The 114494-nt window shown below is 70.4% G+C and carries 112 protein-coding genes, 4 tRNA genes and 1 pseudogene (1 of these 117 only partly in view); 20 read left to right on the forward strand and 97 right to left on the reverse strand.

Features of this window, described 5'->3' with window-relative positions; translation table 11 throughout:
• Positions 1-60 precede the first annotated feature (60 nt).
• Entirely contained in the window at positions 61-474 is a 414-nt protein-coding gene (locus HA039_RS13075) for an SRPBCC family protein (RefSeq protein WP_167028470.1), read from the forward strand.
• Between the two features lie 29 nt (positions 475-503).
• On the opposite strand, the gene HA039_RS13080 is transcribed toward HA039_RS13075, so the two are convergent.
• Positions 504-914 carry a MarR family winged helix-turn-helix transcriptional regulator gene (locus HA039_RS13080; protein WP_167036715.1) on the reverse strand — a complete coding sequence of 137 codons (411 nt, stop codon included), beginning with the start codon at positions 912-914 and terminating at the stop codon, positions 504-506.
• Between the two features lie 195 nt (positions 915-1109).
• On the opposite strand from HA039_RS13080, the gene HA039_RS13085 reads away from it, so the two are divergent.
• From HA039_RS13085 to HA039_RS13095, 3 genes are all read left to right on the forward strand, one after another.
• Positions 1110-2594 (forward strand): MFS transporter, encoded by a 1485-nt coding sequence (locus HA039_RS13085; protein ID WP_279592829.1) that lies wholly within the window; start codon positions 1110-1112, stop codon positions 2592-2594.
• Between the two features lie 26 nt (positions 2595-2620).
• Positions 2621-3052: a hypothetical protein gene (locus HA039_RS13090; protein WP_167028472.1), complete on the forward strand. Its 432-nt coding sequence runs from the start codon at positions 2621-2623 to the stop codon at positions 3050-3052.
• A 65-nt stretch (positions 3053-3117) separates the two neighbouring features.
• Positions 3118-3435, forward strand: a complete 318-nt coding sequence (locus HA039_RS13095) for a hypothetical protein (RefSeq protein WP_167028475.1) — start codon at positions 3118-3120, stop codon at positions 3433-3435.
• Positions 3436-3539: 104 nt separating this feature from the next.
• Here the strand turns inward: HA039_RS13095 and HA039_RS13100 are convergent, their stop codons facing one another.
• From HA039_RS13100 to HA039_RS13125, 6 genes are all read right to left on the reverse strand, one after another.
• The gene (locus tag HA039_RS13100; RefSeq protein ID WP_167028478.1) at positions 3540-4307 is read right to left on the reverse strand and encodes a hypothetical protein; all 768 of its coding nucleotides are present in this window, start codon (positions 4305-4307) and stop codon (positions 3540-3542) included.
• 61 nt (positions 4308-4368) lie between these two features.
• A complete protein-coding gene (locus HA039_RS13105) occupies positions 4369-6621 on the reverse strand; it encodes a glycoside hydrolase domain-containing protein (protein WP_167028481.1) in 2253 nt (750 codons plus the stop codon).
• Positions 6622-7154: 533 nt separating this feature from the next.
• Positions 7155-8438 (reverse strand): RNA polymerase sigma factor, encoded by a 1284-nt coding sequence (locus tag HA039_RS13110; RefSeq protein ID WP_167028484.1) that lies wholly within the window; start codon positions 8436-8438, stop codon positions 7155-7157.
• 95 nt (positions 8439-8533) lie between these two features.
• Positions 8534-8908: a hypothetical protein gene (locus HA039_RS13115; protein WP_167028487.1), complete on the reverse strand. Its 375-nt coding sequence runs from the start codon at positions 8906-8908 to the stop codon at positions 8534-8536.
• Positions 8909-8924: 16 nt separating this feature from the next.
• The gene (locus HA039_RS13120; protein ID WP_167028489.1) at positions 8925-9767 is read right to left on the reverse strand and encodes an MBL fold metallo-hydrolase; all 843 of its coding nucleotides are present in this window, start codon (positions 9765-9767) and stop codon (positions 8925-8927) included.
• An 85-nt stretch (positions 9768-9852) separates the two neighbouring features.
• Positions 9853-10821, reverse strand: coding sequence for an NmrA family NAD(P)-binding protein (locus tag HA039_RS13125; RefSeq protein WP_208298609.1), 969 nt, complete (start codon positions 10819-10821; stop codon positions 9853-9855).
• Between the two features lie 146 nt (positions 10822-10967).
• Between HA039_RS13125 and HA039_RS13130 the strand changes: the two genes are divergently transcribed.
• A complete protein-coding gene (locus HA039_RS13130; RefSeq protein ID WP_167028492.1) occupies positions 10968-11534 on the forward strand; it encodes a TetR/AcrR family transcriptional regulator in 567 nt (188 codons plus the stop codon).
• Positions 11535-11560: 26 nt separating this feature from the next.
• Here HA039_RS13130 and HA039_RS13135 read toward each other — a convergent pair whose 3' ends face one another.
• The 7 genes and pseudogenes from HA039_RS13135 to tsaB all read right to left on the reverse strand — a co-directional run bounded on the left by HA039_RS13135 (position 11561) and on the right by tsaB (position 17443).
• Positions 11561-12451: an NmrA family NAD(P)-binding protein gene (locus HA039_RS13135; protein ID WP_167028497.1), complete on the reverse strand. Its 891-nt coding sequence runs from the start codon at positions 12449-12451 to the stop codon at positions 11561-11563.
• Between the two features lie 222 nt (positions 12452-12673).
• Positions 12674-13030: a YciI family protein gene (locus tag HA039_RS13140; protein WP_167028499.1), complete on the reverse strand. Its 357-nt coding sequence runs from the start codon at positions 13028-13030 to the stop codon at positions 12674-12676.
• 145 nt (positions 13031-13175) lie between these two features.
• The gene (locus tag HA039_RS13145) at positions 13176-14615 is read right to left on the reverse strand and encodes an FAD-binding oxidoreductase (RefSeq protein WP_167028502.1); all 1440 of its coding nucleotides are present in this window, start codon (positions 14613-14615) and stop codon (positions 13176-13178) included.
• Between the two features lie 180 nt (positions 14616-14795).
• Positions 14796-15050: pseudogene (locus HA039_RS13150) on the reverse strand (hypothetical protein); the annotation flags it as partial.
• Positions 15050-16186, reverse strand: a complete 1137-nt coding sequence (gene tsaD / locus HA039_RS13155) for a tRNA (adenosine(37)-N6)-threonylcarbamoyltransferase complex transferase subunit TsaD (protein WP_167028505.1) — start codon at positions 16184-16186, stop codon at positions 15050-15052. The pseudogene HA039_RS13150 and the gene tsaD, both read right to left, overlap by 1 nt.
• Complete coding sequence (gene rimI, locus HA039_RS13160; protein WP_167036721.1) at positions 16179-16661, reverse strand: ribosomal protein S18-alanine N-acetyltransferase; 483 nt, start codon at positions 16659-16661, stop codon at positions 16179-16181. The genes tsaD and rimI overlap by 8 nt, the downstream gene beginning before the upstream one ends.
• A 122-nt stretch (positions 16662-16783) precedes the next feature.
• Positions 16784-17443 carry a tRNA (adenosine(37)-N6)-threonylcarbamoyltransferase complex dimerization subunit type 1 TsaB gene (gene tsaB, locus HA039_RS13165; RefSeq protein ID WP_167028508.1) on the reverse strand — a complete coding sequence of 220 codons (660 nt, stop codon included), beginning with the start codon at positions 17441-17443 and terminating at the stop codon, positions 16784-16786.
• Between the two features lie 103 nt (positions 17444-17546).
• On the opposite strand from tsaB, the gene HA039_RS13170 reads away from it, so the two are divergent.
• Positions 17547-18098 (forward strand): hypothetical protein, encoded by a 552-nt coding sequence (locus HA039_RS13170; protein WP_167028511.1) that lies wholly within the window; start codon positions 17547-17549, stop codon positions 18096-18098.
• Positions 18099-18108: 10 nt separating this feature from the next.
• On the opposite strand, the gene HA039_RS13175 is transcribed toward HA039_RS13170, so the two are convergent.
• From HA039_RS13175 to glmS, 8 genes are all read right to left on the reverse strand, one after another.
• Positions 18109-18273: a hypothetical protein gene (locus HA039_RS13175; protein ID WP_167021936.1), complete on the reverse strand. Its 165-nt coding sequence runs from the start codon at positions 18271-18273 to the stop codon at positions 18109-18111.
• Positions 18274-18703: 430 nt separating this feature from the next.
• Positions 18704-23653: a HEAT repeat domain-containing protein gene (locus tag HA039_RS13180; RefSeq protein ID WP_167021938.1), complete on the reverse strand. Its 4950-nt coding sequence runs from the start codon at positions 23651-23653 to the stop codon at positions 18704-18706.
• A 264-nt stretch (positions 23654-23917) separates the two neighbouring features.
• Positions 23918-24520 (reverse strand): tRNA (adenosine(37)-N6)-threonylcarbamoyltransferase complex ATPase subunit type 1 TsaE, encoded by a 603-nt coding sequence (gene tsaE / locus HA039_RS13185; RefSeq protein ID WP_425086413.1) that lies wholly within the window; start codon positions 24518-24520, stop codon positions 23918-23920.
• On the reverse strand, positions 24492-25805 hold the full coding sequence (locus HA039_RS13190; protein WP_167028517.1) for an alpha/beta fold hydrolase: 1314 nt from the start codon (positions 25803-25805) through the stop codon (positions 24492-24494). The genes tsaE and HA039_RS13190 overlap by 29 nt, the downstream gene beginning before the upstream one ends.
• Complete coding sequence (alr, locus tag HA039_RS13195; RefSeq protein WP_167028520.1) at positions 25802-27172, reverse strand: alanine racemase; 1371 nt, start codon at positions 27170-27172, stop codon at positions 25802-25804. The genes HA039_RS13190 and alr overlap by 4 nt, the downstream gene beginning before the upstream one ends.
• Positions 27173-28791: 1619 nt before the next feature.
• Entirely contained in the window at positions 28792-30273 is a 1482-nt protein-coding gene (locus tag HA039_RS13200; RefSeq protein ID WP_167028523.1) for an NAD(P)H-hydrate dehydratase, read from the reverse strand.
• 127 nt (positions 30274-30400) lie between these two features.
• Positions 30401-30769: a holo-ACP synthase gene (locus HA039_RS13205; RefSeq protein WP_167028526.1), complete on the reverse strand. Its 369-nt coding sequence runs from the start codon at positions 30767-30769 to the stop codon at positions 30401-30403.
• A 47-nt stretch (positions 30770-30816) separates the two neighbouring features.
• Entirely contained in the window at positions 30817-32664 is a 1848-nt protein-coding gene (gene glmS / locus HA039_RS13210) for a glutamine--fructose-6-phosphate transaminase (isomerizing) (protein ID WP_167028529.1), read from the reverse strand.
• Between the two features lie 117 nt (positions 32665-32781).
• On the opposite strand from glmS, the gene HA039_RS33575 reads away from it, so the two are divergent.
• The 4 genes from HA039_RS33575 (at position 32782) to coaA (ending at position 38848) form a co-directional block, all read left to right on the forward strand.
• A complete protein-coding gene (locus tag HA039_RS33575; RefSeq protein WP_208298610.1) occupies positions 32782-34950 on the forward strand; it encodes a hypothetical protein in 2169 nt (722 codons plus the stop codon).
• 200 nt (positions 34951-35150) lie between these two features.
• Positions 35151-36098: a hypothetical protein gene (locus HA039_RS13220; protein WP_167028532.1), complete on the forward strand. Its 948-nt coding sequence runs from the start codon at positions 35151-35153 to the stop codon at positions 36096-36098.
• Between the two features lie 4 nt (positions 36099-36102).
• A complete protein-coding gene (locus HA039_RS13225; RefSeq protein WP_167028535.1) occupies positions 36103-37887 on the forward strand; it encodes a M16 family metallopeptidase in 1785 nt (594 codons plus the stop codon).
• Between the two features lie 10 nt (positions 37888-37897).
• Positions 37898-38848 carry a type I pantothenate kinase gene (gene coaA / locus HA039_RS13230; protein WP_167028538.1) on the forward strand — a complete coding sequence of 317 codons (951 nt, stop codon included), beginning with the start codon at positions 37898-37900 and terminating at the stop codon, positions 38846-38848.
• Between the two features lie 12 nt (positions 38849-38860).
• Here coaA and glmM read toward each other — a convergent pair whose 3' ends face one another.
• The 4 genes from glmM to HA039_RS13250 all read right to left on the reverse strand — a co-directional run bounded on the left by glmM (position 38861) and on the right by HA039_RS13250 (position 43282).
• On the reverse strand, positions 38861-40219 hold the full coding sequence (gene glmM, locus HA039_RS13235; protein ID WP_167028541.1) for a phosphoglucosamine mutase: 1359 nt from the start codon (positions 40217-40219) through the stop codon (positions 38861-38863).
• 184 nt (positions 40220-40403) lie between these two features.
• Positions 40404-40931, reverse strand: a complete 528-nt coding sequence (gene rpsI, locus HA039_RS13240; RefSeq protein WP_167028544.1) for a 30S ribosomal protein S9 — start codon at positions 40929-40931, stop codon at positions 40404-40406.
• A 42-nt stretch (positions 40932-40973) separates the two neighbouring features.
• Positions 40974-41417: a 50S ribosomal protein L13 gene (gene rplM / locus HA039_RS13245; protein ID WP_167028547.1), complete on the reverse strand. Its 444-nt coding sequence runs from the start codon at positions 41415-41417 to the stop codon at positions 40974-40976.
• A 236-nt stretch (positions 41418-41653) separates the two neighbouring features.
• Entirely contained in the window at positions 41654-43282 is a 1629-nt protein-coding gene (locus HA039_RS13250) for an ABC-F family ATP-binding cassette domain-containing protein (protein ID WP_167028550.1), read from the reverse strand.
• A 247-nt stretch (positions 43283-43529) separates the two neighbouring features.
• Between HA039_RS13250 and HA039_RS13255 the strand changes: the two genes are divergently transcribed.
• Both HA039_RS13255 and HA039_RS13260 read left to right on the forward strand, forming a co-directional pair.
• Positions 43530-44468, forward strand: coding sequence for a hypothetical protein (locus HA039_RS13255; RefSeq protein WP_243870091.1), 939 nt, complete (start codon positions 43530-43532; stop codon positions 44466-44468).
• 138 nt (positions 44469-44606) lie between these two features.
• Entirely contained in the window at positions 44607-47705 is a 3099-nt protein-coding gene (locus HA039_RS13260; RefSeq protein ID WP_167028555.1) for a glycosyltransferase family 2 protein, read from the forward strand.
• Positions 47706-47766: 61 nt separating this feature from the next.
• On the opposite strand, the gene HA039_RS13265 is transcribed toward HA039_RS13260, so the two are convergent.
• The 32 genes from HA039_RS13265 to rpsJ all read right to left on the reverse strand — a co-directional run bounded on the left by HA039_RS13265 (position 47767) and on the right by rpsJ (position 66200).
• Entirely contained in the window at positions 47767-48720 is a 954-nt protein-coding gene (locus tag HA039_RS13265) for an alpha/beta hydrolase family protein (RefSeq protein WP_167028558.1), read from the reverse strand.
• Positions 48721-48950: 230 nt separating this feature from the next.
• Positions 48951-49811, reverse strand: coding sequence for a tRNA pseudouridine(38-40) synthase TruA (gene truA, locus HA039_RS13270; RefSeq protein WP_167028561.1), 861 nt, complete (start codon positions 49809-49811; stop codon positions 48951-48953).
• A gap of 119 nt (positions 49812-49930) precedes the next feature.
• Positions 49931-50449: a 50S ribosomal protein L17 gene (rplQ, locus tag HA039_RS13275; protein WP_167028564.1), complete on the reverse strand. Its 519-nt coding sequence runs from the start codon at positions 50447-50449 to the stop codon at positions 49931-49933.
• Between the two features lie 83 nt (positions 50450-50532).
• On the reverse strand, positions 50533-51555 hold the full coding sequence (locus tag HA039_RS13280; protein WP_161311141.1) for a DNA-directed RNA polymerase subunit alpha: 1023 nt from the start codon (positions 51553-51555) through the stop codon (positions 50533-50535).
• 127 nt (positions 51556-51682) lie between these two features.
• Entirely contained in the window at positions 51683-52087 is a 405-nt protein-coding gene (gene rpsK / locus HA039_RS13285) for a 30S ribosomal protein S11 (protein ID WP_003956432.1), read from the reverse strand.
• Between the two features lie 66 nt (positions 52088-52153).
• Complete coding sequence (gene rpsM, locus HA039_RS13290) at positions 52154-52534, reverse strand: 30S ribosomal protein S13 (RefSeq protein ID WP_161311142.1); 381 nt, start codon at positions 52532-52534, stop codon at positions 52154-52156.
• Between the two features lie 185 nt (positions 52535-52719).
• The gene (gene rpmJ, locus HA039_RS13295; protein WP_003956441.1) at positions 52720-52833 is read right to left on the reverse strand and encodes a 50S ribosomal protein L36; all 114 of its coding nucleotides are present in this window, start codon (positions 52831-52833) and stop codon (positions 52720-52722) included.
• A 58-nt stretch (positions 52834-52891) separates the two neighbouring features.
• A complete protein-coding gene (gene infA / locus HA039_RS13300; protein WP_014047798.1) occupies positions 52892-53113 on the reverse strand; it encodes a translation initiation factor IF-1 in 222 nt (73 codons plus the stop codon).
• A 165-nt stretch (positions 53114-53278) separates the two neighbouring features.
• Entirely contained in the window at positions 53279-54115 is an 837-nt protein-coding gene (gene map / locus HA039_RS13305) for a type I methionyl aminopeptidase (RefSeq protein ID WP_167028567.1), read from the reverse strand.
• A gap of 115 nt (positions 54116-54230) precedes the next feature.
• Entirely contained in the window at positions 54231-54896 is a 666-nt protein-coding gene (locus HA039_RS13310; protein ID WP_167028570.1) for an adenylate kinase, read from the reverse strand.
• Positions 54896-56215, reverse strand: coding sequence for a preprotein translocase subunit SecY (gene secY, locus HA039_RS13315; RefSeq protein WP_167028573.1), 1320 nt, complete (start codon positions 56213-56215; stop codon positions 54896-54898). Before secY ends, HA039_RS13310 begins: the two co-directional genes overlap by 1 nt.
• A gap of 291 nt (positions 56216-56506) precedes the next feature.
• Positions 56507-56962, reverse strand: a complete 456-nt coding sequence (gene rplO, locus HA039_RS13320; RefSeq protein WP_167028576.1) for a 50S ribosomal protein L15 — start codon at positions 56960-56962, stop codon at positions 56507-56509.
• Entirely contained in the window at positions 56962-57144 is a 183-nt protein-coding gene (rpmD, locus tag HA039_RS13325; protein WP_161311147.1) for a 50S ribosomal protein L30, read from the reverse strand. Before rpmD ends, rplO begins: the two co-directional genes overlap by 1 nt.
• The gene (gene rpsE / locus HA039_RS13330) at positions 57144-57746 is read right to left on the reverse strand and encodes a 30S ribosomal protein S5 (protein ID WP_167028579.1); all 603 of its coding nucleotides are present in this window, start codon (positions 57744-57746) and stop codon (positions 57144-57146) included. The genes rpmD and rpsE overlap by 1 nt, the downstream gene beginning before the upstream one ends.
• 46 nt (positions 57747-57792) lie before the next feature.
• Entirely contained in the window at positions 57793-58176 is a 384-nt protein-coding gene (gene rplR, locus HA039_RS13335; protein ID WP_167028582.1) for a 50S ribosomal protein L18, read from the reverse strand.
• A 2-nt stretch (positions 58177-58178) separates the two neighbouring features.
• Positions 58179-58718, reverse strand: coding sequence for a 50S ribosomal protein L6 (gene rplF, locus HA039_RS13340; RefSeq protein ID WP_161311150.1), 540 nt, complete (start codon positions 58716-58718; stop codon positions 58179-58181).
• Positions 58719-58740: 22 nt separating this feature from the next.
• Entirely contained in the window at positions 58741-59139 is a 399-nt protein-coding gene (gene rpsH / locus HA039_RS13345) for a 30S ribosomal protein S8 (protein WP_041985707.1), read from the reverse strand.
• 210 nt (positions 59140-59349) lie between these two features.
• Positions 59350-59535 (reverse strand): type Z 30S ribosomal protein S14, encoded by a 186-nt coding sequence (locus HA039_RS13355; RefSeq protein ID WP_161311152.1) that lies wholly within the window; start codon positions 59533-59535, stop codon positions 59350-59352.
• Between the two features lie 2 nt (positions 59536-59537).
• Positions 59538-60095 (reverse strand): 50S ribosomal protein L5, encoded by a 558-nt coding sequence (gene rplE / locus HA039_RS13360; RefSeq protein ID WP_161311153.1) that lies wholly within the window; start codon positions 60093-60095, stop codon positions 59538-59540.
• Positions 60095-60418 (reverse strand): 50S ribosomal protein L24, encoded by a 324-nt coding sequence (gene rplX, locus HA039_RS13365; protein WP_161311154.1) that lies wholly within the window; start codon positions 60416-60418, stop codon positions 60095-60097. The genes rplE and rplX overlap by 1 nt, the downstream gene beginning before the upstream one ends.
• Positions 60419-60420: 2 nt before the next feature.
• Positions 60421-60789 carry a 50S ribosomal protein L14 gene (gene rplN, locus HA039_RS13370; RefSeq protein WP_161311155.1) on the reverse strand — a complete coding sequence of 123 codons (369 nt, stop codon included), beginning with the start codon at positions 60787-60789 and terminating at the stop codon, positions 60421-60423.
• Between the two features lie 97 nt (positions 60790-60886).
• Positions 60887-61177 carry a 30S ribosomal protein S17 gene (rpsQ, locus tag HA039_RS13375; RefSeq protein WP_167028584.1) on the reverse strand — a complete coding sequence of 97 codons (291 nt, stop codon included), beginning with the start codon at positions 61175-61177 and terminating at the stop codon, positions 60887-60889.
• A complete protein-coding gene (gene rpmC, locus HA039_RS13380; protein ID WP_161311158.1) occupies positions 61177-61401 on the reverse strand; it encodes a 50S ribosomal protein L29 in 225 nt (74 codons plus the stop codon). The genes rpsQ and rpmC overlap by 1 nt, the downstream gene beginning before the upstream one ends.
• Complete coding sequence (gene rplP, locus HA039_RS13385; protein WP_014047785.1) at positions 61401-61820, reverse strand: 50S ribosomal protein L16; 420 nt, start codon at positions 61818-61820, stop codon at positions 61401-61403. The genes rpmC and rplP overlap by 1 nt, the downstream gene beginning before the upstream one ends.
• Positions 61821-61825: 5 nt before the next feature.
• Positions 61826-62689: a 30S ribosomal protein S3 gene (gene rpsC / locus HA039_RS13390; protein ID WP_167028587.1), complete on the reverse strand. Its 864-nt coding sequence runs from the start codon at positions 62687-62689 to the stop codon at positions 61826-61828.
• Positions 62689-63036 carry a 50S ribosomal protein L22 gene (rplV, locus tag HA039_RS13395; protein ID WP_161308667.1) on the reverse strand — a complete coding sequence of 116 codons (348 nt, stop codon included), beginning with the start codon at positions 63034-63036 and terminating at the stop codon, positions 62689-62691. Before rplV ends, rpsC begins: the two co-directional genes overlap by 1 nt.
• A 42-nt stretch (positions 63037-63078) precedes the next feature.
• Positions 63079-63360, reverse strand: coding sequence for a 30S ribosomal protein S19 (gene rpsS, locus HA039_RS13400; RefSeq protein WP_127356386.1), 282 nt, complete (start codon positions 63358-63360; stop codon positions 63079-63081).
• Between the two features lie 12 nt (positions 63361-63372).
• Positions 63373-64209, reverse strand: a complete 837-nt coding sequence (gene rplB / locus HA039_RS13405; protein WP_167028590.1) for a 50S ribosomal protein L2 — start codon at positions 64207-64209, stop codon at positions 63373-63375.
• 40 nt (positions 64210-64249) lie between these two features.
• Positions 64250-64567: a 50S ribosomal protein L23 gene (rplW, locus tag HA039_RS13410; protein WP_161308664.1), complete on the reverse strand. Its 318-nt coding sequence runs from the start codon at positions 64565-64567 to the stop codon at positions 64250-64252.
• On the reverse strand, positions 64567-65226 hold the full coding sequence (gene rplD / locus HA039_RS13415) for a 50S ribosomal protein L4 (protein WP_167028593.1): 660 nt from the start codon (positions 65224-65226) through the stop codon (positions 64567-64569). The genes rplW and rplD overlap by 1 nt, the downstream gene beginning before the upstream one ends.
• A 7-nt stretch (positions 65227-65233) precedes the next feature.
• Positions 65234-65878: a 50S ribosomal protein L3 gene (rplC, locus tag HA039_RS13420; RefSeq protein WP_167028596.1), complete on the reverse strand. Its 645-nt coding sequence runs from the start codon at positions 65876-65878 to the stop codon at positions 65234-65236.
• A 13-nt stretch (positions 65879-65891) separates the two neighbouring features.
• Entirely contained in the window at positions 65892-66200 is a 309-nt protein-coding gene (rpsJ, locus tag HA039_RS13425; RefSeq protein ID WP_003948644.1) for a 30S ribosomal protein S10, read from the reverse strand.
• Between the two features lie 582 nt (positions 66201-66782).
• Here rpsJ and HA039_RS13430 point away from each other — a divergent pair.
• Complete coding sequence (locus HA039_RS13430; RefSeq protein WP_167028599.1) at positions 66783-67691, forward strand: SGNH/GDSL hydrolase family protein; 909 nt, start codon at positions 66783-66785, stop codon at positions 67689-67691.
• Here HA039_RS13430 and HA039_RS13435 read toward each other — a convergent pair.
• Positions 67688-67948 carry a DUF397 domain-containing protein gene (locus tag HA039_RS13435; RefSeq protein WP_167028602.1) on the reverse strand — a complete coding sequence of 87 codons (261 nt, stop codon included), beginning with the start codon at positions 67946-67948 and terminating at the stop codon, positions 67688-67690. The two genes, HA039_RS13430 and HA039_RS13435, sit on opposite strands and share 4 nt — an antisense overlap.
• Positions 67945-68796 carry a helix-turn-helix domain-containing protein gene (locus tag HA039_RS13440; RefSeq protein ID WP_167028605.1) on the reverse strand — a complete coding sequence of 284 codons (852 nt, stop codon included), beginning with the start codon at positions 68794-68796 and terminating at the stop codon, positions 67945-67947. Before HA039_RS13440 ends, HA039_RS13435 begins: the two co-directional genes overlap by 4 nt.
• A 124-nt stretch (positions 68797-68920) precedes the next feature.
• On the opposite strand from HA039_RS13440, the gene HA039_RS13445 reads away from it, so the two are divergent.
• Positions 68921-69370 carry an ATP-binding protein gene (locus HA039_RS13445; protein WP_208298611.1) on the forward strand — a complete coding sequence of 150 codons (450 nt, stop codon included), beginning with the start codon at positions 68921-68923 and terminating at the stop codon, positions 69368-69370.
• Here the strand turns inward: HA039_RS13445 and HA039_RS13450 are convergent, their stop codons facing one another.
• The 22 genes from HA039_RS13450 to HA039_RS13555 form a co-directional block, all read right to left on the reverse strand.
• Positions 69371-71797, reverse strand: coding sequence for a tetratricopeptide repeat protein (locus tag HA039_RS13450; RefSeq protein WP_167028608.1), 2427 nt, complete (start codon positions 71795-71797; stop codon positions 69371-69373).
• Entirely contained in the window at positions 71794-72240 is a 447-nt protein-coding gene (locus HA039_RS13455; RefSeq protein WP_208298612.1) for a hypothetical protein, read from the reverse strand. Before HA039_RS13455 ends, HA039_RS13450 begins: the two co-directional genes overlap by 4 nt.
• A gap of 93 nt (positions 72241-72333) precedes the next feature.
• Positions 72334-72888, reverse strand: coding sequence for a hypothetical protein (locus tag HA039_RS13460; protein ID WP_167028611.1), 555 nt, complete (start codon positions 72886-72888; stop codon positions 72334-72336).
• Positions 72889-73109: 221 nt separating this feature from the next.
• Entirely contained in the window at positions 73110-75011 is a 1902-nt protein-coding gene (locus HA039_RS13465; RefSeq protein WP_279592830.1) for a xylulokinase, read from the reverse strand.
• Positions 75012-75452: 441 nt separating this feature from the next.
• Positions 75453-76172, reverse strand: coding sequence for a hypothetical protein (locus HA039_RS13470; RefSeq protein ID WP_167028614.1), 720 nt, complete (start codon positions 76170-76172; stop codon positions 75453-75455).
• Between the two features lie 86 nt (positions 76173-76258).
• A complete protein-coding gene (locus tag HA039_RS13475) occupies positions 76259-76573 on the reverse strand; it encodes a hypothetical protein (protein WP_167028617.1) in 315 nt (104 codons plus the stop codon).
• A 290-nt stretch (positions 76574-76863) separates the two neighbouring features.
• On the reverse strand, positions 76864-77664 hold the full coding sequence (locus tag HA039_RS13480; RefSeq protein ID WP_167028620.1) for an SDR family NAD(P)-dependent oxidoreductase: 801 nt from the start codon (positions 77662-77664) through the stop codon (positions 76864-76866).
• A gap of 173 nt (positions 77665-77837) precedes the next feature.
• On the reverse strand, positions 77838-80060 hold the full coding sequence (locus HA039_RS13485) for an MMPL family transporter (RefSeq protein WP_167028623.1): 2223 nt from the start codon (positions 80058-80060) through the stop codon (positions 77838-77840).
• Between the two features lie 281 nt (positions 80061-80341).
• A complete protein-coding gene (locus HA039_RS13490; protein ID WP_167028626.1) occupies positions 80342-80956 on the reverse strand; it encodes a TetR/AcrR family transcriptional regulator in 615 nt (204 codons plus the stop codon).
• A 245-nt stretch (positions 80957-81201) separates the two neighbouring features.
• On the reverse strand, positions 81202-82395 hold the full coding sequence (gene tuf, locus HA039_RS13495; RefSeq protein WP_161308202.1) for an elongation factor Tu: 1194 nt from the start codon (positions 82393-82395) through the stop codon (positions 81202-81204).
• Between the two features lie 154 nt (positions 82396-82549).
• A complete protein-coding gene (fusA, locus tag HA039_RS13500) occupies positions 82550-84679 on the reverse strand; it encodes an elongation factor G (protein WP_161308203.1) in 2130 nt (709 codons plus the stop codon).
• A gap of 39 nt (positions 84680-84718) precedes the next feature.
• Positions 84719-85189, reverse strand: a complete 471-nt coding sequence (gene rpsG, locus HA039_RS13505) for a 30S ribosomal protein S7 (protein ID WP_161308204.1) — start codon at positions 85187-85189, stop codon at positions 84719-84721.
• A 3-nt stretch (positions 85190-85192) separates the two neighbouring features.
• Positions 85193-85564, reverse strand: coding sequence for a 30S ribosomal protein S12 (gene rpsL / locus HA039_RS13510; RefSeq protein ID WP_161308205.1), 372 nt, complete (start codon positions 85562-85564; stop codon positions 85193-85195).
• Between the two features lie 445 nt (positions 85565-86009).
• Complete coding sequence (locus HA039_RS13515) at positions 86010-89915, reverse strand: DNA-directed RNA polymerase subunit beta' (RefSeq protein WP_167028629.1); 3906 nt, start codon at positions 89913-89915, stop codon at positions 86010-86012.
• 99 nt (positions 89916-90014) lie between these two features.
• The gene (gene rpoB, locus HA039_RS13520) at positions 90015-93497 is read right to left on the reverse strand and encodes a DNA-directed RNA polymerase subunit beta (protein ID WP_167028632.1); all 3483 of its coding nucleotides are present in this window, start codon (positions 93495-93497) and stop codon (positions 90015-90017) included.
• Positions 93498-94069: 572 nt separating this feature from the next.
• Positions 94070-94453 carry a 50S ribosomal protein L7/L12 gene (gene rplL, locus HA039_RS13525; protein ID WP_167028636.1) on the reverse strand — a complete coding sequence of 128 codons (384 nt, stop codon included), beginning with the start codon at positions 94451-94453 and terminating at the stop codon, positions 94070-94072.
• An 85-nt stretch (positions 94454-94538) separates the two neighbouring features.
• Positions 94539-95099, reverse strand: a complete 561-nt coding sequence (gene rplJ / locus HA039_RS13530) for a 50S ribosomal protein L10 (protein WP_167028639.1) — start codon at positions 95097-95099, stop codon at positions 94539-94541.
• A 382-nt stretch (positions 95100-95481) separates the two neighbouring features.
• Positions 95482-96204 (reverse strand): 50S ribosomal protein L1, encoded by a 723-nt coding sequence (gene rplA, locus HA039_RS13535; protein ID WP_167028643.1) that lies wholly within the window; start codon positions 96202-96204, stop codon positions 95482-95484.
• An 80-nt stretch (positions 96205-96284) separates the two neighbouring features.
• A complete protein-coding gene (gene rplK / locus HA039_RS13540; protein WP_167028648.1) occupies positions 96285-96719 on the reverse strand; it encodes a 50S ribosomal protein L11 in 435 nt (144 codons plus the stop codon).
• Between the two features lie 174 nt (positions 96720-96893).
• Positions 96894-97811, reverse strand: coding sequence for a transcription termination/antitermination protein NusG (gene nusG / locus HA039_RS13545; protein ID WP_167028651.1), 918 nt, complete (start codon positions 97809-97811; stop codon positions 96894-96896).
• Between the two features lie 71 nt (positions 97812-97882).
• Positions 97883-98170 (reverse strand): preprotein translocase subunit SecE, encoded by a 288-nt coding sequence (gene secE / locus HA039_RS13550; protein WP_161309619.1) that lies wholly within the window; start codon positions 98168-98170, stop codon positions 97883-97885.
• Positions 98171-98286: 116 nt separating this feature from the next.
• Positions 98287-98359, reverse strand: a tRNA-Trp gene (locus tag HA039_RS13555).
• A gap of 240 nt (positions 98360-98599) precedes the next feature.
• Between HA039_RS13555 and HA039_RS13560 the strand changes: the two genes are divergently transcribed.
• Both HA039_RS13560 and HA039_RS13565 read left to right on the forward strand, forming a co-directional pair.
• The gene (locus tag HA039_RS13560; RefSeq protein ID WP_167028654.1) at positions 98600-99835 is read left to right on the forward strand and encodes a pyridoxal phosphate-dependent aminotransferase; all 1236 of its coding nucleotides are present in this window, start codon (positions 98600-98602) and stop codon (positions 99833-99835) included.
• 189 nt (positions 99836-100024) lie between these two features.
• Positions 100025-101071: an adenosine deaminase gene (locus tag HA039_RS13565; protein ID WP_167028657.1), complete on the forward strand. Its 1047-nt coding sequence runs from the start codon at positions 100025-100027 to the stop codon at positions 101069-101071.
• A gap of 48 nt (positions 101072-101119) precedes the next feature.
• Here the strand turns inward: HA039_RS13565 and HA039_RS13570 are convergent, their stop codons facing one another.
• From HA039_RS13570 to HA039_RS13605, 8 genes are all read right to left on the reverse strand, one after another.
• On the reverse strand, positions 101120-102175 hold the full coding sequence (locus HA039_RS13570; protein WP_167028660.1) for a UDP-N-acetylmuramate dehydrogenase: 1056 nt from the start codon (positions 102173-102175) through the stop codon (positions 101120-101122).
• A gap of 80 nt (positions 102176-102255) precedes the next feature.
• A complete protein-coding gene (locus tag HA039_RS13575) occupies positions 102256-103713 on the reverse strand; it encodes an MFS transporter (RefSeq protein WP_167028663.1) in 1458 nt (485 codons plus the stop codon).
• A 150-nt stretch (positions 103714-103863) separates the two neighbouring features.
• Positions 103864-104427 carry a TetR/AcrR family transcriptional regulator gene (locus HA039_RS13580; RefSeq protein WP_167028666.1) on the reverse strand — a complete coding sequence of 188 codons (564 nt, stop codon included), beginning with the start codon at positions 104425-104427 and terminating at the stop codon, positions 103864-103866.
• Between the two features lie 139 nt (positions 104428-104566).
• On the reverse strand, positions 104567-104995 hold the full coding sequence (locus tag HA039_RS13585; RefSeq protein WP_167028669.1) for a MaoC family dehydratase: 429 nt from the start codon (positions 104993-104995) through the stop codon (positions 104567-104569).
• Positions 104996-105000: 5 nt separating this feature from the next.
• A complete protein-coding gene (locus tag HA039_RS13590; RefSeq protein ID WP_167028672.1) occupies positions 105001-105453 on the reverse strand; it encodes a MaoC family dehydratase N-terminal domain-containing protein in 453 nt (150 codons plus the stop codon).
• A gap of 85 nt (positions 105454-105538) precedes the next feature.
• Positions 105539-105703, reverse strand: coding sequence for a 50S ribosomal protein L33 (gene rpmG, locus HA039_RS13595; protein ID WP_003956487.1), 165 nt, complete (start codon positions 105701-105703; stop codon positions 105539-105541).
• 96 nt (positions 105704-105799) lie between these two features.
• Positions 105800-105872, reverse strand: a tRNA-Met gene (locus HA039_RS13600).
• A 47-nt stretch (positions 105873-105919) separates the two neighbouring features.
• Positions 105920-105992 (reverse strand) — tRNA-Thr (locus tag HA039_RS13605).
• 284 nt (positions 105993-106276) lie between these two features.
• On the opposite strand from HA039_RS13605, the gene HA039_RS13610 reads away from it, so the two are divergent.
• Together HA039_RS13610 and HA039_RS13615 are read left to right on the forward strand one after the other, a co-directional pair.
• Positions 106277-107725: an amidohydrolase family protein gene (locus tag HA039_RS13610; protein WP_167028675.1), complete on the forward strand. Its 1449-nt coding sequence runs from the start codon at positions 106277-106279 to the stop codon at positions 107723-107725.
• A gap of 114 nt (positions 107726-107839) precedes the next feature.
• Entirely contained in the window at positions 107840-108496 is a 657-nt protein-coding gene (locus HA039_RS13615; protein WP_167028678.1) for an SDR family oxidoreductase, read from the forward strand.
• A gap of 136 nt (positions 108497-108632) precedes the next feature.
• Here the strand turns inward: HA039_RS13615 and HA039_RS13620 are convergent, their stop codons facing one another.
• Positions 108633-109877 carry an ATP-grasp domain-containing protein gene (locus HA039_RS13620; protein ID WP_341830059.1) on the reverse strand — a complete coding sequence of 415 codons (1245 nt, stop codon included), beginning with the start codon at positions 109875-109877 and terminating at the stop codon, positions 108633-108635.
• A gap of 258 nt (positions 109878-110135) precedes the next feature.
• A tRNA-Tyr gene (locus HA039_RS13625) sits at positions 110136-110217 on the reverse strand.
• A 252-nt stretch (positions 110218-110469) separates the two neighbouring features.
• Between HA039_RS13625 and HA039_RS13630 the strand changes: the two genes are divergently transcribed.
• Positions 110470-110958, forward strand: coding sequence for a YajQ family cyclic di-GMP-binding protein (locus HA039_RS13630; RefSeq protein ID WP_161310837.1), 489 nt, complete (start codon positions 110470-110472; stop codon positions 110956-110958).
• A 70-nt stretch (positions 110959-111028) separates the two neighbouring features.
• Positions 111029-111691: an alpha-ketoglutarate-dependent dioxygenase AlkB family protein gene (locus tag HA039_RS13635; protein ID WP_167028681.1), complete on the forward strand. Its 663-nt coding sequence runs from the start codon at positions 111029-111031 to the stop codon at positions 111689-111691.
• Between the two features lie 21 nt (positions 111692-111712).
• On the opposite strand, the gene HA039_RS13640 is transcribed toward HA039_RS13635, so the two are convergent.
• From HA039_RS13640 to HA039_RS13660, 5 genes are all read right to left on the reverse strand, one after another.
• A complete protein-coding gene (locus tag HA039_RS13640; protein WP_167028684.1) occupies positions 111713-111988 on the reverse strand; it encodes a GlsB/YeaQ/YmgE family stress response membrane protein in 276 nt (91 codons plus the stop codon).
• Between the two features lie 187 nt (positions 111989-112175).
• Positions 112176-112331 carry a hypothetical protein gene (locus HA039_RS13645; protein WP_167028687.1) on the reverse strand — a complete coding sequence of 52 codons (156 nt, stop codon included), beginning with the start codon at positions 112329-112331 and terminating at the stop codon, positions 112176-112178.
• Between the two features lie 118 nt (positions 112332-112449).
• A complete protein-coding gene (locus HA039_RS13650; protein WP_167028690.1) occupies positions 112450-112842 on the reverse strand; it encodes a YccF domain-containing protein in 393 nt (130 codons plus the stop codon).
• On the reverse strand, positions 112839-113702 hold the full coding sequence (htpX, locus tag HA039_RS13655; protein ID WP_167028693.1) for a zinc metalloprotease HtpX: 864 nt from the start codon (positions 113700-113702) through the stop codon (positions 112839-112841). Before htpX ends, HA039_RS13650 begins: the two co-directional genes overlap by 4 nt.
• A gap of 240 nt (positions 113703-113942) precedes the next feature.
• Positions 113943-114494, reverse strand: partial view of an NADH-quinone oxidoreductase subunit N gene (locus tag HA039_RS13660; protein WP_167028696.1) — the final stretch only. Its footprint extends 1008 nt past the window's final position; 552 of the gene's 1560 nt are visible here — the last part of the coding sequence; its start codon lies off the right edge, out of view; it ends in the stop codon at positions 113943-113945.

The raw sequence follows: 114494 nt of genomic DNA on the forward strand, positions 1-114494 counted from the left end.
CGCCACGTCCGTCCGATTCGTACAAGACCTGGGTGGCGGGGGGCCGCTAGCGTCGCGGGCATGAACAGCATCCACAGGGAATCGCGCCACCTGAGCGTGTACGTCGACCGCCCCGCGCAGGACGTCTACGCCTACGCGTCGGACCCGGTCAACCTGCCCGCCTGGGCCCATGGCCTGGGGGCGTCCGTCGAGCGGATCGGGGACCAGTGGGTCGCGGAGTCCGCGCCGCTGGGGCGCGTCGTGGTGGCCTTCGCGCCGCCCAACGCGTTCGGCGTGCTGGACCACGACGTCACGCTGCCGTCCGGGCAGACGGTGTACAACCCGGTCCGCGTGATCGCCGACGGCGCGGGCAGCGAGGTGGTGTTCACCCTCCGCCGGCAGCCGGAGACGAGCGACGCCGACTTCGAGCGGGACGCCGGGACGGTCGCCGCCGACCTGGCCCGGCTCAAAGAGCTGCTGGAGTCGGGCCGGTAGGGCTTCACCAGCAGGGCCCCCGGCGCCTCTCAGCCGCGGGGCCAGGTGTGGCCGATCAGGTTCTCGATGCTGGAGTTGAAGCGTTCCAGCGCCGTCGCGAACGCCGCCGCCTCCTCCGGCTTCCAGTCCGCGAGGACGGTCTCCAGGCCGCGTACCCCGTCCTCCCGGTCGGCGTGGAGCTTCTCCAGCCCCTCGTCCGTGATGCGGAACTTGCGGGCGATGCCGCCCTCCGGGTCGGGGATGCGTTCCACCAGGCCGGCCCGGGTCATCGCGGCCGTCTGGCGGTTGAGCGTCGACGTCTCCAGGCCCAGCGCGTCGACCAACTGCCCGATGGACAGCGGCCCTTCGGCCTCGATCCGGCTGAGCAGGAGGTACGCGCTGCGGTCGAGCCGCGCCTTGGGCGCCAGAGCCATGTAGCGATAACGCGCCATCAGCGTCATCTCCAGCTGGATCCTCTCGCTCGCCTCACGCACCACGGCAACCTCTTCCCTGTCAGTCCTGGGCACCACGCCCGCCTCGGCGCCGCGCCCACCCGGGCACCACGCCCACCTGCATGTATATCAGCGCAATATGCCCCGTACATACAGCATGTACGGGGCACAGTGCATCACGTCACGCCCCTGACAGGAGACGCTGTGAAAGCCACCGTTCCACCGCCCGCGGCACCCCCCGCCCCCCGTACGGGCGCCGTCGTCGCCGTCCTGGCGAGCGCCGGCATCGTCGCGGCGCTGATGCAGACCCTGGTCGTCCCCCTCATCGGCGAGCTGCCGCGCCTCCTGGACACCACCCCGGCCGACGCGTCCTGGGTGATCACCGCCACCCTGGTCGCGGGCGCCGTCGCCACCCCCGTCACGGGCCGGCTCGGTGACCTGTACGGCAAGCGGCGGCTGATGCTCGTCTGCGTCCTGCTGCTCGTCGCCGGGTCCGTGGTGTGCGCCCTGTCCGACTCCCTGCTCCCCGCCGTCGCCGGCCGCGCGCTCCAAGGGTCGAGCATGGGCATCATCCCGCTCGGCATCAGCATGATGCGGGACATCCTGCCGCCCGAACGGGTCGGCTCCGCCATCGCCCTGATGAGCTCCTCCCTCGGCATCGGCGGCGCCCTCGGCCTGCCCCTCGCGGCGGTCGTGGCCCAGAACACCGACTGGCACACCCTGTTCTGGGGCTCGGCCGGCCTCGGCGTGGTGCTCGGCGTCTTCCTCGTGCTCTTCATACCGGCGGCCCCCGCCCGCGCCACCGGCCGCTTCGACGTCGTCGGGGCCCTGGGCCTCGCCGCGGGCCTGGTCGCCCTGCTGCTCGCCGTGACGAAGGGCACCGACTGGGGCTGGGGCAGCGGCACCACGCTCGGCCTGCTGGGCACGGCGGTGGTGGTCCTGCTGGTGTGGGGCGTGTGGGAGCTGCGTACCCGCGACCCGCTCGTCGACCTCCGTACCACCGCCAGGCGCCAGGTCCTGCTGACCAACCTGGCGTCCGTCGTGGTCGGATTCGCGCTGTACGCCCAGTCGCTGATCGTCCCCCAGCTGCTCCAGCTGCCCTCCGCCACCGGCTACGGCCTCGGCCAGTCGATGGTCGCGGCCGGCCTGTGGATGGCCCCGGCCGGCCTGGTGATGATGGGCGTCTCCCCGCTGGGCGCGAAGCTCTCCGCCGCCCGCGGCCCGAAGGTCTCCCTGCTCACCGGCTCGGTGATCATCATGTGCGGGTACGCCATGGCGCTGGTCCTGATGGGCTCCACCTGGGGCCTGCTGGTCTTCACGTGCGTCAGCAGCGCGGGGATCGCCTTCGCGTACGGGGCCATGCCGGCGCTGATCATGAGCGCGGTACCGGTGTCGGAGACCGCGGCGGCCAACGGGTTCAACGCCCTGATGCGCTCGATCGGCACGTCGGCCTCCAGCGCGGTCCTGGGTGTCGTCCTGGCCCACATGACCGTCTCGGCCGGCGGCTTCACCGTCCCCTCCGAGAACGGGTTCCGCACGGGCTTCGTGATCGGCGGCGGGGTCGCGCTGATCGCGGCGCTGGTGGTCGTGGCGATCCCGGGCCGCAAGCGCGCGGCGGGCGCTCCCCTGGCCGCCTCGGCCACCTCGGCCACCGCACCGGCCACGGCGGTCCCGGAACGGCAGGCATGATGGACGGAACGACGGCGAGGAGTCCGATGATCAGCCAAAGCGTGAGCGTCACCGGCCGGTGCGGTGCCTGCGGGGGTGTGCTGACGCGGAACGCGGGTCAGCGCATCGACCAGGACGAGGTGCGGTGGGACGCGGAGACGACGTGCGGGAGCTGCCCGGCGACCACACGAGCGGGCTCGCACGAACCACCCACCCCCACCCCCGAGGAGATCCGCCAACTCCTCCTCCAGGAACACGGCCCGGCGCACCTCACCCTCACCGACGGCACGGCGAACCTCATCTCCGTCACCCGGGCCCTGAGCCGCGCCCACGGCCTCTCCCTGGGCGAGGCCAGAACCCTGTCGGCCGAACTACGGACAACGGGCCTGACCGGCACCCTGGTCGAAATGGAACACCTGGCCACCACCCTCCGCGCCCGCGACGTACCCGTAACGGTCACCCCGACCCACCCCGCCTGACTCCCCCGTCACCACGGCCGAGGCTCCTGGTCCTCGGTGCGGCGGCGCCCGGTACGCTCCCGGTCATGACAGCATCCCCGGCGCGTTCCGAGGCAGCCCAGCCGACCGCACTGCGAGGTGTCTCCCTGGCCTCGCTGGGAGTCTTTCTCGTCTGCTGGGCGCTCTGCTGGGTGAACGCATATGTGGTCAACGACGACCTGCCGAACGCCTGTGGGGACGTGCGGCAGCAGAGCTTTCCACCGGAGCGGGCCTGCGCGTCCGCGGACGGCACCCTCACCGGTGCGAACGCCGGCTGGATCGAAGTCCTGTTCTTCGCCTCGCTCGTGGTGTTCGTCCTGTTCGGGAGCATGACGCTGGCACTCGCGGCCGTCCGCAGGCGGTAGGGCGTACGGCCCCGAAGCGCCGACGCGAGGGAACGGCTCCGGGCCGGCCGGTGTCGGCCGGCCCGGAGCCGTGCACGGCGTGCTCCGCTGGCGGAGCGGCCGGCTCAGGCGCCGCGTCGCTGGCGGGACTCCAGGGCCCGTGCCGCCTTGCGCCGGTCCGCCGCCATGACGTCGACGACGGCTCCGGCACCACGGCCCGGTGTCGCGCGCCAGGTACGAACCTTCTGGGCCGCCCCCGTCAGCCGCGGGTCCCCGGGCTCGACCGTGAGGTAGAACAGCGACTCGTCCGGATCGCGGTCGTCGCCGCCCCAGCGGACGACTCCGTCGAGTTCGGCGAGGATGTCCCGGACGACCACGACCTGCTGGGCGAAGAACCCACCCTTCGCACCGACCGGATAGAAGTTCGGCCGGATCTGTACGGCGGTGCCGGAAGCCTGGTTGGACTCGGGGCGGTTGGCGCGCACCCGGTCCGGGGCACGCCAGCCGACGACGTCACCGTTCCGCAGTTCGTCGATCTCGTAGTGGAAGCGCTGGACGACGTGGACGAGCACCTCCTCCGGTTCGCCGAGGCGCACCTGGACGCCGGACAGCGGGACGCCGGGGACCGGCCGCGTGAAGATGGTGCCGTCCTGGTCTGCGGTGTTCTCGATCTCCCATCCGTTGGCCGAGCGGGCGTCGGTCAGGATGCGCTTGTTGCGCGCGTTGGCTCTCCTGACCGCGCGACGGATCGCTTCCGAGAACGGATCCTGTTCGGCCGCGTAGGCGGGCGAGGCCAGGAACCGCGAGCCGGGCAGGGACACCGTCGCGGCGGCCGCGGCGACGGCGGCCGCGCGGACCAGGATGGCGCGACGTGACACAGGTGACGAGGTCACAGCATTTTCTCCGTGGGTGCTGGGTGACGGGGACGGTGTACGGCGGCCGCGGACAGTGCCGTCATCCCGCGAGCTGCCGCATGATCGCGTTGTACTTCTCGAAGATCTGGTAGATGGCCATGCGCTTCGTGGCGTCGGCCTCGGCCTGGTCCCCCCAGCCCTGGTAGCGCCGCAGGACCTGGAAGACCTCGCGCTCCGTGTAGTCGAGCCGCATGGACCGCAGGGTGGTCTCCCCGGTCGGAGGGTTCTGTCCGCCGGGCTTGCCGTCGACGCCCCAGAGGTGGAGCAGCGGCACCGTGCGCATGGTGAACGCGTTGTCCTTGTTGACCTTCTGCCACATCACCCAGATGTCGGCGTCCTTGGTCGGATCCGTGACGGTGCCGGTGACGAATCCCTTGTTGATGCAGTGGTTCCACGCCCGGATGCCCACCTCCCCGCCGATCTGGCCGATGCCGGTGGAGGAGTCCTTCTTCGTGCCGATCCCCTGGAGGTGGTACAGGGCCACCGCGTGGTCGACGCCCTGGTCGATGAGGTCGTAGTGGCGCATCTCCCAGTACGCGGAGGTCTGGATCAGCGCCTTGCGCATCTTGTACTTGTTCGACAGCTCGGTGGTCTGCTGGTCGAAGGACATGATGGTTTCGAAGCACTCGGTGTGCGTGAACAGACGCGCGTCCGCACCCGTGCCGCCGTCGTCGGCGAAGCCGATCGACCTCATGTACTTGCTCAGGTCGTCGTGCAGGGCGTTGAGGAAACCGCCGTCGTAACGGACGTCGGGGAGCGCCGCGCGCGGCGCGTCGAACGACCCCTGCCCCTTGTCGCGGCCGGACGCGATGTCGATGTCGATGTTGATGGACCCGGCGCCGGAGCCGACGGTACGGGTGACGATCTGGTCGTACGCCCAGTCGGCGGGCAGCGCGTAGCCGAAGTTGCCGGAGAAGCCGGAGGACATGTCGGACACGAACGAGGCCGTGGAGTGTCCGGCCTCGCCGACACGCGTACACACGTTGCGCGGCCCGTAGACACCGATCGCGAACCGGCCGCCGTCGTCGGTGATCGCGTCCTGGATGCCCTTGAAGTGCGGCACCACGTTGTCGGTGACCTGGTAGTCGAGTGCGTCGAAGTCGACGGCGAAGAAGATGCGCGTACCGGACTTGAATCCGTGGTCGAGCGCGGCGTTCACTGCGGCCTGCCCCGCCGCCCGGCCCGCCGGGTAGTTGAACCCGGAGGCGTCCCGGCCGAAGGTCTGGTAGATCGGGAAGCAGCGCAGCCCGTTGTCGGCGATCGTCTTCAACTCGCCCGGCTGGATGGCCTTCTCGGGCAGGTCCGGGTCGTCCGGGATGGGATTCGTGAGGTAGCGGCCCACGTAGACGATGCCCTGGGCCTTCAGTGCCTGCGCTCGCGCGTCGGTGATCTTCGTGACGCCGTCGCAGGCCTGCCCCGGGCGGTCCTGGTCGCCGTACGAGACGAGGAGCGAGGCCCAGGTGGAGAAGTCCCCCTTGCCCGTGACCGGCAGCGCGGCGAACGCCTGGAAGGCGCTGGTGGCAGCGGCGAGGTCCGCGGAGAAGCTGGTGGTGAAGGCGACCGGCCGCTGATTGAGCACCATTCCGGCGGAGAACAGCTGCACCCATACGCCGGAGGAACCGGTCGACAGGGTGTGGGACTGGATACCGCTCTTGGTTCCGGGACCGAAGACGCCGTTCGCGACGCCGTCCGCCATGCCCAGCTCGTACTGGATCGCGAACAGCATCGACTTGGCCACGTCTCTCGAATGGTGGCCGTCGCAGGGAATGGCGTAGAAGTCCTTGCGAAGGATGTACTTCCCGTTCAGCCAGCGCTGGATGGAGGCGATGGTCGCCGAGCCGTTGCCGACGGGGACGTAGGCGTCCATGTTGAACAGGCCCTTGGTCGTCTTCGGCCACAGGGCACTGCCCGGGTACGTGCCGGAGACACCCATGTCCTGGTGCAGCTTCGCGACGGCGCTCTTGACCCGGTCGTTGTACTTGCCGTCGATGTCACCCCCGTCATATCCCTTGCAATACAGGGCCGACTGGATGATCCGGCAGAAATTCGCCGACGGGACGGTGGTCTCGTCGATCTTCCCGTACTTCTCGCCGATCTTCGCCAGCGTCGTGGGACCGAAGGAGTCCGACAGGGACGTGATCCCCATCTCGTACTGGAGCGCCCTGGTCAGGGCGTACATGACGGTCCAGCTCGTCTGACCGTTCTCGTCCAGCTTGGATATGCCCAGCGTCGCGCCATTGCCGTACGTCGTGTTCACGAACCTCTGGGCTCGTAGCACCATTTCATCGGCCACGGTGTTCTTCCTTCTGTCGAGCGGCGAGGGTCTCCTGAACGCCGGGAAGCCCTCCGGAAAGGTGTTCGCGGGAATGCGAGCGGGCGGTCACCACGCGCGGCCGCGGATACGCGCGTCGTAGTTCACGCGCGGCCGGCCGGTGGTGTGGTGCCGCAGGGGGCATCACGCCATCGCATCGGGTGGCGTGAGGGGTTCGGGGAGTCGCTCGGGGGACCGTCGGGGCAGTGGGGGGTGGCCGCCACCGCCGCGCGTCGTACCATGCCGAGGTAAACCCATGGACTCACTCCCGTTGTGGTCGCCCCCCACAGCCGCCCCGGCCCGTCCGGGGCAGCAGCCCGACCGGGGTTACGGCCGAAGGTCCGCGTGCTGCGAAGATCTGGTCAACGCCCTTCGCCAGCGGGAGTCTTCAGCAAGATCGACTCACCGGCAAGACCGAAGCGCGCCTTGTGTGGGGGTGTGCGTTCGCGGGATGCGATCTTGTGGCCGAGAAGTGATCCAATTGTTGACGTGAACAGCACAACCATGTGCCTCGCTCAGGCGTCCGCCGCGCGGTTCAGGAGGAAGAGGCGTTCTCGGGCGTTGCGGGTCAGGGTGGCGGCTCGTTCGAACTCCGCCCTCGCCTCCTCGCGGCGGCCCAGGCGGGCCAGGAGGTCGCCTCGGACGCTCGGGAGCAAGTGGTAGCCCTTCAGGGCCGGTTCGGCCGCCAGGGCGTCGACCAGGGGCAGGGCCGCCGCCGGGCCCTCGGCCATGGAGACGGCGACCGCGCGGTTCAGTTCGACCACCGGGGACGGCGCGAGGGCGACGAGTTGGCCGTACAGGGAGGCGATCGTCGGCCAGTCCGTCTCCTCGTACGTACGGGCCTGGGCGTGGCAGGCCGCGATGGCGGCCTGGAGGGCGTACGGGCCGGGCGCCCCGCCCAGCGCGCCCGCCCGGGTGAGCGCGGCGAACCCGCGCCGGACCAGGAGCCGGTTCCAGCGCGCGCGGTTCTGGTCGGCGAGCAGCACCGGCTCGCCGTCCGGGCCGGTCCGCGCCGGCATCCGGGACGCCTGGAGCTCCAACAGGGCGGCCAGCGCGTGGACTTCGGGCTCGTCCTTCATCAGCCCGGCGAGCACCCGCGCCAGCCGCAGCGCGTCCTCGCACAGGGCGGGCCGCACCCAGTCGTCACCGGCGGTCGCGGAGTAACCCTCGTTGAAGATCAGGTAGATGACCTCCAGGACCGAGGAGAGGCGCTGCGCGCGCTCGGCCCCGTACGGCACCTCGAACGGCACGCCCGCCTTGGCCAGGCCGCGCTTGGCGCGCACGATGCGCTGCGCGACGGTCGCCTCCGGGGCCAGGAAGGCGCGGGCGATCTCGTCGGTGGTGAGCCCGCCGAGGAGGCGCAGGGTGAGGGCGATCCGGGCCTCGGTGGAGAGGACCGGGTGGCAGGCGGTGAAGATGAGGCGCAGGAGGTCGTCGTCGATGTCGTCGACGCCGGCCCCGATGCCGGTGATGTTCGCGGTGTCGGGCGGCGGGACGTCCTCCAGGGTGCGGCCGACCTCGGCGAGCTTGCGGGCGTACGTCTCCCGGCGCCGTACGAGATCGACGGCACGGTTCCTGGCGGTGGCCATGAGCCAGGCTCCCGGCTTCTCCGGGACACCGGACTCGGGCCACCGTTCCAGCGCGGCGACCAGGGCGTCCTGCGCCAGCTCCTCGGCGATGCCCACGTCGCGCACGATGCGGGCGACGGCGGCGATGATGCGCGCCGACTCGATCCGGAACACCGCTTCTACCGCGCTGTCCGCTTCCGGCCCGGCCGCTCCCGACGTGTCTGCTCCCACGGCCACCCATCAGAACACCGGGGGCGGACGAGGGCAAACGCGGGCGCGCGTGGCCCCTGCACGACAAGGCAGAGGCGGGGAGCCGGGCCCCGAGCTCAGGATCGGCCGAAGCCGCCGAGGTGCTCGGGCATGATGGTCACGGCCACGCCGGTGCCGGCGAGCTGGTCCAGCATGGTCAGCACCTTGTCGGAAGGACGGCCGTAGATCCGCGCACTGGTGGTGCCGGCGAGGGTCTCGGTCCAGTGCTTGTCGCTCAGCGCGTCGAGCACCGACAGATGGTGCTCGAAGGAAGCCACGTCCGGATGGACCTGCACGAACTCGACCTCGGTGCCGTCCTCGCTGGCGTACTCGTGAAAGGCGATGACACGAGGCTCGTTCTCCTTGAGGAACCGGAAGTACTCCGGTAGCCGCGCCTTCTCGGCTTCGAACTTTCCGGGGCGAACCTTGTTGGTGGCGGAAAAGATGAACATGGCTTCTCCTTGCGTTTCACAACATGTACGACTTGGCCGAGTTCCACAGGACGCCCCGGTTCACCCGGAGGGGATAGCGGGCGACCATGGCGTTGTAAAGGTCGATGAAGCTGGCAGAATCCTTGGCCGCTGCCGTGAATTCCTGAATGTACTGACGCGTCCTGGCGATGTCTTGCGGGCTGTCGGGATCACCGTCGCGCTTGTGTCCGGAAACCACTGCCGAGGGGTGGAGACTTTCGATGACAGCAAGGGCGTCCAGCCATTTCTTCCACCCGTCTCCTTTCGATTCCGCCAGGTACAGGTGTACGTCTCCGTAGACGGCGTCGCCCGCCACGACCAGCCCGAGGGACGGCACATGGAGGGCGCTTGAGCCGTCCGTGTCGGCGTGGTCGAGCTCGACGGCACGAAGCCGCTGCCCCTCCAAGGTGATTTCCCCATCCCTCAGCGGTTCGCCAATCACGTGCTGATCGGAGATCTGGCCCGGAAAGCGAGGGCGCCAGAACCCGTCGAACCACCGGGTCCCCCACTGTGCGGCCATGTGCTCCACCACACCGGGCGTGGCGACGAGTCTGGCCCGAGGAAAGCGCTCCAGCAGACCTGGCGCTCCGAAGAAGTGGTCACCGTGCGCGTGGGTGACAAAGATGTGAGTGACGTTCTTGCGCCGGTCGGCCACCCAGTCGGCGAGGAGTCGGGACTCGTCGATGGTCATGAGCGGGTCCACCAGCACCGCGTCACGTTCTCCGTAGATGAGCGTGGAAGCGGTGGGAGACCACATCCGCCGGTCCTCACCCGGCGGCAGGTCGTCGGACACCGCCAGCTTTTCCGGTGCTACATAAACGGAATATTCGAGGTCAGCCATCCTGACCCACACCTTTCTATTTCTTGCGACCGATCGGAACCAGTATCCATTCTTCGGTGAACTTGTTCCACGCCGGAGTGACAGGTCAGCTTGTCGACGTGGCGGGGTCGAACTCGAACCGGGAGCGGTTCTCGTTGACGAACTCCTCGACCGTGACCAGCGGACCGCCGTTGATGCTCGCCGCCGCGTCGCTGACGCCTGCCAGACGTCCCTCCCGCTGGTCGATGGTGACCGCCTCGAAGTGCTTGCGTTTGACGGTGTCGCTTTCGAGACCGATCAATTCGAGGAACGTGGTCACGGTGACCTGCTCGTAGGGAATGTCCTTGCCCAGGACCCGGCCCACCTCTTCCGCGAGCTGCTGGTGGCTGTACTCCACCGGACCCGTGAGCGTGTGGATCTGGCCGGCGTGCTCCTCGGGCGAGGCGAAGATGTTGGCGGCGGTCAGCGCGATGTCACGGCCGGCGATCGGGGCGAAGCGGCTGTCCCCGTCGAACGGCATCACATAGCGTCCGCGGCGGATGAGTCCGGAGATGTAGAGCAGCCATTGCATGAAGAACGTGACCCGCAGGTGAGTGACGGGGACTCCGGACCAGTCGAGAACCTGCTCGGACAGCCAGTGGTTCTGAGTGGTCTTGCTGCGCGCGTCGGGCCGCGACTGAATTTGCGACATGTTCACGACGAGCTCCAGATCCTGCTCCTTCGCGGCCTGCGCGAACATGACGGCCGCCTCCACGAGGCCGTCCCCGACCGGGTAGTTGAAGTAGGCGCGCCGGACCCCTTTCAGGGCCGCCCGCACATCGCGGAGGTCGAGGAGGTCACCGAGCGCGACCTCGGCGCCCGCCTCGCGCAGTTCCCGCGCACGCTCATCGTCGCTTCGGACCATGGCACGGACATGGAAACCGGCCTTCAGCAGGTAGTCGACCATCGGCCGGCCGGTGGCACCGTTGGCGGTGGTGATCAGAATCGTGGTCATCGTTTCTGCTTTCGCTTCGCGGAGCTGCGGCGGGTGGGGCGCAACGGCGGCACTCCCTCGTGTCGCAGCCGGGTCGGCCATCGCCGCTCCCCTACGGGAAGCGGCGCCGCCCACTCTTAGATGGTGAGCGTAATCTAAAGTATGGACATGTGCACGCACCCCCTAGGCCTGCGCCTGATCGGCTACGATAGATGTCGCCGGAACTTTAAGTGGGAGTAGGTGACCGGATGAGCCGGGTGTCCCAGGCCACAGCAGTGAAGAACCGGGCCGATGCCGTCGCGGCGGCTGCCCGCTTGTTCCGCGAGCGTGGCGTGCAGCAAGTCAGCATCGCCGACGTCATGAAGTCCGTCGGCTTGACCGCCGGCGGCTTCTACAAGCAGTTCGAGTCCAAGGAAGCGCTGGTGGCCGAAGCGACCACGCGGGCGTTCGAGGAACGTAGCGCCTATTTCACCGAGGTGAGCCGAGCCCACCCCGACGCCCCGACTGCACGCAGGGCCCTCGTGGACGCATACCTCTCGCCTTCCCACAGGGACGACCCCGGTTCCGGCTGTGCCTGCGCCGGCCTGGCGGCTGACATCGCGAAGACGGACGAGACCTGCGCGTCCCGTGAGGCTTACGCCGACGGTGTACGGGAATTCGCCGACTGGCTGTCGGACACCGACCGCGAGGACGGGCTCGTCATGACGGCCACCCTCGTCGGAGCCATTCTGATGGCCCGCGCCACCGCGGGCACGGATCTGTCGGAAGACATCATGCGTGCCGCCCTGCATTCAGTAGCGGCGCGGTTGTCCTGAGACCGCCAGGGATGACGCGACAGCCCTCAGTCCCGCGACGGCACCACATAGGGGAGTTCGAACTCCGAGCGGCGCTCGTTGATGAAATCCTCGACCGTCTGGAGGGGCCGGCCGGTGATGCGCGTCGCCGTGTCCGTGACGCCGGCCAAGCGCCCTTCGCGCTGGTCGATGGCGAACGCCTCGAAATGCTTGAGCCGGGCGGTGTCGTCCGGTATGTCGATCAGCTCCAGGAAGGTGGCCACCGTCACCTGCTCGAACGGCAGGTCACGAGCCAGGACCCTGCTCACCTCGGCAGCGAGTTCCGCATGGCTGTACTCGACGGAACCGGTGACGCGCAACGCCTGCCCGGCGTGCTCTTCAGGCATGGTGAACAGCTTCGCCGCGGTCAGGGCGATGTCGCTGCCGGTGATGGGCGCGAAGCGGCTGTCGGGATCGAAGGGCATGGCGTAGCGGCCGTGGCGAATCAGTCCTGAGATGTAGAGCAGCCATTGCGTGAAAACGGAAACACGCAAATGCGTCACGGGCACTCCTGCCCAGGTGAAGACCTGCTCCGCCAGCCAGTGGTTCTGCGTTGCCTTGCTGCGCGCGTCCGGGCGTGCTTGGAAGTGCGAGATGTTCACGATGTACTCCAGGCCCTGTTCCCTGGCTGCCTCCGCGAAGATCACCGCGGCCTCCACCAGGCCGTCGCCGACCGGGTACCCGAAATATGCCCGCTGCGCACCGTTCAGGGCCGTGCGTACATCCCGCAAGCTGAGCAGATCCCCGAGAACGACCTCGGCACCCGCGTCCCGTAGCCGCTGTGCCCGCTCGTCGTCGTCGCGGACCATCGCCCGCACGCGGAATCCCTCGTTCAAGAGGTGGTCGACCATCGGTCGGCCGGTGTCGCCGTTCGCCGTCGTGACCAGAATCGTGGTCATCGCCTCACCTCTTCGATTCATCCGCAGGGCCCGGAGCGAGGTCGGCGGTGCCGAACCGCCAAGGAAGACGGCCGCGCTCGGGACGCCCGCAGCACTTACGTCGCAGCTGGCACAAGGCCCCTGACCAGCGGCTTTGCCCGCGTTGTCACTGGCATCCCTCAGCAACCATCGTAGAGGCTCCACGCCACGGGTGGTCAGTTGATCTTGTACGTCGGATCAGATCTACCCCTGCACGATCTCGCGGACCTCGCTCGCGATCTCCCACTCCGCCTCGTGGACCTCCACGAAGCGCCGCGCCCACGCCACCGCCTCGTCCCGGTCGGCGGCCTGGATGATCGCGTACCCGCCGACCACCTCCTTCGCCTCGGTGAACGGGCCGTCGGTGACCGTGATCCGCCCGCCGCTCTGCCGGACCCGTACCCCCTGCGCGGTCGGCAGCAGCCCCGCCGTGTCCACGAGGACGTCGGCCTTGGACATCTCCTCGATCAGCTCGCCCATGCGCCGCATCAGGGCGTCGCTGGGGCCCCCGGCGGGGGCGTTGTTCTCGTCGATACGGACCATCATCAGAAAGCGCGGCATGGTGACTCCTCGTGCCTGGTGCGGCGGTGCCGAGGCGGGCCTGTCCCGCCTCTCACCTGTACGTCGAACGGCCGGCACCGGAATCGACACGGGCCGGGGAAGAAATCGAGAACGCCGGAGCCCCGCCGGCGAAGGGCCGCGCCCGCTACGACCCCGCCCCCGCGCTCGCGGGCGGGATGTTGTGGTTCAGCCGGAACATGTTCGCCGGGTCGCGGGCCGCCTTGATCTCCTGGAGGCGCTCGTACGTCGGCGCGTCGAAGGCCAGCCGTACCCGCTCCGTCGTCGCGTCGTTCGCCCCCAGGAAGTTGGTGTGCTTCCGTACGGTCAGCCACGGCTCCAGCCGCTCCATCACCTCGTCGCCGACCGTCCGGTACTCCTCGCGGTCCTCGCCGGGCGGCACGAACACGAAGGCGAAGACGGCGAAGGCCGCGTCGCGCGTCCCCACCACGTTCGGCGCCCCCGAGTAGCGGCTCAGCGCGCCGCCGAGCTGGCGCAGGTCGACCACGTTGACCCGGCTGTCGGCCTCGGGACCCGCCACGTCGAGGAGCGCGTCGATCGTGTCCGGCGACACCTCGTCCAGCACCGCGAAGTGCTCGACCGCCCCGATCCCCTCCGGGGGATCCGCGCTGATGGCGTCGAACTCCGTGTACGGCCGGAGCTCCACGGAGTCCAGCAGGACCGGCGCCGCCGCCCGCAGCGGCGCGATCAGCCCCTCGCCGTCGGCCTCCGACCCGAGCCAGGAGAACCGTACGGCCACGGTCAGCCGCCCCCGCATGAAGTCGGGCAGCGTGGGGAGGTCGGGCAGCCGCAGCAGCGCGACCGACGAGGTCACCTCCTCCGGCGCCGTCGTGGTGAACCGCTCGTAGGCGTGCAGCACCTCCCGGGCGTCGTCACCGGAGAAGTACAGCGCCCCCGCGTACAGCTGGGTCACCGGGAAGAGGGAGAACTCCATCGCGGTGACCACCCCGAAGTTGCTCTTGCCGCCGCGCAGCGCCCAGAACAGGTCGTCCTCGGAGTCGCGTGAGGCGTGGCGCAGCTCGCCGTCCGCCGTCACCACGTCGATCCACTGGACGTGGTCCGCCGCCCACCCGAAGGCCCGGCCCATCGTGACGCTGAGCCCGCCGCCGAGCGTGTACCCGACGACGCCGACGTCCGCGGCGGACCCGACGAGCGGGGCCAGGCCGTGGCCGGCGGCCTCCTCGACGACCTGCCGCCAGTTCACCCCGGCCTCGACCCGGACGGTGCGCTCGCCCGCGTCGATGGACAGCCCCGTCATCCGGCGGGTGGTGATCAGGACGGCGTCCTCGGGGACGTCGCCCGAGGGGCCGTGGCCGGTGGAGAGGACGGCGACAGGACGCCCGTACCGCCCGGCGAAGCTCACCGCGCTCATGACGTCCGCCGCGTCCGCGGCGCCGACGATCACGGCGGGACGGTGGGTGACCGCGCGGTTGAAGCCGGTGGCCTCCTCCGTGTAGCCGTTGTCGCCGGGGAGGAAAACGGGGCCCGCGACGTCGACGGTCAGGGCGCGGATGTCGCGGGGCGAGAAGGGCCGGGGCCCGGAGAGGGGGTTCGATGCCGAGGTCATACGGACGTGCCTTTCGGGATGCGATACGCGCGACTCGGCGCGCGCGAATACCCCCCTCATCCCATCCTGTCCCTATTTGTTCGGATGCGCCCCTTTTTCCGTACGGCTTTCCGTAGGGCTTTCCGTACGGCCCGGCGCACGGAAGGCGTCCTCGCCGCCCTCCCCCTCCCCGCCGTCCGCGCCGAGCGACTCGAAGCGCCAGCGGTGCACCGGCCTGGCGGTCAACTCGGCCGGGGGATCGGGCAGTTCGGGTACGTCGGCGTCGTACGGGCCCGCCCACCAGGTGAGCACCAGGACCCGGCCCCCGGGGGCGCGCAGCAGCTCGCGGCGGAGCGGCTCGTACGGCAGCGCGCCCGCTCGCGCGCGGGCCCACTCCAGCAGCTCCGCGCCCCGGCCCTCGGCGGCCTTGGCCTCCCACATGAGCGCGACCGTCATCAGTAGAGGTTGTCCTTCGCCAGCTCGTGGACGTGGTCGTGGGAGTGCGCGTGGTCGTGTGAGTGCGCGTGGTCGTGTGAGTGCGCGTGACCGCGCCCTGGCACATGCGGCTCCGTCACCGGCAGCGACGAGTCCGCCGACAGGTCCCAGTCCGAGGCCGGCCGGTTCCGCGCCACCATCTCCGCGCCCAGCGCGGCGACCATCGCGCCGTTGTCCGTGCACAGCCCCGGGCGCGGCACCCGCAGCCGGATGCCCGCCCGCTCGCAGCGCTCGGCCGCGAGCGCGCGCAGCCGCGAGTTCGCCGCGACCCCGCCGCCGATCATCAGGTGGTCGACCCCCTGGTCCTTGCACGCGCGGACCGCCTTGCGCGTCAGCACGTCCACGACCGCCTCCTGGAACGAGGCCGCCACATCCCGTACGGGCACGTCCTCCCCCGCGTTGCGCTTCGCCTCGATCCAGCGCGCCACGGACGTCTTCAGGCCGGAGAACGAGAAGTCGTACGGCGCGTCCCGCGGCCCGGTCAGCCCGCGCGGGAAGGCGATCGCGGCCGGGTCGCCCTCCCTGGCCAGCCGGTCGATCACCGGACCGCCCGGGAAGCCCAGGTGCAGCACCCGCGCGATCTTGTCGAAGGCCTCGCCCGCGGCGTCGTCGATGGTGGCGCCCATCGGCCGCACGTCGGAGGTGATGTCCGGGGCCAGCAGCAGCGACGAGTGACCGCCGCTCACCAGCAGCGCCATCGTCGGCTCGGGCAGCGGGCCGTGCTCCAGCTGGTCGACACAGATGTGGGAGGCCAGGTGGTTCACGCCGTACAGCGGCTTGCCCAGCGCGTACGCGTACGCCTTCGCCGCCGAGACCCCCACCAGCAGCGCCCCCGCGAGGCCGGGGCCCGACGTCACCGCGATCCCGTCGAGGTCGCGGGCGCTGACGCCCGCCTCCTTGAGGGCGCGCTCGATGGTCGGCACCATCGCCTCCAGGTGTGCGCGGGAGGCGATCTCCGGCACCACGCCGCCGAAACGCGCGTGCTCGTCGACGCTCGACGCGACGGTGTCGGCGAGCAGCGTCGTACCGCGCACGATGCCGACGCCCGTCTCGTCGCAGGAGGTCTCGATACCGAGGACGAGAGGTTCGTCAGCCATTGATCCCAGTTCCTTGGACGTCTTGTATGTGGAGCCCCTGCATCGGCAGGCGCATCACGAGCGCGTCGACGTTGCCGGGCTGGTAGTAGCCGCGGCGGAAGCCGATGGGCTCGAAGCCGAACCGTTCGTACAGCTTCTGCGCCCGTATGTTGTCGACCCGCACTTCGAGCAGCACCTCTTCGCACTCGGCGGCGCTGGCGTGCTGGAGGAGGTCGGTCAGCAGGCGCGAGCCCAGGCCCGTGCCCCACTGGTCGCGGGCGGCGGCGATGGTCTGTACGTCCCCGAGGCCGCCGGCGGCGGCGAGGCCCGCGTACCCGACGATACGGCCGCCGGCCTCGGCGACGACGTAGCGGCGGGTGGCGCCGGGGCCGCGCGCGTGGGCCAGCTCGGACCAGAACATGCCGGGTGACCAGGCGTCCTCGGGGAACAGGTCGTGTTCGAGCGCGAGGACGGGCTCGATGTCCCACCAGCGCATCTCGCGCAGCACGGCGGCCCCGGCCTCCTGGGCCTCCCCGTCCCCGGCGGCGCCCGCCGCGTCCACGCCCTCTTCGGCGGCGCCCGCCGCGTCCACCGCGCCCCTCTCCTCCTCGGCCCTGGTCACTTCGGGGTGACCACCTTGTAGTTCTTGGGCACCTCGGCGTCGGGCCTGCGGAGGTAGAGGGGCAGCGGCGGCAGGAAGTCCTCGCCCCGCCCGGCGGCCAGCAGCTCCGCCGCCAGCCCGGCGAGCGCGGCGGCCGACTGGTGCTCGGGGGCCCGGGCGTCCGGGAACGAGGCCGGGTAGAGGAACGCCCCCGCACCGACCACCGGCAGCCCCGCGACCCGCTCGGCGAGGTCGGCGGGCCGGTCGACGGCGGGGTCACCGAGCCGGGTACGGACATCCGCGTACCGCGCCCAGTAGACCTCCTTGCGCCGGGCGTCCGTGGCCACGACAAAGGGCTCCTCAAGACCGGAGGCGTACGCGAGGCCGTCCAGCGTGCACAGCCCGTGCACCGGCACCCCCAGCGCGGAACCGAAGCTCAGCGCCGTGGCCAGCCCGACCCGCAGCCCCGTGTAGGGCCCCGGCCCCACCCCGACGACCACGTCCGTGACGGCCCCGAGCCCCACTCCCGCCTCGGAGAGGACCCGGTCGACGGCGGGCAGCAGCAGTTCCCCGTGCCGGCGCGCGTCCACCTGGCTCTCCGCGGCGAGGACGGAGGAGCCGTCGTGAAGGGCGACGGTGACGGCGGGCGTGGCGGTATCAACGGCGAGCAGAAGCACGCAAACAGCCTACGGCTCCCGGCGGCGGGGCACGGCGGCCAGTCCCGTCATTCCGCTGCTGCTAACGTCACCACGGAGTCATACGTACGAGAGGTGGAACAGGGTGTCCAGGAGCAGCTCGGGAATCGTGGCCGGGCTCACCGCGGCGGCCATCGCCGGCGTCGCCTTCCTCGCCTACCAGGCCTCGGCGAGCGTGCCGGACACCCTGGGCAAGAACGGCACCCCGAGCGTCTCCCCGACCGCGTCGGGGTCCGCCGCGCCGAAGAAGGACCCGCTGACGGTGCCGGTGGCGTCGGGCACGGGCGAGCGGGTCGTGTACGGCCTCAAGGAGCGCCGGGTCTGGCTGGTCGACAAGACCGACCGCGCGACGCGGACGTTCCCGGTCGTCCCCAGCACGCTGAACCCGGCACCGGGCACGTACACCGTGAGCTCCCGGTCCGCCCAGGTCCAGGGCTCGGACGGGGTACTGGTCGAACACGTCATCCGCTTCGCCAAGGCCGAGGGCGTGACGGTCGGCTTCAGCGCGGCGGTGGACGGGTCGCTGCCGACGCCGAATCCGCAGCTGAAGACCGGTGGGGTACGGATGAAGCGGGCGGACGGGGCGGCGCTGTGGACGTTCGCGACGATCAACTCGACGGTGGTCGTCGTCCCCTGACCCGCGTCGCCTACGCCGCGCGGGCGTCGGTGGCCCGCGCCGGCGCCTGGACGGCGGGCCGGGGCCGCGCCTCCACGAGGGCGGGCCACTTGGGCGGGGTGGACACGGCGGCGGCGGCCACGCAGGACGCGAGCAGATCGCGCATGGACACGTCTGAGGGGGACGGGTGGGGCATGGATGCCTCCTGTGGCTGCGGGGGCAAGCGTTAGTTAGGTAGACCTAACCACCTCTGGATACCATGTGACCACGCCCGCCCCAACCCGCGCAACATTTTCCCGACACTTCGTCGGAACGTGTCCCCCCAACACGCGAGCGCACCCCAACAACGTCCTCAATCACCGGACGGGCTGGAGAGGGTTGCGGTCGGGCGTGACCGTTGCGGTCACCGATGTCCTCAAACGCCGGACGGGCTTGGTTTGGGCGCGCGCCTGGAAGGGGGGCGGGCAGGGGTCGTGTCCGGAACGTAGAGCGTGTTTTGTGTCGCGTGACGGGCGTTAACGCAAACAACTGGTCGCGCGCGACGTAAAACATGCAGTGCAGGACACGACCCCTGACCGACCCCCGGCGACAACCCGCACACGGTCACCGGCCCGCAGCGGGCACCATCAAGCCCGTCCGGCGATTGAGGACACCACCACCGCGAGCGCGTCCTCGTAACGCCCCCGCCGATCCGGCCGCGCCCGCCCCACCGCATACCTCAACGCCCGCACAGCCCCCACCCCCAGCCGCTCCAACCCAGCCACCGCCTCCCCCCGCACCGCGGAATCCCCGTGCTCCAGCAGCCCCACCAACGCCCCCGCCGCCGGCCCCCACCCCGCGAACGCGAGCACCCGTATCGCCATCCGCACCACATCCGGCTGGGGATCCCCCAGCAACCGCTCCGTGAGCCGCAGATACGTCGGCCGGTCCAGCAACACCCGCGAAGCCCGGTGCGCGTGCAGGCGAACTCCAGGACGCGGATGGGTCAGCAACCCGGCCAGCACCTCCTCGACCCCCGCACCCCCGAAACCCCCCAAACCCCCCGCACCCACCTCGGTCAACCGAGAAAGCCCCCTCCGCACCCGCTCCACCGACGCCCCCACCCGCACCAGTTCAACCAACTCGGCCAGCTCAGCCGACTCCCCCGACTCCCCCGACCCACCCCCCTCCACCCACGGAGCGTCCCCCCTCCCCGCCACCAGCGAAGCCAGAGCCTCCGCATCCCGCTCCCCCGCGTCCGACCCCCGCAGCGGCCCCTCCACGAACGAAGCCTCAAGCCGGTCGGCGAGGTCCCCACGCCCCTCGGCCCGCAGCAGCCCACACGTCGCCTCCAACGCCGGCGTACGAAGCGGCCCCCGCCCCTCCAGCAGGACCAGGAACCCCCACGCCCGCCCGTCGAGCCGCGGACGCAAAGCCTCCGCCAGGTCGTCGACCGGCACCCGCCGAAGCGCCTGCTCCACCGCACCCCGCACGGCGGGCGGATCCTGTTCCCACCAGTCCAGCAGTAGCGGAACCAGGGGTACGAGATCCGGCGGATCGAGCCGGGCGCAGAGACGAGCGGCCCGGTCGTGCAACACACCCTCGGCCCGGAGAACAGACTCGCCCGGAGACAGCAGCCCACCAGCCGCCTCCCCACCCACCGGCAGCTCCACGCGCCCCCGCAGGAAGGCCGCCGACACCGCCCCGACCGCGTCCGGCTCCCCCCACCGCCCCAGCGCCCCCGCTGCGGCGGCGCGACGCTCCGGATCGTCGGACTCCAGCATCCCCGAGAGCCGTTCCCACAACGCGGCCGAACGAGGCTGGTCCAAGTCATCGGCCCGCACCACCCGCACCCGCGCGGACCCGGACACCCCAGCCCCCGCAACGCCCCAGTCCGATACGTCCAGCGGCCGCAACACCGTCATCCAGTCGAGAAGCACGGGCCTGACCTCACGAACCGCCAAGGGAAAGGCCTCGATGAGCGCATCCAGCAGTTCCCCGGCCTCCACCCCCACCTCCAAGCCGACCCACTCGCGGAACTCCTCCAACGCGCCAAGCGACCGGACCGCGACACCAACCCCCGCCCGCCACACCGCCCGCTCCAGCGCATCCGCCTCAGCCACCGCCCCCTCAGCCACCGGCAAGGCATCCCGTCCCCCGAACGCCTCCCGCAGCACCTCGCTCTCCGCCCGCCAGGGATCCGCCCCCCGCCCCGCCGCCACCAGCGCCCGGTCGACATCGGCGCGGACCAGCACTGCCCCGAGGCGGCGCAGCAGGGCGAGCGAGGACGCTCCCGGCAGGGTCGGCAGCGCCCGTACGGTCTCGGCGGCGACGAGCTTCTGTACGGCGGACAGCCTCGGCGCCACCGCGTCGAGCACCGCGAGGAGCGCGCCCCGGTCCTCGTACTCCCGCTCTCCGAGACCGGCGAGGAGCACGTCCAACGACCTTGCCCACAGCTCCAGTTCACCAGCAGTCCACGGCGCCGGGCACGCCCTCGACACCAGCGTCAGGATCCGCCGCCTCCGGACGCCCGGCGCGGCGGCGGCCAGGCGCAACCAGTCCGCCAGCAGGGGACGCAGCGCCAACAGGTCGTCCACGGAGGGGAGTTCGGCCCGCCCGACCAAGCGCCGCGCAACCACCTCGTCCCAGCCACCCGCCACCAACTCCGCGACATCCAGGTCCCGTTCAGGCACCGGGACCACGGCCGGCGCATCCAAACCGTGTTCGGCCCACACCCCCGCGAAACTCACCCCCACCCCCACCCCGGACACAAGCCGCACCCCACCGGACCTCACCATCGCGAGCAACATCCCCGCCACCGGCGACCTCCGTCCCACCAGCGCCGGCAGCGCCCGCGCCGTCAGGACGCCGTCGACCCCCGCCAGCAGCAACCCCCGCGCGCGGTCGTCCGTCTCCCGTTCCGCGGCGGCGACCACCGTCGCCCCGTACGCCTCGCCGAGGATCGCGCGCAGCGCCTCCACCAGCGCGTCGCGCAACCCGGGGTTGTCGTGCCGCCCCAGCCAGAACAGCAGTTTCGGGACCGCCGCCGGGGCGCCCGCGCGGACCAGCACCCGCGCGGCGGTCTTCTTGACGTTCATGTTCGGGCGGTCCAGGCACGCGGCCACCGCGCCGGCCGCCCAGTGGGCGCGTGCGTGACCCAGCGCGAGGAGCGCCTGCCGGACGGTCTGGATGTCGGGAGCCGCAGTCAGCGCGATCAGGGAAGCGGACAACGCCCGCGCGTCCCGCCCGCCGACCTCTCGGCCGTCCCCCTCCCCCCTCGCCACCACATCCCGCGCGAACAGCGCGATCACCTGCTTGCGTACGTGCCGGTCGCCGTGCCGCAGCAGCCGGTGCACCCGCGCCCGGGTGCCCGAGTACGGGGCGCGGAGCAGCAGTTCGAGGAGGATCACCTGCTCGCCCGGCGTCACCCCGGGCCGGTCGAGCAGGTCCAGGGTCAAGGTGGCGACCAGCGCGTGACCGGCCTCGTCCGCGTCCGCCGCGTCGAGCAGGCAGACCGGCCTGATCTTCCGCCGCCCGTGCAGACGGCCGCCCAGGGCGTGCAGCGCGTCCACGACGTCCTGGGGTACGACGAGTTGCCCCAGCGTCGATCCCGGGGTGGCTCCGGCGAGCCGCTCCCAGAGGTACGCACCGCTCGCGGCCGCGGCCGACTCCGCGGCCACCGGCTCCCCGGACTCCGCCGCCTCCGCCAGTTCGGCGACCACACGGAACAGGAGATCGGAGACGATCGGCAGCGTGCCCGCGCCACCGTGCCGGGCCAGCCTGCGCAGCGCGGCCCTGGGCTCGCCCGGGTCCAAGTGCGAGCTCAGGAGGGCCAGTTCGGCAGGGTCGGGACGGCCCAGATCGGCCGCGATACGCGCGGGCAGATCGACGGGATCGAGACGGGCGAGCAGCGCGGCGCGCAGGGTGGGGTCGTCGTTGAGGTGCCACAGCAGCTCCAGCGCGTGGTCCCGTACGGAGCGCAGGTACGGCGCGATCGTCCCCGCCTTCCCGTCCGCGGCGCCCGCTCCCGCCGCCTTCTCCTCGCCGCCGGGTCCCGCGCCCCCGGACCCGCCGCCCAGCCCCAGCCCTTCGCGCAGGGCCGCCACCGTCCGCTCGCCGCCGATGGCCTCCAGCGCCCGCAGTACGGCCGCCGGCGCCACGGGCAGCAGCGCGATCACGGCGTCCTCGGCCGGGGTGTACCGCAGGGCGCGGATCGCATCGAGGAACGGCGCGGACACGGAGGCAGAGGCGGAGGCGGACACGGACGCGACCACCGAGGGAAGCAGCCGCGTGACCGCCTCCCCGACCGACCGCCCCGGATCCCCCGCCCCCTGCGCGGCGAGCGCGACCAGGAGGTCCAGCCGCCGCGGCCAACTAGGATCACCGACGCCCACCCCCACCCCGGCCCCGACGCCAACGCCAATCCCGACCCCGACTCCGACTCCGACTCCGACTCCGGTCACCACCCGGAGCATCTCCTGCCGGGCCGTGAACAGGATCGTCGCGACCTCCCCCGCGTCGATCGAGTGGTCGGCGAGCGCCAGGCCGATGACGGCCGGGACGTCCGTGGCGGCCGGGAAGTGACCCCTGCGGTGCAGCCCGCTCAGGCAGGCCACCAGCGGGCCGCCGAGGAGCAGCGGGTCCCGGGCGGCGAGGGCGGTCAGTTCACCGATGTCGTCCCGCCCGGCGAGGTCGCCGAGCGACTCCATCGCCCGCCGCCGCGGACCGGGCGGCAGATCGGGATCGCCGGCCACCTGGCGCAACAGGCCCGCGTGTCCGTGCCGGGCGGCCACCGTGAGCGCGGCCTCGGCGGCCCCGGGCCGGGCCGCGACGGCCTCGGCGGTGAGGTGGGGCGTGAGCCGTACCACCGGCACCGGGTCCAACACCGCCCACGGCTCCGCCAGTTCGCGCAGCGCGCCGACCACCACCGCGCCCCTGTCCCGGCCGGCTCCGTCGCCATCCCCCACTTCACTGCCATCGCCGTCGCCGCCGCCCGCCAGGCTGAGGACATGGCCACGGACCGTCGCGGGTGCGAGCAGGCCGGCGTGCAGCGCTTCCCTGGCCAGCCGCAGAGCGGCCGCCCGTAGCAACGGGTCCTCGTTGCGGGCCAGTTCGGCCACGAGGTCGGCGGGCCGGTGCGCGTCGGTGGCGGTCACGTCGCGGAGGGCGTGGCGGAGGAGTTCGCCGGGCGCGTACCGGATCACCCCTGGCTCGTTGACGAGTTCGGCGCGGAGCCAGGCGATCCGTACCCGTACCGACAGATGGTCGGCCGCCCGCCACGAGGGCCGCCGCCGGCCTCGGAGGTACGGCCCGAGGCGCGCGTACAGCCCGGCCAGGGCAAGCATCTCCTCCGGCGACCGCTCCGGGAGCCCCGCGACCGACTCGGGGAGCAGCAGGGCGAGTTCGTCGCTGCTTCCGTCGGCCACGACCCGCTCGGTGAGCAGGACCAGCCCGAGGTAGCGCACCCGCGCGTCGTCGTGCCCGACGAGCCGGCGAAAGGTGTACGGCGGGCAGGCCCGCGCGTCGAGCCGGGCGGCCAGCCGACCCACGTCGGCGCGACGAAGGGCGTCGAGGACCACCTCGTCGGAGGCAGACACGGATGCGACGGGGGCGGGGGAGGCAGGCGCGGGCCCGGGAAGCGCGGGCCCCTCCGTGGGTGTCCCGGTGGGCGGCGTCATCGTCGGGATGCTAGCGGGGCCGTACCGCACCCGACCAGCGGAATTCGCACGCTACGAGCGGTCGGTGAACGGGCGGCCGGGCCGCCGGGCCGCCGCCGGGCCGCCGCCGGGCCGCCGGCCGAAGGGCCTCGTCAGCGGCCCCGGTGGACCCCGCTCGTCAACGTCCCCCGTGGACCCCGGTCGTCAGCGGCCCCGGTGGACCAACGACCCCAGATCGGCCCCCGCCCACCGCTCGCCCACGCCCGTCACCGTGACCTGGCGGCGGTCGTCGTCCGTGTCGCCGACCACGCGGTCGATGACAACATGGAGCCGGTCGTCCGACAGCTCCTCGACCTTGCCCTCGCCCCACTCCACGACCACCACCGAGTCGGGCAGCGAGACGTCCAGGTCGAGATCCTCCATCTCGTCCAGGCCTCCGCCGAGCCGGTACGCGTCGACGTGGACCAGGGGCGGTCCGTCCACCAGGGACGGGTGCACACGGGCGATCACGAACGTCGGTGAGGTCACGGCCCCCCGCACCCCGAGCCCCTCGCCGAGGCCGCGCGTCAGGGTCGTCTTGCCCGCGCCCAGCTCGCCGGTGAGCATCACGAGGTCGCCGGGACGCACCAGGGCGGCGAGACCGAGCCCCAGCTCGCGCATGCGCTCGGGAGAGTCGACGGTGAGCACGAGGGAGGCGGCCCCGGGCCCGCCCGAAGCCACGGCATCGGGCGTCACGGCGGGATCGGGCGTCACGGCATGCTCAGGCGTCACGGTGGGCTCAGCTGCCGGGCTGTGCGGTCGTTCCAGGCTGTGCGGTCGTTCCATAGGTGTCCACGTTAGTCTCCGTCGGCACCGCGCCGACGCGGGCCAGCAGGTCGGCGAGCCGGTCCGTGACGGCCTCCGGGTGCTCCAGCATCACCAGGTGCCCGGCGTCCGGTACGAGCACCAGCTCCGCGTCCGGCAGCAGGTCGGCGATGGCCTCGCTGTGCGAGCTGGGGGTCACCAGGTCGCTCACCCCGGCCAGGATCAGCGCCGGGACGTCCAGGAAGACCCCCAGCGCGGCCGTCTTGTCGTGGTCGGTGAAGGCCGGGTAGAACTCGGCGACCACGTCGATCGGCGTGCCCTCGATGAGCCGCTCGGCGAACCGTACGACGGCGGGGTCCACGTCCTTCGAGCTGAACGAGTACCGCTTGATCAGCCCGGCGAACAGGTCGGCGGTGGCCCGCCGCCCCCGCTCCACCAGGTCGGCCTGCGAACCGAGCGCCTTGAGCACGCCGGGCAGGATCCGGCGGACGGCGTTCACGCCCGCGAGCGGGAGGCCGTAGTTGACCTCGCCGAGCTTGCCGCTGGACGTCCCGACGAAGGCGACACCGACCACCCGCTCCCTTATGAGCTCGGGGTACTGGTCGGCCAGGGCCATGATCGTCATGCCCCCCATGGAGTGCCCGACGAGGACGAGCGGCCCTTCGGGGGCCGCCGCGTCGATGACGGCCTTGAGGTCACGCCCGAGCTGGTCGATGGTGACCGCGACGGCGCCGGGACCCCGCTGGGACGCGCCGCGCGCGGACCGCCCGTGGCTGCGCTGGTCCCAGTGCACCGTACGGACGAGTCCGCGCAGCGCGGCGCGCTGGAAGTGCCAGGAGTCCTGGTTGAGGCAGTAACCGTGGCTGAAGACGACCGTGACGGGCGCGGGCGTACGCCGCCCGAAGAGCCGGCGCCGCCGGGGCGCGGCGGCGGAGGTGGCCGCCTTGGCGGCCTTGCCGCCCTTGGCTCCCTTGGCCGGCTTGGCGCTCTCCTCGGGCTCGACCTCGTCGGTCTCGTAGTACAGCTCCGTACCGTCGTCGGCGAGGGCGGTGCCCGGGGTGCCGCGCAGTCCGCCGTACGGCCCCGACGAGTCGAGGGCGAGCCGCGCCTTCTTGCGCATGCCCCGGCCGACGGTGAGGCGCTCGATCGCGACACCGGCGGCGGCGCCGGCGGCGATGACACCTATCGCGGCCCCGGCGACCCCGGCCCGGCGCCAGTTCCCGGCGGCGGCCGAGGTGAGGGCGGCCACTTCCTGCGCCACGTCGCCGGCCGCGCTGCTCTCGGTCACCGTGCGCTCCTTGGGGTGCTGGGTGGGGCGGGGAGGGGAGGGGAGGCGGGGGATTGGGCGGCAGCGTGCGGCGTGGGGCGGGGCGGATCGCGTCGCGCGGCCTGACCGGCCGGATCGGCCGCGTCGGCATCCGTCCCCCCGACGTAGACGCGGGGAACGCGCGCGCCGATGCGGGTGACGATCTCGTACGCGATGGTCCCGGCCGCCTCGGCCCAGTCCTCGGCCGTCGGCTCACCGCGGTCGCCGGGGCCGAAGAGGACGGCGGGGGTGCCGGGCTCGACGACGTCGTCGCCGAGGTCGACCACGAACTGGTCCATGGCGACCCGGCCGGCGACCCGCCGCCAGGGGGTGCCGCTCGCACCGGCCGCCCGCGCATCCCCGACGAGCACGGGCCCGCGGCCCGAGGCGTGCCGGGGAATGCCGTCGGCGTACCCGAGGGGCACCAGGCCGAGGTTGGTGCGCTGCGGGGTGACGTAGTGGTGGCCGTAACTGACGCCGTGCCCCTCGGGGACCTGTTTGACCAGGGCGACGGAGGCGGAGAGGGTCATGACGGGCCGCAGCCCGAAGTCCTGGGGGGTACCGAGGGCGGGGCTGGGTGAGATGCCGTACATGGCGATGCCGGTCCGGACGAGATCGAAGTGCGACTCGGGGACGGTGAGGGTGGCCGGGGAGTTGGCGATGTGCCGTACCTCGGGCTCGACGCCTTCCTTCTCGGCGTACGCGAGCATCTCGTGGAAGAGGTCGAGCTGTGCGCCGACGGAGGGATGACCGGGCTCGTCGGCGCAGGCGAAGTGGGACCACAGGCCGGTGACGACAACCTCGCCGGCCTCCTGGGCGGCGAGGGCGGCGGCGACCAGGGCGGGCCAGTCGGCGGGCTGGCAGCCGTTACGGCCGAGGCCGGTGTCGGCCTTGAGCTGGATACGGGCGGGCCGCCCGGCCTCCCGGGCGGCGGCGGCCACCTCCCGGAGGGCCCACATGCCGCTGACGCCCATGTCGAGGTCGGCTTCGATCCCGGCGCGCCAGGGGTCGCCGGGGGTCCAGAGCCAGCACAGGACACGACTGCGGATGCCCGCGGCCCGCAGGGCGAGGGCTTCCTGCGGCGTGGCGGTCCCGAGCCAGCCAGCGCCGGCTTCGAGGGCGGCGCGGGCGACGGGCACCATCCCGTGCCCGTACGCGTCGGACTTCACGACGGCCATCAGGGCAGCACCGGACTCGGCCCGGTCCCGAAGCACCCGCACGTTGCCACGCAGGGCGCCGAGATCGATCTCGGCACGAGCCCGAGGGGGCGGGGGCTGGTCTTGGGGCTGGGGCCGATCCCGCGGCTGGTCCTGGGGCTGGTCCTGGGGCGCCTGAATGTTTCCGGTCATCAGGACCAGTCTCTCAGAGCTGGGGGCCGGGGTGGGGGTGGCGTGGGGGTGGTCGGGTGCGGGTTCAGACGGAGACGTAGTCGGGGTCACGGTTCTTGTTCTGTGTGACGTGGGGGCCGCCCCTTGCTGTTGAGTGTCGCGGTTTCGGGGCGGGCGTCAAGGGCGCTCCTTCGTCGCGTCGGCAAGCCGATTGCGCTTCGCTCCACCCTTGACCCCCGCCCCGAAACCGCAAGTGAAGGCGAGGGGGGGCGGCCCGGGGGAGGGGTCCCCGAGGGGCCTGTTTGTTGCCGGGCTTTCGTCGCGGTCTGCGGCTCCGGTTGGGGATTGCGCACCACTTGAATGGGGCTGTGCGACTCGGCTCAGCGGCTGAAAGGCCGTCCGTTGGCGGGCGTACAAGCACCGTGTCTGAGCTGGGTGGGTGGAAGGGGAGGGGCGGGCAGTCTTCCCCCTTCCGGCCGGTGATGTGCCCTGGATACGCACCAACCGAACACAGCACACAAGACCGGGAAGGAAGGGCCGCCGGAGGGCTCCCGAGTCAGGGCGAATGGTGCAAATGGTCGGGCTGGGGTGGGTGGTGGGGTGGCCTTGACGATCGGCCGCCACCCACCCAGCCGCATGCGGACACCACACCCGCGCCCGGAGGTTGGTGGGGCGGGTGCGGCAGGAGAGGTGGGCCGTAGTCCCCGCCCTATCCGGCGGGCCTTGTGCCCTGAGTGCGGTTAAGTCGAACACAGGACACAAGACCGACCTCAGGGACCCCCGAGGCCGGGCCCATTAGACATAAGCCCAGGTGGGGCGTAGTGGTGGGCTGGCCTCGGCTGTCGGCTCGCCCCGGCCCGCGCGCAGACATCACACCCCCGCCGGGAGGCTGATGGGGTGGATGCGGCAGCCCGCAGACCCCATCCGGCCCTTCCCCAGCCCCATTCGGCGGGTTGTGTGTCCGGAGGGCATGTGGCCTGGCTGGGGTGGGTGGTGGGGCGGTCTCAGCCGTCGGTTGCCGTCCACCGGCCCGCATGCGGACATCACACCCACACCGGGAGGCGGGTGGGGTTGGTGGGGTGAGTGAGGCTGCCCGCAGGCGCAGTCCGGCCCTCCCCCGGCCCTTATCTGGCGGGTTGTGTGTCCTGGGTACCGGTCAACGGAACACAGGACACAAGGCCGGGGAGGCATGGTCCGCAGGGGACTCCCAAGCCTGGGGAGATGGGGTGTCCTGGTCGCCGGATCGGATGTTCCTCTCCTCACCCCGCAGCTCATCTACGGATCTCAGACACGGTGCTTGTACGCCCGCCAGCGGACGGCCGGCTAGCCGCTGAGCCGAGTCGCCACCGCCCCATTCAAGTGGTGCGCAAACCCCGGCCGGAGCCGCAGACCGGAAACAGGCCCCAGCAACTCCCCTGCCGTCCCGGGGGACCCCTCCCCCGGGCCGCCCCCCCTCGCCTTCACTTGCGGTTTCGGGGCGGGAGTCAAGGGTGACCGAAGGTCATCGGCTTGCCGACGCGACGAAGGAGCGCCCTTGACGCCCGACCCGAAACCGCGACACTCAACAGCAAGGGGCGGCCCCCACGTCACACAACACAAGAACCGTGACCCCGACCGGGTCAGTCTGAACCCGCACCCGACTACGCCCCCGCCCGCACCCCCACCACATCCCGCCAAGCCCCCCGTACCGCCTCCGCCACCTCGTGGGCTGTCACCGGGGCGCCGTGGGAGGCCAGGCGGCCGGCCAGGCCGTGGAGGTAGGCGGCGGCCGAGGCCGCGTCGCGGGGGTCCAGGCCCGATGCCAGCAGGGAGCCCGCCAGGCCCGACAGCACGTCGCCGCTGCCCGCCGTGGCCAGCCAGGGCGTGCCCGTCGGGTTCACCCGTACCGGCACCCCCTGGTCCGGCGACGCGACCAGCGTCGTCGAGCCCTTGAGCAGCACCGTCGCCCCGTACCGTGCCGCCAGCTCCCGTACCGCCGCCAGCCGGCCCGACTCGACCTCCGCGCGGTCCACCCCCAGCAGCGCCGCCGCCTCCCCCGCGTGCGGAGTGAGCAGGGTCGGCGCGGTACGCGCCCGTACCGTCGCCGGGTCCAGCAGCCGCAGGCCGTCCGCGTCGACCAGGACCGGGACGTCCGAGGCCAGCGCGTCCGCCACGCCAGGCCCGTCGCCCAGCCCCGGCCCCACCGCCCAGGCCTGCACCCGGCCGGCCTTCGACGGCGGCCCCTCGTGCACCAGCGTCTCCGGGTAATGGGCGATCACCGCGTCGCCGCCGGGACCCACGTACCGGACCGCCCCCGCACCGCCCCGCAGCGCGCCCGCCACCGCCAGCACCGCCGCGCCCGGGTACCTCGCCGACCCGGCGACGATGCCGACCACCCCCCGCCGGTACTTGTCGCTCTCGCCCGTCGGCGCCGGCAACAGCCGCGCCACGTCCTCGTGCTGGAGCGCCTCCAGTTCCGGTACGGACGGCAGGTACGGGCCCAGGCCGATGTCCACCAGCCGCAGCGCCCCCGCGTACTCGCGCGCCGGGTCGATCAGCAGACCCGGCTTGTACGCGCCGAAGGTCACCGTCGCGTCCGCCCGCAACGCCTCCCCCGCCACCTCACCGCTGTCCGCCTCCACCCCGCTCGGCAGGTCGACGGCGACGATCACCCCCCGGCCCCCGCGCGCCGCCCGCGCCACCGGCACCGCGTCGGGGCGCAGCCCGCCCCGCCCGCCGATACCGGTAATGCCGTCCAGCACCAGGTCGGCCACCGCCAGCACCTCGAACGGGTCGTCCGCGACCCGCCCCCCGGCACCCAACAGGGCGGCCAGACCGCCTTCGTGGGTACGGTCCGCCGCGAGCGGCACCGCCCACACCCGCGCCCCCCGGGCCGCCAGCCGCGCCCCCGCGTACAGCGCGTCGCCGCCGTTGGCGCCGCTCCCGGCGAGGACGACGACCTTGGACCCGTACACCCGCCCCACCGCCGACACCCGCCCCGCGCCCGACCCGCCGCCCAGGAGGTCCGCGCAGGCCGCCGCGAGGCCGGCGGCCGCGCGTTGCATCAGCGCGCCCTCCGGCAGCCGGGCCATGAGCTCGCGCTCGGCGTTCCGTACCGTCTCCACGCTGTAAGCAGTCCGCATACGCCCATCTCTCCGTCCACACGCCCCACTCGGCCGGTCGGTCGGTCGATCGGCCGCCGACCAACCGACGCAACACCCAACGCCCAACCCCCGACACTCAACCCCCGCCCTCTCACCCCCGCCCTCCTCACCCCTCCGCGATCACCACCGCCGAAGCCACCCCCGCGTCATGGCTGAGCGACACGTGCCAGTTCCGTACCCCCAGCTCCGCCGCCCGGGCCGCCACCGTCCCGAGGACGCGCAGCCTCGGCTGCCCGCTCTCCTCGACGTACACCTCCGCGTCCCGCCAGCGCAGCCCCCCGGGCGCGCCCAGCGCCTTCGCCACCGCCTCCTTCGCGGCGAAGCGCGCCGCGAGGGACGCCGTACCGCGCCGCTCACCGCTCGGCAGCAGCAACTCCCGCTCCGAGAAGAGCCGTTCGGCCAGCTGGGGGGTGCGCAGCAGCGACTCCCCGAACCGTTCGATCTCCGCGACGTCGATCCCCACCCCGATGATCACCCTGAACCCACTCCCTCATTCCCTCACTCGCTCACTCCGTCACCCGCTCACTCCACCGTCACCGACTTCGCCAGGTTCCGCGGCTGGTCGACCTCGTTCCCCCGCGCCGTCGCCAGCTCGCACGCGAACACCTGCAACGGCACCGTCGCGACCAAGGGTTGCAGCAGCGTGGGCGTGACGGGCACGCGGATCAGGTGGTCCGCGTACGGCGCCACCGCCTCGTCTCCCTCCTCCGCGATCACGATCGTGCGCGCCCCCCTGGCCCGGATCTCCTGGATGTTCGACACGATCTTGTCGTGCAGCACCGACCGGCCACGCGGCGAGGGTACGACGACGACCACCGGCAGGTCCTCCTCGATCAGCGCGATCGGGCCGTGCTTCAACTCACCGGCCGCGAAGCCCTCGGCGTGCATGTACGCCAGTTCCTTGAGCTTGAGCGCCCCCTCCAGGGCCACCGGGTACCCCACGTGCCGTCCCAGGAACAGCACCGTCTTCTTGTCCTTGAGCGAGCGCGCCAGCTCCCGTACCGGCTCCATGGTCGTCAGGACCTCCTCCACCGCCCCCGCGATCCGCGACAGGTCCCGTACCACCGCCCGGACCTCGTCGCCCCACTTCGTCCCGCGCGACTGCCCCAGGTACAGCGCCACCAGGTAGCACGCCACCAGCTGGGTGAGGAACGCCTTCGTGGACGCGACCGCGACCTCGGGGCCCGCGTGGGTGTAGAGGACGGCGTCCGACTCCCTGGGGATGGTCGAGCCGTTCGTGTTGCAAATGGCCAGCACCTTCGCGCCCTGCTCCCGGGCGTGCCGCAGCGCCATCAGCGTGTCCATCGTCTCGCCGGACTGGGAGATGGCGATCACCAGCGTGCGCGGGTCGAGGATCGGGTCGCGGTAGCGGAACTCGCTCGCCAGCTCGACCTCGCAGGGGATCCTGGTCCAGTGCTCGATGGCGTACTTCGCGATCAGCCCGGCGTGGAACGCCGTCCCGCACGCGACGATGACCACCTTGTCGGCCTCCCGCAATTCCGACGGGGAGATCCGCACCTCGTCCAGCGACAGCCTGCCCTCGGCGTCGATGCGTCCCAGCAGCGTGTCCGCGACCGCCTTGGGCTGTTCGGCGATCTCCTTGAGCATGAAGGACGCGTACCCGCCCTTCTCGGCGGCCGAGGCGTCCCAGTCGATGTGGTACGCGTGGGTCTCGGCCGGCGCCCCGTCGAAGTCCGTCACGGTCACGCCGTCCCGGCGCAGCTCCACCACCTGGTCCTGGCCCAGTTCGATCGCCGAGCGGGTGTGGGCGATGAAGGCCGCGACGTCCGAGGCCAGGAAGGCCTCGCCGTCGCCCACGCCCACCACCAGCGGGGAGTTGCGCCGCGCGCCCACGACGACGTCCGGCGCGTCCGCGTGGACGGCGACGAGGGTGAAGGCGCCGTCCAGCCGCCGGCACACCTGCCGCATGGAGTCCGCGAGGTCGCCGCAGGCCGAGAACGCCTCGGCGAGCAGGTGCGCGACGACCTCCGTGTCCGTCTCGGACTCCAGGCCGTGGCCGCGGCCGGTCAGTTCGGCGCGCAGGGCGGCGAAGTTCTCGATGATCCCGTTGTGGACGACGGCGACGCGGCCCGCGTTGTCCAGGTGGGGGTGGGCGTTGAGGTCCGTGGGGCCGCCGTGGGTGGCCCACCGGGTGTGCCCGATGCCGGTGGGGCCGCTCGGGAGCGGCTGTTCCGCGAGCGCCTTCTCCAGGTTGACGAGCTTGCCCGCCTTCTTCGACATGGCGAGCCCGCCGTCCGCGAGCACCGCGACCCCGGCCGAGTCGTAGCCGCGGTATTCGAGTCGCTTGAGGCCCGCGATGACCACATCGAGCGCCGACTGTCCACCGACATAACCCACAATTCCACACATGTCGGCAGCCTAAGGCGCGGGACCCCATGCCCCGGGTAACCCGACCGAGGGCGGCCTTGTCCGTATCGCGGAGTCCTGCCTTGTCGGTGCGGACACCACAGCATTGAATGGGGCTTCGTGACACTTCGTACGCTCCTCGCCCTGCCCCGGATGCTCCGCCACGGCCCCGCCGTCGGCGCGGACCTGCCGCCGGACACGGCCGTCGTCCTCGACCCGGTCCACCCCGACCTGCGCGACGCGCTCCGCGCGGCGGCCGGCGGCGACCACGGGCCCGCGCGGGACCTGCTGGCGGGCACCCGGCGGGGCGCCGAGTGGGAGCGTCGCGGCGTCTTCGTACCGCAGCTGGCCAGGAACGCCCTGCACCACCGCGGCTGGCTGGACGCCTGGCTGGCCGAGGCGCCGGAGGATCCGGACGCGGTGCTGGTCAAGGCCGAGCTGTGTGTGGCGCAGGCCTGGGAGATACGGACCGGGTCGCGCGCCAAGGACGTGTCGAAGGACCAGTTCCAGGCGTTCTTCGCGCTGCTTGACGACGCCGTCCCGGTGATCAGTACGGCGGCCGAGCTGAACCCCACCGACCCGGTGCCGTGGCAGATCGCGCTCACGCACGCGACGGGCAGCCAGGCGCCGCGCGAGGTCTTCGCCGCGTACTGGGCGGAGGCCACGGCCCGCGCCCCGCACCACTACGGCTGCCACCGCGCGGCGCTCCAGTACCTGTGCGAGAAGTGGCACGGCTCGCACGAGGAGATGTTCGACTTCGCGGAACAGGCGGCGGCGGAGGCCCTGCCCGGCTCGCTGCTGCACGCGCTGCCGCTGCTGGCGGCGGTCGAGTACGAGGTGGCGGCGGACCCCACGGCGTCCACCGCGACGGCCGACACCGCGCTGGGCGCGCCCCGTACCCGTACCGCCGCCCCCGCCTTCACGCCCCACGGCGGCCCGGCCCCGTCCGGCCCCTCCCGCGTTCCGCCGCGCGCCCGGATCCACGCCGCGACGGAACGCGCGCTCGCGCTGTCGGACGCCCACGCGCCGGGGGATCCGGAGGCGGCGGGGGTACGCAACCACCTCGCCCTGACGCTGATCCTGGCCGGCCGGCACGCGGAGGCGCTGGAGCAGTTCCGGCGGATCGGCACGCACGCGACGGAGCTTCCGTGGGCGTACTTCGGGGACGCGCGGCAGGAGTTCCTGGACTTCCGCAGGGGGGTACGGATGGAGGTCGCGGCCCGCATCAAGTTCTTCGCGACGCCGGTACGGGCGCCGGGGGCGCCCCGCACCGCGGGCGGCGACCCGGACGAGCCGTACCGTGCCGGCGCCGGCGCCGCCACGGCGACCGACCCCGCGTCCCCGTCCGCCCTGTCCCCCGCCCCGTCGCCGGCCCTCCCAGGCACGCCCTCCCTCCCGGACCTGCCCGGCCTCCCCGGCTTCCCCGACCTCACCGGGCTCCCCGGCCTGACCGCCTCCCCCGCCCTGCCCGACCCCCCGGTCCTCTCCGCCTCCCTCGCCGTCGTCTCCGCGCCCCCGCACCGGGTCGCCGAGGCGGCGCTGCTCTGCGGGGTCCCCCTGCGGATCGCACCGGCCGCCGACGGCGCGATGGCGTACGTCGAGCTGGCCGCGAACCCCACCCCGGGCCGGCGCGCCCGGCTCCTCGGCGAGGAGGGGCTCACCGCCGCCGCCGACAGCTTCACCACGGGCGAGCGCTGGCCGGCCCTCGTCCTGCACCGCACCGCGGACCGCCACGGCTTCACCCTCCTCCACCGGGGCAGGAAGGTCGCCACCCACGCGTGGGACGAGGCGGCCCCGGTCCCCGACCAGGCGACGGCGGCGGCCACGGCGGCCGCCCTCGCCAAGGCGTACGGCATCACCGACCCGCGGCCCCTCGCCGCCCTCCTGCGCGGCGCCAACGCCCCGGCCGACCGGCAGCGTTCGCTGGTGGAACTGCTCGGCCTTCCCCCACTCCCCCCGGCCTTCGGCACCCGGCCCGAGGCGCTGACCGCGCTGCCCGGCGCCCATGTCCTGGCCAGCAGGGGCCTGTTGACCGGCATCAAGGAGACCCTGGTGTCGGCGGCCGGGGGCGCGGCCCCACGTGAGCGGCCTCCCCGGGCCGCCTTCCCCCGTCCCCGGGGCTGGTGGGTCCTCAACGTCCTGGGCCTGTGCCTCTTCGTGTCCGCCGCGGCCTACGCCTGGTGGTCCCCGGACATCGGCCTCCTCCGGGAGATCAACTCCACCGCCGCCGCGCTCTGGATGACCGCGCGCGTCACCCGCGCCTGGCACCAACGCCGCACCCGCACCTGACCCCCACCACTCCATCCCACTCCCGCCAGTGACGCCCTCCGTGACGCCCCCGGAAACTCCCCGACCCTCTGTCAGTCCCGGCTGCTAACCTGCGCCTTCACTTCACGCACACATCGTGCGGACCCCGTTCCGGGCCCGTACGCGGGGCGCGTCCCCCTCCGCCCCGCCGTCCGCCGGCCCGTCCCGTACCGAGGACCGTCATGCCTCAAGCCGAGCCACTGGCTCGCCCCCAGTTCCACCCGTACGCCGCCGTACCCGCGCTCGTGCCGCTGCGCACCGCCGCCCGGGCCGGCGATCTGCCCGCCGTGGAGCGCTTCTTCGAAGGGCTCACCGACGAGGACGACCGCGCGTACGCCTCCGGCCTCCTCGCCGAACTGAGCGGTACGGAGGGGCTGTTCGAGCGGATCGAGGCCGAGCCGTCCGAAGGTCCGCTCCGCCGGACGCTCCTCGCCCAGCGCCGGGTGGTCGTCGGCTGGAAGATCCGCAGCGCGGCCCGCGCGCAGCATGTGTCGCAGCGTCAGTTCGAGGAGTTCCACACCTGGCTGCGCAAGGCCGAGGGACTCCTGATCGACGTCTGCGCCGAGCACCCCGACTTCGCCCTGGCCTGGGCGGTACGCCTGACCACGGCGCGCGGTCTGCAACTGGGGCAGAGCGAGGCGCGCCGCCGTTACGACCGGCTCGCCGAGCACCACCCCCACCACCTGGCCGCCCAGAACTCGCTGCTCCAGCAGTTGTGCCCCAAGTGGAGCGGGAGTTGGGAGGCCGCGCACGCCTTCGCCCGGGAGCGCGCCGCGGCCGCGCCCGCCGGGAGCAACGCGGGGGTGCTGGTCGCCCAGCTCCACATCGAGCGCTGGCTCGACCTCGACGAGGGCGACGACGCGCGGTACATCACGCGGACGGACGTCAGGGACGAACTGGTCGCGGCGGCGGCCGCGTCCGTGCTGCACCCGGACCACCGTCCGACGTTCCGCTCGGTCGAGGCGCACAACCACTTCGCGATGGTGTTCTCGACGGCGGGTGAACACGCCCTGGCGGCACCGCACTTCCGCGCGATCGGCAACAACGCGACCGAGTACCCGTGGACGTTCCTGGGCGACCAGGACGCCGCGTTCACGAAGCACCGCAAGCTCGCACTGGCGAAGGGCTGACCCGATGTCCCAGCAGACTCCCGCGGCCCCGGCAGCGGCCACCCCCGCCCAGGCGCCCGCCGCCGGCATCCGCCTCACCGAGGTCGACGGCGTCCGGACGCTCCTGGCCGCCGGCAGCGGCCCGATCACCGCCGGGCTCGTCTTCCGGGTGGGCGCCGCCGACGAGACGTACGCGACCTCGGGCATCACCCACCTCGTCGAGCACCTCGCGCTGTTCCGCCACGGTGTGTCGGACCTGCACTACAACGGCGCCACCGCCACCACGTACACCATCTTCCACGCCACCGGCACGGCCGACGAGGTCGTCACGTACCTCAGCGGTGTCTGCGACGCCCTGCGCGACCTGCCGCTGGAGCGGCTGGAGACCGAGCGCGAGATCCTGCGCACGGAAGCGGCGGGCCGCTCCTACGGCCCCAACCACCAGCTGCCGCTGTGGCGTTACGGCGCCCAGGGGTACGGCCTGGTGAGCTACACCGAGCTGGGGGCGTGGCACCTGACGGCCGACGCGGTACGGGAGTGGGCCGCGACCCGCTTCACCCGCGAGAACGCGGTCCTGTGGATCACCAGCGACACCGTGCCGGAGGGGCTGCGGCTCGACCTGCCGTCCGGGCCGCGCCACCCGATGCCGCCCGTCACCTCCGCGCTGCCCGTCACCCCGGCGTACATCGGCGGCGACGACGGCGGGGTGGTCATGGACGGCATCGTCCGCCGGTCGACCGCGGCCTCCCTGTTCGCGGAGGTGCTCGGCCGGGCGCTGTACGCGGACCTGCGCCAGAAGGGCGGGTACTCGTACGCCACCGCCGGGCACTACAGCCCGCGCGACGCCGACTTCGCCACGATCACCGCCTTCGCGGACGCGCTCCCGCAGAAGCAGGACGCGGTGGTCGGCGGGTTCGTGGACGTCCTCGCCCGGCTCCGGGCCGGCCGCATCGCGCAGGCGGAGCTGGACGCGGCCCGCAACAAGGTGCTGAAGCAGTTCGACCACCCCGACGCGTACGCCGGGAGCCTGCCCTCGTACGCGCTGAACCTGCTCGTCGACCACCCCAACGCGACCCACGCCGAGCACCGCGCCGAGCTGGCCGCCGTCACGGTGGACGACCTGCGCGACGTGGCGCGCGAGCTGCACTCCACGGCCCTGCTCCAGGTCCCGGGCCGCGGCGCCGACTGGGCGGGCTTCACCGAGGCGCCGCAGTACTCCGCGGAGGACGACCGGCTCACCGGCACCCGGCACCGGTCGCACGACGACAAGGACACGATCCTGACGGTGGCGGCGGAAGGGATAGGTCTCAGCACCCCCGGCGGCATGATCACCGTCCGTTACGACGCGTGCGCCGCGATGGTCGCGTACCCGGACGGCGGCCGCCGCCTCACCGGCCACGACGGCTTCCAGATCGCCGCGGAACCCACGCTGTACGCGGACCTCACCCCGGACAGAATCGCGACAATCGACGCGGCGGTCCCCCCGACGGCAGTAGTACGGGCCCCGGAGCGAGCACCCGAACGCATCCCCCAGCCGCGCCCGGCGTCCGAAGCGGCGGCGCGCCGGACCTGGAGCGGCGCGTGGCGCCGGATCCCCGCACCGCTCCTGAAGCTGGGCGCGAGGGTGTCCCACGCGGCCACGCTGTTCTTCGGCCTGCGCGCCGTTACGCTGACCTGGACGGTCGAGCCGAGGCCGGGCACGGCGTTCGTCGTCCTCCACTGGCTCTTGCTGGGCGGCTCACTGGCCCTCTCCCAGGTCCTGCGCAAGGCGCTCGCCACCCGGGAGGCCCCCGAACGATCCCGTGCGTGACAATGGCCGGATGATCACCCCTTACGTCGATCTCAGCCGGGCCGAATGGAGCGCCCTGCGGGACAAGACCCCGCTGCCGCTCACCGCCGGGGAGGTCGAGCGGCTGCGGGGGCTCGGGGACGTCATCGACCTCGACGAGGTACGGGACGTCTACCTGCCGCTCTCCCGGCTGCTGAATCTGTACGTCAAGGCCACGGCGGAGCTGCGCGGCGCGCTGAACACGTTCCTCGGGGACGGGGACGACGGGCACAGCACGCAGCGCGGCACGCCGTTCGTCATAGGGGTGGCCGGGAGCGTCGCCGTCGGGAAGTCGACCGTGGCGCGTCTCCTCCAGGCGCTGCTGGCCCGCTGGCCCGAGCACCCCCGGGTCGAGCGGGTGACGACGGACGGCTTCCTGCTGCCGATGAAGGAGCTGGAGTCCCGGGGGCTGATGTCGCGCAAGGGCTTCCCCGAGTCGTACGACCGCCGGGCCCTGACCCGGTTCGTCGCCGACGTGAAGGCGGGGAAGGACGAGGTCACGGCGCCCGTGTACTCGCACCTGATCTACGACATCGTGCCGGGCGAGGTGCTGACCGTACGGCGCCCGGACATCCTGATCGTGGAGGGCATCAACGTCCTCCAGCCCGCGCTGCCCGGCAAGGACGGCAGGACGCGGGTCGGGCTCGCCGACTACTTCGACTTCAGTGTGTACGTGGACGCCCGCGCCGAGGACATCGAGGCGTGGTACCTGAACCGGTTCCGCAAGCTGCGCGAGACCGCGTTCCAGGACCCCTCCTCGTACTTCCGCAGGTACACGCAGGTGTCGGAGGAGGAGTCGCTGGACTACGCGCGCACGATGTGGCGGACCGTCAACCGGCCCAACCTGCTGGAGAACGTGGCGCCGACCCGGGGCCGCGCCACGCTGATCGTCCGCAAAGGCCCGGACCACAAGGTCCAGCGCCTGTCCCTGCGCAAGCTCTGACGGCCGCCAGGATCAGCCCAGCGCCGACTTCACCACGTCCGCCAGCCTCCCGGCCACCGACCGCGCCTGCTCGATGTCGGCCGCCTCGACCATGACCCGTACCAGCGGTTCCGTACCGGAGGAGCGCAGCAGGACCCGGCCGGTGGAGCCCAGTTCCGCCTCGGCCTCGGCGACCGCGGTCGCCAGGTCGGGGGAGGTGTGCACCCGGGCCTTGTCGACGTCGGGGACGTTCACGAGCACCTGCGGCAGCCGGTGCATGACGCCCGCGAGGTCGGCGAGCGTACGGCCGGTCGCGGCGACGCGCGCCGCCAGCATGAGGCCGGTCAGGGTGCCGTCGCCGGTCGTGGCGTGGTCGAGGACGATGACGTGCCCGGACTGCTCGCCGCCGAGCGCGTAGCCGTGCTCCTTCATCGACTCCAGGACGTACCGGTCGCCGACGGCGGTCTCCACGAGGTGGATGCCCTCGCGCTCCATCGCGATCTTGAAGCCGAGGTTCGACATGACCGTGCCGACGACCGCGTCGCCCCGCAGGGTGCCGGCCTCCCGCATGGCCAGGGCCAGGACGGCGAGGATCTGGTCGCCGTCGACCTCCTCGCCCGCCGCGTCCACGGCGAGGCAGCGGTCGGCGTCGCCGTCGTGCGCGATGCCGAGGTCCGCGCCGTGCTCGACGACGGCGGCCCTGAGCAGGTCCAGGTGCGTGGAGCCGCACCCGTCGTTGATGTTCAGCCCGTCCGGCTCGGCGCCGATCGTGATGACCTCGGCCCCGGCGCGCGCGAAGGCCTCGGGCGAGACCCGGGCGGCCGCGCCGTGCGCCTCGTCGAGGACGACCTTGAGCCCGTCGAGCCGGTTCGGCAGTACGCCGATGAGGTGGGCCACGTACCGGTCGAAGCCTTCGTCGTACGAGCGGATCCGGCCGACGCCGCCGCCGGTCGGGCGCTCCCACGGCTCACCGGTGCGGTGCTGCTCGTAGATCGACTCGATGCGGTCCTCCAGCTCGTCGGCGAGCTTGTGACCGCCGCGTGCGAAGAACTTGATGCCGTTGTCCGGCATGGCGTTGTGGCTCGCGGAGAGCATCACGCCGAGGTCGGCACCCAGCACGCCGGTGAGATACGCCACCGCCGGGGTGGGCAGCACACCGACCCGCAGGACGTCCACACCGGCGCTCGCGAGTCCCGCCACCACGGCGGCCTCCAGGAATTCGCCGGAGGCGCGGGGGTCGCGGCCCACCACCGCCGTCGGCCGATGCCCCTCGAACGTCCCCACCTCGCCGAGCACATGTGCCGCCGCGACCGACAGTCCGAGCGCGAGCTCAGCCGTCAGATCGGCGTTGGCGACACCGCGCACGCCGTCCGTGCCGAAGAGTCGTCCCACAGCTCTCCCTCCAAAAAACGCACGGAACCGTCCCGGCTCCGCACGTAAAAGCTCCGAAAACGCCAAAACCCAAAGTACTGAGCGTCTGATGCTGTTATACGCCCGAGTAGTTCAAGAAAACGAACGCCCCGGCGGCACGGAGTGCCGCCGGGGCGTTCGAAGACAGACTGGCCAACCAGCGTGATTAGCGCTTGCTGTACTGCGGGGCCTTACGGGCCTTCTTGAGACCGGCCTTCTTGCGCTCGACCGCACGGTCGTCACGCGAGAGGAATCCGGCCTTCTTGAGCGGGGCGCGGTTGTTGTCCACGTCCGCCTCGTTCAACGCGCGGGCCACGCCGAGGCGCAGGGCGCCGGCCTGACCGGAGACGCCGCCACCCGAGATGCGGGCGATGACGTCGTAGCGGTTGTCGAGCTCAAGGATCTTGAAGGGGTCGTTCACTTCCTGCTGGTGCACCTTGTTCGGGAAGTAACCCTCGAGGGTGCGACCGTTGATCTTCCACTTGCCGGTGCCCGGAACGATCCGGACGCGGGCGATGGCGTTCTTGCGGCGGCCCAGGCCGGCGGCCGGCTGGGGGTCGCCGAAGCGGGACGCCAGGGACTCGGTGGTGTACTCACCCTCGACGGGGACCTCGGACTCGAAGGTCGTCACGGCCTCGAAGGTCTCCTCACCCTCGGCGCTCTCGACGGGGGCTTCTGCAGTGGACTCGGCCACGATTCTCCTCAGATTTCTTTATGTCTTAGGGGGTGGCCGGAACTACTGCGCGACCTGGGTGATCTCGAACGGGACAGGCTGCTGGGCAGCGTGCGGGTGCTGGTCGCCCGCGTAGATCTTCAGCTTCGAGAGCATCTGACGACCCAGGGTGTTCTTGGGGATCATGCCCTTGATGGCCTTCTCGACGGCCTTCTCGGGGTTCTTGGCGAGGAGTTCGTCGTAACGGACGGAACGCAGGCCACCCGGGAAACCGGAGTGGCGGTACGCCATCTTCTGGGTCCGCTTGTTGCCGGACAGGTGCACCTTGTCCGCGTTGATGATGACGACGAAGTCGCCGGTGTCAACGTGGGGGGCGTAGATCGCCTTGTGCTTACCGCGCAGAAGGTTGGCGGCAGTGGTCGCCAGACGGCCCAAGACGATGTCCTGGGCGTCGATGACGTGCCACTGGCGTGTCACATCGCCGGGCTTGGGGCTGTACGTACGCACGGTCGTAGCCTTCGCTTCTTCAGTGAGTGGGAACCTGACAAGGCCACCCGGACGATCACGACAGCCATGGCGGCACAGCGGGGACGCAACCCGTGTACCTGCCTCTGTCCATCGGCCCGGTGGACCGGCGTAAGGGCCCCTCGCGTGAGAACGACCAAGCCAATACGCATAACGAACCAGCAGAATACCCGGGCGCCCCCGTACGGGTCAAAACGAGTCCCGGAGCCCCGGAACCCCTACCGCTCCCGCACCACCCGCCGCTCGTCCCAGACGGGCTCCGGCGTCTCCCGCACGACCCCGTCGGACCCGAACACCAGGTACCGGTCGAAGGACCGCGCGAACCACCGGTCGTGCGTCACCGCCACCACCGTCCCGTCGTACACCTCAAGACCGTCCTGCAAGGCCTCCGCCGACTCCAGGTCCAGGTTGTCCGTCGGCTCGTCCAGCAGCAGCGCCGTCGTCCCCCGCAGCTCCAGCAGCAGGATCTGGAAGCGCGCCTGCTGCCCGCCCGACAGCTTCTCGAACGGCTGGTCCCCCTGCCGTTCCAGCTCGTACCGCCGCAGCACGCTCATCGCCCCGCCCCGGTCCTTCGCGTGCTCGGTCCACAGGATGTCGACCAGCGTCCGCCCCAGCAGCTCCGGGTGCGCGTGGGTCTGCGCGAAGTGCCCCGGCACCACCCGCGCGCCGAGCTTCCACTCCCCCGTGTGCCGGACGTCGTCCCCCGCCAGCAGCCGCAGGAAGTGCGACTTCCCGGAGCCGTTCGACCCGAGGACCGCGACCCGCTCGCCGTAGAAGATCTCCAGCGAGAACGGCTTCATCAGCCCGGTGAGCTCCAGGTCCTTGCAGGTCACCGCCCGTACACCGGTACGGCCGCCCTTGAGCCGCATGGTGATCTCCTGCTCGCGCGGCGGCTCCGGCGGCGGCCCCGCGTCCTCGAACTTCTTGAAGCGCGTCTGCATCGCCCGGTAGCGCGAGGCCATGTCGGGGCTGATCGCCGCCTGCTGCCGCAGCCGGTGCACCAGCGCCTTGAGCCGGGCGTGCTCCTCGTCCCAGCGCCGCTTCAGCTCCTCGAAGCGCGCGAACCGCTCCTTGCGCGCCTGGTGGTACGTGCCGAATCCGCCCCCGTGCACCCATACGTCCGAGCCCGCCGGGCTCGGCTCGACACTGACGATCTTCTCGGCGGCCCTGGCCAGCAGCTCCCGGTCGTGGGAGACGAAGAGGACCGTCTTACGGGTCTCCTTGAGCTTCTCCTCCAGCCAGCGCTTGCCGGGGACGTCCAGATAGTTGTCCGGCTCGTCCAGGAGCAGCACCTCGTCCGGCCCGCGCAGCAGCGCCTCCAGCACCAGCCGCTTCTGCTCGCCGCCGGAGAGCGTGGTCAGCCCGCGGAACTGCGCCTTGTCGTACGGCACGCCCAGCGCCGCCATCGTGCACATGTCCCAGACCGTCTCGGCCTCGTACCCCCGCGCCTCCGCCCAGTCGCTCAGCGCCTGCGCGTACCGCATCTGCGCGGCCTCGTCGTCGACCGTCATGATCAGGTGCTCGGCCTCGTCCACCGCGCGCGCCGCCTCGCGGATGCACGGCTGCGCGACGGAGACCAGCAGGTCACGGACCGTGCGGTCGTCGCGCACCGAGCCGACGAACTGCGACATGACGCCGAGCCCGCCACTGACCGTGACCGTCCCGCCGTGCGGTTGCAGCTCCCCCGCGATCAGCCGCAGCAGCGTGGTCTTGCCCGCGCCGTTGGCCCCGACGAGGGCGACGACGGCGCCCTCCCCCACGCGGAACGAAGCGTCGCCGAGCAGCACCCGTCCGTCGGGGAGGTAGTACTCCAGGTGCCCTGCCTCAAGATGTCCCATGGTCCGCATTGTCGGGCCACCGGCGGCCCGGGCCCAACCGTTTTCTCCCGCACGCCGGTACGACCGGGCCCCGCACGGCCTTAAACTGCGCGGCATGAGCTTTGGGCAAGGGGGACCCTCCTGGGGCAGCCCCGGTTCACCGACACCAGGACACGATCCGTACGGATCGCAGGATCCCTACGGATCACAGAGCCCGCACCGATCCCGGAACCCTGACGGATCCCAGAACCCTCACGACCCGTTCCCCACCACCGACCTGTTCGGCAATCCCGACCCGTACGGCACGCGGTCGGCCGACCCCTACGCGGCACAGCCGGCGGACCCGTACGCCGCCCGGTCGGCCGACCCGTACGACAACCGGACACCCGAGACGTACGACACCCGCACCCCCGACTGGGCGGCGCTCGCCGACGCCTCGGCCGGGCGTGCCCGCCGCAAGCGCTGGCTGCTGATGGGCGGCGGGGGTCTCGCGACGGCCGCCGTCGTCGCGGTCGTCGCCTCCGTCATCGTGTCCATGAGCGGCGGTGACAGCGGCCCGAGCGCGGCCGAGACGGCGTCGCAGGACCTGCCGACGGCCGCCGCGACGACGGGCGAGGCGGCCGATCCGGTGCCGTCGTTCCCGTCGGCGTCCCCGCTGCCGCCGCCGGACCCGAAGGACTTCGTCTCCAGCGCCGAGAAGGACACCGCGCCGCTGTCGGCGGACACGCTGTTCCCGGGCGCGCGGCTGACGATGGAGGGGCGCGAGTACGAGAAGGGGGCGACGACCCGTACGACCAACTGCGCGGCCTCCGCGCAGGGCGCCCTCGGCTCGATCCTCGCCTCGAACAGCTGCGACGAGGTGATCCGCGCCACGTACAGCAAGGACGGGGTGGCGGTCACGGTCGGGGTCGCGGTCTTCGCGAAGGAGGCCCAGGCGCTCAAGGCGAAGGCCGAGGCCAAGGACGGCATCGCCTCCCTGTCCGGGAGCGGCGTCCCGACCTTCTGCCGGGACGGGGTGATCTGCCGCAAGACCACCAACTCGTTCGGCCGGTACGTGTACTTCACGGTCGGCGGCTTCACGTCCGGCAAGGACGTCACCAAGTCCGACAAGAACGTCTTCACCACGGGCGACGACGTCTCCGAGTTCACGTTCCGTCAGATCTACCAGCGGGGCCGCCTCCAGGCCTCGGCGGCGGCGGTACAGCCCGGCGCCTAGGCCCCGGCCCGGCCCGGCCGGCGGATCCCGCGACGCGGAACAAGGCGCGCGGGGATCCGCCGGTCGGGCCTCCCGCCCTGACCGGCCCCCGCTTGCCACACTGGACGCCCGAGGGGCGAGCATCCGGAGGCGTGGCGCGTGGCGGTCAGAGTCACTGTGGTGGTCCCGACGTACAACTCGGGGACGGTCCTCGAACCCCTGGTCGGGTCGCTGCTCCGGCAGACGATGCCCCCCGAGGCGTTCGAGGTGCTCTTCGTCGACGACGGCTCGACGGACGACACCCCGGCGCGACTCGCCGCCCTCGCGGCCGAGCACCCGAACTTCCGCCTCACTGGCATCCCCAACTCCGGCTGGCCGGGCAGGCCCCGCAACGTGGCGATCGACCTGGCACGCGGCGAATACGTGCAGTTCGTCGACCACGACGACCTGTTGGGCGACGAGGCACTCACCCGGATGTACGACCTCGGCCGCGCGAACGGCTCGGACATCGTGATCGGCAAGGTCGTCAGCACCTTCCGGTCCCGCGGCATCCCGCACGCGCTGATGAGCAGGACCCGCGCGTCGTGCACCTTCGAGACGGCCCCCCTGCACGACAGCCTGACGGTCCACAAGATGTACCGGACGGCCTTCCTGCGGGAGCAGGGGATCCGGTTCCCCGTCGGGCACTTCGTCGGCGAGGACCTGCTGTTCATAGTGCCTGCCGTGTTCCGCGCCGCGTCCGTCTCCGTCGTCGGCGACTACCCCTGCTACTACTACCTGGAGCGGGAGGGCGGCGGCCACACCACACCCGACCACCTCGACCCGGTGAGCTACGCGGGCAACCTCCGCCGGATCTTCGACGCCCTGGGCGCCGAGACGCCGCCCGGCCCGGTGCGCGACAAGTGGCTGCGCCGCTTCTGGCGCGCGGACATGGTCAAGTACCTGAGCGAGCCGGTCTTCGCCACGTACGGCCCGGAGGCGCGCGTCGCGCTCTTCGGGGCGCTGCGCGAGGTGGCGGAGGAGTACCTGACGGAGGGCGTGTACGAGGGGCTGGCGGGCCTGGAGCGGGCGCGCGCCGCCCTCGTACGGACCGGCCGGCCGGACGCGCTGCTGGAGCTGACCGGGCGGGCGGCGGGGCTGGGCGCGGACGTCCGGCTCACGTCGGTGGAGTGGCGGCGGGGGCGGGTGCGGGCGCGGTTCGACGCGCGGTTCGTGACGGGCGGTACGGGCCCGGAGGCACCCCGGACACCGCTGGCACCCCTGACACCGCTGACCCTCGTGCGCCGGGGCGAGCGCTACCTCCTCGACCCGTCCCTCACCGACGGGCTGGTCGAGCCCGTCGACGTCACGGACGACCTGAAGCTCTTCCGCGCGGACGTGAGCCTGCGCCACCGGGACACGTCCGTGGTGTGGCTGCTGCCGAGGGAGGTCTCCGTGTCGTTCGAGGAGACACCCGCGCACCTGGACGGTGACGTCCTCGTCCGCCCCGTCGTGCACGGCACGGTCGCCGTGGACCCGGCGCGGGCGGCGGGCGGCGGGCCGCTGGACGACGGCGTCTGGGAGGTGCACGTACGGCTCATGGGACCGGGCCTGGACCGCTACGGGCGCCCCCGGGGCGGCCCGGAGGACCTCACCCTGCCCGCCCCGGCCGTCCTGGGCGGCCTGGAGACCGCGTGCCACCTGGACGGCGGGCTGGCCCTGACCGTACGGCCGACGGATACGGCCCCCGCCCCGCGCCCGCCCAAGGTCACCGTGGTGGTGCCCACCGGGGGCGCCGAGCCCGCCGCCGTACGGGACACCCTCGCCTCCCTCACCGCGCAGACCCTCCCGGCGGCGGAGTTCGAGGTGCTCCAGGTGCCCGAGGCGGCGCGGCCCGGGGGCCCCGGCGAGCCCGGCACCGGGGAGTACCTGCTGTACATGCGGGCCGGCGACCGCCTGGCCGCCGACGCGCTGGAGCGGCTGTACGGGTACGGCATCGCGCACGACGCGGACATCGTGGTCGGCAGGAGGGCGGCGAAGGGCCGGGCCGTCCCCCGGGAGCTGTTCTCACGGGACCGGCCGCGCGCCACGTTCGCGAAGGACCCGCTGGCGGACAGCCTGACCGCCGACAAGCTCTTCCACCGCGCGTTCCTCGCCGAGCACGGCCTGCGCTTCCCGGCGGCCGGCGTCCCCCTGGGCGAGCACGCCTTCACGGCGGAGGCGTCCCTGCGCGCGGGCCGCACCGCCGTCCTCGGGGGCGCCGTCTGCTACCACTCAGGACCGGAGCGGGACACCCCCGCCGTCCCGTACGCGGCCCTCTACGGCGCGCTGCGCACCCTTGTCGGGACCGTGAACGGCCTCACCACACCGGGCGGCACCCGTGACCGGCTGCACCGGCGCTGGCTGCGGGTGGAGCTGCTGGACCCGCTGATGGGCAGGGGCTTCCCGGAGCGGGACGAGGACGACCGGCGCGCGCTCTGCGACGCGATCCGGGACGTCTTCCTGAACAGCGGCGACGGCGGCGGCGACAGCGGCCTCTCGGACACGGCGATCGCCGCCCTCACGGCCCCGCGCCGGGTCGCCGTCGGCCTGGTCACCGACAACCGGCTCGACGACCTGGTGGCACTCGTCCGCTGGGAGACGTCCGTGGTCTGCCGGGCCCGCCTGGACGAGGTGTCCTGGCAGCGCGACGGCGCGCTCAGGACGGCCTTCACGGCGGAACTGCGCACCGCGGACGGCCCGTTGGGAACCACCTCCCCGGACGAAGGCGACGACGACCCCCCGACGCTGACGTCCCCAGGCCTCTCCGCCGCCCTGTCGGCCCGCTTCGCCCGCGCACCCCTCACCGGCGGCGCGGCCCCCGGGAGGGCCTCCGCGGTCCTCGTGCTGCGGGAGCGCGCAGGCGGCGCCGAGTACCGGCTCGCCACGGACGCCACGGTCCACCACGCCGACGGCACGCTCACCGTCGCCGGAAGCGCCCTGCTCGACCCGGCCACCGCGGCGGGCGGCGCCCCGCTCCGGGACGGCGCCTGGGACCTGTACGTGCGCCTCACCGCGCTCGGCTGGACCAAGACCGCGAGGCTCGGCTCGTACCGCGCCCCCGAGGTCTCCGCGACGCCGCCACCCCCCGTACCGCACCCGACCACCCCGGACCGCCGCGTCACCCCGTACTGGACCACCCCACACCGCGACCTGACCCTCCGCGTGGCCCCACCCCCGCCCACCGAACGCGCGCCAGGCCGCCTGACCCGCCTGATCCGCCGCCTGCGCCGGGGCTGAGCACGACAGCGCTCGCGCCGGTCATCGCGCGTTCGACATCAGTCCGCGCCCGGCGGCATGGTCACATGCGCAGGGCCGCCGAGAAGGTGTCGGCGAGGAAGCCGATGACCTTGGCGCGCCGCTTGTCGGCCGCCTTGTCCCCGTACAGCATCAGCGTTCCGTGAGCCTCGCCGTCGACCACGATGAATTGCTTCTTCTTCGCGGGGGAGGCGTTGTAGACCTCGCGGAGTTGTTTCTCGTGGGCGCCCTGCATGTCGTCCTTCGCGACCATGAAGAGGGAGGGTTGCTTGATCTTCTTCACCGCGGCCACGGCGTCGCCGTCGCAGCGGGCCGGGGAGGAGAGCAGGGTGAGACCCGCGATGGGGATGTCGCTTCTGACGCCCTCGGTGACGGCGGTGGTGCCGCCGCAGGACGCGCCCACCAGGAAGACGTGCTCGGTCTTGAGGGCTTTGAGCTTGTCGAAGGCGGCCCGCATGTCGAGAGGGCTGGAGGGGGTCCCGGCCTCGGAGGCGACGTATCCCCGGAACTCCGGGAGCATGACGCGGTAGCCCCGCTTGACCATCTGCTCCGCGAGGTCGAGGAAGTTGCAGATCTGGCCGCCGTACTGGTGTCCGAAGTACACGACGTTGGGGCCTTTGCCGATGATGAGGGTGGACAGGTGCTTGCCGTCCTTGGTGGTGAGGGTGGTGATGTCGTTCCACAGGCGCTTCGGTACGCACGTGTTCACCAGCTGCCCCCCGGGAGTCCGGGCCGTGAGCTTGGGAACGGTCGGCTTGTAGGTGGCCGGTTTCTGCGGCGGCAGCCCGTTGGTGACGGAGGAACTCGCCTCGTGCGTGGCTGACTTCACGTCGCGGGCGGGGGTTGTGACCTTCGACGGTGCGACGGCCGTCGTAGCGGGCCGGGAGGAGGCGGGCTGCGTCGCCGAGGTGGTGACGCAGCCGCTGAGCACTCCGGCGACGGCGAGCGGAACAACCACGGCCACGGGCCGGACGCGCGGGAAGAACCTGCTGTTCAAGGGCATTCCTGTCTCGGGAGATGGCCGGCCGGCCCGCACCGCGGTGACGTCCGGGACCTGATGACGGGTTCGGCCACGACGGCATTGTCACGCCGATGTGTGAGGAACTTGTCAGGTCGGAGTCAGCGGCGGATCAGCTTCACCGCTCCACGAGAGGCCTGGCATCGAGGCCCTGGCCGCCGGTCGCCATTCCGGACGCGTTCACGGTAAGCCGATGCCGAGTCCCTCCCTCAGCAGCAGCTGTCGGGAGGCGCCCCCGGCAACGTCCGCTTGTTGCGGGCCTCGCGGCTGCGGGCCGCCAGCAACGCGTCGGCCGGGTAGCCGACTTCCTCCAGCGTGAGCCCGTGCGGCCGTACGACGTGGACCGCCGAGTCCCGTACCCCCGCGGCCAGGACCTTCGCCGGCCAGTCCGGCGGCCGGTGCCCGTCGCCCACGAACAGCAGCGCGCCCACCAGGGACCGCACCATGTTGTGGCAGAAGGCGTCCGCCCGCACGGTGGCCGTCACGATCCCGTCGTCGCCCCGCACCCACTCCAGCCTCTGGAGCGTACGGATCGTCGTGGCGCCCTCGCGCCGCTTGCAGTACGCGGCGAAGTCGTGCTCGCCGAGCAGCCCCGCCGACGCCTCGTTCATCGCGTCGACGTCCAACGGCCAGTCGTGCCACAGCACATGACCACGCAACAGCGGATCGACCCCGCCGACGTGGTCCCCCACCCGGTAGGCGTACCGCCGGTAGATCGCGGCGAAGCGCGCGTTGAAGCCCGCCGGGGCCTCCTCGGCCTTCCACACCCGGATGTCGTGCGGCAGGCGCCCCGCGAGCCGCCGCAGCAGCTTGTCCGCGTGCTCGGCCCACACGTCCTCGGGCAGGTCGACGTGCGCGACCTGGCCGCGCGCGTGCACCCCGGCGTCCGTGCGCCCGGCGACGGTCAGGTCGTACGTGCGCGAGGAGCGGGTCACGGTCCGCAGCGCGTCCTCGATCTCGCCCTGGACGGTGCGCCGGGTGGCCTGCCTGGCCCACCCGGAGAAGTCCTTGCCGTCGTACGAGAGGTCCAGCCGTACCCGTACGGACCCGGCCTCCAGGTCACCGCTCACGCGAAGTTCCTCCCACGCCCCTCAAGTCCCCTCAGGCCCTCGTGCGGCCCCTCATGCGGAACGGGCCCGCCCCCGTGGGGAGCGGACCCGTCCGTCAGCCATCGGCCTGTGCTGTTGGCTCAGGCGTCCTTGGACTCGTCGGCCGCCTCGGCGGGCTTCGCGTCCTCGACCGGCTTGGCGTCCTCGACGGTCTCGTCGGAGGCGTCCTTCTTCAGGGCGTCCTCCTTGACCGCGCGCTTGGTCGCCGCCTCGGCCTCACCGGTGGCGGCCTGCGCCACGGTCAGGGCCTCGACCAGCTCGATGACCGCCATCGGGGCGTTGTCGCCACGACGGTTGCCGATCTTGGTGATGCGCGTGTAACCACCGGGGCGGTTCTCGTACCTCGGGGCGATCTCGGTGAAGAGCGTGTGCACGACGCTCTTGTCCGTGATCGACTGAAGCACCAGGCGACGGTTGTGGATGTCGCCCTTCTTCGCCTTGGTGATGAAACGCTCCGCGATCGGGCGGACACGACGGGCCTTGGCCTCGGTCGTGGTGATCTTGCCGTGCTCGAAGAGCGACTTCGCGAGGTTCGCGAGGAGCAGCTTCTCGTGCGCGGCGCTGCCGCCCAGACGGGCACCCTTGGCGGGCTTCGGCATGGTGTTACTCCTTCATATCTGCACCGGCCGTATCAGGTACCGGTGTCAGTTCCCCCAGGGCGGCCGCCCTGCGGAAGATCGTTTCAGTACTGCTCGGTCTCCACGAACCCGGCGTCCGCGTCGTCGTCCGCGCCGAACGCGTCCGCGGCGGCGGTGGGGTCGAATCCGGGCGGGCTGTCCTTGAGCGCGAGGCCCATGCCGGCCAGCTTCGCCTTGACCTCGTCGATCGACTTGGCGCCGAAGTTGCGGATGTCGAGCAGGTCCGCCTCGGACCGCGCCACGAGCTCACCCACGGAGTGGATGCCCTCGCGCTTGAGGCAGTTGTACGACCGGACGGTGAGCTCCAGCTCCTCGATCGGCAGCGCCAGGTCCGCGGCCAGCGCCGCGTCCGTCGGCGACGGGCCCATGTCGATGCCCTCGGCGTCGATGTTGAGCTCGCGCGCCAGACCGAACAGCTCGACCAGGGTCTTGCCGGCGGACGCCATGGCGTCACGCGGCCGCATGGCCTGCTTGGTCTCGACGTCGACGATCAGCTTGTCGAAGTCGGTGCGCTGCTCGACACGGGTCGCCTCGACCTTGTACGTGACCTTGAGCACCGGGGAGTAGATGGAGTCGACCGGGATACGCCCGATCTCCTGGCCCACCTGCTTGTTCTGGACGGCGGAGACGTAGCCGCGACCGCGCTCGACGGTCAGCTCCATCTCCAGCTTGCCCTTGCCGTTCAGCGTCGCCAGGACGAGGTCCGGGTTGTGGACCTCGACACCGGCCGGCGGGGCGATGTCGGCGGCGGTGACCAGGCCGGGACCCTGCTTGCGCAGGTACATCACGACGGGCTCGTCGTGCTCCGAGGAGACGACGAGCTGCTTGATGTTGAGGATCTGGTCGGTCACGTCCTCCTTGACGCCCGGCACGGTGGTGAACTCGTGCAGGACCCCGTCGATCCGGATGCTGGTGACAGCGGCACCGGGGATCGAGGAGAGGAGCGTACGGCGGAGGGAGTTCCCGAGGGTGTAACCGAAACCGGGCTCCAGCGGCTCGATGACGAACCGGGAGCGGTATTCGTCGACGACCTCTTCGGTCAGCGACGGGCGCTGGGCGATAAGCATTCTGTTGACCTTCCAGTCTTGGCACCCACTATTTGATGCCAATGGAACAAGCGTACGGGCGGTACGGCGCGAATGCGCGATACCGCCCGCGAGTCATGCGCCACACCCCCTCACAGGGGGCACGGAGTCAGACGCGGCGACGCTTCGGCGGGCGGCAGCCGTTGTGCGGGGTGGGGGTGACGTCCTGGATCGAACCCACCTCAAGGCCGGTGGCCTGGAGCGAGCGGATCGCGGTCTCACGGCCGGAGCCGGGACCCTTCACGAAGACGTCGACCTTGCGCATGCCGTGCTCCTGCGCGCGACGGGCGGCCGACTCGGCGGCCATCTGCGCGGCGAAGGGCGTGGACTTGCGCGAACCCTTGAAGCCGACGTGGCCGGCGGAGGCCCAGGAGATCACATTGCCCGAGGGGTCCGTGATCGAGACGATCGTGTTGTTGAACGTGCTCTTGATGTGGGCGTGCCCGTGAGCGACGTTCTTCTTTTCCTTGCGGCGCACCTTCTTGGCTGCGCCCTGACGGCCCTTAGGAGGCATGTATTTACTCCTGCGTGGAGGTGATCGGTCCTACAGCGAAGACCGCTGAAAAGCGTCCGCTGAGGACTACTTCTTGCCCGGCTTCTTCTTGCCGGCGATGGCGCGACGCGGACCCTTGCGGGTACGAGCGTTCGTGCTGGTGCGCTGACCGTGCACCGGCAGGCCACGACGGTGACGCAGACCCTGGTAGCAACCGATCTCGACCTTGCGGCGGATGTCGGCGGCGATCTCGCGACGAAGGTCACCCTCGGTCTTGAGGTTGGCGTCCACGTACTCGCGGATCTTGACGAGGTCTTCCTCGGCAAGGTCGCGGACGCGGATGTCAGGGTTGACACCGGCGGCGGCGAGGGTCTCCTTGGACCGGGTGCGCCCGATGCCGAAGACGTAGGTGAGGGCGACCTCGACGCGCTTTTCGCGCGGGAGGTCAACGCCTGCGAGGCGTGCCATTCATGGCTCCTGATGATTCGGAGGTCTTCCGCAGTCTCTGTCCCGGCTGCCGTACGCGTGCGTACGGTCCGGGTCCCCGGCCTCCGCCGGAGGTGTCGGTCCCACTGACGTGAGAGCCGGACACTGCGTAATTACGAGTTTTGCTCGCGTCGCGCGAAGTACTGCGAGAGGCAGGCGGTCCTACGTCAGCCCTGGCGCTGCTTGTGGCGCAGGTTGTCGCAGATGACCATGACCCGGCCGTGACGGCGGATCACCTTGCACTTGTCGCAGATCTTCTTGACGCTCGGCTTGACCTTCATGGAATTGAGGTTCTCCGGGTCAGTGCGGACGCCCCCTGGACAGGGACGACTGCAAGATCTACTTGTATCGGTAGACGATCCGGCCACGCGTCAGGTCGTACGGAGACAGCTCCACCACGACCCGGTCATCGGGCAGGATCCGGATGTAGTGCATCCGCATCTTGCCGCTGATGTGCGCGAGGACCTTGTGACCGTTCTGGAGCTCCACCCTGAACATCGCATTCGGGAGGGACTCGATCACGGTGCCCTCAATTTCGATGGCACCTTGCTTCTTGGCCACGCTTCGCCCTTCGAATCGGCTACCTTGATCGTCTCCGGCGGCCGCATGCGGACACACGGGTACACCAGAGCCGACGCGTCAGTCTACGGCAGCCCACTCGAAAAGACGAATCCGTGCAGTCTGCCCACGCCCCGAGATCCTTAAGCGGGACAAGGCCCGCGGCGGTCAGGCCAGGGGATCCGGCGCCGCCGTCACACCCAGCTCCGCGAGCTTCGCCCTACCGCCGTCCGGGGCGGTGAGGACCAGCGGGCCGGCCTCCGTGAGGGCGACCGAGTGCTCCCAGTGCGAGGACCAGGTGCCGTCCGTCGTGATGACCGTCCACTCGTCCGCCAGCACCTCCGTGTGGGGCGTGCCGAGCGACACCATGGGCTCGATCGCCAGGCAGAAGCCCGGGACCAGCTTCGGGCCCTTGCCGCGCTTGCGGGAGACGTAGTTCAGCAGGTGCGGGTCCATGTGCATCTCCGTACCGATGCCGTGGCCGCCGTAGTCCTCGACGATGCCGTACTTCCCGCCGCCCGGGCGGGGCTGCCTGCGGATGTACGTCTCGATCGCCCGGGACACGTCCACCAGGCGGTTGCCGGCCTTCATCGCGGCGATGCCGGCCCACATCGACTCCTCGGTCACCCGGGACAGCTCGACCAGCTCCGGAGCGTGACCGGTGCCCACGAACGCCGTGAAGGCCGCGTCCCCGTGCCAGCCGTCCACGATCGCGCCGGCGTCGACGGAGATGATGTCCCCGTCCTTGAGGACCGTCTTCTCGTCGGGGATGCCGTGGACCACGACCTCGTTGACCGACGTGCAGATCGTCGCGGGGAACCCCCCGTACCCGAGGAAGTTCGGCTTCGCGCCGTGCGCGGCGAGCACCTTGCGGGCCACCATGTCGAGGTCCTTGGTGGTGGCGCCCGGCACCGCGGCCTCCGCCGTGGCCGCGTGGATGGCGGCGACGACCAGCCCCGCCTCGCGCATCTTCGCGATCTGCTCGGGGGTCTTGATCTCCACCATGGCTCTGCTGCCTTCCACCTGACTCGAACGACCGGAACTCAACAGTAAAGCCGTGGCGTCCGGAGGGCCGCCACGGCCTTACTCACGTGCATCGTGCTGCGCCGGAGCGCGCGGGTCAGCCCTGCGCGGACCGGGCCCGCTGGAGCGCCTCCATCGCGCGCTCGGTCACCTCGGTGACCTTGCCCAGCGCGGAGATCGTCACGACCAGGCCCTGGGCCTGGTAGTGCTCGATGATCGGCTCGGTCTGCGTGTGGTAGACCTCCAGCCGTCTGCGCACGGTCTCCTCGGAGTCGTCGTCCCGCTGGTACAGCTCGCCGCCGCAGATGTCACAGACACCCTCCTTCTTAGGAGGCTGGTTCGCGACATGGAACACGTGGGCGCTGTCGGTGCGGCAGATGCGCCGCCCCGCGATACGACGTACGACCTCGTCCTCGGGGATCTCCAGGTCCAGCACCGCGTCCAGCTTCACGCTGTCCGTGGCGAGTGCCTTGTCCAGCGCTTCCGCCTGCGACACGTTGCGCGGAAAGCCGTCGAGCAGAAAGCCCTTGGCGGCGTCCGGCTGACCCATGCGGTCCCGTGCCATCGCGATCGTCACCTCGTCGGGCACCAGGTTTCCCGCGTCCATGTAGGACTTCGCCTCTTTGCCGAGGTCTGTGCCCTGGCTGATGTTGGCGCGGAACAGGTCGCCCGTGGAGATGTGGGGAACCGAGAGGTTTTTGGCGAGGAACGCAGCCTGCGTACCCTTGCCGGCACCGGGCGGCCCGACGAGGACGATTCGCATCAGCGGAGGAACCCTTCGTAATTGCGCTGCTGAAGCTGGCTCTCGATCTGCTTCACGGTTTCCAGACCCACACCCACGATGATCAGGATGCTTGTCCCGCCGAAGGGGAAGTTCTGGTTCGCACCGCCGAAGCCTGCCAACGCCATCGTCGGGACAAGAGCAATCAGACCCAGGTACAGCGAGCCCGGCCAAGTGATCCTGTTGAGCACGTAGCTCAGGTACTCGGCGGTAGGGCGACCAGCCCGGATACCCGGGATGAAGCCACCATACTTCTTCATGTTGTCCGCTACTTCTTCGGGGTTGAACGAAATCGCCACGTAGAAGAACGCGAAGAACACGATGAGCAAGAAGTAGGTCGCGATGTAGTACGGATGGTCACCCTTGACGAAGTGCGCCTCGATCCAGGTCTTCCAGCCCGACGTCGAGCTGGAGAACTGGGCGATCAGAGCGGGGATGTAGAGCAGCGACGAGGCGAAGATGACGGGGATCACACCCGCCTGGTTCACCTTGAGCGGGATGTACGTCGACGTACCGCCGTACGACCTGCGGCCGATCATGCGCTTCGCGTACTGCACGGGGATGCGGCGCTGCGCCTGCTCGACGAACACGACCAGGCCGACCATCACGAAGCCGATCAGGATGACCGTGCCGAACTCGATCCAGCCCTTGGCGAGCGTGCCGCTCTGCTTGATGGCCCAGAGGGCGCCCGGGAAGCCGGCCGCGATCGAGATGAACATCAGGATGGACATGCCGTTGCCGATGCCCTTGTCGGTGATGAGCTCACCGAGCCACATGACGGCCGCGGTACCGGCGGTCATGGTGATGACCATCGTGACGGTGACGAAGATCGACTGGTCGGGGACGATCTGACCGGCGACCGGGCAGCCGCTGAAGAGCGCGCCGCTCCGGGCCGTGGCCACCAGGCCGGTGCCCTGGAGCACGGCGAGGGCGACGGTCAGGTACCGGGTGTACTGCGTGATCTTCGACTGGCCGGACGAGCCTTCCTTCTTGAGGGCTTCCAGCCGTGGGATGACCACGGTCAGCAGCTGAAGGATGATGCTCGCCGTGATGTACGGCATGATGCCGAGCGCGAAGATCGTGATCTGCAGCAACGCGCCGCCGCTGAACATGTTCACGAGCCCGAAGAGGCTGTTGTTGCCCTTTTGAGCCGCGTCGATACATGTCTGGACATTCTCGTAACTGACCCCGGGGACGGGGACATGGGCCCCGAGCCGGTACAGCACGATGATGGCGAGTGTGAAGAGCAGCTTCTTGCGCAGGTCGGGCGTCTTGAACGCCCGGGCGAACGCGGTGAGCACGGTGCCTCCTGCGACCCCCGCGCTACTGCGTCAGAGGTGACGGTATTGAGGATCGACGGATAAGGGACGAGCGGGTCCTGGACGAGCGGGTCCTGCGGGTAACGAGCGGCCACCGCGTGAAGTGCCCGGAAGGACACGCCCCGCGGTGGAGGTCCGGGAGCGGGCTCCCGGCTTCAATACAGCAATAATGCACGCCACCTTACCGGCGACTGTGCCCACCATGGAACGACCAACCGGGGATGCCCCTTATGAGAGGCACCCCCGGTTGGGTGTTCAGGTCATCGGTTCGTCTCAGACGAGCTCGGTGACGGAGCCGCCGGCAGCGGCGATCTTCTCCTTGGCGGAGCCGGAAACGGCGTCAACCGCAACCGTCAGCGCCACGGAGATCTCGCCCTGGCCCAGGACCTTGACGAGACTGTTCTTGCGCACCGCACCCTTGGTGACCAGATCGGCCACCGTGACCTCGCCGCCCTCGGGGTAGAGGTCGGAGAGCTTGTCCAGGTTCACCACCTGGTACTCGGTGCGGAACGGGTTCTTGAAGCCCTTGAGCTTCGGCAGGCGCATGTGGAGGGGCATCTGCCCGCCCTCGAAGCGTGCCGGAACCTGGTAACGGGCCTTGGTGCCCTTGGTGCCACGACCGGCGGTCTTACCCTTGGACGCCTCACCACGACCCACACGGGTCTTGGCGGTCTTGGCTCCCGGGGCGGGACGCAGGTCGTGGGCCTTCAGCGGCTTGCTCTCAGCCATCAGTCGACCTCCTCAACCGTCACGAGGTGGCGGACGGTGTGCACCATGCCGCGGAACTCGGGGCGGTCCTCCTTGACGACCGTGTCGTTCACTCGCTTGAGACCGAGGGAACGCAGGGTGTCGCGGTGGTTCTGCTTGCTTCCGATGAACGACCGGGTCTGCGTGATCTGGAGGCGGGCCATCAGACACCCGCTCCCGCAGCACGCGCACGCAGCATCGCCGCGGGGGCGACGTCCTCGAGGGGCAGACCGCGGCGGGCCGCGATCTCCTCGGGACGCTGCAGGCCCTTGAGGGCCGCCACGGTCGCGTGCACGATGTTGATCGCGTTGTCCGAGCCGAGCGACTTCGACAGGATGTCGTGGACGCCCGCGCACTCGAGCACCGCGCGCACCGGGCCACCGGCGATCACGCCGGTACCGGGGGAAGCAGGCTTCAGCAGGACGACGCCCGCGGCCTTCTCGCCCTGGATCGGGTGCGGGATGGTGCCCTGGATACGGGGAACCTTGAAGAAGGCCTTCTTGGCCTCTTCGACGCCCTTGGCGATGGCGGCCGGAACTTCCTTGGCCTTGCCGTAACCGACGCCGACGGTGCCGTCACCATCGCCCACCACGACGAGCGCGGTGAAGCTGAAGCGACGACCACCCTTCACAACCTTGGCAACGCGGTTGATCGCGACAACGCGCTCAACGTACGCGGTCTTCTCGGCCGGCGCACCGTCGCGACCCTTCCGGTCCCGTCGCTCGCCGCCACCGGCACCGCTTCCGCGGCGCTGGGGTCCAGCCATTGGATCTACCTCTCTCTGTTACGTCCGCTAGCTCCGGAACCGGGGCTCAGAACTTCAGCCCGGCCTCGCGGGCGGCGTCAGCCAGAGCGGCAATCCGCCCGGCGTACTGGTTGCCACCACGGTCGAACACGACGGCCTCGACACCGGCCGCCTTGGCGCGCTCGGCGACCAGGGCCCCGACCTGCTTGGCGTGGGCGCTCTTGTCGCCCTCGGTTCCGCGGATCGAGGTGTCCAGCGTCGACGCCGACGCGAGCGTGTGGCCCGCGATGTCGTCGACGACCTGAGCCACCATGTGGCGGTTGGAACGCGTCACGACGAGGCGGGGGCGCTCCTGCGTGCCCGAGACCTTCTTGCGGACGCGAATGTGACGGCGCTTGATGGCAGCGGCCTTGTAGGCCTTGCCCTTGGCGATCTTCACACCGAATGCCATGGCTACTTACCAGCCTTTCCGACCTTGCGGCGGATGACCTCGCCGGCGTACCGGACACCCTTGGCCTTGTAGGGGTCAGGCTTCCGCAGCTTGCGGATTGTGGCGGCGACCTCGCCGACCCTCTGCTTGTCGATGCCTTCGACGGAGAACTTCGTCGGTGTCTCCACCTTGAAGGTGATTCCCTCGGGGGCCTCGATGAGGATCGGGTGGCTGTAGCCCAGGGCGAACTCCAGGTTGGAGCCCTTCGCCTGGACTCGGTAACCGACACCGCTGATCTCGAGCGCCTTGACGTACCCCTGGGTCACGCCGGTGATCATGTTCGCCACCAGCGTGCGGGACAGGCCGTGGAAGGCCTTGTTCTGACGCTCGTCGTTGGGGCGCAGCACCTGAAGGGTGCCGTCCTCGCCCTTGGTGACCTCGATCGGCGCGACGACGGTGTGCGAGAGGGTGCCCTTGGGACCCTTCACGCTGACCGTGCGGCCTTCGATGGTGACGTCCACACCGGCGGGAACCTGGATGGGGAGCTTGCCGATTCGCGACATGAGCTTTCCTCTCCGTTCCCGACTACCAGACGTAGGCGAGGACTTCCCCACCTACGCCCTTCTTGCTCGCCTGCTGGCCGGTCAGGAGGCCGTGGGACGTGGAGATGATCGCCACGCCCAGGCCGCCGAGAACCTTCGGCAGACTGGTGGACTTCGCGTACACACGCAGACCCGGCTTGGAGATGCGCTTGATGCCGGCGATCGAACGCTCGCGGTTCGGGCCGAACTTCAGCTCCAGGACGAGGTTCTTGCCGACCTCGGCGTCCTCGACCTTCCAGCCGGTGATGAAGCCCTCCTGCTGGAGGATCTCCGCGATGTGCGACTTGATCTTGCTGTGCGGCATCACGACATCGTCGTGGTACGCCGAGTTCGCGTTACGCAGACGCGTGAGCATGTCTGCGATGGGATCAGTCATGGTCATGTATTGGCCTTCGGCCTCTCTCGCCGGGGTTTCCTGTATGCGCCATCCCTCTCCCCGATCAGAGCCGGGACGGGTGCGGTGCGGGGACCTACGGCGTAGTAAGTCGTTATGGACGGCGGGCGCCCAACCCCCCAAGCCTACGGCATTCGGGGGAGGGCTCCCGCCAACCAGTTGCTTACCGAGAGTTCCTGGTCGATCCTCTGGCGAGGACTACCAGGAGCTCTTGGTGACGCCCGGCAGCTCGCCGCGGTGGGCCATCTCACGAAGGCACACACGGCACAGGCCGAACTTGCGGTAGACGGAGTGGGGCCGGCCGCAACGCTGGCAGCGGGTGTAACCGCGCACCGCGAACTTGGGCTTGCGGGCGGCCTTTTCGATCAAAGCCTTCTTCGCCACGGTCAGTTCTCCTTGAACGGGAAGCCGAGGTGACGAAGGAGGGCACGACCCTCGTCGTCGTTGGTCGCCGTGGTCACCACGGTGATGTCCATGCCCCGGACCCGGTCGATCTTGTCCTGGTCGATCTCGTGGAACATGACCTGCTCCGTGAGACCGAAGGTGTAGTTGCCACGGCCGTCGAACTGCTTCGGCGACAGACCGCGGAAGTCACGGATACGCGGCAGCGCGAGCGACAGCGTACGGTCCAGGAACTCCCACATGCGGTCACCGCGGAGGGTGACGTGGCAGCCGATCGGCTGGCCCTCGCGCAGCTTGAACTGCGCGATGGACTTCCGGGCCTTGGTGACGGCCGGCTTCTGGCCCGTGATCGTGGTGAGGTCGCGGATGGCGCCCTCGATCAGCTTGGAGTCGCGGGCGGCGTCGCCCACACCCATGTTGACCACGATCTTGACGAGGCCGGGGATCTGCATGACGTTCTCGTACGAGAACTCCTCACGCAGCTTGCCCGTGATCTCCTCGCGGTAGCGCAGCTTCAGACGGGGTGCAGTGGTGGTCGTCATCAGATGTCCTCACCGGTCCGCTTGGCAACGCGGATCTTCTTGCCCTCGTCGTCGAAGCGGTAGCCGACGCGGGTGACGACCTTCTTGCCGTCCTTCTCCACGACCAGCTGAACGTTGCTGACATGGACGGGGGCCTCGGTGGTGACGATGCCGCCGGTCTGCGAACCGCGAGCCGTCTGACCGGCCTTGGTGTGCTTCTTGACCCGGTTGACACCCTCGACGAGGACGCGGTTCTGCGTGGGGATGGCCAGAATGACCTTCCCCTGCTTGCCCTTGTCCTTACCGGTGATGACCTGGACCAGGTCGCCCTTCTTGATCTTCATGCTTACAGCACCTCCGGCGCGAGCGAGATGATCTTCATGAACTTCTTCTCGCGCAGTTCACGGCCCACCGGGCCGAAGATACGGGTGCCGCGAGGGTCGCCGTCGTTCTTCAGGATGACGGCGGCGTTCTCGTCGAAGCGAATGTACGAGCCGTCCGGACGGCGGCGCTCCTTGACCGTGCGAACGATGACCGCCTTGACGACGTCACCCTTCTTGACGTTCGCACCGGGGATCGCGTCCTTGACGGTGGCGACGATGACGTCGCCGATGCCCGCGTAGCGGCGGCCCGAGCCACCGAGAACACGGATGGTGAGAATTTCCTTCGCACCCGTGTTGTCGGCGACACGAAGTCGCGACTCCTGCTGGATCACGTGTATCTCCTGATCGTCTGCCGGTTCCCCGGGGGGCTGAACACTCCAGCCCCCCGGAGCCTGGCGGAACTACTCCGAAGGTATGCCTTCGAAGGGACTACTTGGCCTTCTCAAGGATCTCGATGATGCGCCACCGCTTCGTGGCGGACAGCGGCCGGGTCTCCATCAGGAGGACGCGGTCGCCGATGCCGGCGGCGTTCTGCTCGTCGTGCGCCTTGAGCTTGTTCGTACGGCGGATGACCTTGCCGTACAGAGCGTGCTTCACGCGGTCCTCGACAGCGACGACGACGGTCTTGTCCATCTTGTCGCTGACGACGAGACCCTCGCGGGTCTTGCGGAATCCGCGCTCGCCGCTCGGGGTGTTCTCGGTCACGTTGTTCTCAGTCATCAGGCGCTCTCCACCGTCTCGATGCCCAGCTCGCGCTCACGCATCAGGGTGTAGATCCGCGCGATGTCCTTGCGGACGGCCTTGAGCCGACCGTGGTTCTCGAGCTGGCCCGTCGCCGCCTGGAAGCGGAGATTGAACAGCTCTTCCTTGGCTTCGCGAAGCTTGTTGACAAGCTCCTCGTCGCCCAGTTCGCGCAGCTCGGACGCCTTGGTAACGGCCGCCATCACGACTCACCTGCCTCGCGCCGAACGATCCGGCACTTCATCGGAAGCTTGTGAGCTGCGCGGGTAAGCGCCTCACGCGCAATCTTCTCGTTCGGGTAGGACAGCTCGAACATCACCCGACCGGGCTTGACGTTCGCGATCCACCACTCGGGGGAACCCTTACCGGAACCCATGCGGGTCTCGGCGGGCTTCTTGGTGAGCGGGCGGTCCGGGTAGATGTTGATCCAGACCTTGCCGCCACGCTTGATGTGGCGGGTCATCGCGATACGAGCGGCCTCGATCTGACGGTTCGTCACGTATGCCGGGGTCAGCGCCTGGATGCCGTACTCGCCGAACGCAACCTGCGTGCCACCCTTGGACATACCGCTGCGCTTCGGGTGGTGCTGCTTGCGGTGCTTGACCCTACGGGGGATCAGCATTTCGGTCAGGCCTCCGTTCCGCCGGTAGAAGAGGTCGTCGCCTCCGCGGCCGGAGCAGCCGTCGCGTCGGCCTTGGGGGCCTCCGCGCCGGGAGCCTGCTGCGGCTTGCGGCCACCGCGGCCACCGCGCTCGCCGCCACGGCCGCCACCGGCGCCACCGCGGCCGGCGGGACGGTCGTTGCCGCCACCACGGGCCGGGCGGTTGCCCGCGCGGGCCGCGGCGTTCTCGGCACGCACCTCGGCGATGTTCTTGACGTCGCCCTTGTAGATCCAGACCTTCACGCCGATGCGGCCGAAGGTCGTCTTGGCCTCGAAGAAGCCGTAGTCCACGTTCGCGCGGAGGGTGTGCAGGGGCACACGGCCCTCGCGGTAGAACTCCGAGCGGGACATCTCGGCGCCGCCGAGGCGGCCACCGCACTGGATCTTGATGCCCTTGGCGCCGGCCTTCATCGTCGACTGCATGCTCTTACGCATGGCGCGACGGAAGGAGACACGCGAGGACAGCTGCTCGGCGACGGCCTGGGCCACCAGCTGAGCGTCCACCTCGGGGTTCTTGACCTCGAGGATGTTCAGCTGGACCTGCTTGCCGGTCAGCTTCTCCAGCTCGCCGCGGATACGGTCGGCCTCGGCGCCGCGGCGGCCGATGACGATGCCCGGACGCGCGGTGTGGATGTCGACGCGGACGCGGTCGCGGGTGCGCTCGATCTCGACCTTCGAGATGCCGGCCCGCTCCATGCCCTTCGTCATCATGCGACGAATGGCGACGTCTTCCTTGACGTAGTCCTTGTACAGCTTGTCGGCGTACCACCGGGACTTGAAGTCCGTGGTGATGCCGAGCCGGAACCCATGCGGGTTAACCTTCTGGCCCATTACCGGGTTCCTTCCTTGCTGCTGACGACCACGGTGATGTGGCTGGTCCGCTTGCGGATCCGGTAGGCACGGCCCTGGGCACGCGGCCGGAACCGCTTCAGGGTCGGACCCTCATCCACATACGCCTCGCTGATGACCAGCGAAGAGGCGTCCGGGTGGTCGTAGTTGTGCGCGGCGTTGGCAATAGCGCTGTCAAGCACCTTGCCGACCGGCACGCTCGCGGCCTGCGCGGCGAAACGCAGGACCGCCTGAGCCTCCGTGGCATCCATGCCACGGATGAGGTCCACCACTCGGCGGGCCTTCATGGGCGTGACGCGGATGTACCGCGCCTGGGCCCTGGCTTCCATGGTTGTCCCTTCGGTGTAAGTCATAGTCGGTTACACCCCGCGTTAGCGGCGCTTCGACTTCCGGTCGTCCTTGACGTGGCCGCGGAAGGTGCGAGTCGGCGAGAACTCGCCGAGCTTGTGGCCGACCATCGACTCGGTGACGAACACCGGGACGTGGATCTTGCCGTTGTGCACCGCGATCGTGTGGCCCAGCATGGCCGGGATGATCATTGAGCGCCGGGACCAGGTCTTGATGACGTTCTTGGTGCCTGCTTCGTTCTGGACGTCCACCTTCTTGATCAGGTGGTCGTCGACGAAGGGCCCCTTCTTGAGACTGCGCGGCATCTAAACCCGCTCCTAGCGCTTCTTGTTCGACTTGCGGCGGCGGACGATGTACTTGCTGCTTGCCTTCTTCGGCGAGCGAGTACGACCCTCCTTCTGACCCCACGGGCTGACCGGGTGACGTCCACCGGAGGTCTTGCCCTCACCACCACCGTGCGGGTGGTCGACCGGGTTCATCGCGACACCGCGGACGGTCGGGCGGACGCCCTTCCAGCGCATACGGCCGGCCTTGCCCCAGTTGATGTTCGACTGCTCGGCGTTGCCGACCTCACCGATCGTGGCGCGGCAGCGGACGTCGACCATGCGGACTTCACCGGACGGCATGCGAAGGGTGGCCATCGTGCCCTCCTTCGCCAGCAGCTGCACCGAAGCACCCGCGGAGCGGGAGATCTTCGCGCCGCCACCGGGCCGGAGCTCGATCGCGTGGATCGTGGTACCGACCGGGATGTGGCGCAGCGGCAGGTTGTTGCCGGGCTTGATGTCGGCCCCGGGGCCGTTCTCGACCCGGTCACCCTGGCTGAGCTTGGCCGGCGCGATGATGTAGCGCTTCTCGCCGTCCGCGTAGTGCAGCAGCGCGATGCGCGCGGTGCGGTTGGGGTCGTACTCGATGTGCGCGACCTTGGCAGGCACGCCGTCCTTGTCGTGACGACGGAAGTCGATCACGCGGTAGGCGCGCTTGTGGCCACCACCCTGGTGGCGAACGGTCACACGACCGGCGTTGTTACGGCCGCCCTTGCTGTGCAGCGGGCGGACCAGCGACTTCTCCGGCGTGGACCGCGTGATCTCGACAAAGTCGGCGACGCTGGAGCCACGACGGCCCGGGGTCGTCGGCTTGTACTTGCGGATACCCATTTCTCAGTCCTCGTCCGATTCCGGACGACTCGGACCTCCGTCAGGAGGCCGGGCCGCCGAAGATGTCGATACGGTCGCCCTCAGCGAGGGTCACGATGGCGCGCTTGGTGTTCGCGCGCTTGCCGAAACCGGTGCGGGTGCGCTTGCGCTTGCCCTGCCGGTTGATCGTGTTGACCCCGGCGACCTTGACCGAGAAGACCGCTTCCACGGCCTGCTTGATCTGGGTCTTGTTGGCGGTGGGCGCCACGATGAACGTGTACTTGTTCTCGTCGAGGAGCGCGTAGCTCTTCTCCGACACCACGGGCTTCACAAGAATGTCGCGGTGGTCGTGGAACGTCTTGCTGGTGATCTCGGCCATCAGGCTTCGGCCCCCTCGTTCTCGTTGTCATCGGCCTTGGAAGGGCCAGACACGAAGGACTCGAAGGCGGCCTTGGTGAAGACCACGTCGTCGGAGACGATCACGTCGTACGTGTTCAGCTGGCCCGGCGCCAGGATGTGTACCTGGGGCAGGTTACGCGCGGACAGCCACGCGGCCTCGTCGCTCCGCTCGGCGACCAGGAGCACGTTCTTGCGCTCGCTGATCTTGCCCAGCAGGGTCTTCGCGGCCTTGGTGGAGATCGCGTCCTCGACCAGGCCGGAGACGACGTGGATCCGCGAGTGGCGCGCCCGGTCGGTGAGGGCGGCGCGCAGGGCGGCTGCCTTCATCTTCTTGGGCGTCCGCTGCGAGTAGTCGCGCGGCTGCGGGCCGTGGACGACGCCACCGCCGACGAACTGCGGAGCGCGGGTCGAGCCCTGACGGGCGCGGCCGGTGCCCTTCTGGCGGTACGGCTTGCGCCCACCACCACGGACCTCGCCGCGTGTCTTGGTCTTGTGCGTGCCCTGGCGGGCAGCTGCCAGCTGGGCGACAACGACCTGGTGGATCAGCGGGATGCTGACCTTGGCGTCGAAGATCTCCGCGGGGAGTTCGACGGTCCCGGCCTTGTCGCCTGCCGGCGAAAGGATGTCAACAGTGCTCATCGTTACCTCAGGCCCCCTTGGCCGCGGTACGGACCAGGACGAGGCCGCCGTTCGGACCAGGAACCGCGCCCTTGATCAGGAGCAGGCCCTTCTCCGCGTCAACGGCATATACGGTCAGGTTCTGTGTGGTGACCCGCTCGTTGCCCATGCGACCGGCCATCCGCATGCCCTTGAACACACGGCCGGGGGTGGCGCAGCCACCGATGGAGCCGGGCGAGCGGTGCTTGCGCTGGACGCCGTGACCGGCGCCGAGGCCCTTGAAGTTGTGACGCTTCATGACACCGGCGAAGCCCTTGCCCTTGCTCTTGCCGGTGACGTCGACCTTGACGCCGGACTCGAAGACAGAGGCGGTGACCTCCTGGCCGAGCGTGTACTCGCCGGCGTCGGAGGTGCGGAGCTCCACCAGGTGGCGGCGCGGGGTCACGTCGGCCTTGGCGAAGTGGCCCTTGAGGGGCTTGTTCACCTTGCGCGGGTCGATCTCGCCGAAGGCGATCTGGACCGACTCGTAGCCGTCGGAGTCATTCGTACGGACCTGGGTAACGACGCAGGGTCCGGCCTTGACCACGGTCACCGGGACGACACGGTTGTTCTCGTCCCAGACCTGGGTCATGCCGAGCTTCTCGCCCAGGACACCCTTGATCTGCTTTGCCATTCTTCCGCGCCTCTCAGAGCTTGATCTCGATGTCAACGCCGGCCGGAAGGTCCAGGCGCATCAACGAGTCAACGGTCTTGGGCGTCGGGTCGAGAATGTCGATCAGGCGCTTGTGCGTGCGCATCTCGAAGTGCTCGCGAGAATCCTTGTACTTGTGCGGCGACTTGATGACGCAGTACACGTTCTTCTCAGTGGGCAGCGGCACCGGGCCCGCGACCGACGCACCAGTACGCGTCACCGTCTCGACGATCTTCTTCGCCGAGGAATCGATGACCTCGTGGTCGTAGGCCTTGAGCCGGATGCGGATCTTCTGTCCCGCCATGGCTGCTAGTAGTCCTGTCTCTCGTCACGCTCTGGAACCCGGTGAGGTTCGCGTCCCGCTCCGACCCACGCGGTCGGGCGTGTCGCATCCCCTCTACGAAAATCTCCCGAAGGAGATCCCAACCAAGGGGGTGCGGGCCCAGGACCGCGAGCCGGAGGCACAACACCTACCGGGCGCCTGGCCGGCGCCCCACTGACACTTCCCGGAAGATTCCCGTACGTCCGCACCAGCGCTGCCCCGTAAGGCAGTTGGCACGACGAGTACTGTGGGACTCGCTTCCGGTCCTCCCGGCGGGAGGCGCGCAGCATTGACGCTCAACCGAGCAACCTGAACAGTGTGCCACAGGGCCTGTGACCCTGGCCAATCGCGGCGGAAAAGGGTACCCCAACGGATGGCGCACGAATCCTTGGGCGATATCCGCGCGTGGCGGAGCGGGTGGCGCGGGGCGCCGGGGCGCGTACCGCCCTCACCCTGCCGCTGAACCCTGCCCCACTGTGTCCCGTCCTATCCGGTAAGGGCCGATCGCGCATCGGCGGTCGCTCCTACGGACGACAACACCGGGATTGGACAAAGATCACCGACATGACCTCACTTCCCGTACGGCTCCCCGCCCGCCGCACCCTCGCGCTCGCCGCCGCGGCGCTGAGCGGCGCGCTGGCCGTGACGACCGCCGCCGTCGCACCCGCGCTGGCGACCACGCCACACCCCGCACGGCACCTCGACTACGTGGCCCTGGGCGACTCCCTCGCCTCCGGCCCCGGCGTCCCCGACCAGGTCGACGCGAACTGCCTGCGGTCGGACCACAACTACCCGTCACTGATCGCGAAGGCGCTGCGCGGGACGCGGCTGACGGACGTGAGCTGCTCCGGCGCGTCCACGGCCCAGATGACCGCGCCGCAGGGCACGGCGGGGCCGCAGTTCGACGCGCTGAACCGCGGCACCGACCTGGTGACGATCACGATCGGCGTCAACAACGTGGGCGTCGACGGCGCCGGCTTCACCAGCATCATCGGTACGTGCGCGAAGCTCGGCGCGACGGACCCGGCCGGCAGCCCCTGCAAGGACTTCTTCCACAAGGACGGCTTCGACCAGCTCCGGAAGAACATCGACGACACGGCCCCGAAGATCGCCGCGACCCTGGCGGGCATCCACCAGCGCGCGCCGCACGCCAAGGTCCTGGTCGTCGGATACCCCGACCTGTTCCCGGACGACGGTTCGAGCTGCACGAGCGCCGAAGTCCCGTTCGCGAAGGGCGACTTCACGTTCCTGAGGGACGCGAACCGCAGCCTCAACGCGATGCTGGCGCACCAGGCCGGGCGCGGGGGCGCGCGGTACGTGGACACGTACCGCCCCACGATCGGCCACGACATGTGCAAGCCGGCGGGCGTGCGCTGGATCGAACCGGTGGTCCCCCCGACCCCGGCGGCCCCGGCCCACCCCAACGCCCGCGGCCAGCAGGCCCTGGCGGACGCGGTACTCGCCCGCCGCTAGACCTGCGCGGAGGCGTACCCGACAAAGCCGGCCCACGCGTCAGGGGAAACCCCGAGGCGCGGGCCGGCGGGGTTCTTGGAGTCCCGGACGAGAACGGTGGCGGGGGTGGCGGCGACTTCGACGCACGCTGCGCCTTCGTTGCTGCTGTAGCTGCTCTTGACCCACGCGACTTCGACGCACTCGGGGCCGTCATTGGTGCTGTAGCTGCTCTTCGTCCACTCCAACGCGGAAGCGTTCCGAGAGGGCTTGAGGGTCATGTCTCTCCCAGTACTTTCTCGATGAGGGCGAGCGACTCCGTTGGCCTGAGCGCCTGCGATCGGATCATCCCATAGCGCATCTCCAGGATCTGGACCTCACGCGGATTGGAGATCACGCGGCTGATGAGCTGGACCTCGTTGTGCCCCACCGCCGTGCCATCCGGGAGCTTCAGCACCTGGAGCGACCCGCCGAGCCCAGCGTGATGCTCGGATGCCGTGGGCATCACCTGGATTTCGACGTGCCTCAACTTCGCCATCTCCAGGAGATGTTGAAGTTGCTGCCGAAGCACCATTCTGCCCCCGATAGGGCGCAGGAGCATTGCCTCCTCCTGCACAAAAGTCAGCAACGGGGCAGGACGCCGGGCGAAGATCGACTGCCGGGCCATCCGTGCGGCCACCAGCCGGTCGAGCTGGTCCTCGTCGTACGCCGGCCTCCGCAGGCCGAACAGCGCTCGCGCGTAGTCCTCGGTCTGCAAAAGGCCGTGAATGACGGTGTTCCCGTACGCGCCCAGCTCAACGGCCCCGGCCTCCAGCCGCGCCAGGTCCCGGACCTTCTTCGGATACCGGGCGCCCGCAACGTCCTCCTTCATCGCGGCAATCTTGCCTCCAGCCCCCAACACCTCATCCGCCCGATCCAGGAACTCCGGCTTGGGGATCCGCTGCCCCGACTCGACCTTGTAGACCTGGGCCTCCCCGTACCCGATAGCCGCGCCGAACTCCGCGCGGCTCATCCCCGCGCCCGTACGCCACAGCTTGATCTGGCGCCCCACCGCCTCGATCACGGCTCCCGAGTCGTCCTCGAGATCCGGCTCCCAGTCGGGCTCGTCGGCCGCGTCGTTCGCGTACAAGGGTGCGCACCTCCAGCAGGTCACCTAGGACGGCGAGGACAGATCCGTACACGAGCCGGACAGTCACGGTCCGTACACCCATCCTCACTGTTCAGGCTACGCACACCCGACCACGCTGTGTGACGTGAACCTCGAAAACAGCAACCTGACCCATCAGTTCAGCGTCCAGCTCTCCTCGACCCGCAGGGGCGCCCGGCTGGCGCGGCTGCTGGGCACCGAGCAGATCCGTTCGTGGGGCCTCCCCCACGAGGCGGCGGCCCAGGTCATCGCGGAGCTCGCCTCCAACGCGGCGACGCACGGACGCTCGCCGGGCCGGGACTTCCGCATCGTCCTGACGCTCCCGTCCCCGACCACGCTCCGTATCGAGGTGACGGACACCCGCCCGGACCGCCTCCCCACCACCCCCCGCAACGCGGCCCTGGACGAGGAGTGGGGCAGAGGCCTCGTCCTGGTCAACGCCCTGTCCACCCGCTGGGGAGCAATCACAGGCCCCCCACCCTGCAAAACAGTCTGGGCGGAGCTGGACCTCACACCGGGGACAGCCTCTGACTCATACGTCGAGCGCCATCCCTAGCTAGGGCCGGTCCAGCCCGGCAAGCACGGCTTCCCGTGTCGCCAGTACCTCCCTGAGCTCGATTGCGAATGCCCCTGGTGACAGCGCGTCCAGGCGCCGGTACATCTCCAAAGCCTCGTCCGCGGCCGCCAAGGCCTCGGGAAGCAAACTATTCAGGAGGTTCAGCCTCGCCAGGAGCCACAGCGAGCTGGCGAGACTCGGCTCGTGGGCGGTGGGGGCTGCTTCGACCAGCCGACGACGGGTGACGATGGCCTCATCGATCGATCTCAAAGCCTCATCCTTCCGCCCCATAGCGCCGCATTTGAGAGCACGGTTGTGCAGGGCCATCGCGAGGTCGGGCTCGAACGCGGCGGGATTGGCGCTCGCCATCCGACGCCACATGGCGAGGGCCTCGTCAATGGCGGCAAGACTCTCGTCCCACCTCGCCTCCCGCGCGTATTGGTTCGACAAGTTGTTCAGCGATCCTGCGAAGTTGGGCTCGTCGGCCAGAGGATCGGTCGCTGCCCGCCGCCTCCAGAGCTCTGTGGCCTCTTCGCTCGCGGCGAGCCCTTCATCCCAGCGTCCGAGATGGCCGAGGACATTGGACAAATTACTCAAGGAAACGGCGAGTTCGGACGTGGAGAAGGCCGGGTCGGCAGCGACCAACTTGCGCCAGATCTCAATGGCCTCCTCGACAACGGCAAGAGCGTCCTCAAAACGTCTTGCCCTCTGATAGCCGTTGGACAGGTTGTTCAACGAGGCGGCGTAATCACGCTCCCGGAGATCAAGGCCGGCCTCCGCCAGCTTTCGGTGGGCCGTCACTGCCTCCAGGTCGGCGACAAGGGCTTCTTTGTGCCAACCCGCGTTCGCGAAACGGAGCGACTGGCCCCCGAGCAGGAGTGCCCGCTGCGTGAGATCCGTGCAGACGTCAAGACGACGCCGGATGAGGTGCCTTGTCAGAGCGGCCATGCCGGAGTCGAGGTCGGTGTGACGCCCCGGGGGAAAGCGGGCCTCCACCGCCGCCAGTGCCTCGATCGGCAGGGCTTCGAGGCCAGCCAGCGCCCCGAGAACCGCACCACCCGCGTACAGGGCGAGCTCCGGACGCTCCACGAGCAGAGGTGCCAGCTGACCGGCGAGGTGCGGCCAACGGGCCGCCGCAGCGATCAGTACGGTCAGGGCGGGCCGTGCCCACGCCGGCGGCTTCGTGCCGTCGTGGGCCAGAAGGCGCTGGGGCGCGGTGGACGCCCAAGGGTCCGGCGCGAAATGGTCCAGGTGGTGACCCGGCGTGGTCAGGGCCACGAAGTCCTCGGCCAGACGGTCCGGGTAGAGCGGTTCGAGCACCGACCCGGAGTGTGGTGTGGCCGGCGGATAGGCGACCGCGTGGTCGGACAGCGTCTCCACCCCCCGGTCCGAGGGGCAGGCGCCGATCGCCAGGAGGGCATCGCGCCCGGAGTCGTACGGCTGCGCACCTGTCAGCGCGGCCGTGTACACAGCATGCGCCAGCGTCGCGGGCGGGGTGGTGACGCGGCCGTTCGCGTACAGGGTCCGCCAGTGGTCCCGCTCGCGGTCCAGCAGATACGCCGACACGCGTCCGGGGCTGGTCAGCGCGCCTGTTTCCGTACCGATCCGGTGGGCGTCGACGGCGGCCAGCGCGGCCATGTGCACACTCAGCACCTGTCCGAAGGCCGGGTCCCGGAGCGTATCGGGCGGGGTGATGGCGTCGGCGCCTGCCGTGTCCAGAGCACGGGCGAAGTGGTCGCGGGCGGCGGTGAAGAGCGACTCCGGGTCGGTATCCGCGTCCTGCGCCAGCGGCGGCAGGGCAAGGGCGTCGGTGGGAAGGTCCAGACGGTCGAGGCGATGGGCCAAGGTCTGCCACCAGACCCCCGCCGGGCGGGCCAGCAGCAGGACACGTGCCTGGCGGCCCTGTCGGGCGGCGTCGGTGATCATGGCCCGCAGATCCTCCTCCGGCCACCGCTCCGCGTAGTCCGCGACGAGGAGCACCCCCGTACCCACTGGCGGTCCGCTCCCGGTCTGTTCCGCGCCCGGCGACGGATCGCTCGCGTGCCGCGCCTGAAGCACTTCCCAGCCGGCCGCCCGGCTCGCGGCCGCGAACTCCGCGCCCAAGCGGGTCTTCCCCTGACCGCCGGGTCCGTGCAGGAGAAGAACCGAAGCGGGCAGGCTCTCGTCGCGCCACGCGGCGAGCGCGGCCAGCTCGCCCGCCCGCCCGGTGAAGTCCACCAGCGCGTAGCTCGCCAGCAGCAGCCGGGCCGGCTGGGCACGGGCCCGGTCCGTCGTCGGATGCGGGCGGTCGGACGGGAACGCGTCCACCCGGTACAGGGGGCGCTCGCTCGGCGCGGTGGTGATGGTGACATCGCCGGTCACCTCACTGACCTGGACCAGCGGCCCGTGCACCACCGAGCCGGCAACCCACTGCCTGTTCCGGCTCACGGTCCGTCGATCTCCACGTCCGAAGTGGTGTCGCGTACTTGGTCCACCGGGCCGGAGGCCGAGGTGCCCCGTACCGACTGACCCCCGCCGGGAGGGGGCGCTTGGGTGGGCGTGGCTCCTGGCGGGACAGCAAGCGGCGGGCCTGCCGGGCCCCGGTGGGTGATCCGTACGCTGCCGCCCGTTCCCGCCACCTGCGTCACTCCCCCGCCCACCGCGCTGTTCTCCACGGCCTGTGAACCGCCGGTCCCGCCACCACCCCCGCCGGTGGTCCGCCGGATCCCGGCCACCGAGATCCCCAGCCCCGCCAGGGCCACGAACAGGCCCAGCACGCTCGCCCACTTGTCGGCCTGATCCAGTCCCACCACTACCAGGTGGGCGGCCAGTGCCCCCACGGCCACTACTGCCACCGACCCGCCGGCCCACGTCTGCGCTCGCCCCGTCATGGAGCCATGGTCGGGCATCCGCACCTGTCCCGGATGCGTCCATGCGCGTACGGTGACAACGCCGTTACGGCCCCTGCGGGTGAGAACCCCGCCCTACGGCTCCTGGGGCGCGTCCGGGGGCGGGTACTCGGACTCGGGGTATTCGTCGGGCAGTTCTCGTACGTCCTCGTCGGGGGACGTGAGCGCGGCCTCACGCCAACGGGCGAGCAGGGTCAGGTCGTTGACGTCCTCCAGGAGCATCGCCAGCGCGCGCATCGCGAAGACGTCCGTCACCTCGTCGCGCAGGGTGGCGGCCACGAGCGGGGCCAGCTCGGCGTGCGGGGTGCCGGGACGGCTCAGGGCGCGCAGGGCCCGTCTGCTGAAGATGCCGGGCGGGCCCAGGCTCAGGGTGTACGGGTACAGGTCGGGGACGAGCTCGCGGAACAGCTCCGGACGGTCGCCGGCCTCCTCCTCGACCAGGGAGAACACGGCGTACGACGAGTCGCCGTCCGCCAGGGCCTTGCGGAGCACGGGCAGCAGGTCGGTGCCGAGCAGTTCCTCCTTGACCCGCTCGTACTTCCGGCGCTTCCCGAGGAAGTCGGTCCAGACGTCCTCCGGGGTCCATTCGGTGACGGACTCCCACCACTTCGCCCATTCCCGCCGGCCCACGGCAGCCCCCTCAGCCCGCGAGCGGATCGCCGACGGCGACCGGGGTCGGGGTCGGGGTCGGGGTCGGGGGGCCGGGCTCCTTCGGGGTGCTGTGCATGAGGTTCCGCCTCTCCGCCTCTCCGGTGCGAGTGGTCCGGACGTGGAGGAGACCTGCGGGGCGGGGGAATGGTTGCGCGTGGGTTGTCCGGCTGAACTGCCTTGCGGGGCAGGGGTGTTGCGTGTCAGAGGTGCTGGGCCCGCCACGCGTGCAGGTCGCTGTGTACGTCTCTCAGCGCCGCGTACGACGCCGTGTAGACCTGGAACAGGCCCTCCAGCCGGTCGGCGTTCCGCTCGTCGGGGGTGAGGAGCCGGCCGCCGTGGACCGCTCGCGCCACCGCCGTGGCCATGTCCGGGTGGATGCCCGCGCCCACGGCGCCCAGGAGGGCCGCGCCCAGTACCGCGGAGTCGCGTACCGCCAGGCGTTCGACCGGGCGGCGCAGGACGTCCGCGTGGATCTGGGCCCACAGGTCGCTGCGGGCGCCGCCGCCCGAGAAGGTGACCGTCCCCAGGGGCGCGCCGCAGGCCTCCTCCACCGCGGCGAGCACGTGCCGGGCGGACATGGCGACGCCTTCGAGGACGGCCCGGGACAGGTGGGGCCTGGCCGTGCCCGTACTGAGGCCCAGGAAGCTGCCCCGTACCTCGGCGTCCCAGAGCGGCGCCCGCTCCCCCATCAGGTACGGGGTGAAGACCACGCCGGAGGAGCCGGGCGGGGAGGTCGCGGCCTCGGCCACCGCCTCCTCGACGGTCAGGCCCGCGGTCCTGCTCCACCAGCGCAGGGCGTCGCCGCCCGCCTGGGTCGGTCCGGCGTGGACATGGACGCCGTCCACGGGCGGGAAGCTCACGACTCCCGGGGTCGGGACGTGGCGGGAGGAGGAGCCGGCCACGATCAGCGAGGTCCCGCACGTGACCATCGCCCGTCCGGGCACGGTCAGGCCGGAGCCGAAGACGCTGCCGAACGCGTCCATCGTGCCGACGACGACCGTGGCGTCACCGCAGCCCAGCGCCGTGTCGGCGACCGGGCCGAGCGGGGCGTGCGGCTCCCGGAGGGGCGGCAGGAGGGGGGCGAGGCCGTCGACCTGGGCGACCGCCGCGCCGATGTAGCCGGTGCCGGTCGCGTCGGCCAGCCGGACCGATGCCAGCCGGTCGGTGGCGATCCGGCCGGTCAGCCGGGCGGCGACGTAGTCCTTCGGGCTGAGGATCCAGCGCGTACGGGCCCAGACGTCCGGCGCGTGCCGTGCGAACCACTCGGCCCGCGCGGGCAGGTACGAGGCGTCCAGGGTCACGGGCCCGCCCCACAGCTCCCGCTTGCGTTCGGCGCCGAACCGGCCGTCCAGCTCGCGGGCGACGGCCGCGCAGCGCTGGTCCTGCCAGATGACGGCGGGGGCGAGGGGGCGCAGGTCGTCGTCGACGAGGAGGTGGGTGTTCACCTGGCTGACGAGGCCGATCGCGCGGACCGCCCCGGCGGGGGTGCCCGCGGTGACGGCACCGATCCCGGCCACGACCGCCCGCCACCAGTCACCGGCATCCTGCTCGGCCCACCCCTCGCGGGGGCGGGAGGTGGGAATCGGAACGGTGTGCGAGCGCAGCAACTCCCCGGCCGGGGTGAACGCGGCGACCTTGACCGCGGTGGTACCGACGTCGACACCCAGGACGAGGTCGTCGCGGCCGCACTGGTCGACGGGAGCCCTGGCGGGGGCGTCGGCTTGGGGCGGGGCTTCGGCTTCGGTGGCGGCCGGCGGCGGGGCCGTGGTCCGGGCGGCGGCTGGGTCCGCGTCGGCCAAGGTGGCCGCCGGGGGTGAGGCTTCGGCCAGGGTGGCCGCCGGAGCCGGGGCGTCGGCCTGGGTGGCCGCCGAGGGCGAGGCTTCGGCCTGGGGGGCGGCCGGGTCCGCGTCGGCCAGGGTGGCCGCCGAGGCCGAGGCCGAGGCCGAGGCCGGGGCCGGGGCCGGGGTCGAGGCCAGGGCCAGGGCCGGGGCCGAGGTCGACGTCGGGGCCGAGGCCAGGGTCGAGGCCGGGGGCGGAGCCGGGGCGCCGGCCTGGGTGGCGGCCGGGCACGGGGCTTCGGCCTGGATGGCGGCCGAGGGCACGGCTTTGGTCCGGGGGGGCGGCGAGGGACGGGGCGTCAGCCAGGGTGGCCGCCGAGGCCGCGGCCGCGGCCTGGGCCTGGGCCTGGGCCTGGGCCGGTGTTGCGGCCAAGGGCGGGGTCTGGGCCGAGGGCGGGGTTGGAGCCGGGGCGTCTGCCTGGGTGGCGGCGGGGGCCGGGGCTTTGGTCCGGTGGGTGGCCGAGGGCGGGGTCGGGGTCCGGGCCGGGGTCCGGGCCTGGGTCTGAGTCCGGGCCGGGGCCGGGGCTTCGGTACGCGCGGCGGACGGCGCTTCAGTACGCGCGGCGGACGGCGCCTCGGCACGGGCTTCGGTATGCGGCTGCGTACAGGCTTTGGTACGGGTCGGCAGGCGGGACTCCTGGCGGGCCTCGGAACGGGTCCGCCTGCCGGCCTCGATGCGCGAGCCCGTACGGGCCTCGGCCGGGGTCATCGCAGGGCCGCCCGTGCGGCGGGCAGGTCGCGGGTGAAGGCGCGGGCGTAGCGCTGGGCGGCCGGGACGCGGTAGTACGGGCCGCCGTTGTAGCGGGCGGCGAGTTCCTGGAGGTGGTCCGGGGTCAGCCGCTCGGGCGGTATGGCTGCGAAGTCGCACTCCGTCCTGAGCTGGGCCAGGTAGGCCGCGGCGATGAAGATGTTCTGCCGCGGTTCCTTGACGGCCCGCACGACCACGCGCCGCTGCCTGCCGGCCAGCGTGCCGGGGTCGTACCCCAGCACCTCGGCGGCCCGGCGGACCTGGACGGCGAGGGGCCCCATCGACGTCTTGTCGGCGTCCCGGACACGCCGCGCGAAGGGGCCGGGCGCGACGGCCCGTACGACACGGCGGACGGCGTACGCGACGTCGTCAACGCCCCGGGGCAGGCCCTCGACCTCCTGCCAGGCGATCCCGGCGAGCATCTCGGCCGGCAGCCCGGCGTACTGGGCCGCGGCGCGCAGGAGCGGGGAGTTGGCGGCAATGTAGGCGCGGCGGGGGCGGTCGGTGCGAGCGGGCAGCCAGTAGCCGTTCCCCCGCCCCTCGGGCAACGCGTCGAGCCGCCGCCGGATCCCCCGGAGCGCCTCGGAGACGCCGTGATCATCGACGCCCGCGACGCCCGGTGTCGCCCTGCCCGGGTCCCCTGTTCCGGCGTCGGCGCCCGCCGGCCCCGTACCCACGCCGTCGCCGCCCGCCGACCCGGTACCCGCAACGTCGGAACCTGCCGGACCCGCACCCGCAGCGTCCCAACCCACAGGACCCGTACCTACGGCGTCCCGACCCACCCGCCCCGTACCCGCGCCATCAGCGCCAGCCGATCCCGTACCCCCAGCGTCCCGGCCCGCCGGATCCGTACCCGCAGCACCGGAGCGACCCGGTCCCGTACCCGCAATGTCCCGGCCGCCCACCCGCCCAGTACCCGCGCCGTCAGCGCCGGCCGGTCCCGTACCCCCAGCGCCCCGGCCCGCCGGATCCGTACCCGCAGCACCGGAGCGAGCCGGACCCGCACCCGCAGCGTCCCGGCCGCCCACCCGCCCCGTACCCGCGCCATCGCCGCCCACCGGCCCGGTACCCGAAACATCGGAACCTGCCGGACCCGCACCCGCAGCGTCCCGGCCGCCCACCCGCCCCGTACCCACGCCGTCGCCGCCCGCCGACCCGTTACCCGCAACATCGGGACCTGCCGGCCCCGCACCCGCAGCTCCCGGCCCCCCGGCCCCAGACCCCGCGGCCGCGCGCTCGTCCTCGGTCGACACCGCGACCACCTCCCCACCGGGGCCGCCCGCGGCCCCACGCCCTCGTCCGTCGGCGCCCAGCCTCCCATGATCAGGAGCGGGCCTCCCGACGTCGCGCGGCGCGAGCGCCCCGTGCTCAGAAGGGCTGCGTGCCCTGTTCGCGCATGTCGGCCGCGTAGGGCGCGACGCTGAGCACCCCGCCGTCGACGGCGTGAACACTCCCGGTGATGAAACCGGCGTCGTCGGAGGCGACGAACGCGACGAACTTCGCGATGTCCTCCATCCGTCCCAGCCTGGGCGTCGCGTGATGACGTTCCATCATGGCCAGCCACTTCGTACCGCTGAGGGCTTTCCGCGCCGGTTCGGTCATCGTGATGCCCGGCATGACGGCCACACTGCGGATGTTCTGCTTGCCGTAGCGAGCGGCTATGGAACGAGTCATCGAATTCAGCCCGGCTTTCGAGGCCCCGTAGGCGAAGCGGGTGGGTTCGCCGATCACGCCCGACCCCGAGGAAATGTTGATGATCACTCCTCCGCCGGCCTCGATCATGGGCGGAATGGCGTATTTGCAGCCCAGCATCGGGCCTCGCAGGTTCACGCCCAGGGTGAGGTCCCACAGGTCGGCGTCCATCGTCGTGAGGTCGTCGTCCTGCCGTGAGGCGGACGTCGCCGCGGCGTTGTTCTGGAGGATGTCGAGCCGGCCGAACCGGACGAGGGCCTCTTCGACCATGGCCTGTACGGCACACTCGTCCTGGACATCGGTCTCGATGCCGTGGGCGCGCCCCCCTTCGCGCGTGATCTCGGCGGCGCGCGCCTGTGCGGCTTCGCCGTTGATGTCGGCGAGCAGCACGGCGGTACCGCGCCGGGCCAGCTCCGCGGCGCAGGCGGCGCCGATGCCGCCGCCCGCCCCGGTGATGATCGCGACCTTGTCCAGCATCTGCGCATTCCTTTCCGTGGTCAGCCGAGATCCGTGAGTCGGCTGAAGAACATTCCGCCGCCGTCGACGGGGAGGGTGCGTTCGGTGAGGTACGTGGCCTCCGGCCCGGCGGTAAGGACCGCCACTCCGCCCACGTCCGACGCCGGTCTCCCGCCCCGTCCGCCCGTCGGTACTCACACCGAGACATTCGCGGGAACCTCCTCCGGCGGAACCTTCTCCCTGAGCTTTTCGCCCTCGATGTCGACGTCCGGCAGAACCCGGTCGATCCACGCGGGCAGCGCCCAGGCGCGCTTCCCCAGCAGGGCAAGAGCGGCGGGGACGATCGTCATGCGGACGACGAAGGCGTCGAGGGCGACGGCGACCGCGAGGCCGAAGCCCAGCGACTTGATCATGGGTTCCTGGGAGCCGATGAAGCCCGCGAACACGGAGATCATGATGAGGGCGGCGGCCGTGACGACCTTCGCGCTGTGCCTGAAACCCGTCTCGATCGCGGTACGGGCGTCGGCGCCCTGGACGTACGCCTCTCGCATACGGGTCACCAGGAACACCTGGTAGTCCATGGCCAGCCCGAACACGATGCCCACCAGCAGGATGGGCATCAGGCTCATGATCGGGCCGGACTGATCCAGGCCGACGAGGTCCTTGAACCAGCCCCACTGGAAGACGGCGACCAGTGAGCCGAGCGCCGCCAGTACCGAGAGCAGGAACCCGAGTGCCGCCTTGATCGGCACCAGGACGGAGCGGAAGACGAGGATGAGGACGAGGAAGGCGAGGCCGACGACGAGCGCCAGGTAGGGCATGATCGCCGCGCTGAACTTGTCCGAGATGTCGATGTTGAGCGCGGTGGTGCCCGTCACCATGGTCCGGGCGCCGGTGGCGGAGTGGTTTTCGTGGGCCAGCGACCGGATGTCGGCGACGAGTTCCTTGGTGGCGTCGCTGCTCGGCCCGCTCTTCGGGATGACGTTGATGATGGCGGTGTCGCCCGCCCGGTTGAAGGCTGCGGGCGAGACCCTCGCCACCCCCGGCAGGTCGGCGATGGACGCGCCCATGCCGGTGGTGGTGTCGCGGGTCGCAGCGGGCTCCGGGTCGTCGACGGTCACCGTGAGGGGCCCGTTGAAGCCGGGCCCGAACGACTCGGACAGGATGTCGTACGCCTTGCGCTGCGTGGAGGAGGTTGCCTTCGATCCGTCGTCGGGCAGCCCGAGCTTGAGCTGGGTCGCCGGGAGGGCGAGTGCGGCGAGGGCGACCACCGCGACCACGAGGACGCGCACCGGCCTGCGCAGCACGTACGAGATCCATCGGCGGCCGATCGTCGCCTCGCCCTTCGCGGCGCGGGACGGCCGGGGTGCGGCTCCACGCCTGCCCAGCACGCGCTCCCCTCCACGCCTGCCCAGCACGCGCTCCCCCGCGAATCCCAGCAGCGCGGGGACCAGGGTGACGGCCACGAGCACGGCGACGACGACGGCTCCGGCGGCCGCCAGGCCCATGGCGGTGAGGATGGGCAGGTTGACCACGGCCAGACCCGCGAGCGCGATGACGACGGTGACGCCGGCGAAGACGATGGCCGAACCGGCCGTGCCGGTGGCGCGGGCGGCCGCTTCCTCCGCGTCACGGCCTTCCGCCCGTTCGGAGCGGTAGCGGGAGACGATGAACAGCGCGTAGTCGATGCCGACCGCGATGCCGAGCATCGACGCGAGCGCCGACGTACTGCTGTTGAGGTTGAAGGTGGCGCCGAGCGCGGTGATCGCGGTGAGGCTCACGCCCACCCCGACGACCGCGGTGACCAGGGGCAGGCCGGCGGCGATCAGGGAGCCGAAGGTGAGGAACATGATCACGGCGGCCAGGGCGAATCCGATGGCCTCCGCGGAGTGGCTCTCCGAGGGGGGTGACAACGCGTTGCCGGAGGCCTCGACTGTCAGCCCCTCGTCGCGGCCCTTCTCCAGCGCCTTGTCGAGGCCGGCGTGATCCGCGTCGGTGAGGTCGGTACTCGCGACGTTGTACGTGACCTGGGTGTAGGCGGTGGCGCCGTCGGGGCTGACCGCTTTGGCCGAGAAGGGGTCGCTCACCAGGCTGACGTGCGAGGAGGAGGCCTTCAGGTCCTTCAGGATCGTCTCGACCGCCGCCCTGTGGTCCGGGCCGCCGATCTTCTGGTTCTCCGGAGCCTGGATCACGACCCGGGCGCTCGCTCCCTCGGCGTTGGCCGCCGGGAACTTGTCCTCCAGGAGATCGAACGCGCGCTGGGATTCCGTTCCTGGCAGGGAGATGCCGGAGTTGGCCGGGCCCGTCGAGTGGGCCGCGCCGGCGCCCAGCGCGCCGAGAACGATGGTCCACAGGAGGACGACCAGCCAGCGCCGCCGGAAGGCGAACCGGCCGATCCTGTGCAGGAAGGTAGCCATGGGGAGGACAACTCCGAATCGCGAGAGGGTGGGCGTGCGGTGCCGGCAGCCCGTACCACCGTGGTCGTGGGGGCATGAGGGCGTGCGGGGGTAGGGACGCGGCGGTCGGCCCGTTTCCGGGCATGGCGAAGCGTCCTGGGAGTGGGAACAGGGGAAAGGGATACGACGGGGCTTCGGCGGGGCTTCTGCGAGGCTTCGGCGGGGAGACATCCCGGGCCGAGCCTCGGCCGGCGTTCACCTCGGGCCGGGCGTACCGAACCTCAGGTCATGGGGTCATGAGGTCACACGGTGACAGGCCGTGGCACGAGGGCGGGCAAGAGAACGGCGTCGACGATGTTCTCCAACAACTCCTGGGTGGCCGGAGTGCCGTACAGGATGCCCTGTGCGATCCACGGGCCGAGCAATACCTGATCGGCAACGGCGACGGCGGGGTTGTCCGCGGCGAGCTCCCCCCGCTTCACCGCCCGGTCCAGCAGCCTGGCGAGGTCGTCGCGGATCGGCTGGAGAAGGATCTCCCTCACGAGCTCCATGAGGCCGCTCTGTTGCACGATGGCGGGCGGGACGGACGCGAAGGCGTCCTTGGACGGATCCTCGGAGACGAGGAACCGCGCCACGGCCATGAGGTCGCCGCGCAGACTGCCCGTATCGATACGGCCCAGGTCGACCCCGCGATCGCTCTCGTAGGCCTTCCAGGCGGAGACCACGAGGCGGGGCTTGTTCTCCCACTGGCGGTAGAGCGTGGCCGTGCTGCACTTCGCCCGCTGCGCGACCTCCGCCATGGTGACCCGGTCGTAGCCCACCTCGGCGACCAGTTCGGCCGTCACCCGCAGCAGCTCACGCTCCCGTTCCGGAGTGAGCTTGCGACGACGCGACACGGCCGCCGACTCCTCGGTCATGGCGCCTCCCGATCCGACATCCGTAGCTTCCGTAGCTGATACAAGAACCCTAACCGCCCCGCATAGCGAAAATCAAGTTTTCGGAAACCTCATTTTCGATCGCATGCGCACGCGGACACGCCACAGCGTGAGCGCCCCGGACACAGCACAGGGGCCCCGCGCCAACCCTCTCGGATCGGCACGGGGCCCCTGCTCACTGCTGCGGGTGCCCGATGGGGCAACCAGGTACCAGGTCGGACCAACGACTAGACGTTGATCTTGGTGACCTGGCCGGCGCCCACGGTCCGGCCACCCTCACGGATGGCGAACTTGAGGCCCTCTTCCATCGCGACGGGCTGGATCAGGTTGACGGTCATGAGGGTGTTGTCACCCGGCATGATCATCTCGGTGCCCTCGGGAAGGGTCACCACACCGGTCACGTCCGTCGTGCGGAAGTAGAACTGCGGGCGGTAGTTGTTGAAGAACGGGGTGTGACGGCCACCCTCGTCCTTCGACAGGATGTAGGCCTGGGCCTCGAACTCGGTGTGCGGCGTGACCGAACCGGGCTTGATGATGACCTGGCCGCGCTCGACGTCCTCGCGCTTGATGCCACGGAGGAGCAGACCGACGTTCTCGCCCGCCTGGCCCTCGTCGAGCAGCTTGCGGAACATCTCGATGCCGGTGACCGTGGTGGTGGTCTTCTCGGTCTTGATGCCGACGATGTCGACGGTCTCGTTGACCTTGAGGACACCACGCTCGATACGACCGGTGACGACCGTGCCACGACCGGTGATCGTGAAGACGTCCTCGATGGGCATGAGGAACGGCTTCTCGACGTCACGCTCGGGCTGCGGGATCGACTCGTCGACGGCGGCCATCAGGTTCAGGACCGACTGGCCCCACTCCTTGTCGCCCTCAAGAGCCTTGAGCGCCGAGACGCGCACGACCGGGAGGTCGTCGCCCGGGAAGTCGTACTCGGAGAGGAGCTCACGAACCTCGAGCTCGACGAGCTCCATGATCTCTTCGTCGTCCACCATGTCGGCCTTGTTCAGCGCGACAACGATGTACGGCACGCCGACCTGGCGGGCCAGGAGCACGTGCTCCTTGGTCTGCGGCATCGGGCCGTCGGTGGCCGCGACCACGAGGATGGCGCCGTCCATCTGCGCCGCACCCGTGATCATGTTCTTGATGTAGTCGGCGTGACCGGGGCAGTCGACGTGCGCGTAGTGACGCGACTCCGTCTGGTACTCGACGTGCGCGATCGAGATCGTGATACCGCGCTGGCGCTCCTCGGGAGCCTTGTCGATCTGGTCGAAGGCCGAGGCCTCGTTCAGGTCCGGAAACGCGTCGTGCAGCACCTTGGTAATGGCGGCCGTGAGGGTCGTCTTACCGTGGTCGATGTGACCGATGGTGCCGATGTTGACGTGCGGCTTGGTCCGCTCGAACTTCGCCTTCGCCACTGGGGTCCTCCTGGAGTGGTTCTGTACGCCTTACTCATCGGCGCCAGGTGATCTTTGCTGGGATGCCGGGGCCCGGGGCACCCCCGCCGTGTGGTGACGGCCGGAGTGCTCCAGGGCTTGCCGGAGACAAGGCTAAAGCGTGAACTCGGGAGAGTTACTCGCCCTTGGCCTTCGCGATGATCTCCTCGGCGACGTTCCTGGGAACCTCGGCGTAGGAGTCGAACTGCATCGAGTAGCTTGCGCGACCCGAGGTCTTGCTGCGGAGGTCTCCGACGTAGCCGAACATCTCCGAGAGGGGCACGAGGCCCTTCACGACGCGAGCGCCGCTGCGCTCCTCCATGGCCTGGATCTGGCCACGGCGGGAGTTCAGGTCGCCGATCACATCGCCCATGTAGTCCTCGGGCGTGGTGACCTCGACGGCCATCATCGGCTCCAGGAGTACGGGGGACGCCTTGCGAGCACCCTCCTTGAACGCCTGCGAACCGGCGATCTTGAAGGCGAGCTCCGAGGAGTCGACCTCGTGGTAACCACCGTCGAGAAGGGTGACGCGGACGCCCACCATCTCGTAGCCGGCCAGGATGCCGAACTGCATGGCTTCCTGGGCGCCCGCGTCCACCGAGGGGATGTACTCACGGGGGATGCGGCCACCGGTGACCTTGTTGACGAACTCGTACGGCACGTCGGAGTCGACGAGGGGCTCGATCGAGATCTGCACCTTGGCGAACTGACCCGTACCACCGGTCTGCTTCTTGTGGGTGTAGTCCACACGATCGACGGTCTTACGGATCGTCTCACGGTAAGCGACCTGCGGCTTACCGACGTTCGCCTCGACGCGGAACTCGCGCTTCATGCGGTCGACGAGCACCTCGAGGTGAAGCTCGCCCATACCACCGATGATGGTCTGGCCGGTCTCCTCGTCCGAGTGGACCTGGAAGGAGGGGTCCTCCTCCGCGAGGCGCTGGATGGCGACACCCAGACGCTCCTGGTCACCCTTGGACTTGGGCTCGATCGCGACCTGGATGACCGGCGCCGGGAAGTCCATGGACTCCAGGATCACCGGGTGCTTGTCGTCGCTCAGCGTCTCACCGGTGGTGGTCTGCTTCAGGCCCATGACGGCGACGATGTCGCCGGCGCCCACCGACTCGATCTCCTCACGCTTGTTCGCGTGCATACGGTAGATCTTGCCGATGCGCTCCTTCTTGCCCTTCACGGAGTTCAGCACCGCGGTGCCGGCCTCCAGGCGGCCCGAATAAATCCGGACGAAGGTGAGCTTGCCCAGGTGCGGGTCGCTCGCGATCTTGAACGCGAGACCCGCGAACGGCTCGTCGTCCGACGGGCGGCGCTTGATGACCTTCTCCGGGTCCTTGACGTCGTGGCCTTCGATGGCGTCGACGTCGAGGGGGGAGGGCAGGTAGCGCACGACCGCGTCGAGCAGGGGCTGGACGCCCTTGTTCTTGAACGCCGTACCGCAGAAGACGGGGGTGACGGTGACCGAGTCGGCCGCGCCCTTGGACGCCAGGGTGATACGACGGATCGCGGCGTAGAGCAGCTCCTGGGAAGGCTCCTGGCCCTCCAGGTACAGCTCCATGACCTCGTCGTCGTGCTCCGCGACAGCCTCGATGAGCTTGCCGCGCCACTCGTCGGCGGCCTCGGTGTGCGTGGCCGGGATGTCGACGGTGTCGTACATCTCGCCCTTGGTGGCCTCTTCGGACCACACGAGGGCCTTCATCGTCACGAGGTCGACGACGCCCTTGAAGTCACCCTCGGCGCCGATCGGCAGCTGCATGACCAGGGGCACCGCACCGAGGCGGTCGACGATCATGTCGACGCAGCGGTGGAACTCGGCGCCGGTCCGGTCGAGCTTGTTGATGAAGCAGATACGCGGAACGCCGTAACGGTCGGCCTGACGCCATACCGTTTCGGACTGCGGCTCCACACCCGCGACACCGTCGAAGACGGTGACGGCGCCGTCGAGGACGCGGAGCGAACGCTCCACCTCGACCGTGAAGTCCACGTGTCCCGGGGTGTCGATGATGTTGATGGTGTGGTCGACGTCCTCGAGCGGCCAGTGACAGGTGGTCGCGGCGGACGTGATCGTGATGCCGCGTTCCTGCTCCTGCTCCATCCAGTCCATCGTGGCAGCGCCGTCGTGGACTTCACCGATCTTGTAGCTCACACCGGTGTAAAAAAGGATGCGCTCGGTGGTGGTCGTCTTCCCCGCGTCGATGTGGGCCATGATCCCGATGTTGCGGACCTTGGCCAGGTCAAGCGAAGTGGTGGCCATTGTGGCTCAGTCTTCTCTCGGTCTCGAGGTGGGTAGCGACTACCAGCGGTAGTGCGCGAAGGCCTTGTTGGATTCGGCCATCTTGTGCGTGTCCTCACGCTTCTTGACGGCTGCGCCGAGGCCGTTCGAGGCGTCGAGCAGTTCGTTCATGAGGCGTTCGGTCATGGTCTTCTCGCGACGGGCGCGGGAGTAACCCACGACCCAGCGAAGTGCGAGGGTGGCGGCGCGACCGGGCTTGACCTCGATCGGCACCTGGTAGGTGGCGCCACCGACACGGCGGGACTTGACCTCGAGCGTGGGCTTGACGTTCTCAAGCGCGCGCTTCAGCGTGATGACCGGGTCGTTACCGGTCTTGTCACGGAGGCCTTCCATCGCGCCGTACACGATCCGCTCGGCGGTGGAACGCTTGCCGTTGAGCAGGATCTTGTTGATCAGCGAGGTGACAAGAGGAGAACCGTAGACCGGGTCGATGATGACCGGGCGCTTCGGGGCAGGGCCCTTACGAGGCATTGTTTACTTCTCCTTCTTGGCGCCGTAGCGGCTGCGGGCCTGCTTGCGGTTCTTGACACCCTGGGTGTCGAGGGAGCCGCGGATGATCTTGTAGCGAACACCCGGCAGGTCCTTCACACGGCCACCACGCACGAGCACGATCGAGTGCTCCTGCAGGTTGTGTCCCTCACCCGGAATGTAGGCCGTGACCTCGATACCCGAGGTCAGGCGCACACGTGCGACCTTCCGCAGGGCCGAGTTCGGCTTCTTCGGGGTGGTCGTGAACACACGCGTGCACACGCCGCGACGCTGGGGGGAGCCGTCGAGCGCGGGTGTGTTGTTCTTCTCGACCTTGTCTTGCCGGCCCTTCCGGACCAGCTGCTGGATCGTAGGCACTACTTCTCCGGTTTCTGTGTGCCGTTCGTCAAACTAACCTGGAACGTCGCCGACCCACGCGGTCGGGTGTGTCGAATGCTGCGAACTCCCGCCGAGGCGAAAAAGCACAGATTGCGGTGGCCAGTACGCGAGCTCGTCATGCGGTTGATGACACGCACAGGAGCCCAGGCACACCCCAGGCACAAGGTAGGAGCGTACCTACCGCATTGACTCCGGTCAAAACAAATGCCCAGAGGCCCATTTTCAAGGGCCCGGACATCCGCGGCCGCTGTCCGCGGGCGGCCGGAAAAGACCGCCAGGAGACGGAAAGCGACGGTACGGACTCCCCTTTCCGTGATTCCGCTCACCCCGTCGGCACAAGATCGCCGACAGGGGAAACGGCCGGAAAGAGACGCCGAAGGGCGGCCACCCCGTCGTAACCGGATGGCCGCCCCTCGTTCACCGCTTACTGGTTGTACGGACCGTAGTCGTAGTCCTCCAGCGGGACGGCCTGGCCGGAGCCGGTGCCGAACGGGGAGTAGTCGATGTCGTCGTAGCCGACGGCCGAGTACATCGCGGCCTTGGCCTCTTCGGTCGGCTCGACCCGGATGTTGCGGTAGCGGGACAGGCCCGTACCGGCCGGGATGAGCTTACCGATGATGACGTTCTCCTTGAGGCCGATCAGGGAGTCCGACTTGGCGTTGATCGCCGCGTCGGTCAGGACCCTGGTCGTCTCCTGGAAGGACGCCGCCGACAGCCACGACTCCGTGGCCAGCGAGGCCTTGGTGATACCCATCAGCTGCGGACGGCCGGAGGCCGGGTGGCCGCCTTCCGTGACCACACGACGGTTCTCGGTCTCGAACTTCGAGCGCTCCACGAGCTCACCCGGCAGCAGTTCCGCGTCGCCGGACTCGATGATCGTCACGCGGCGGAGCATCTGCCGGATGATGATCTCGATGTGCTTGTCGTGGATCGACACACCCTGCGAGTTGTACACCCGCTGGACCTCGCCGACCAGGTGGACCTGGACCGCGCGCTGTCCGAGGATGCGCAGCACGTCGTGCGGGTTGGTGGCACCCACGGTGAGCTTCTGGCCCACCTCGACGCGGTCGCCCTCGCCCACGAGCAGACGGGCACGCTTGGAGATCGGGAAGGGCGTCTCCTCGCTGCCGTCGTCCGGGGTGACGACGAGCTTCTTCGTCTTCTCGGTCTCCTCGATGCGGACGGTACCCGCGGCCTCGGAGATCGGGGCGACACCCTTCGGCGTACGGGCTTCGAAGAGCTCGACGACTCGGGGCAGACCCTGGGTGATGTCGTCACCGGCCACACCACCGGTGTGGAAGGTACGCATCGTCAGCTGGGTACCGGGCTCACCGATGGACTGGGCGGCGATGATGCCGACCGCCTCACCGATGTCGACCAGCTTGCCGGTGGCCAGCGAGCGGCCGTAGCAGAAGGCACAGGTGCCGACCGCGGACTCGCAGGTCAGGACCGAGCGGGTCTTGACCTCCTCGACGCCGTTCGCGACCAGGGCGTCGATCAGGACATCGCCCAGGTCGACGTTGGCCGGCGCGATGACCTTGCCGTCCACGACGACGTCCTCGGCGAGCATCCGCGCGTACACGGACGTCTCGACGTCCTCCGTCTTGTGGAGCTTGCCGTCCTCGCCCTTCTGGGCGATCTTCAGCTTCAGGCCGCGGTCGGTGCCGCAGTCCTCCTCGCGGATGATCACGTCCTGCGAGACGTCCACCAGACGACGGGTGAGGTAACCCGAGTCGGCGGTACGCAGGGCGGTGTCGGCGAGACCCTTACGGGCACCGTGCGTGGAGATGAAGTACTCCAGCACCGACAGACCTTCACGGAAGGACGCCTTGATGGGACGAGGGATCGTCTCGTTCTTGGCGTTGGACACCAGACCACGCATACCGGCGATCTGACGCATCTGCATCATGTTTCCGCGGGCACCCGAGTTGACCATCATCGAGACGGGGTTGGTCTTCGGGAAGTTCGCGTTCATCGCCTCGGCGACCTCGTTGGTCGCCTTGGTCCAGATCGCGATGAGCTCCTGCGTGCGCTCTTCCTTGGTGATCAGACCACGCTCGTACTGCTTCTGGACCTTCTCGTCCTGCGCCTCGTAACCCTGGACGATCGCCTTCTTCGCGTCGGGGACGACGATGTCGGAGATCGCCACGGTCACGCCGGAGCGGGTCGCCCAGAAGAAGCCGGCCGCCTTCAGGTTGTCGAGCGTCGCCGCCACGATGACCTTCGGGTAGCGCTCGGCCAGGTCGTTGACGATCTCGGAGAGCTGCTTCTTGCCCACCGAGTAGTCGACGAACGGGTAGTCCTCGGGCAGCAGCTCGTTGAAGAGCGCGCGGCCCAGGGTCGTACGCAGCCGGAACGGGTCGCCCTGCTGCCACTCGGCGTCCGCCTGGCCGTCCTCGCCCAGGGGCGGGGTCCAGCCGCGCGGCGGGATGGTGCCCACCGGGAAGCGGATGTCGACCTTGGCCTGGAGCGACAGCTCGCGGTTGTCGAACGCCATGGTCGCCTCGGCGGTCGAACCGAAGGACCGGTCCGCGCCGATGACCTTGCGCTCCTCCTCGTCCGTGGTGAGGAAGAAGAGGCCGAGCACCATGTCCTGGGTGGGCATGGTGACGGGACGGCCGTCGGCCGGCTTCAGGATGTTGTTCGAGGACAGCATCAGGATGCGGGCCTCGGCCTGCGCCTCCGCGGAGAGCGGCAGGTGCACGGCCATCTGGTCACCGTCGAAGTCCGCGTTGAACGCGGTGCAGACGAGCGGGTGGATCTGGATGGCCTTGCCCTCGACCAGCTGCGGCTCGAAGGCCTGGATGCCCAGGCGGTGCAGGGTCGGCGCGCGGTTCAGCAGCACCGGGTGCTCGGCGATGACCTCTTCGAGCACGTCGTACACGACCGTGCGGCCGCGCTCGACCATGCGCTTCGCCGACTTGATGTTCTGCGCGTGGTTCAGGTCCACCAGGCGCTTCATCACGAACGGCTTGAAGAGCTCCAGCGCCATGGCCTTCGGCAGCCCGCACTGGTGCAGCTTGAGCTGCGGGCCGACGACGATCACGGAACGGGCCGAGTAGTCGACTCGCTTGCCGAGCAGGTTCTGACGGAAACGACCCTGCTTGCCCTTGAGCATGTCGCTCAGGGACTTCAGCGGGCGGTTACCGGGACCGGTGACCGGGCGACCGCGGCGGCCGTTGTCGAACAGCGCGTCGACGGCCTCCTGGAGCATCCGCTTCTCGTTGTTCACGATGATCTCGGGGGCACCGAGGTCGAGAAGACGCTTGAGGCGGTTGTTCCGGTTGATCACACGGCGGTACAGGTCGTTCAGGTCGGAGGTCGCGAAGCGGCCACCGTCCAGCTGCACCATCGGACGCAGGTCCGGCGGGATCACCGGCACGCAGTCCAGCACCATGCCCTTGGGGCTGTTGCTGGTCTGCAGGAACGCCGAGACGACCTTGAGGCGCTTGAGCGCGCGGGTCTTCTTCTGGCCCTTGCCGGTACGGATGATCTCGCGGAGGCGCTCGGCCTCCTCCTCCAGGTCGAAGGACTCCAGGCGCTTCTGCAGCGCCGCGGCACCCATCGATCCGTCGAAGTACGTGCCGAAGCGGTCACGCAGCTCGCGGTAGAGCAGCTCGTCGCCCTCCAGGTCCTGGACCTTGAGGTTCTTGAAGCGGTTCCACACCTCGTCGAGACGGTCGATCTCGCGCTGCGCACGGTCGCGCAGCTGCTTCATCTCCCGCTCGGCGCCTTCGCGCACCTTGCGGCGCACGTCGGCCTTGGCGCCCTCGGCCTCCAGCTCGGCCAGGTCGGTCTCGAGCTTCTTGGCGCGGGCTTCGAGGTCGGAGTCACGCCGGTTCTCGGTCTGCTGGCGCTCTACGGAGACGTGGGCCTCCAGCGACGGCAGATCGCGCGTACGGCGCTCCTCGTCCACGAACGTGATCATGTACGCGGCGAAGTAGATGACCTTCTCGAGGTCCTTCGGCGCGAGGTCCAGCAGGTATCCCAGACGGGACGGGACGCCCTTGAAGTACCAGATGTGGGTCACGGGAGCGGCAAGCTCGATGTGGCCCATCCGCTCACGGCGCACCTTGGCGCGCGTGACCTCTACGCCACAGCGCTCACAGATGATGCCCTTGAAGCGGACACGCTTGTACTTGCCGCAGTAGCACTCCCAGTCCCGGGTAGGACCGAAGATCTTCTCGCAGAAGAGTCCGTCCTTCTCGGGCTTGAGCGTGCGGTAGTTGATGGTCTCCGGCTTCTTCACTTCGCCGTGGGACCAGGTCCGGATGTCGTCCGCGGTGGCGAGGCCAATCCGCAGCTCGTCGAAGAAGTTGACGTCGAGCACTTGTCGTCAATCCCTCTTTCGGGGTCGAGTCTCAAATCATGGTCTGTACGGGTCCGGGAGGAGCCGGCCGCCCCGAGACGGGGGCGGCCGGACAACCCGTCAGACCTCTTCGACGCTGCTCGGCTCTCGCCGGGACAGGTCGATACCGAGCTCCTCCGCCGCGCGGAAGACGTCCTCGTCCGTGTCGCGCATCTCGATGGACATGCCGTCCGAGGACAGCACCTCCACGTTGAGGCAGAGCGACTGCATCTCCTTGATGAGCACCTTGAAGGACTCGGGGATGCCGGGCTCGGGGATGTTCTCGCCCTTGACGATGGCCTCGTAGACCTTCACGCGGCCGGTCACGTCGTCGGACTTGATCGTCAGCAGCTCCTGGAGGGCGTAAGCGGCGCCGTAAGCCTCCAGCGCCCACACCTCCATCTCACCGAAGCGCTGACCACCGAACTGGGCCTTACCACCCAGCGGCTGCTGGGTGATCATCGAGTACGGACCGGTCGACCGGGCGTGCAGCTTGTCGTCGACCAGGTGGTGGAGCTTGAGGATGTACATGTAGCCGACCGAGATCGGCTCCGGGAACGGCTCGCCGGAGCGGCCGTCGAACATGTTCGCCTTGCCGGACGGCTGCACCATCCGGTTGCCGTCGCGGTTCGGGATCGTGGCCTCGAAGAGACCGGAGATCTCGTCCTCGCGCGCACCGTCGAAGACCGGGGTCGCGACGTTGGTGCCGGCGGCGACGTCGTCGGCGCCGATGACCTTGAGCCGCTCCATCCACTCCTCGCTGCCCTCGACCTTCCAACCCTGGCTGGCGAGCCAGCCGAGGTGGATCTCGAGGACCTGTCCCGGGTTCATTCGGGACGGGACACCCAGCGGGTTGAGGATGATGTCGACCGGGGTGCCGTCCTCCAGGAACGGCATGTCCTCGATCGGCAGGATCTTCGAGATGACGCCCTTGTTGCCGTGACGGCCGGCGAGCTTGTCACCATCGGTGATCTTGCGCTTCTGCGCGACGTACACACGAACCAGCTGGTTCACGCCGGGCGGCAGTTCGTCGCCCTCCTCGCGGTCGAAGACACGCACGCCGATGATCTTGCCGACCTCGCCGTGCGGCACCTTCAGCGAGGTGTCGCGCACCTCGCGCGCCTTCTCACCGAAGATCGCGCGGAGCAGACGCTCCTCCGGGGTGAGCTCGGTCTCGCCCTTGGGCGTGACCTTGCCGACCAGGATGTCCCCGGCGACGACCTCGGCACCGATACGGATGATGCCGCGCTCGTCGAGGTCCGCGAGGACCTCCTCGGAGACGTTCGGGATGTCCCGGGTGATCTCCTCGGGGCCGAGCTTGGTGTCCCGGGCGTCGACCTCGTGCTCCTCGATGTGGATCGAGGAGAGGACGTCGTCCTGGACCAGCCGCTGGCTGAGGATGATCGCGTCTTCGTAGTTGTGGCCCTCCCACGGCATGAACGCCACGAGAAGGTTCTTGCCGAGCGCCATCTCACCCATCTGGGTGGCGGGCCCGTCCGCCAGGACCTGCTCCGCGACGACCCGGTCGCCCTCGTTGACGACAACCTTCTGGTTGACCGAGGTGCCCTGGTTGGAGCGGGAGAACTTGGCGATGCGGTACGTGGTGTACGTGCCGTCGTCGTTGGCGACGGTGATGTAGTCCGCGGAGACCTCCTGGACCACACCCTCCTTCTCCGCCTTGACGACGTCGCCGGCGTCCACCGCGCAGCGGTACTCCATGCCGGTGCCGACGAGCGGCGCCTCCGACGTGATCAGGGGCACGGCCTGGCGCATCATGTTCGCGCCCATGAGGGCACGGTTGGCGTCGTCGTGCTCCAGGAACGGGATCATCGCGGTCGCGACCGACACCATCTGGCGCGGCGAGACGTCCATGTAGTCGACGTCGTCACCGGGGATGTAGTCGACCTCGCCGCCACGACGGCGGACGAGGACGCGCGGCTCGGTGAACCGCATCTCCTCGGACAACGTCGCGTTGGCCTGCGCGATGACGAAGCGGTCTTCCTCGTCGGCGGTCAGGTAGTCGACCTCGTCGGTGACGACACCGTCGACGACCTTGCGGTACGGGGTCTCGACGAACCCGAACGCGTTGACCCGGCCGTACGAGGCGAGCGAGCCGATCAGGCCGATGTTCGGGCCTTCCGGGGTCTCGATCGGACACATACGCCCGTAGTGCGACGGGTGCACGTCACGGACCTCGAAGCCGGCCCGCTCACGGGACAGACCACCGGGGCCCAGCGCCGACAGGCGGCGCTTGTGGGTCAGACCCGACAGCGGGTTGTTCTGGTCCATGAACTGGGACAGCTGGCTGGTGCCGAAGAACTCCTTGATGGAGGCGACGACCGGCCGGATGTTGATCAGGGTCTGCGGCGTGATCGCCTCGACGTCCTGGGTCGTCATGCGCTCGCGCACGACGCGCTCCATCCTCGCCAGACCCGTACGGACCTGGTTCTGGATGAGCTCGCCGACGTTGCGCAGACGACGGTTGCCGAAGTGGTCGATGTCGTCGGTCTCGACGACGATCGTGGTGCCGCTCTCGCCGACCGTCTCGGTCTCGCCCGCGTGGAGCTTCACCAGGTACTTGATGGTGGCGATGATGTCGTCGGTGGTGAGGACGCCCGCGTCCAGCGGCTCTTCCGCGCCGAGCTTCTTGTTCACCTTGTAGCGGCCGACCTTCGCGAGGTCGTAGCGCTTCGGGTTGAAGTAGAGGTTCTCCAGCAGCGTCTGGGCGGCCTCACGGGTGGGGGGCTCGCCCGGGCGCAGCTTGCGGTAGATGTCGAGCAGCGCGTCGTCCTGGCCCTGGGTGTGGTCCTTCTCCAGGGTGGCGCGCATCGACTCGTACTCGCCGAACTCCTCGAGGATCTGCTCGGTCGTCCAACCGAGAGCCTTGAGCAGGACGGTCACGGACTGCTTGCGCTTGCGGTCGATGCGGACACCGACCATGTCGCGCTTGTCGATCTCCATCTCCAGCCAGGCACCCCGGGACGGGATGATCTTGGAGGAGAAGATGTCCTTGTCGGACGTCTTGTCGATGTTGGAGTCGAAGTAGACACCCGGCGAGCGCACCAGCTGGGACACCACGACACGCTCGGTGCCGTTGATGACGAAGGTGCCCTTGTTGGTCATGAGCGGGAAGTCGCCCATGAACACCGTCTGGGACTTGATCTCGCCGGTCTCGTTGTTGGTGAACTCGGCCGTGACGAAGAGCGGGGCCGCGTACGTGAAGTCGCGCTCCTTGCACTCGTCGATCGAGTTCTTGGGCGGCTCGAAGCGGTGGTCGCGGAAGGTCAGCGACATCGACCCGGAGAAGTCCTCGATCGGAGAGATCTCCTCGAAGATCTCCTCCAGACCTGACTTCCTGGGGACGTCCTGTCCGTTCTCGAGAGCCGTCTCGACACGAGCCTTCCAGGCGGCGTTGCCGAGGAGCCAGTCAAAGCTCTCGGTCTGCAGCGCGAGGAGGTTCGGAACCTCGAGAGGCTCCTTGATCTTTGCAAAGGAGATGCGCAGCGGGGCGGTGCTGGCGCCGTTGTTCATATTCGTGGTCGAGGCGTTGCGCGAGGCGGCCAAGAGGGGGTCCTTCCGAGGGCTCGGACTCACTACGCGCGTACCGGTCCCAAGCGGGACATCAGGACAGAAAGCCCAGTTCCGGGCCGTCGATCACGATGTCCGTGCGAGGGGGTGCCCCTGGTGACGGGCAGGGAGCAGCTAACAGGCAGCGCAAAGGGTCAGTGTAGCCACTTGGCACACTGATGTCCAGAGCGGGTTTTTGGAGACCCTCGTTGTTCTCAACACCTTGTCTCTACTGCGGCAAGCTTCGCGCCGTAGGCGCACATCGATACTGCCCTCTTCGCCGTCGATCCATGCCTCGGATCCGGATCGATTGTGACGACGCGTCCTGAGAATTGCGCGCTGCGTGCGGTTCGTCAAGGCCCCCCGCTCCCCGCGGATCGTCACCGTCGTACGGAGGGCACGGCGATGATCACGATACTCGCCGGAAGCGGAACGGCACAGCATCCCCCCGTGAACGCGGAAGGGCGACCACCCGGATGGGTGATCGCCCTTCGCGTCAACGCTGCGCCTCGCGGCGCCGAGACCGCTCCCGTACGCCCACAGGCGCCCGGTGGAGGACTCGCGAGGAGTTACTTGACCTCGACGCCCGCGCCGGCGCCCTTGAGGGACTCGGCGGCCTTGTCGGCCTGCTCCTTGGAAACCTTCTCCAGGACGGGCTTCGGGGCGCCGTCCACGAGGTCCTTGGCTTCCTTCAGACCCAGCGAGGTCAGCTCACGCACGACCTTGATGACCTGGATCTTCTTCTCGCCGGCACCCGTGAGGATGACGTCGAACTCGTCCTGCTCGTCCTCGACCGGGGCGGCGGCGGCCACGCCACCGGCGGCAGCGGCGGCGACGGGGGCCGCGGCGGTGACGTCGAACTTCTCTTCGAAGGCCTTGACGAACTCGGAGAGCTCGATGAGGGTCAGGTTCTCGAACTGCTCGAGCAGCTCTTCCTGCGACAGCTTCGCCATGATGGCGTCCTTCCACTAATTCGGCTGGTGCCGTGTGTACAAGTTCCGCGGGCGAACCGGCCCGCTGTGACCGACCGAGCGGTGATTACTCGGATTCGGCCTCGACGGGGGCCGGCGTACCGGCACCGTCCTGCTCTTCCTTCTTGGCGCGAAGCGCTTCCGCGGTGCGGACGAACTTCGAGGGAAGCGCCTGGAAGAGCGCGGCAGCCTGCGACTGCTTGGCCTTCATGGCACCCGCCAGCTTGGCGAGCAGAACCTCGCGGGACTCGAGGTCCGCAAGCTTCTTGAACTCGTCGGCGGACAGCGCCTTGCCGTCAAGGACACCGCCCTTGATGACGAGATTCGGGTTGTCCTTGGCGAAGTCACGAAGACCCTTCGCCGACTCCACCGGGTCACCGGTGACGAAGGCAACCGCCGTCGGGCCTGCGAACAGGTCGTCCAGCGTGTTGATCCCGGCCTCGTTGGCCGCGATCTTGGTCAGCGTGTTCTTCACCACGGCGTACTGGGCGTTCGCACCGAGGTTACGGCGCAGCTCCTTGAGCTGCGCCACGGTGAGACCCCGGTACTCGGTCAGCACGGCGGCGTTCGAGCTGCGGAACTTGTCCGTCAGCTCGGCCACCGCGGCAGCCTTGTCGGGCCTTGCCATGAGCGTCGGCCTCCTTCCGGGTGATGAGGACCGCTCAGAAGGGGCTTCGCAAAACGAAACGCCCCGGCGCAGGCGCCAGGGCGTAGCTCAACCGAATGGAATCCGGGAACTCTCCTCAGTCACCTGCGCAGGTCGTCCGCAGCTAGCGGATCCTTCGGCCGCCGCACACTCCTACGAGCACACGACAACGACCAGCGGTCTTTGGCTTCTTCGGAAGAGTACGCGAGCGCGGGCACAGCAGGCAAATCCGCCTGCGGGCCCCACGCCCCGTGACGGCCGGCGACGGGAAAGAGCCGGTCCCCGTGCCTCGGGGAGGCACGGGGACCGGCTCTTCGTACGTGTACGGCTACGCGTCACGCGCGCGACCTGGCTGCTGTCGGTGTCAGACGGCGGCCGGGTCTTCCTCGACCAGGAGGTTGCGGGTGCGGTTGGCGTCCAGCGGGATGCCGGGGCCCATCGTCGTCGCGAGGGTCGCCTTCTTGATGTAGCGGCCCTTCGCGGCGGACGGCTTCAGACGAAGGATCTCGTCCAGCGCCGCGGCGTAGTTCTCGACCAGCTGCGTCTCGTCGAACGACGTCTTGCCGATGATGAAGTGCAGGTTCGAGTGCTTGTCGACGCGGAACTCGATCTTGCCGCCCTTGATGTCGTTCACGGCCTTCGTGACATCAGGGGTGACCGTTCCGGTCTTGGGGTTGGGCATCAGACCACGCGGGCCGAGGACGCGGCCGAGGCGGCCGACCTTGCCCATGAGGTCCGGGGTGGCGACAACGGCGTCGAAGTCCAGACGACCCTTGGCGACCTCGTCGATGAGCTCGTCGGAGCCGACGATGTCGGCGCCCGCGGCGCGCGCCTGCTCTGCACGGTCACCGGTCGCGAAGACCAGGACCCGGGCGGTCTTGCCGGTGCCGTGCGGGAGGTTCACGGTGCCACGGACCATCTGGTCGGCCTTGCGGGGGTCGACGCCCAGCCGCATGGCCACCTCGACGGTGCCGTCGAACTTGGTGGTGGTGGTGTCCTTGGCGAGACGGACGGCCTCGAGCGGGGCGTAGTTGCGCTCCCGGTCGACCTTCGCGTCCGCGCCGCGGAGTGCCTTGCTGCGCTTCACTTCTGCTCCTGTGTTTCTTCAGATGTGGAGTTCGTGGTCCGGACCGCGCATGGTCCTGCCACTGGGGCTGCCCGGCTGGGTCAGCGCTCGACCGTGATGCCCATGGAACGGGCGGTGCCGGCGATGATCTTCTCGGCGGCGTCGAGGTCGTTCGCGTTCAGGTCGGGCATCTTCGTGGTGGCGATGTCGCGCACCTGGTCACGCGTCAGCTTCGCGACCTTCTTGACGTGCGGCTCGCCGGAGCCCTTGTCCACGCCCGCGGCCTTGAGGATCAGCTTGGCGGCCGGCGGAGTCTTCGTGATGAAGGTGAAGGAACGGTCGTCGTAGACCGTGATCTCCACCGGCACGACCATGCCACGCTGCGACTCGGTCGCGGCGTTGTAGGCCTTGCAGAACTCCATGATGTTGACGCCGTGCTGACCCAGCGCGGGGCCGACCGGCGGAGCCGGGTTGGCCGCGCCGGCGTTGATCTGGAGCTTGATGAGCCCCGTGATCTTCTTCTTCTTGGGAGGCATTGCTCTCTCCGGGTCCTAGTGAGAGTTTCTCGGCCGTCCGTCCAGTCATCCGGACGGAGGCATACCGCACAACGATAACGGGTATAGCTGCGCGGCCAAAACCGACAGGTCAGACAGCTGTGGGAGCCTGTCTGACCTGTCGGAAGCGGCTGTTCCAGAAGCGAGCGGGTGGGCTCAGTTCTTCTGGATCTGGTCGAAGCTCAACTCGACCGGGGTCTCGCGGCCGAAGATCTCGACCAGACCCTTGACCTTCTTCGAGTCGGCGTTGATCTCGTTGATCGTGGCCTGGAGGGTCGCGAAGGGGCCGTCCGTGACGGTGACGGAGTCGCCGACCTCGAAGTCCAGCACCTGGACCTCGACCTTGCGGGACGGCGCCGGCTTGCCCTCGGCCTCGGCCGCCTCACGGGCCGCCTTCTCCTCGGCCTCCGGCGCGAGCATCTTCACGATCTCGTCCAGCGTCAGGGGGTACGGGTCGTAGGCGTTGCCCACGAAGCCGGTGACGCCGGGAGTGTTCCGTACGACGCCCCAGGACTCGTTCGTCAAATCCATGCGCACCAGGACGTAACCCGGCAGCTTGTTCTGGCGAACGTTCTTCCGCTCGCCGTTCTTGATCTGGACGATCTCTTCCTCGGGGACCTCGGCCTGGTAGACGAACTCCTCGACGTTCAGCGAGACGGCGCGCTGTTCCAGGTTCGCCTTCACGCGCTTCTCGTAGCCCGCGTAGGTGTGGATCACGTACCACTCGCCGGGCAGGGTGCGGAGTTCCTCGCGGAGGGCCTCGACGGGGTCGACCGCGGCGACGACCTCGGTGGGCGCGTCCTCGTCGTCGTCCTCGGAGGCTTCGTCGTTCTCGGAGGCTTCCGCGTCCTCGTCGTCGGAGTCCTCGTCGTCCTCGGAGGCCTCTTCGTCGTCCTCGGCCGCGGCTTCCTCGTCCTCGACACGCAGCGCGGCCTCTTCGGCCGGCTCGCCGGCCGCCTCGTCAGCGGCTTCGGCCTGGTCTGGCTCGACAGCGTCCGCCGCCTCGACGATGCCGGTCTCGTCCTCCACGGACTCCACCGACTCCCGGGCGTCGTTCAGGTTCGGGTCAGACACTGTGGCTGCTTCTTCCTGGCTCAATGGGTGAAACACGCGAAAGGGGCGCCGCGTCGGGCGCCCTCGCGGGATCAGCCGAAGACGTACTTGATTGCTTGGTTGAAGCCGTAGTCAATCACGGTCACCAGACCGATCATGATGACAACGAAGACAATCACCACTGTGGTGTACGTCGTCAGCTGGTTGCGAGTCGGCCAGACGACCTTGCGCAGCTCGGCGACGATCTGACGGTAGAAGAGCGCGAGACGGCCCAGAGGGCCCTTCTTGCCGCGCTTACCGCCCTTGCGGGGCTTCTTCGACTCTGCGGACTCTTCATCGTCGGCATCAGGCTTGTCGATGGAGCCCACGGCGTCCGTCACGCTCACTCACCTGATTCCGGGTCGTGGCCGTGCCGCGCCCGGAGGAGCCGCACGGCGATGCATAGATCGAATGTACTTACCTGAAACGCACACCGTTGTAGACAGTGTGCGTATAGCAGGGCCGGAGGGACTTGAACCCCCAACCGCTGGTTTTGGAGACCAGTGCTCTACCAATTGAGCTACGACCCTTTGTGCTTGCCCCAACCTACCGCATCCGGCCGGACGCGTTGAGTGTGCCGTCCGGACGTGGCTGATGAGGGCCAACGACCGCTGAGTGTACGTGGTCGCGGGCCCGACGTCGAACAGCTAAGCCGGGCTTCTTCCGCCCGCCCGCGGCGCCCGCCGCCCCGCCCGCCGCTCAACTGCTCATATGTCCACCTTACGAAACCTGTGTGCCCAGGGGGTTTCGTGTCTGGGACCATGGGACCCATGAGCGCAGCTATCCCCCCGACGATGCCGACCGAGCGCCGGGTCTCCGCCCGCATCGGCGCGATCTCCGAGTCCGCCACCCTCGCCGTCGATGCCAAGGCCAAGGCCCTCAAGGCCGCCGGCCGCCCGGTGATCGGCTTCGGTGCCGGCGAGCCCGACTTCCCGACGCCCGACTACATCGTCGAGGCCGCGGTGGAGGCCTGCCGCAACCCCAAGTACCACCGCTACACGCCGGCCGGGGGGCTTCCCGAGCTCAAGGCCGCCATCGCCGCGAAGACGCTCCGCGACTCCGGTTACGAGGTGGACCCCGCCCAGATCCTGGTCACCAACGGGGGCAAGCAGGCGATCTACGAGGCCTTCGCGGCGATCCTCGACCCGGGCGACGAGGTCATCGTCCCGGCGCCGTACTGGACGACGTACCCGGAGTCGATCCGCCTCGCCGGCGGGGTCCCGGTGGAGATCACCGCCGACGAGACGACGGGGTACCGCGTCAGCGTCGAGCAGCTGGAGGCGGCCCGCACGGAGCGCACGAAGGTGGTGCTCTTCGTCTCGCCGTCCAACCCGACCGGCGCGGTCTACAGCCCCGAGGACACCGAGGCCGTCGGCCGCTGGGCCCTGGAGCACGGGCTGTGGGTGCTGACGGACGAGATCTACGAGCACCTCGTGTACGGGGACGCCACGTTCACCTCGCTCCCGGCCGTCGTGCCCGAGCTGCGCGACAAGTGCATCGTCGTCAACGGGGTCGCCAAGACCTACGCGATGACCGGCTGGCGGGTGGGGTGGGTCGTGGGCCCCAAGGACGTCGTGAAGGCGGCGACGAACCTCCAGTCGCACGCCACGTCCAACGTGTCGAACGTGGCGCAGGTCGCCGCGCTCGCCGCCCTCACGGGCGACCTGACGGCGGTCGCCGAGATGCGGACCGCCTTCGACCGGCGGCGCCGGACGATCGTGCGGCTGCTCAACGAGATCGAGGGTGTCGTCTGCCCCGAGCCCGAGGGCGCGTTCTACGTGTACCCGTCGGTGAAGGGCCTGCTGGGCAAGGAGATCCGCGGGGTCCGCCCGGCGTCCTCCGTCGAGCTGGCCGCGCTGATCCTGGACGAGGCCGAGGTCGCGGTCGTCCCCGGTGAGGCGTTCGGTACGCCGGGTTATCTGCGGCTGTCGTACGCGCTGGGCGACGAGGACCTGGCGGAGGGCGTGGCCCGGATGCAGAAGCTGCTGGCGGAGGCGAAGGACTGAGCCCGTCGGCGACCCAGGACTGAGTTGTGTGTCACAGCCCGTTCGGCAGGTGAGTTCCGAGAACGGCCCCCGGCCCAGGCCGGGGGCCGTTTTCCGTCCCTTTCCACCTGTTTTCCGGCCCCGCTCGTGCTCGGGCAGACGTTCGGGCAAGAACTCGTAGGGGGAAAGGGGCTGTCCGGGGGTGCCCGCATGCAGCAGGATCTCCGGATGGAGAGCACCACCCCGCCGCGCGACCTGACGCTGCTGCCCAAGGCCCATCTGCACCTGCACTTCACCGGGTCGATGCGGCCCACGACCCTGCTCGAACTCGCCGACAAGTACGGCGTCCACCTCCCCGAGGCCCTGACCGGGGGTGAGCCGCCGAAGCTGCGGGCCACCGACGAGCGCGGCTGGTTCCGGTTCCAGCGCCTGTACGACATCGCCCGTTCCTGCCTGCGGACCGCCGAGGACATCCAGCGGCTGGTCCGCGAGGCGGCCGAGGAGGACGTGCGGGACGGGTCGGGCTGGCTGGAGATCCAGGTCGACCCCACCTCGTACGCGCCGCTGCTCGGCGGGCTGATCCCGGCGATGGAGATCATCCTGGACGCCGTGGACACCGCTTCCCGGGACACCGGTCTCGGGATGCGGGTGCTGGTGGCGGCGAACCGGATGAAGCACCCCCTGGAGGCGCGGACGCTGGCGCGGCTCGCGGTGCGGTACGCGGACCGGGGCGTGGTCGGCTTCGGGCTGTCCAACGACGAGCGGCGCGGGCTTGCCAGGGACTTCGACCGGGCGTTCGCGATCGCCAGGGAGGGCGGGCTGCTGGCGGCGCCGCACGGCGGTGAGCTGACGGGCCCGGCGTCGGTGCGGGACTGCCTGGACGACCTGCGGGCGGCGAGGATCGGGCACGGCGTACGGGCGGCGGAGGACCCCCGGCTGCTGCGCAGGCTCGCGGACCGCGGGGTGACGTGTGAGGTGTGCCCGGCGTCGAACGTGGCGCTGGGGGTGTACGAGAAGCCGGAGGACGTACCGCTGCGGACCCTGTTCGACGCGGGGGTGCCGATGGCGCTGGGGGCGGACGATCCGCTGCTGTTCGGGTCGCGGCTGGCGGCGCAGTACGAACTGGCGCGCGCCCACAACGGGTTCGACGACGCGGAGCTGGCCGAGCTGGCGCGGCAGTCGGTCCGGGGGTCGGCGGCGGACGCGCCGACGCAGGACAAGTTGCTGGCGGGGATCGACAGTTGGCTGGTCAGCTAGGTCGTATCCGGGGCGGGTCCGGCGTCGGCGGGGGTACGGGCCGGAGGCCTACAGGCTGACGCCCACCGTCACCGGTTCGTTGACGAGGGTGATGCCGAAGGCGTCCCGTACCCCGGCCACCACCTCACGGGCGAGGGCGAGCAGGTCCTCCGTGGTCGCCCCGCCGCGGTTGGTGAGGGCGAGGGTGTGCTTGGTGGAGATGCGGGCCGGACCCGTGCCGTACCCCTTGGTGAAGCCGGCCCGGTCGATCAGCCAGGCGGCCGAGGTCTTCCTGAGGCCCTCCCCCGCCGGGAAGGCGGGCGGGGTCACGTCGGCGCCGAGGCGCGCCTCGGCGCGGGTGAGGAAGTCCGCGTACTCCCGCTCGGTGAGGATCGGGTTGGTGAAGAAGGAGCCCGCCGACCAGGTGTCATGGTCCTCGGGGTCGAGCACCATGCCCTTGCCGGCCCTCAGCTTGAGGACGGTGTCGCGCGCGAGGGCGGCCGGCACGCGTTCGCCCGCCTCGACGCCGAGGGCGCGGGCCGTCTCGGCGTACTTGAGCGGGGCGGAGAGGCCGCCGGCGTCCTCCAGCGCGAACCGGACGCGCAGGACGACGTAGCGCGCCGGGTCGTCCTTGAAGCGGCTGTGGCGGTACGAGAAGGCGCACTCGGCGTTGGTGAGGATGACGGTCTCGCGGGCGGCGCGGTCGTAGGCGACGACCTCGGTGAGGGTGCTGGAGACCTCCTGGCCGTACGCGCCGACGTTCTGGATCGGGGTGGCGCCGGCCGATCCGGGGATTCCGGCGAGGCACTCGATCCCGGCGAGGCCGGCTTCGACGGTACGGGCGACGGCGTCCGTCCAGGTCTCGCCGGCGGCCAGTTCGAGGGCGGTGCCGTCGAGGCGGAAGCCGGTGGTGGCGATGCGCAGGGCGGTGCCGTCGAAGCCCTTGTCGCCGATGACCAGGTTGCTGCCGCCGCCGATGACCAGCAGGGGGGTGCCGGTCTCGTCGGCCGCCCGGACGGCGTCGACGACATCGGCGTCGGTGGTGGCCGTGAGGAGGCGGGAGACGGGGCCGCCGAGGCGGAAGGTGGTCAGGGGGGCGAGGGGCGCGTCGTGGAGTTCCTGCACGGGACAAGAGTACGGTCGCGGGATTCCGCGACCGTACTCCCGCCTCGGGAGGCGCGTGGCGTTCCGGGCGGGCGCGGGGTTCAGACCGCCACCGCCTCGCGCTCCTCCTCGGTGTCCCGCGGGCCGGTGGGGACCGGCGGGCGGCGGGACGGGATGAGGAACGCGCTCAGCGCGCCGAGGGCCACGATGCCCGCGCCCAGCCACAGGGCGGGCACGGTCCCGTCGGCGAAGGTCCGCGGGCTCTCGTACCCGCCCTGTGCGGCGAAGACCGCGCCGAGTATCGCGATGCCGAGCGCTCCGCCGACCTCGCGCAGCGCGTTGTTGGCGCCGGAGGCGATGCCCTGTTCCGCGGGGCGGACGCTGGACATGACCAGGCTGGCGGCGGGGGCGAAGTAGAGGCCCATGCCGATGCCGCTGAGGATCAGGGCGGGCAGTTGGGCGCCGTACGAGACGTCCGGGGCGAGGATCACCGCGAACCAGGCCAGGCCCAGGGCCTGGAGGGCGAGTCCGGCGACGACGACGGGGCGGCCGCCGATGCGGTCGGAGAGTATTCCGGCGAGCGGCGCGACCAGCAGCGGCATGCCGGTCCAGGGGAGCATGCGCAGGCCGGCCTCGGTGGGCGAGTAGCCGGCGACGCTCTGGAGGAACTGGCTGAGCAGGAAGATCGAGCCGAACATGCCGAGGAACATGAGGAGGCTCGCGGCGTTGATGCCGGAGAAGGCGGGGTTCTTGAACAGCCGCATCGGCAGCATCGCGTCCGGTCGGCGGATGCCGTGGAGGACGAAGGCGACCAGGAGCGCGGCGCCCGCGAACAGGCCGGTGAGGACGGTGGCGCTGGTCCAGCCGTCGGCGTTGGCGTTGACCAGGGCGTAGACGACGCCGAAGAGGCCGCCGCTGATGAGGAGGGTGCCGGGGATGTCGAGGCGGGCGTCGGGGGCGTGGGACTCCTGGAGGCGCAGCCGGGCGAGGGGCAGCAGGGCGAGGCCGATGGGGACGTTGAGCCAGAAGATCCACTGCCAGGAGAGGTGCTCGGTGAGGGTGCCGCCGATGAGGGGGCCGCTGGCGACGGCGAGGCCGGTGAGGGCGCCGAAGATGCCGAGGGCGGCGCCGCGCCGCTCGGCCGGGACGGCGGCGGTGAGGAGGGTGAGGGTGAGCGGCATCATGATCGCCGCGCCGACGCCCTGGACGGCGCGGGCGGCGATCAGCGCGTCGATGCCGGGGGCGAGGGCCGCGGCGGCGGAGGAGGCGGTGAAGACCGCGAGGCCGACGAGGAAGAGCTTCCTGCGGCCGAAGCGGTCACCGAGGGCGGCGCCGGTCATCAGGAGGACGGCGAAGGTGAGCGTGTACGCGTTCACCGTCCACTCCAGGTCCTCCAGGGCGCCGCCGAGGTCCTCGCGGATGGAGGGCAGGGCGGTGGTGACGACGAGGTTGTCGAGGGCCGCCATGAAGCCGGCGACGCCGGTGATGACGAGGGCCCAGACGGCCCGGGGGCCGAGTGCTTGGGGTGCTTGGGGCGGGTTGACTGCGGGCTGGTTCATTTGTTCCCCCTGATGGACCGGGACGGGTTGATGGACCGGGTGGGTGCATGGACCGGGATGGGCTCGGAAGATTAGTTATGGATCACTTACTTCTGCGGGCAGGGCTTCACGGAGGCGAGGAGGCCCGGAGACCCCCTCGGCCGCAGGACCTCACTTGCCGGGCAGGGCCGGGGGCTCGTCCTTGACGCCCACCCAGAGCCGGTGGTCCGGCGGGAAGCCGAGCGAGACGAGCGTGTTGATGAGCATGCCGTGCGCCAGGAAGTCCTTGGTGCCGGCGTGGTCGCCGCCGAGCGTCCGGTGGATCGAGTCGTACAGCCTCGTCCAGCCGTCCCGCAGCGACTCGCCGAAGGAGTGGTCGCCGGCGGCCTCGGCCGCCGCGACCGTCACGTACATCTGCATCTGCATGAGCAGCATCTCGGGGTCTTCGGCGATGAGCTTCACGTACGCCGCGCCCATGGCCTCCAGGGCGGCTTGGCCGCTGAGCCCCTCGGAGGCCTGCGCGAAGAGCCGGGTGTTGTCGACGAGGCAGCGCTCGGCCGCCGCGAGGAAGATGGCCTGCTTGTTCGGGAAGAGCCGGAAGAGGTACGGCTGCGAGACGCCGACGCGGCGGGCGATCGTCTCGGTGGAGGTGCCGTGGTAGCCGCTGCGGGAGAACTCGGTGATCGCGGCGCGGATCACGATCTCCCGCCGTTCTTCTGCGCTCATCCTGACCATGCGGCTAAGTTATTGAGTACTAACTAACCTTGTCAACCCCTGGCCCGCGGACGCCGGAAGGGGGCGCCCGCCGATGCGGGCACCCCCTTCCGTGACGTTCCGGTGCGGGCGTACAGACCCGTGACGCCTCGTGCGGACGTCAGGCCAGGCGCACGACGGCGCGGGACATCCCCAGCACCTTCTGGCCGGCGCTCGTCGCCGTCAGGTCGACCCGGACCCGGTTGTCGTCCAGCTTGGCGCCGATCTTGGCGCTCACCTCGACCAGCGCGCCCTTGTCGTCGTTGGGCACCACCACGGGCTTCGTGAAGCGCACGCCGTACTCGACGACGGCTCCCGGGTCGCCCACCCAGTCGGTGACCACACGGACCGCCTCGGCCATGGTGAACATGCCGTGCGCGATGACGTCCGGCAGCCCGACCTCCTTGGCGAACTTCTCGTTCCAGTGGATCGGGTTGAAGTCCCCGGAGGCGCCCGCGTACCGCACCAGCGTCGCCCGCGTCAGGGGGAAGCTCCCGGCCGGCAGCTCCGTACCGACCTCGACCTCGTCGTAACCGATCTTCGCGGCCATCCGCCTCACGCCCCTTCGGCGGCGCGCGCCACCAGCTTGGTCCACGCGGTCACGACGTGTTCGCCGGCCTCGTCGTGCACCTCGCCCCGGACGTCGATGATGTCGTTGCCCGCGAGGGACTTGATCGCCTCGATGGTCGACGTGACGGTCAGCCGGTCCCCCGCGCGGACGGGCCGGGAGTACGCGAACTTCTGGTCCCCGTGCACCACCCGGCTGTAGTCCAGCCCCAGCTGCGGGTCGGCGATGACGTCGCCGGCCGCCTTGAACGTGATGGCGAACACAAAGGTCGGCGGGGCGATCACGTCGGTGTGGCCGAGCCCCTTGGCCGCATCCGGATCGGTGTACGCCGGATTGGTGTCCCCCACCGCCTCGGCGAACTCACGGATCTTCTCGCGGCCGACCTCGTAAGGCTCGGTGGGCGGATAGCTCCGCCCCACGAAGGACTGATCGAGCGCCATGGACTCGCTCCCTCCTGGTGAATGTGACCACTACAAACGACACGAGGCCGCCCCCAGAGGGGACGGCCTCGCATACGAGCCTGTTTCAGCGCGTTTCGCGGTGCGCGGTGTGCGAGTTGCAGCGCGGGCAGTGCTTCTTCATCTCAAGACGGTCCGGGTTGTTACGCCGGTTCTTCTTGGTGATGTAGTTCCGCTCCTTGCACTCCACGCAGGCCAGCGTGATCTTCGGGCGGACGTCGGTGGCAGCCACGTGAGTGCTCCTTGGACGGACAGTTTACGGATGAAAAGATGAACGCAGAAAAGAGTAGCCGATCGAAGGACCGACCCCACAATCGGCTACTTTGTGTAGCGGTGACCGGACTTGAACCGGTGACACAGCGATTATGAGCCGCTTGCTCTACCGTCTGAGCTACACCGCTTCGATGTCGGATCCCCTCGCCCGAAGGCGAGGATCACCGAGCACCTGAGCCCCAATACGGAATCGAACCGTAGACCTTCTCCTTACCATGGAGACGCTCTACCGACTGAGCTATTGGGGCGAGCGATGAAGACATTACACGGTCGGTCGCCGATCGCCCAAATCCGTTTCGCGGCCCGTCCGGAGCCCCTCGTCCCCTGTGCCCCGTAGGCCACTGGTGGCCTCGCCGGTACGACTATTGCGCTCCTCCGCGACGCCTGGCCGGGGCACCCCTAGGCTCGGTCCACTCTGCGTGATCTTGGTCTTCAGCTCGCTCTCCGCCGACCCACCTCCCCGCGGACCGGCGGCGCGCGGAGACATCAATCACAGATCCGGACCCTCGTCCGTGGTCCTTCCAGGAGTGCGATGCCCGACAGCCACCCGCAACCGCAGCCCCCTTCGCAGCCGTCCGACCGGGCCGGCGCCGGGGCCGCCGGGCTCCTCCTCTGCGGGGCACGGCTCCCCGACGGCCGGATCGTCGACGTGCGGCTGGGCGGCGGCCTGATCGAGGCCGTGGGTACGGCGGGCAGCCTCACCGCGCACGGCGCGCGCCTGGACCTGACGGGCCACCTGCTGCTGCCCGCCCCGGCCGAACCGCACGCGCACAGCGACACGGCGCTGACGGCGGCGGACGCCCTGGGCTCCGCCCCCGGCTCCCCTGACGCCTCCGCGGCCGTGTCGGGGGGCGTCCCACCCGGCGCCTCGCCCTCGTACGCGCCCGAGGACGTGCGACGGCGGGCCACCGAGGCCGCGCTCCTCCAGCTCGGGCACGGCGCGACGGCCATCCGCTCGCACGTACGGATCGGGGACGCGCAGGGCCTGGGCCGCCTGGAGGCGCTGCTCCAGGCGCGGCGCTCGCTGCGCGGTCTTGTGGAGATCACCGCCGTCGCCGTGCCCCGGCTGCTCACGGGGGTGGCGGGCGCCGACGGCCTGGCGATGCTGCGGGACGCGGTACGGATGGGCGCGGGGGTGGTGGGGGGCTGCCCCGACCTGGACCCGGACCCGGCGGGGTACGTGGAAGCGGTGCTGGAGGTCGCCGCCGAGCACGGCTGCCCGGTGGACCTGCACACGGACGGCGCCGACCCGGTGCGGCTGGCCCGGCTCGCGGCGCGGGCGGGCGGGCTGCGGCCGGGGGTGACGCTCGGGCCGTGCGCGGGGCTGGGCCTGCTGCCCGCGGAGGTGGCGGGGCGGGCGGCCGACCAGTTGGCGGCCGCCGGGGTGACGGTGGTGTGCCTGCCGCAGGGGGCGTGCGGGGGTGTGGGGCAGGAGTCGGGGCCGGGGCGGGAGTCCGGGTCGGGGTCGGCGTCTGGGCTGGGGCCGGCTTCGGCTTCGGCTTCGGCGGGGTACGGAGGGGGGCGGCGGGGGTCGTACGGGAGCGGCGGGTCCTGCGGTACGGATCCGCGCGGTGTGGCGCCCGTCCGGCTGCTGCGGGCGGCCGGGGTTCGGGTGGCGGCCGGCAGCGGCGCCCTGCGCGACGTGGCGAACCCGGTCGGGCGCGGTGATCCGCTGGAGGCGGCGTACCTGCTTGCCTCCCGGGGCGGGCTGGCGGCGGAGGACGCGTACGACGCCGTGAGCACGGTGGCGCGGGCGGCGATGGGGCTGCCCGAGGTGCGGGTGGAGGCGGGGTTCCCGGCGGAGCTGCTGGCGGTGCGGGGCGACCGGATCGCGGGCGTGCTGTCCCTCGCGTACAGCAGGATCGTCGTGCACCGGGGGCGGGTGGTGGCCCGTACGAGCGCGGTACGGGAGTACTGCGACTCCGAGGCGGCGGTGGCGCTCGAACTGCCGCGCCAGGGAGGGCCGGACGCGCGGCCGTGATCCCGGAAGTCGTGGCGGTAGTGGTGCCGGTCGTGGTGACCGCTGTCCGCTCCCGGTGGTCCGGGCGGCCTCTTCCGTGGGCGCGACGGGCCGGGCCGACGTACGGTCGGGAGCATGCGAATTGTCATCGCCGGAGGACACGGTCAGATCGCGCTACGGCTGGAGCGGCTGCTCGCCGGGCGTTCACACGACGTTGCGGGCGTCATCCGCAAACCGGAGCAGGCCGGGGATCTGCGGCAGGCGGGCGCCGAACCGATCATCCTGGACATGGAGTCGACGACGGTCGAGGAGGTCGCGGCGGTGCTGAAGGGCGCCGACGCGGTCGTCTTCGCGGCGGGCGGGGGCGGCGACGGCAACCGGCAGCGCAAGGAGACGGTCGACAAGGGCGGCGCGATCCTCTTCGCGGACGCGGCGGAACGGGCCGGGGTGCGGCGCTACCTCCTCGTCTCGTCCATCGGCGCGGACGCGGGCCACGAGGGCGACGAGGTCTTCGACGTCTACCTGCGGGCCAAGGGGCAGGCCGACGAGTACGTGCAGTCCAGGACCGGGCTCGACTGGACGATCGTGCGGCCGGGCGCGCTGAAGAACGAGGGCGGGACGGGTCTGGTCAACCTGGCGGAGAACACGGGGCGCGGGCCGGTCCAGCGCGACGACGTGGCGGCGGTCCTCGCGGAGCTGCTGGAGACGCCGGGGACGGCGGGGCTGACCCTGCAACTGATCGGGGGGACGACCCCGGTGAAGGAAGCGGTCGCGGCGGTGGCGAAGGGGTAGCTCCGGGCGCCGCCGGGTCCACGTAGGGGCGGGCCCACGAGGACGGCCCCCGACGCCGGCGACTTCGCCGGGGCCGGGGGCCGTTCCGTACGCGCGGGGCGTCCGCGCCCGGCCGGCCGGGCGGGGTCCCGGCGGTTCAGCCGGCCGCCAGGGCTGCCGGGACGGGGGCTGAGGCCGGGGCCGGGGTCGTGACCGCCGCGGCGGCCGTTGTCGCGGGTGGTACGGCTGGTACCTCGGCGAGCAGGACGTCGGTCTCCGGGCTGGTGCGCGGCGCGGGGACGGCGTGCGCGGGGACGGCGTGCGCGGGTAGTCCGTGTGCGGGGGCCGTGTGGCCGGGGACGCCGAGGGACGGGGCTCCCAGGACTTCCGTGGCCGTCTCGGTGATCGCCAGGCGGCCGCCCAGGCGAGGGGCGGGCAGCGGGCCCGCGTCGCCGTGGAGGAGGAGTCGTACGGCCGCCCAGGGGAGGTTCACCCCGGTGAACGCCGTCTGGAAGATGCCCGCCGACGCCCTGGGGTTGGCCTCCAGCAGGACGGGTTCGCCGTCGCGGTGGCGCAGTTGGACGTTGGAGAGGTACGCGAGCCGGAAGTGGCCGACGAGTCGGCGCGCGATCGCGACGGGGGCCGGGTCGTCGAGCAGGTACCGGTAGCGGCCCTGCTTGGACCTCGCGATGCCGGCGAGCAGGCCGCCGCCGGGGGCGGACAGGCAGTCGACGCTCACCTCGGGGCCTTCGAGGTAGGGCATGACGAGGAGTTCGGGGACGGTCTCCCCCTCGTCCGCGGCCCGCTGCAAGGCCTGGGCGACGGCTTCCACGGAGGCGAGCGGGGCGGGCGCGGCCAGCAGGTCCTTCAGGCGCAGGGGCCGGTCGTCCAGGATGCGGAACCCGAACGCGGAGTACTCACCGGCGGGTTTGACGCAGACCCGCTCCCCCGTCGCCGAGAGTTCCCCGACCGCTTCGCGGAAGCTCGCGGCGTCGGAGGCGACCCGCCAGGGCGGTACGGGGATGCCGGCGGCCGCGGCCTCCTCGTACGTACGGCTCTTGCTGGTCAGCGTGTCGATCGCGGCGGGCGGCGAGCACATCAGGTGGGTGCCGGCCTGCGCGAGGACGTCGGTCAGCCCGGCGAGCGCGGCCAGGCGCCGGGGAGGGATGAGGACGTCGATCCGGTGGCGCCGGCAGAAGTCGAGGGCGAAGTCGGCGTAGTTGTCGTCGCTGACATGGCGGGGCTCGACCTCGCTCACGTCGCAGGCCGAGAGGGCCGGGGCGTCCCGCTCGACATTGGTCCCGTGGATGCGGACGTCGACGGCGTCCGGGTTCTCGCGCAGCATCCGCATCACCTGGGTGGTGGCCACCCCCGCGCTGCTGAGCCATATCCGTAGTGCTATCGCGAAGCTCCTTCACCATCGGGGCGCGCCCGCCGGGGCGGCGGCGAACCGCGCAGGCGAAGCCCGCCGGAGGCCCGGGGAAACCAAGGCCGTCCGACCATTTCTGATCATGTGTGAGCGGATCGTAGCCCGAAACCATGACGGTGAGATTTCACGTGCGTAAGGCCGGACAGCCGCTCGCGGGCGGGCACAAGAAGGGCCCCCTGGCACGACAACGGCCCCCGCCCCGCGTCTCCGCGGAACAGGGGCCGTTCGATGTGGCGGCGCCAGGATTCGAACCTGGGAAGGCTAAGCCGGCGGATTTACAGTCCGCTCCCATTGGCCACTCGGGCACACCGCCATGTGATGGTGCCGCCGCTCCGGGAGGGCCGGTGTGACCGGTGTCCCTTGGCGACGACGTAAACGATACCCGATGCCCGGGGGTGCTCCGCCACCCGATTGATCAGCGCTGGGGGCGGGTGGGGGTGACTAGGCTTTACGGCAGCGGTCGGGCGCTGCCGGTCGTGCGTCGGGCGCCTGACCGGCGCCCGGTTCGCGGCGGACAGGCACCCGGCCCGTACCTCATCGCACCCGATCGAAGGAGCCACAGAACATGGCCGACTCCAGTTTCGACATCGTCTCGAAGGTCGAGCGGCAGGAGGTCGACAACGCCCTCAACCAGACCTCGAAGGAAATCGCCCAGCGCTACGACTTCAAGAACGTCGGAGCGTCGATCGACTGGTCCGGCGAGAAGATCCTGATGCAGGCGAACTCCGAGGAGCGGGTCAAGGCGATCCTCGACGTCTTCCAGTCCAAGCTGATCAAGCGCGGGATCTCGCTGAAGTCGCTGGACGCGGGTGAGCCGCAGCTCTCCGGCAAGGAGTACAAGATCTTCGCCACGATCGAGGAGGGCATCTCCCAGGACAACGCCAAGAAGGTCGCGAAGATCATCCGGGACGAGGGTCCCAAGGGCATCAAGGCGCAGGTCCAGGGCGACGAGCTGCGGGTCAGCTCCAAGAGCCGGGACGACCTCCAGACCGTGATCTCCCTGCTCAAGGGGCGTGACTTCGACTTCGCCCTCCAGTTCGTGAACTACCGGTGACGTCGGCGGTACGGGGGCGGGGCGGACGGTCCGCCTTCGCCTCCGCACCCTTCCCGGGCCACCCGGTCCCGTGAGCGGCGGGCTGTTCCCGAGGCCGCGGGAGGTGGTGGCGCCCGGGGCGGTGCACGTGCCGGCGTGGCTGTCCGAGGAGCGGCGGCGTGAGCTGGTACGGGCCTGCCGGGAGTGGGCCCGGGGGCCGGTGCCGATCCGGCGCACGGTGCTGCCGAACGGTGGCGTGATGTCCGTGCGGACGGTCTGCCTCGGCTGGCACTGGCAGCCCTACCGCTACACCCGCACGGCGGGGGACGTGAACGGCGCGCGGGTGGCGGCGCTTCCGTCCTGGCTGGTGGAGTGGGGCAGGGAGGCGGTGGCCGACGCGTACGGCGATCCGGCGGGCGCCGCCGCGTACACACCCGACACCGCGCTGATCAACTTCTACGACGGCGACGCGACGATGGGCATGCACCAGGACAAGGACGAGCACTCCCTGGCGCCGGTGGTGTCCCTGAGCATCGGCGACAGTTGTGTCTTCCGGCTCGGCAACACGGAGAGCCGGGGGCGGCCGTACCGGGACGTGGAGCTGTGCTCCGGGGACCTCTTCGTCTTCGGAGGGGCGTCGCGGCTGGCGTACCACGGGGTGCCCAAGGTCCGCCCGGGGACGGGGGATCCGGCCACGGGGCTGGCCGGCGGGCGGTTGAACATCACCTTGCGGGAGACGGGGCTCGGCGACTGAGTCCCCGTCAGCGGGTCGGGGTCAGCGGGTCCTGGAGCGGGAGTTGCCGAAGAGGAGCCGGTAGATGACCAGCAGGACGAACGCCCCGCCGATGGCCGCGAGCCACGTGGGCCCGTCGTAGAAGCTCTTGTTGATGGGGTGGTCGAGCCAGCGCGCCGAGATCCAGCCGCCGACGAAGGCTCCCGCGACGCCGATGATCGTCGTACCGATCAAGCCGCCCGGGTCCCGTCCGGGGAGCAGGATCTTGGCAGCGGCTCCGGCGAGGAGTCCGAGAATGATCCAGCCGAGGATGCCCATGTCCTGAACCTGCCTTTCGTGCGGTGTGTCCCGTAAGACGCCGGGGGGCGGGGCGCGGTTGCGGCGGGTCGGGTCCGCCGCTCACATCCGGTCGTCCCACTACCCCGCATCCGGTGGGGCATACACCTACGCGGCGCGGCAGGCGGGCAGGCACGTAGGCGGGCAAGCAGGCAGGGCGGGGTGCGGCTCAGGCCGCGGGTATGTAGGCGCGGAAGTCCGGCTCCGCGTCGCTCTCCTCGTCGTCCGACCAGGACGCGCCGTCGACCCAGGCGTGCTGCCACGCGGCGAGGGTGGGCGCGGGGACAGGGGCGGCGGCCGGCGGCAACTGCTCGGTGTCGGTCATGTGCTCATGGTGGACCACGGCACTGACAATCGGCCGGGAGCGGCCGCGACCTGCGGTTCGGTCCCGCAGGTCGGTTCGTTTCCCCCGGTGCTCGTTCCCCCCGGTGCGTGCCGCCGCCTCAGCGCAGGACGAAGGGCTGGTCGGTGGGCACGATCTCCTTGCCCAGGGGCATCAGCGAGATCGGGATCAGCTTGAAGTTGGCGAGGCCCAGCGGGATGCCGATGATCGTCAGGCAGAGCGCGATGCCCGTGAAGATGTGGCTGAGCGCGAGCCACCAGCCGGCCAGGATCAGCCACAGGATGTTGCCCACGAAGGAGGGCGCGCCCGCGTCGGGGCGCTCGATCGCCGTGTAGCCGAACGGCCACAGGGCGTAGAAGGCGATGCGGAAGGCCGCGACGCCGAAGGGGATGCCGATGATCGTGATGCACAGCAGCAGGCCCGCCACCACATAGGCCAGGAAGAGCCAGAAGCCGCAGAACACGAGCCAGACCACGTTCAGGATGGTTCTCATGATCGTCCACCTGCCATTCGCTCTAGTCGGGCGATGCGCTCCGCCATGGGCGGATGCGTGGAGAACAGCTTGGACACCCCCTGACCAGGGCGGAAGGGGTTCGCGATCATCATGTGGCTCGCGGTCTCGATCCGCGGCTCGGACGGCAGGGGCAACTGTTTTGTCCCTGCGTCCAGCTTACGCAGCGCGCTCGCGAGGGCCAGCGGGTCACCGGTGATCTGGGCGCCCGAGGCATCGGCCTCGTACTCACGGGAGCGGCTGACCGCCAGCTGGATCACCGAGGCGGCGAGCGGTCCGAGCACCAGGACCAGCAGGAAGCCGACGATGCCCGGGCCGTCGTCGTCGTCCGAGCGGCCGACGGGGATGAGCCAGGCGAAGTTCACCAGGAACATCACGACCGAGGCGAGCGCGCCGGCGACCGACGAGATCAGGATGTCGCGGTTGTAGACATGGCTCAGCTCGTGGCCGAGGACGCCGCGCAGCTCGCGCTCGTCGAGGATCTGGAGGATCCCCTCCGTGCAGCACACGGCGGCGTTGCGCGGGTTGCGGCCGGTCGCGAAGGCATTGGGGGCCTGGGTCGGGGAGATGTACAGCCGTGGCATGGGCTGGCGGGAGGCGGTGGAGAGCTCGCGGACGATGCGGTAGAGCTGGGGGGCCTCGAATTCGCTGACGGGGCGGGCGCGCATCGCGCGCAGGGCCAGCTTGTCGCTGTTCCAGTACGCGTACGCGTTGGTCCCGACGGCCACGACGAGCGCCACGATCAGTCCCGTACGGCCGAAGAAACCGCCGATGACGATGATGAGCGCGGACAGGCCCCCGAGGAGTACGGCGGTTCTCAACCCGTTGTGCCGGCGGTGCACGGTACGCCCTCCAGATCGTGCGGCAGGGGAACCCTCTACGTGGTGCTGCTCCACTCTTCAGTGGACCCTTCCGTACTGGTCAACGCCAGGCGGAGGGTTCGGGTTCCCTGGCGCCCCGGCACGGGGCGTAGGCCGTCCGGGTGGCGGCGTACGCGTACCGACGGGCCCCGGGGGGTGGCGGAGGCGCCGGACGGCTCCTGGAGGCCTCTCCAGGGGCTGTCCGGGGCTCTCCGGCGGGGCTCAGAACAGGCTGATGTCGGCGAAGCGCAGGACGAGCTGGGGGGCTCCCGACAGGGCGACGCCGAGGACGGCGGTCAGGGCGATCGCCACGGTCAGCGGGACCGGGGTGGGGAGCGCGGCCGGAACACCGTCGGCGGCGGCCGGGGCGCCGGCCGGTGCCTCGTCGCCCTCCGGGGCGCGGAAGAGGAGCGCCGTCCAACGGAGGTAGTAGTAAAGGGCGATCACGACGTTCACGGCCATGAAGACCGCGAGCCACCCGAGACCCGCGTCGACGGCCGCGGAGAAGACCGTGACCTTGGCGAACAGGCCGATGATCCCCGGCGGCAGTCCGGCCAGGCAGAGCAGGAAGAACGCGAGGGCGACGGCGGCGGCCGGGCGGCGCGCGTACAGGCCCCGGTAGTCGGCGATCCGGTTCTCCGGCTCCGTACGGGCCACCAGGGCGACGACGGCGAAGGCGCCGAGGTTCACGACGGCGTACATGAGGGCGTACGCGACGGTCGAGCCGATCCGGTCGCCGTCGGCGTACGCGGAGGACGCGATCGGCACCAGGAG

The organism is Streptomyces liangshanensis (genome assembly GCF_011694815.1).
GTDB classification, from domain to species: domain Bacteria; phylum Actinomycetota; class Actinomycetes; order Streptomycetales; family Streptomycetaceae; genus Streptomyces; species Streptomyces liangshanensis.

Coding starts and splice junctions, on each gene's coding strand:
- HA039_RS13585 (WP_167028669.1), bottom strand. CDS start 104,995: ATGGCCGCGAAGATCGGTTACGACGAGGTCGAGGTCGGTACGGAGCTG.
- alr (WP_167028520.1), bottom strand. CDS start 27,172: ATGACCGGAAACATTCAGGCGCCCCAGGACCAGCCCCAGGACCAGCCG.
- rplQ (WP_167028564.1), bottom strand. CDS start 50,449: ATGCCGAAGCCCGCCAAGGGTGCCCGTCTGGGCGGCAGCGCCGCGCAC.
- HA039_RS13475 (WP_167028617.1), bottom strand. CDS start 76,573: ATGTTTCGGGTACCGGGCCGGTGGGCGGCGATGGCGCGGGTACGGGGC.
- HA039_RS13090 (WP_167028472.1), top strand. CDS start 2,621: ATGATCAGCCAAAGCGTGAGCGTCACCGGCCGGTGCGGTGCCTGCGGG.
- HA039_RS13145 (WP_167028502.1), bottom strand. CDS start 14,615: ATGACCTCGGCATCGAACCCCCTCTCCGGGCCCCGGCCCTTCTCGCCC.
- HA039_RS13560 (WP_167028654.1), top strand. CDS start 98,600: ATGAGCGCAGCTATCCCCCCGACGATGCCGACCGAGCGCCGGGTCTCC.
- HA039_RS13095 (WP_167028475.1), top strand. CDS start 3,118: ATGACAGCATCCCCGGCGCGTTCCGAGGCAGCCCAGCCGACCGCACTG.
- tsaD (WP_167028505.1), bottom strand. CDS start 16,186: ATGGCTGACGAACCTCTCGTCCTCGGTATCGAGACCTCCTGCGACGAG.
- HA039_RS13435 (WP_167028602.1), bottom strand. CDS start 67,948: ATGACCCTCAAGCCCTCTCGGAACGCTTCCGCGTTGGAGTGGACGAAG.
- rpsS (WP_127356386.1), bottom strand. CDS start 63,360: ATGCCGCGCAGTCTCAAGAAGGGGCCCTTCGTCGACGACCACCTGATC.
- HA039_RS13220 (WP_167028532.1), top strand. CDS start 35,151: ATGCCTCAAGCCGAGCCACTGGCTCGCCCCCAGTTCCACCCGTACGCC.
- HA039_RS13430 (WP_167028599.1), top strand. CDS start 66,783: ATGACCTCACTTCCCGTACGGCTCCCCGCCCGCCGCACCCTCGCGCTC.
- rpsE (WP_167028579.1), bottom strand. CDS start 57,746: ATGGCTGGACCCCAGCGCCGCGGAAGCGGTGCCGGTGGCGGCGAGCGA.
- rpsJ (WP_003948644.1), bottom strand. CDS start 66,200: ATGGCGGGACAGAAGATCCGCATCCGGCTCAAGGCCTACGACCACGAG.
- rpsK (WP_003956432.1), bottom strand. CDS start 52,087: ATGCCTCCTAAGGGCCGTCAGGGCGCAGCCAAGAAGGTGCGCCGCAAG.
- rplO (WP_167028576.1), bottom strand. CDS start 56,962: ATGGCTGAGAGCAAGCCGCTGAAGGCCCACGACCTGCGTCCCGCCCCG.
- rplE (WP_161311153.1), bottom strand. CDS start 60,095: ATGACGACCACCACTGCACCCCGTCTGAAGCTGCGCTACCGCGAGGAG.
- map (WP_167028567.1), bottom strand. CDS start 54,115: ATGGTGGAGATCAAGACCCCCGAGCAGATCGCGAAGATGCGCGAGGCG.
- HA039_RS13645 (WP_167028687.1), bottom strand. CDS start 112,331: ATGACCGACACCGAGCAGTTGCCGCCGGCCGCCGCCCCTGTCCCCGCG.
- glmS (WP_167028529.1), bottom strand. CDS start 32,664: ATGTGTGGAATTGTGGGTTATGTCGGTGGACAGTCGGCGCTCGATGTG.
- HA039_RS13225 (WP_167028535.1), top strand. CDS start 36,103: ATGTCCCAGCAGACTCCCGCGGCCCCGGCAGCGGCCACCCCCGCCCAG.
- rplL (WP_167028636.1), bottom strand. CDS start 94,453: ATGGCGAAGCTGTCGCAGGAAGAGCTGCTCGAGCAGTTCGAGAACCTG.
- rplJ (WP_167028639.1), bottom strand. CDS start 95,099: ATGGCAAGGCCCGACAAGGCTGCCGCGGTGGCCGAGCTGACGGACAAG.
- HA039_RS13250 (WP_167028550.1), bottom strand. CDS start 43,282: ATGCGGACCATGGGACATCTTGAGGCAGGGCACCTGGAGTACTACCTC.
- fusA (WP_161308203.1), bottom strand. CDS start 84,679: ATGGCCACCACTTCGCTTGACCTGGCCAAGGTCCGCAACATCGGGATC.
- HA039_RS13115 (WP_167028487.1), bottom strand. CDS start 8,908: ATGTTCATCTTTTCCGCCACCAACAAGGTTCGCCCCGGAAAGTTCGAA.
- rplD (WP_167028593.1), bottom strand. CDS start 65,226: ATGAGCACTGTTGACATCCTTTCGCCGGCAGGCGACAAGGCCGGGACC.
- rplP (WP_014047785.1), bottom strand. CDS start 61,820: ATGCTGATCCCCCGTAGGGTCAAGCACCGCAAGCAGCACCACCCGAAG.
- rpmC (WP_161311158.1), bottom strand. CDS start 61,401: ATGGCGGCCGTTACCAAGGCGTCCGAGCTGCGCGAACTGGGCGACGAG.
- HA039_RS13075 (WP_167028470.1), top strand. CDS start 61: ATGAACAGCATCCACAGGGAATCGCGCCACCTGAGCGTGTACGTCGAC.
- HA039_RS13310 (WP_167028570.1), bottom strand. CDS start 54,896: ATGCGAATCGTCCTCGTCGGGCCGCCCGGTGCCGGCAAGGGTACGCAG.
- HA039_RS13120 (WP_167028489.1), bottom strand. CDS start 9,767: ATGGCTGACCTCGAATATTCCGTTTATGTAGCACCGGAAAAGCTGGCG.
- HA039_RS13565 (WP_167028657.1), top strand. CDS start 100,025: ATGCAGCAGGATCTCCGGATGGAGAGCACCACCCCGCCGCGCGACCTG.
- rimI (WP_167036721.1), bottom strand. CDS start 16,661: ATGCGCTGGTGGGACATCGAGCCCGTCCTCGCGCTCGAACACGACCTG.
- rplF (WP_161311150.1), bottom strand. CDS start 58,718: ATGTCGCGAATCGGCAAGCTCCCCATCCAGGTTCCCGCCGGTGTGGAC.
- HA039_RS13580 (WP_167028666.1), bottom strand. CDS start 104,427: ATGGTCAGGATGAGCGCAGAAGAACGGCGGGAGATCGTGATCCGCGCC.
- rplV (WP_161308667.1), bottom strand. CDS start 63,036: ATGGAAGCCAGGGCCCAGGCGCGGTACATCCGCGTCACGCCCATGAAG.
- HA039_RS13590 (WP_167028672.1), bottom strand. CDS start 105,453: ATGGCGCTCGATCAGTCCTTCGTGGGGCGGAGCTATCCGCCCACCGAG.
- coaA (WP_167028538.1), top strand. CDS start 37,898: ATGATCACCCCTTACGTCGATCTCAGCCGGGCCGAATGGAGCGCCCTG.
- HA039_RS13130 (WP_167028492.1), top strand. CDS start 10,968: ATGAGCCGGGTGTCCCAGGCCACAGCAGTGAAGAACCGGGCCGATGCC.
- HA039_RS13610 (WP_167028675.1), top strand. CDS start 106,277: ATGCCCGACAGCCACCCGCAACCGCAGCCCCCTTCGCAGCCGTCCGAC.
- rpsQ (WP_167028584.1), bottom strand. CDS start 61,177: ATGACTGAGAACAACGTGACCGAGAACACCCCGAGCGGCGAGCGCGGA.
- HA039_RS13175 (WP_167021936.1), bottom strand. CDS start 18,273: ATGCCCCACCCGTCCCCCTCAGACGTGTCCATGCGCGATCTGCTCGCG.
- HA039_RS13140 (WP_167028499.1), bottom strand. CDS start 13,030: ATGCCGCGCTTTCTGATGATGGTCCGTATCGACGAGAACAACGCCCCC.
- rplR (WP_167028582.1), bottom strand. CDS start 58,176: ATGGCATTCGGTGTGAAGATCGCCAAGGGCAAGGCCTACAAGGCCGCT.
- rplC (WP_167028596.1), bottom strand. CDS start 65,878: ATGGCAAAGCAGATCAAGGGTGTCCTGGGCGAGAAGCTCGGCATGACC.
- rplK (WP_167028648.1), bottom strand. CDS start 96,719: ATGCCTCCCAAGAAGAAGAAGATCACGGGGCTCATCAAGCTCCAGATC.
- HA039_RS13200 (WP_167028523.1), bottom strand. CDS start 30,273: ATGCGGACTGCTTACAGCGTGGAGACGGTACGGAACGCCGAGCGCGAG.
- HA039_RS13455 (WP_208298612.1), bottom strand. CDS start 72,240: ATGACGGGGCGAGCGCAGACGTGGGCCGGCGGGTCGGTGGCAGTAGTG.
- HA039_RS13125 (WP_208298609.1), bottom strand. CDS start 10,821: ATGGCCGACCCGGCTGCGACACGAGGGAGTGCCGCCGTTGCGCCCCAC.
- HA039_RS13630 (WP_161310837.1), top strand. CDS start 110,470: ATGGCCGACTCCAGTTTCGACATCGTCTCGAAGGTCGAGCGGCAGGAG.
- rpsC (WP_167028587.1), bottom strand. CDS start 62,689: ATGGGCCAGAAGGTTAACCCGCATGGGTTCCGGCTCGGCATCACCACG.
- HA039_RS13650 (WP_167028690.1), bottom strand. CDS start 112,842: ATGAGAACCATCCTGAACGTGGTCTGGCTCGTGTTCTGCGGCTTCTGG.
- HA039_RS13615 (WP_167028678.1), top strand. CDS start 107,840: ATGCGAATTGTCATCGCCGGAGGACACGGTCAGATCGCGCTACGGCTG.
- rplW (WP_161308664.1), bottom strand. CDS start 64,567: ATGGCCGAGATCACCAGCAAGACGTTCCACGACCACCGCGACATTCTT.
- HA039_RS13575 (WP_167028663.1), bottom strand. CDS start 103,713: ATGAACCAGCCCGCAGTCAACCCGCCCCAAGCACCCCAAGCACTCGGC.
- rpsM (WP_161311142.1), bottom strand. CDS start 52,534: ATGGCACGCCTCGCAGGCGTTGACCTCCCGCGCGAAAAGCGCGTCGAG.
- HA039_RS13080 (WP_167036715.1), bottom strand. CDS start 914: ATGACGCTGATGGCGCGTTATCGCTACATGGCTCTGGCGCCCAAGGCG.
- rpmD (WP_161311147.1), bottom strand. CDS start 57,144: ATGGCCCGCCTCCAGATCACGCAGACCCGGTCGTTCATCGGAAGCAAG.
- rplB (WP_167028590.1), bottom strand. CDS start 64,209: ATGGGTATCCGCAAGTACAAGCCGACGACCCCGGGCCGTCGTGGCTCC.
- HA039_RS13640 (WP_167028684.1), bottom strand. CDS start 111,988: ATGGGCATCCTCGGCTGGATCATTCTCGGACTCCTCGCCGGAGCCGCT.
- rpsG (WP_161308204.1), bottom strand. CDS start 85,189: ATGCCTCGTAAGGGCCCTGCCCCGAAGCGCCCGGTCATCATCGACCCG.
- rpsH (WP_041985707.1), bottom strand. CDS start 59,139: ATGACCATGACTGATCCCATCGCAGACATGCTCACGCGTCTGCGTAAC.
- rpmJ (WP_003956441.1), bottom strand. CDS start 52,833: ATGAAGGTCAAGCCGAGCGTCAAGAAGATCTGCGACAAGTGCAAGGTG.
- HA039_RS13135 (WP_167028497.1), bottom strand. CDS start 12,451: ATGACCACGATTCTGGTCACGACGGCGAACGGCGACACCGGCCGACCG.
- HA039_RS13485 (WP_167028623.1), bottom strand. CDS start 80,060: ATGGCTACCTTCCTGCACAGGATCGGCCGGTTCGCCTTCCGGCGGCGC.
- HA039_RS13490 (WP_167028626.1), bottom strand. CDS start 80,956: ATGACCGAGGAGTCGGCGGCCGTGTCGCGTCGTCGCAAGCTCACTCCG.
- rplX (WP_161311154.1), bottom strand. CDS start 60,418: ATGAAGATCAAGAAGGGCGACCTGGTCCAGGTCATCACCGGTAAGGAC.
- HA039_RS13480 (WP_167028620.1), bottom strand. CDS start 77,664: ATGCTGGACAAGGTCGCGATCATCACCGGGGCGGGCGGCGGCATCGGC.
- HA039_RS13280 (WP_161311141.1), bottom strand. CDS start 51,555: ATGCTTATCGCCCAGCGCCCGTCGCTGACCGAAGAGGTCGTCGACGAA.